Genomic DNA, 114,940 nt, shown 5'->3' on the forward strand with positions numbered 1-114,940 from the left:
CGTCGCGTCTCTTGCTTCCACTCCGGCAAACCACCCATCAGGCACCAGAGCCGACGAATCGGTCCATCCCGCCAGCTGAGAACGCATCAGCCCTGGCGGAAGACCTGACACCGATGTTCCGGTCGTACTCCTTGTCCTGATGGGAGTAGATCGTGTCGTGAATCAGGGTCCAGAAGGCCCCGCCGGCGTACAGGCCGGACACCGCGAGCGGGTAGTCGGCGCTCCCGGTCACCGCCGTCCAGCCGATCAGCACGTAGACGCTCATCACCAGCGCCAGGAACGCCGAGGGCCAGAAGAAGATGCGCTTCATGAAGGGGTACGCGACGATCAACGGGTACGAGGCCCCGACGACCAGGGCTGTCCCCACGTTCGCCACCGCCAGGACCAGCAGTGCGACCACGGCCTGTGCGGCGGCGAACAGGAGTGCGTTCCCGACGCTGATCGTCCCCGACGCGACAGGACGCGACACGGTGCGGGCGACCCGGGCGTCGACGTCCCTGTCGACCACGTCGTTGACCGCGCAGGCCGCGCCGCGCACCAGCACCGCCGCGACAGCGACGACCACCACCGCCAGCAGGTCCGGTCGTCGCCCGGAGGCGAGGACGACGGCCCACAGCCCTGGAAGCAGGTACAGCACGTACCCCGTAGGCCGGTCCAGTCGCATCAACAGGAGATATGCGCGGACTGAATCCGGGCTCTTCGTGACTACGCCGGTAGATATCTTGTGCAGCATCAGGATCCAATCACCAGGTCACCGGAAGCTGGACCAACCCGCCGATCAGCGTGTTGTGGCGCAGCCCCAGCTCCTCTACACCGACAGCCAGACGCATGGTGGGGAATCGCGCGACGAGCTGGGTGAGCAACACCTGCAGCTGCATCCGGGCCAGCATCGCGCCGACGCAGGAGTAGGCGCCGCGCCCGAACACGAGGCTGTCCGCGGTGTTGCGAGCGACATCGATCCGGCCGGGGTCGGCGAAGGCCGTCTCGTCGTGGTTGGCCGCGATGATGTTCAGCAGCACGAAGTCGCCGGCCCGGATGGTGACTCCGTCGATCTCGAAGTCCGTCAGCGCATAACGGGGCATGCCGCCGTTGTGCGGGTTCGGCATCGACATCCGCAGGGTTTCCTCGACCGCGCCGGGGACGAGGCCCGGGTCGTCCAGCAACGCCTGCCACTGCTCGGGGTTGGCCAGCAGCAGCGACACGCAGGTGCCGATCCGGGCCACCGTGGTCTCATAGCCACCGAACAGCAACAACGCCGTCAGCCCGAGGACCTCGTTGTCGCTGATCCCCTCGGTCGCGCAGATCCGGGAGATCACGTCATCGCCGGGATTCTGCCGTTTGTCCGCGACGAGTTGCCTGCAGTAGCCGAACAACTCGCCCAGTCCCTGCTTGGACCTGACCGGGTCCCCGACGTTGGCGGCGTCCTGGATCCAGCTGCCGAACCGGTCCTTGTCCTCCCGGGGTACGCCCAACCACTGGCACATCACCTGAAGCGGCAGCGGCAGCGCCAACATCTGGCGCAGGTCCACCGGTGACTTCTGCCCGGCCAGTTCGTCCAGGAGCCGCCCGGTCAGTTCTTCGACGTGGGGCCGCAGCGCCAGCATCCGCTCGGGTGAGAAGTGCGGCTCCAGTAGCGCACGCAACCGAGCGTGGTCGGTGGCGAAGTCGCCCAGCAGGCCGGCGAGGAACGCCGACCCGCTGTCCTTCGCCGCGGCCTCCGGATCGGGATTGGAGCGGCTGAGCCGGTCATCGTCGAGCAGCTGCGCCACCTGGGCATGACCGGTGACCAGCCACGCCTCGACGCCCTCGGCAGTACGAACCCGATGGACCGCGCCCTGGGATCGGAGCGTGCGCAGCCCTGGCGCGAGTTGCAGCACATTCGTCTGCTCGAAAGGCAATTGAGCTGGGGTACTCACTGACGGCCTCCGCCGGAATCGAGGTTCAGACCACCTTGTCGAGGATGATCACGATGTACGTCATGGCGTGCGATTGACGATGCGGTCGAACAAGGCGGTCAGTTCGGCGGACGCGGCCGGGGACAGCTCGGCTCGTCCGAGGTGCTCCAGAGCCGAGTCCAGATGGCTGCGGGACAGCTGCTCGGCCGTGTGCCGGCTGCCGGATTCCTCGACGAGGTCGGCCATCTCCTGGAGGTCCGCTGCCGTGCTGCCGTCGGCGTGCCACAGCTGGCGCAGTCGTTCGCCGGCCGGGCTGTCGGTGGACAAGGCCGCCAGCACCGGAAAAGAAGGGTTGCGCCGCAGGATGTCGCTCCGGACGGGCTTGCCGGTCACTGCGGGGTCGCCCCAGATGTCCTCGACGTCGTTGAAGATCTGAAAAGCCAGGCCCAGATGCCGGCCTGCGCTGCGCAGGGCAGTCAGGACGTGCTCCGGTCTGCCCGCCCGCAATGCGGGCGTCACCAGCGCGCACTCCAGCAGCGCGGACGTCTTCTCCTCCACGATCCGGTCGTACTCCGCGATGCCGGTGCCCGGACCCAGCCGGACGGTGAGCTCGCGAGCCTGGCCCGCGAGAACCAGACCGAGGGCTTCGGCGAACAGGCTGGAGATTTCCGCACGGCCGGGGCCGGGGTCGGCGACGACCATCTGCAGCCCAAGAGCCTGCAACGCGTCCCCGGCCAGGATGGCCAGACTGGTGCCGAACACCTTCCACGCGGCCGGGCGGCCGCGACGCAGCTCGTCCGCGTCGATGATGTCGTCGTGGATCAGGGTCGAGTTGTGCAGCAACTCCAGTGCTGCCGCCTGGCACCGCACGTCCTCCGGCCGTAGGCCGACGCCATCAGCCGCCGCCATCATGAGGGCGGCGCGGGTCAGCTTGCCGCCCTCCGCACCGCTGGGGTCACCGTGTTCGTCGATGAAGCCGAGGTGGTAGGAGCAGATCCGGGCCAGGATCGGCTGCAGTGCGGAAGTCTGCTGCCGCATAACGGGCAGTACCGTGGATTGCACCATCTTCGGCGACAGGAAGGCTTGGAGCCCGGTCGACGAGGTGTCGAGTGCGCTGATCGGGATTCTCCTTCGGTCGCGCGCCTTCCCAATTCGTGGTCAGAGCCTACGCGCATGGCGTTCGCGAATTGCACCACTGGAAATCACTGCGCTGGATGGACGAATGATTGCGCAAAGCTCATGATCACCCGATCTCACTACAGGTCAATGCGTAGGCAGCTCCCGCAGCTACGCGCAATCCGGACCCGGAGTGATGCACCGGAATTTGCGTGATCGTTCCGCCTGTCATCCTGAACGACCTCTCCCGTCGTGTCAACGACGCGGCGTGGGCAGCTTCGACTTTAGGAAAAACCCCAAACGGAGACGGTGTGGGGACTGGATTGGAGTACTGTGCAGATTGGTAGCTGCTGGGCGGCACCCGAGGCCGTACTTCGAGTCCGGCTATTAAGCCGGCACCAAACGGCAGACAAGACTTCCTGAGAAGGGCTCGGTTTCTGTGCCGGTGTACGCCTGGCGATAGCCGTCATCGACCTCGCGTTGGAACAGCACGGCGCGCGCTGGACGTGCTCGACCTGCCCCCCTGGTGGCCGAGGTGCACCAGGAGGCCCGCCGGTTCGCCCGCGACGGGCGGACGTTGCGACCCTGGGTCGCCCCGGCGGGCCGAGCAGTATCACACGACGTCACTGATCATTGCCGGGAATGGTTCACCGAAAGCTTGAGAGGCTGAATGGCTATGCCAGTTGATTCTGAGCAATTGCATGAAGTCAGGTCGTTCGACCCGTACGGCGCACATCGCGACGACCCGTATTCATTTCTGGCCGACATCGGAGAGACGGAACCGGTGTTCTACGCCCCTTTGCTCGGCGCGTGGTGCGTCACCCGGCGCGAGGACATGGTTGCCGTGCTGCGGGACGACCAAAGCTTCTCGGCGCGTGACCACAACCCTCGTCCCGCGGCCGCACTGCCCGAGGACGTGAGTCGGATGTTCCGCACCTGGCGCGGCGCTGATGCGGTGGCCGTCGGCTCACTCGACCCGCCCGAGCACGCCAGGGTCAGGGAAGTGCTCAACGCCGGGTTCACGCCGGCCAGGGTCAGAGCGTTCGAACCCACGATCCGTGCGATCGCCACCGACCTCGTCGAGCGTGCCGCGGTCTTGACGGAGTTCGACTTCATCTCGGCGTTCGCCGTTCCGTACGCCCTCGAGGTGATCTGCCGGCGCCTCGGGGTCCCGGAGGATTACTACGACCGCTGCCGCACGTGGTCCGAGCAGCGCATCGAGCTCATGATGTCGCAGAGCAACGCCGATCCTGAGCGGCTGCGTGAATTCGCCCGCGGGCTGATGGACTTCGGAGCGTTCGCCCGTTCACTCGTGCAGGAGCGGCTGGCCGCACCGCAGGACGACCTGATCAGTGAGCTGCTCCACGACGGCAAGGCGGGCCGCACGCTCACCGCTGACGAGGTTTCCGTCCAGGTCCCCACCCTGATCTTCGCGGGACACATGACCTGTGCCGAGGCGCTCGGCACGATCCTTTACCAGCAGCTTCAGTCACCCGGCGGCTGGGCCGAGGTCGTCGACGGGACGATCGCCGTACGGGACCTCGTCGAGGAGGGGCTGCGGTTCGACAGCCCGCTGGCGGGCATGTACCGGACCGCGGTCCGTGACGTAGTGGTCGGTGGCGTCCACCTGGCCGCGGGGAGTCGGCTGCTTCTGCTGTACGGAGCGGCCGGCCGGGACAGCCGCTCTCGCGCATGTCCGGCCGCGTTCAGTCCGGACAGCCGGTCTGCCACGCATCTCGCGTTCGGGCACGGCATCCATTTCTGCCTCGGAGCCGGATTCGCCCGCGCGGAACTGGAGATCGCGGTAGAGGCCATCGCCACCAGGATGCCGGGTCTGACCCTGGCGCCAGGGCAGCCGCCACATCACCGGCCGGTGTTTCCGCTTCGGGCGTTGACCGAGTTGCGGGTACGGCAGTGAGGACGGGCATCCGGGCGGTCGTCGGGGATCTGGACGACACGCTGACCCCTGCGGTGAGGATCCTGGGTTCTACAGATCCGGATGCCGGCTAGCCCCAGCACGGCGTGACGGCCCGTCAGTTGAACTGGCGGGCCGTTTCGGCTTGTCGGACTGCTGATGGGCCGTGCGGCAGGTCCGGTGATGCAGGATGGACAAACAACGAGGCCCTCCGGACGTCGAGTTGAGACGTCAGACATCTCGCTCAACCGCCGGAGGGCCCTGTTCAGGAAGCGTCAGGAAGTACCTCGACCCCAGCCTTGCGCCATGAGACGCCGAGCTGAGAACCGGGGACGGCGCCCGCGGTCAGGCGCGGACCGCGGTCAGGAAGAGGTAGCCGCTCTCCGGGATGGCCCCGAACCTGCGCACGTTGTGGATGAGCGACTCGGCGTGCTCCTCGCCGACCAGGTCGGCCAGCTTGTCGCGGACAGTATCAAAGGCGTCGGCCATGAGCCCGAGGGTACGGATGACGTTGTCGGTGATGTCACGGATCTCCACGTCGACGAAACCGTGGGCGGCCAACGCCACCCGGTATTCGTCCACAGTGCCCAGGGAGCGCACCGCGTAGTTCTCGGAGATGTGGTCCAGGACCACGCGTCCCTCAGGGCTGATCGGGTCGCGCTGGATGACGTCGGCGATGGCGAGGCGGCCGCCGGGGCGCAGCACGCGGGCGGCCTCGGAGAGCACCTGGGCCCGGTCGGGCATGTGCCACATCGACTCGAACGCCCAGGCCGCGTCGAACGAGCCGTCGGGGAAGGGCATGTCCATCGCGTCCGCGAACTGGAACGTGGCCCGGTCGGCGAGCCCGGCCTCGGCGGCGAGTTCCGTGGCCTCCTCCACCTGGATGTGGCTGACGGTGATGCCCACCACGTTCACGTCACAAGTGCGGACGAGCCGCTGCGCGGGGTAGCCGATGCCGCAGCCGATGTCCAGGACCCGCTGGCCGGCCTGTGCGGCGAGACCAGAGATCATCAGGTCGGTCAGGCGGTCCGTGGCCACCTCGACGGAGCTGTCGTCGGCCTCGTTCTCCCAGTAGCCGTAGTGGATATTGGGGCCCCAGACGGAACCGTAGATCCGACCGAACCCGTCGTACACGTTGCGGACGTCGCTGTGAGCGGGAGACTGTCCGAGCGTCATGAGGAACTCCGTATCGTCGTGAAGGTGGCGGGAAGTCGGCGGCGGTTCAGCCGTACCGGCGGTGAGCCCGCGAATGATCGTGTTGGTACGCCACCGCAGATCCTGCGGGTCGACCGCGAGCCACGAGCCGGGGAACGCGTCGAGGAGATGGTTGGCGACACCTAGGCGGCAGTCACATCGAAAGGCGGGCGGAAACCCGCTGCGCTGGGCTGGGGAACCCCAGCCCAGCGCCTGCGTGATCTACTGACAACCACTGGTAACCAGTGCTGCCAGGTCAACAAACCGGCTGTCTGCTACTCTTCGCGCTCACTTACGCTCGAAGCGCAAGAAGCCCAGCTGCATGCCTCCTGCTTGCCATTCAGCGCAGAGCGCCTGGTTCGCCAGCAGAGATATCCTCAGGTTCCTGCGGTCAACTGCAGAGAGGCTGCTGTCGGTGTCCAGTACCGCCTTCGTCCAGGCGACACTCTCCTCCCAGAACGGCAGGGTCTCTGACGTGGCGTCGACCTCATCGACCAGTTCGAAGCCCGCAGCCTGCGCGGCTTCTGCGTAGTCGAGCACCGTGGCCGGCTTCGTGTAGAAGTATTCGGCCCACACATCGGCCCCGTGAGGGCGTGTAATGAACACTTCCTCGATGCACACACTCGCGCCCGGACGAAGCACCTGCGCCAGACGCTCGAACCACTGCGGACGGTTGAAGTATCCGCTGCTCTCGATCGCTACTGCTGCGTCATAGGGGCCGTCCAGGGGGAGATGCATCGCATCACAGACCAGGGTTCGGACCCGCTCGTCCACGCCGCATTCCCGCGCGAACTTGTTGACGATCGGCGCGTGTTCCGGCGCATTGGTGACCGCCGTGACGTCGGCGCCGTACTCCCGCGCCCAGAAGAGCGAGCCCCCGCCGAGACCGCAGCCGACGTCCAGGATTCGCCCCGACAGCCGGTGTTCAGCGCCCCAGATCTTGGCCGCGTACCGCAGCAGACCCTCTTGGTGGTCCCGGATGCTGCGGCGAATGGCATCCGGCGTCACATCGTCGGGATGCAGCGGCGTTTCAGCCGAAGGGTAGTGACCCACGTGGTAGTGAATCCTGGGGCCGGGCCCGTATTTGCGGACAAGCCTGGCTGTTTTGTCGTCGTAGTACTGGCCAACGATTCTTACCTCGTCCTGAGGCTCCAGCGCTGCCTGAGGGGAACTCGAAAGTTCATCCAGCAGATTTGACACGGTCACTCCTCCAGAGCTCTGATGCCGACGACGTTGGCGAATGGCCTGCTTCGGTCGTTGCGCTGCGCGCGTCATGAATTTTGGCGAGGATACGTGGTTTAACGAGGATCGCCGGACCGGATTCCGTGGCTTGCGGCACGAGCGGCGCCTCGTTCGAAATGCAGGGCCGCTCTCACGATCCGGAATCCTGAGTCGCCCAAAATTGAGCGGCGGCTATTGGATGCCATCCTGGAGGACGGTCCCGGTCGTGTCAACGACGCGGCGTGAGCAGCTTCGACTTTAGGAAAAACCCCAAACGGAGACGGTGTGAGGACCGGATTGGAGTACTGTGCAGATTGGTAGCTGCTGGGCGGCACCCAAGGCCGTACTTCGAGTCCGGCTATTAAGCCGGCACCAAACGGCAGACAAGACTTCCCCAGAAGGGCCCGGTTTCTACCGACCGGCGTGGATGCCCTGTTCGGCAACGCAGGCCAGGCGTTTCAACGCAAACGTCATGGCACGGAACGGAGTGGGATGAGTGACGGTAAGCGGGTCCTGCTGGCCGAGCCACGGAGTTTGTGTGCCGGTGTACGCCGGGCGATAGCCATCATCGACCTCGCGCTGGAACAGCACGGCGCGCCGATCTACGTCCGCAAGGAGATCGTGCACAACCACTACGTGGTGCGCGAGTTCCAGCGCCGGGGAGTCCGGTTCGTCGATTCCGAGCAGGAGGTACCGGAGGGCGCGGTGTGTGTCTTCTCCGCGCACGGCGTCTCCCCGCAGGTGCGGCAGAACGCGGAGGCACGCGGGCTGGACGTGCTCGACGCGACCTGCCCCCTGGTGGCCAAGGTGCACCAGGAGGCCCGCCGGTTCGCCCGCGACGGGCGGACGTTGCTGCTGGTCGGGCATGCGGACCACGAGGAGGTCGAGGGCACTTACGGGCACGCTCCCGACCAGACGATCATCGTCGAGACGGTTGCCGACGCGGAGGCACTGGACCTTCCCTCCGACGCAGCAGTCGCCTACCTCACCCAGACCACGCTCTCGGTGGACGAGACCAGGGACATCATCGCCGTGCTCCAGCGCAGGTTCATCGACCTGCGCGGGCCCGCCACCGACGACATCTGTTACGCCAGCCAGAACCGCCAGGACGGCATCCGGGCCATCGTGGACCGCTGCGACCTGGTGCTGGTGGTCGGTTCGACCAACTCCAGCAACTCGATCCGGATGGTCGAGGTGGCGCGCAGGCTCGGCGGCAGGGCTGAACTGGTGCCGGACGTGACGCACTTCGACCCCACGTGGCTGGCCGGCGTGAGCACGGTCGGCGTGAGCGCCGGGGCGAGCGCGCCGGAGATCCTCGTCGACCAGCTGCTCGACCGGCTCGCCGAACTGGGTTACGCGGACACGTCCGTGGAACGGGTGGCGACCGAGGACATCGTGTTCTTCCCGCCCACGCGGCTGACCGGAGTGGCGGACGCGCCGTGACCGGTCGGGACCGATCGTCGGCCGAACCGGCATCGCGCCGGGCAGTCGGCCCGAACTGACCGAGTGGGCGGCCGCGGCCGCCCACCACGCCCGGTGAGGAGCACTGTTCGACATGGCGCTGCTGGAAACCGTGCGCGACCCGGCGCGGCTGCGTGAGTTGACCGCCGGGGAGCTGCGCGACCTCGCCGGGGAGATCCGCGCGTTCCTGATCGAGCGGGTCTCCGCGACCGGGGGACACCTCGGGCCCAACCTGGGTGTGGTCGAGCTGACCATCGCGTTGCACACGGTGTTCGAGTCCCCGCGGGACCGGCTGCTGTGGGACACCGGGCACCAGTCCTACGTGCACAAGATCCTCACGGGCCGCCAGGCCGGGTTCGACCGGCTGCGTAAGTCGGGCGGGCTCTCCGGCTACCCGAGCCGGGAGGAGTCCGAGCACGACCTGGTGGAGAACTCGCACGCGTCCACCGCGCTGTCCTACGCGGACGGGCTGGCCAGGGCGGACGCCCACCTCGGCCGACGCGACCGGGCGACCGTCGCGATCATCGGCGACGGCGCGATGACCGGCGGCATGGCCTGGGAGGCGCTCAACAACATCGCGGGCGGGCCGGAGCGGCCGCTCGTCATCGTGCTCAACGACAACCAACGCTCCTACGCGCCGACCGTCGGCGGGCTGGCCGAGCACCTGGCCGACCTGCGCGCCGGGCGCGGGCCGGGCGTGTTCGAACAACTCGGGCTCGGTTACCTCGGCCCCGTCGACGGTCACGACCTCCCCGCCGTCCAGGACTCCCTGCGCCGCGCGGTCGCACTGGGCCGGCCGGTGGTGGTGCACGTGATCACCGCCAAGGGCAAGGGATACCGGCACACCGAGACCAATGACCTCGATCTCGGCCACGCCGTCAAACCGATGGACCCGTACACCGGGCAGGCACTGAAGGTATCGCCCCCGTCGTTCACGTCGGTGTTCGGCGAGAAGCTGGTCGAACTGGCCGAGCAGCGCGACGACCTCGTGGCGATCACGGCCGCGATGACCGAGCCGACCGGGCTCCTGCCGCTGCAGCGCAGGTTTCCGCACCGGGTGATCGACGTCGGCATCGCCGAGCAGCACGCGGTCACGATGGCCGCCGGGTTGTCCATGGGCGGTGTGCACCCGGTGGTGGCCATCTACTCCACGTTCGTCAACCGCGCGCTCGACCAACTGCTCATGGACGTCGCGCTGCACCGCCGCCCGGTGACGTTCGTCCTCGACCGGTCCGGGGTGACCGGCGACGACGGGCCGAGCCACAACGGCATGTGGGACCTGTCGGTGCTGCAGGTGGTGCCGGGGCTGCGGATCGCGGCGCCGCGGGACGGCACCAGGCTGGCCGAACTGCTGGCTGAGGCGGTGGCGTGGCACGAAGGTCCGACACTGCTGCGGTTCCCCAAAGGCCCCGCCGGTGAGGACCTGCCCGCCACCGCCACGTTCAACGGGATTGACGTGCTGCGCCGTTCCGGCCGGCTGGACGTGCTGATCATCGCGGTAGGTGCGCTGGCCGGGCTCGCGCTCACCGTCGCCGACGGTGGGCGGGCACAGGGCATCGGGGTGACGGTGGTGGACCCGAGATGGGTCACCCCGGTCAACCCCGCGCTGGCCGACCTGGCCCGCCGCCACCGGCTCGCGATCACGGTCGAGGACAACAGCCGCGCGGGTGGTGTCGGTTCCGCGATCGCGCAGGCGCTGCGGGACGCCGACGTGCACACCCCGCTGCGCGAGTTCGGCATCCCGAGGCGGTTCCTCAGCCACGGCACCAGGGCCGAGGTGCTCGCCGCCTGCGGGCTGACCGCGCAGAACATCACCAGGGTCGTGGTGGGGCTGCTGACCGGCCTCGACGCCGCACCGGCGTCAGCAGACATCGACGACCCCGGCACCTGGCCGGTTCATTCAGGGGAGGAACATTGACGACCATCGATTTGGGAATGCCCTTGCCACGCAAGGACGAGGTCCCCCTCTCGGTGGCCACGCGGCGGACCCCCCGCCAGATCATGGTGGGCACGAGGTGCCGGTTGGCGGCGTCGCGCCGGTGCCGGTGCAGTCGTGACCACCACGTCCACGGCCGACATCGACGCCACGCTGCAGCAGATCGCCGAGCCAGGTCACGGCTTGGCCCGCGCACTCGTGGCCGGTCAGCGTCTGACCTCCGACCTGACCAGAAGGAGCGAGATAAAGTAAACGTCCGGGAAACATGACACAAAATGCAGTTCGTGCAGAACGTGTGGATTACGATCTCGCGAACCGCCGGGCATTAATCCACAGCTTCATACGCAATGCGCGGGGGCCATGAATCTGTTCGCAGAATCTGGAGGACGAACGCCCTCGAAACCAACGCGACACGATTCGGCGCCTGCAGCTTGTCGGACATGACGCGGACGTGATAGTCGATGGTCTTCGAACTGAGGTATAACTCTCTCGAAAGTCGCCCGCTGGAGAAGCCGGCCGCAATGCCCTCCAGGATCCTGACCTGGACCGAGCTGAGAACGCAGTCGCCGACCGGCTGGGACACTTCGCAGCCGTTCTGGTCATTACCCATGGCACTCGTCCGTTCCGTACGGCCCGGCTGGGACGGGACCGTAAGCGGAGCCCACAGTCGTGACAGGCGGCAGCTCGACGTCCGACTCGATCGAGAACCGCCTCACTTCCTGGGTCATGCCGGGTCCGTAAAACAAAAGGACGTCATCGCTCGAACGGACCTCGTGGGGTTCGCGTATCAGCTGGTCTTCCAGCCAGGAAGGGCAAATCGATCCGACGCCGTGAGGACCGGTCAAAGCTATTGACAATAACGTCGGCGAAAATTCTCCCGCCGGAGTAGTGTGGGTTTTCGGCACGACACTCTCCGTTCATCTCTAACGAGGGTGCATCGGAGCCTGTGGCGAGTTACTCCGACCTGAAAATCCTAACACTGCAAGATCATCCAGGCCGAGTGGCCCGTAGTGCTTCAAAATGGCTTCACCGGCTGTGAGCCGGGGGTTTGTCGGATGGTCAGCTTGTTCGGTGGTACTCGTTGATGAGGCCGGTGACGGCTTGTCGGCGTTCGATGCGGGCCGTCGGGATGGGGATGACGTTCGAGTCGTCGAACGGTGCGAGCTGGTTCCGGCCCTGGTGCGGAGACCTGGCCCGGGCGTCGTCGCCGTGGTCCAGCAGGTGTTCCAGCAACTGTCCGACCGCCGGCCGCCGCGGGTCCCAGGCGTGCAGGCCGCGGGCCGCGGCGAGCACGGCGGCGGTGTCCGTGACCGGCCCCCTCGAGCAGCAGCAGGGCCGCTGGGCAGTTCCGCTCCAGCTGGGTCATGCGCACCACTTTCCGTACGTCTCATCTCTGTTGACCACTACCAGAAAGTACGTAGAGCCCGGGTCTGGCGGTTCATCCTGGCGGGCAGCTGGCGCCCCGGGTGATCGCCGGAACACCGGCCTGGCACCGCAGGGCGAGCCGGGGTAGCGGTGGGTCGCGGTCCAGCACGTCGTGCACCACATCCACCTCGCAGCCGTCACGGTACTGCCGGACGGCCGCCGGCCGCGGATGCGCCATGACGCCGTGCGCGCCCAGGTCCGTAGCCAGTTATAGACCCCCTTCCAGGATCCGAACCGTCCTGGCAGGTCGGTCCACGCAGTCCCAGTGCGGTACTTGAATGCGATCGCGTCGATAACCTGCCGATGATCACGCCACCGCCGACCTCGCTTGGGTGTTCGTTCCGGCAGCAGCGGCTCGAGCCGCGCCCACTGCGCGTCAGTCAACGACACACATCAACCATCTTGCGTGACGCGAGCGCAACTTACGGATGCGGAGTGGGAGTACATCGAGCCATACCTGCCGATCGGCGAGTACGGCCCGTACCCGGAGCGGCTGCGGCAGCAGTTCGAGGGCGTGATCTGGCGATTCAAGACAGGCGGGCAGTGGCGGGAGATGCCACAGGAGCTCGGCGCCTGGTCGACCGTCTCCAACCGCTTCCGGCAGTGGAGGGACGCCGGCGTCTTCGAAGCCCTGCTGGAGGGCCTGATCGCGTTCTCAGCACCCGGGATCCCGTCCCCGCCGTCGGCCGGGTCCGTGAGGACGGACGTCGCACCGTGCAGGGCGGTGTGCGCCAGCCGGACCAGACCGGCCAGCTCGCCGACCAATGCGGGCAACCGCCGCCTCCGCCGTCAGACATCCCGTCCACTCCCAGTCCTCCGCCCCTCGACCAGTCTCGCGCGATCGCCGGTACGCCGCCCGGGCCAGGGTGATCCACGAGGCCGCACCTGCGGCACGCGCAGCGGTCCCGGAGGGCCCGTGCGGCCGGCTCCCTGCTGTGGCCGCCGCACTCCTCCGGCCCGGATGCCCCGGACGACCGCGAGTCGACGCCGTACGGCAGGCCGGGCAGACGGGATACCCGAACGTGCTCGCCAATCCGGGACAGCGAGGACTGGCGGAGGACCGTCATGCCGGGCCCTGCTGACCAGCCCCGGGCTGGAGCGGAGCCGGCCGGAGCCCGATCGGACGTCAGACGAGGTTCGCGCCCCAGGTGCGGGCGCGGTCGAGTTCGCCGGCGCGCAGCGGGCCGTCGTTGTCCTCGACGATGAAGCCCTCGGGTTCGGCGACCACGTCGTAGTGGTGGTGGGAGAGCCGGTGGGCGATGCCGTTGGCCGCGCCGCCGGCCCGGGGCATGTCGACCCGGGTGTCGAACGCGGCGGCGTGTGTGCCGGGTTCGGTCTTCGGAAGGTCGTGGAACCAGGCGCGTAGGCCCGGACCCTCGACGGTCTCCCGCGCTTCGGCGGCGGCCTCCTCGTGGCCCTCCTTGTGCGCCTCGGCCGTGGCGGCCATCCGGCGGCTGAGTCCGGAGGACATGCCGTGCATGTGGGTCGGGCCGCCGACCACCAGCAGGTCCGCCGACCGCATGAGCCCGACGTCGGCCTCGGCAACCGGGAGGCAGTCCACGGCCGCTCCGGGGTCGGCCTGATGGACACCCTCGGCGATCGCCTCGGCGATCTCCCGGGTGTTGCCGTACATGCTCTCGTACACGATCACGGTGTGCATGGTTTCCACCTTTCGTCGACTCCATTCTCGCTCCGGCACTTCCGCGCGGAGGTGGGCCGTTCGGACCGGATCGGGTCGCCGGACGGGCACGACAGCGGTGCGGGACGATCACGACCGGACAACCGACGTGATGGATCGCAGCGTGCGCCACCGGACCGAGCTGGGCTCCGAGCGGCATCCGCCGGACCCGGCGACCCAGGACGAGCAGCCGGCCGTCGCCGCAGCCTTCAGGGCCTCGGCGGTCACGGCAGAGCCAGAGCGGGAGACCAGTACCTGGGGTGCCAGGGCGCGCAACTCGCTCTCCCGGTCGGCGAGTCGTGCCAGGACGTGCTGGTGGGTCTCGTCGCTGCCGACCACGTCCCGTTCCGCTACGGGTGAGCTGGCACGGTCACGACCGGGCAGTGCGCCCGGTGCAGCAGGCCGTGGGGGACGGAGCCGAGGCGCATACCGGTGAAGCCGCCGTTGCCGCGACGGCCGACCACCACGGCCAAGGCGTGCTCGGAGGCGCGGGCGAGTTCCTCGACCGGGTGGCCGCGCACCAGTTCGTGGGTCATGGCCACGTCGGGGTGGAGCTCGCGGCGCCCGGCGGTGGTCTCGAAGAGCATCCGCCGGAGCGCCTGCTCGGCGGCTGACTCGTCGAGATGGGCGACCGGCAGGCGCTGCCAGGCCCACACGACCCGTAGGGCGGCGTGCCGTTCGGCGGAGAGGTCGATGGCGAAGTCCAGGGCGGCGTCCGAGGACGGGCTGCCGTCCACGCCCACCACGACGTACGGCGGGTCCTGGGTGATGTGCTCGGGATCGCGGACGACGACGACCGGGCAGTGGCCCTGAGCGCTCACCGGGACGGCCACCGAGTAGACGCTCAGTTCTTCCGCCGCCCGGCTCAGTCGGCGCGAGCCGACGACGACGAGTGCGGCGTGGCGGGACTCCCGGCACAGTGCGGGAGCCGGGACGTCCTCGGCCACGAAGGTGGTCACGGTCAGTCCGGGGTGCCGCTCGCGGGCCACGGCAGCGGCCCGGTCGAGCGCCTGGTCGGCCCGTTCGCGCAGCGCCTTGTGGTAGCGGCCCTCGTCGAAGGGCCGGAACTCGCGGAACAGTGACGGGACGGCGTGCACCAGCCGCAGCGGCAGCCCCCGGCGGTCGGCCTCGTCGGCGGCCCAGGCGGCGCTCATCCGGCCGGTGTCGTTCGCATCGACGCCGAGGACGACGGAACGCGTCGTGCTGTCGGAACTCGCGGATGTCATGGCGGTCCTCCTCGGCCCGGTGACCTGGATCCTGCTCCCACGCTAGGTGGGCACGGCGTTCGCCACGAGGGCCGACCGGCCCAGTTGCCGGAGCCCGGAGGCCCCACCCGTGACGTCCCCGTCCGGCGACGGCAGAGCGGAGCACGAAGCCCGAACGAGGAGGTGGCCACGATGGTCCGGATCAAGGTCGTCACCCGGCCGACTCGCCCCCACGAGCCCCCGCCACCGGACCTGCGAACGCCGTCCGGCCGCCGACTGCCCTACTGAGCGGCACGACGCCACTCCTCGATGCGCCGGCGGATGTCTGCGGTCCCGAGTGCCGCCCGCACTGCTCGCCTGCCGGCATGGCCGGTCGTACCACCCGCAAGTCGACGGGTTCCGAGATTCCAGCGGTGCCTCCTGGGGCGGCCGTTGTGATCGGGACCCCCTGCCCGAGCGAGTCAAGGTCCGGTCAAGGATTGGGCTTCGCGAGCTGGGTAGGCCTATCCTTGCGCAGGTTTGAACAGACACCTCGTTCGGTGAGGCGTCTTCACGGACACAGGCCACTGATCCCACCCGTCGAGAGACGCTCCGGATCAGGACAGGTCTCCCCGACCTAAGGGGTGACCCCAAGTGGCTTCCCGCAGAACGCGGGACACGCCGTGGAGTGCCAAAGCTCTGACGAGTTGGGGGTGTACCAGGCTGTGGGCCCGGTTCCCCTTGCCGTGCCGCCGCGACGTCGGATCGTGGCCGTGATCGGGAGGAGGCGAGATGGACAGTAGTCCGGGCCATAGTCGGCCCTTCATCGTGTTGTCCTCGCCGTCCTTCACCGGCCCGGGGCAGCCCCTCCTTCCCTGAATCGCTCAACCCGTAGCGGCCTTCTCGCTCGGCACCACGGCGAGACGCGTTGCCGTGCGGCGGTATCACCCCGCGCACGGCCTGCCGCACGAGCCAGGGAATGTGGAGGTGTGCCCCGGTGCCGCCTGATGCCTCGTCCCAGCCGAGGCAAGGGGGTGCTCACCCATGGCTTCCACCACTCTGCTCATGTCCACCACGGCCCGCCTGCGCGACCGCAAGGTCGATCTCGAGCGCCGTGCCGCCACCACCCGCACGGTCCGGGCCTCCCTGGTCTCTGTCGCCGGGCTGGTCGGCGGCCCGGTCACCAACCAGCCCGGCGAGGACGTCGGCCGCGTCGTCGACATCGTCGCCCGCCTCTACGGGCCCGAGCCGTACCCGCCGGTCACCGGACTGATCCTCCGGATCGGGCGCCGCCGCACCTTCCTTCCCGCCACGGCCATCGGCAAGATCCACGCCGGGCGGGTCGGACTGCGGACCTCCCGCGTCGACCTGCGCGAGTACGTCCGCCGGCCCGGCGAGGTGCTGCTCGCCCGCGAGGTGATGGACCACCAGCTGGTGGACGTGGACGGCGTTCAGGTCACCCGCGCCGCCGACCTGTACCTGGCGCCACAGGTCGACCGCACCGTGCTCATCGGGGTGGACGTGTCGCTGGCGACCCTGCTGCGCCGGCTCGGCCCTCGCCGCTGGCAGGTGCGCCCCACCCCGGACCGCGTCCTGGACTGGCAGTCCGTCGCCCCCTTCGGCGAGCAGGCCACCCACGGCCCCGCCGAGGTACGGCTGCGCGCCTCCCGCTCCGCCCTGCACCAGCTGCGCCCAGCCGACCTCGCGGACATCCTGGAGGACCTCGGCCGGCACGAGCGCCAGCAGCTGCTTGGCTGGCTGGAGCCGGAGCACGCCGCGGACGCCCTGGAGGAGATGGAACCGGCCGAGCTGGAGAACCTGCTCCGCGAGGCGCCGCCCGAGCACGCCGCCCGGTTGCTCGACGAGATGGAGCCGGACGAGGCCGCCGACGCGCTGCGCGACCTCCAGCCGGGCGAGCGCGAGAACCTGCTCGCCCGGATGCCGGTCGGCGAGGCGTCGGAGCTGCGCGCCCTGCTGACCCACCGCGAGGGTACGGCGGGCGGTGCGATGACCACCGTGCTGGTCACCGCCCGCGCCGGGCAGACGGTCGCCCAGGTGAGGGCGGAGCTGGCCGCGCAGGCGGAGCACCGGACCGAGATCGACTCCGTGGTGGTGCTGGATGACGATGGTCGACTGGTCGGCGACATCCCGCTGTTCGACGTGGCGGTCGCGGAGGACGCCGCGCCGGTTGGGGATCTGGTGGAGTGGCTGGCCCAGTTCGGTCCGCCGGTCACGGTCCGCCCCGATACCCGCCTCGCCGAGGCCGCCGATCAGCTGGTCGCCGCCCGGGCCACCTCCCTGCTGGTGGTCGACGAGACCGAGCGCCCGCTGGGCCGGATCCTCGCCGACGACATCCTCGACACCCTGCTGCCCGAGCGCGGGCGCCTGCACTTCCGGAGGCTCCTCAAGTGACCCGCGACCTCGACACCGCCCCTGTCACCGCCGCGCCGGCCGTCGCCGCGGCCTCGCCCGCCCGGCGCAAGGGCCGGCGCCGCATCGCGGCCATCGCGATGATTGCCGGCCCCGGCCTGGTCGCCGCGAACGCCGGCAACGACGCCGCGGGCATCGCCACCTATGCCTCGGCCGGTTCCCAGTTCACGTACGGCACGCTGTTCTTCATGGTGCTGGTCACCGTCGCGCTGGTGATGGTGCAGGAGATGGCGGTCCGGCTCGGCGCCCACACCGGCAAGGGCCTCGGCGCGCTGATCCGCGAACAGTTCAGCCTCCGGCTCACCGCGCTGGCGGTGTTCTGCCTCGGGCTGGCCAACACCGGACTGGTCGTCAGCGAGTTCGCCGGCATCGGCGCCGCCTTCGAACTCCTCGGCGTCCCCAAGTGGGCGGTCATCCCGCCGGCTGCATTCCTGCTGTGGTCGCTGGTGCTGTTCGGCTCCTACAAGTGGGCCGAGCGGATCTTCCTGGTGATGTCGCTGGCCTTCTTCGCCTACCCCATCGCGATGGTCCTCGGCCACCCCGACTGGAGCCGGGTCGGCGAGCACCTGGCCGTCCCGCACATCGAGCCGAGTAAGGACTTCATCCTGTTGGCTGTCGCCCTGATCGGTACCACCGTCAGCCCGTACATGCAGTTCTACGCCGCCGCCGGCGTGGTCGACCGCGGGGCCAAGCCGGAGGACTACAAGCTGATCCGGGCCGACGCCGTCCTCGGCGCGGTCTTCGCCTGCCTGATCAGTCTGACCATCATCATCGCCACCGCCTCCGCCATCGGCGGCACCGGGCCGCTGGAGTCCGCCGCGCAGGCTGCCGAGGCCCTCAAGCCCGTGGCCGGGCACGGCGCCGAGCTGCTCTTCGCCTTCGGCCTGATCGGCGCCTCCGCCCTCGCCGGCGCCGTCGTCCCGCTTTCGGCCAGCTACGCAGTCGGCGAGGCAGCGGGTGTCGAACGCTCGGTTTCCCGCAGCTTCCGCGACGCGCCCCTGTTCCTCGGCGTGTTCACCGCGCAGATCGCTCTCGGGGCGATCGTCGCCCTCACCCCGGTGGACGTCATCCAGCTGCTGATCGGCACCCAGGTCCTTCAGGGCCTGATCAGCCCGATCGTGCTGGTCTACCTGCTGGTCCTCACCAACCGCCGATCCGTCCTCGGGGAGGCGGCCAACAGCCCCCGCTACCGGGTCGCGGCCACGGCGGTGGTCGTCGGCGTCGCCGGGATGTCCACGATCCTGCTCGTCCAGGCCGTCCTCGGCTGGCTCGGCCTCGCCTGATCCTCGCCGCCATCACCCGCCCCCCACGGAAGGAACGACCGTGCCCCGCTTCGCTCCGCTGTTGGCCTTCACCGCCCTGTTCGCCTGGGTCGCGTTCATCGCCACCTGGATCCACCTCGACGGATGAGCACCCGGTGCCGGCCCCGCCCAGGGCCGACACCGCCGTCACAGCCAGTCGTTGCGGCGGAACGCCCGGAAGACCAGCCCGCACACCACACTGGTGAACAGCAGCATCGCCGGGTATCCGTAGGTCCAGCGCAGTTCCGGCATGTTGTCGAAGTTCATCCCGTACACGCCGGCCACCAGCGTCGGCACGGCGGCCAGGGCCGCCCAGGCGCTGATCCTGCGCATGTCGGTGTTCTGCTGCATCGACAGCCGGGCCATGCTCGCGTCCAGGATGCTGGAGATCAGCTCGTCGAACGCCAGGATCCGCTCCCTGGCCTGCGTGTGGTGGTCGGCGGCGTTCCGCAGATAGGCGGCTATCGCCGCCGGCACGAGGGCGATCGTTCCGTCCGCAAGGCGCTGCAGCGGTGCGCCGAGCGGCACGACCGCGCGCTTGAACTCCAGCAGTTCGCGCTTGAGCTGGTAGATCCGGCCCGCGTCGTCGGTCCGCTCGTGGGAGAACACCGCGGACTCCAGCTCCTCGACGTCGCGCTCGAACTTGTCGGCGACGTCGAGGTACTGGTCGACCACGTGGTCGGCGACCGCGTGCAGAACGGCGGCCGGGCCGAGGGCCAGCAGATCGGGGGCGGCCTCCAGGCCCTTGCGTACCCCGGTCAGGGACTTGGCGCTGCCGTGGCGCACGACGATCGCGAAGCCAGGCCCGGCGAAGACCATGATCTCGCCGGTGTCGACGATCTCACTGGTTGCCGTCACCTTGTCGTGCTCGACGTAGGTGATCGTCTTCAGCACCAGGAACAGCGTGTCGCCGTACCGCTCCAGCTTCGGCCGCTGGTGCGCGCGCACCGCGTCCTCCACCGCCAGCGGATGCAGGTCGAACGCCGCCGAGATCTCCGCGAACTGCTCCGCGGTCGGCTCGTACAGGCCGATCCACACGAACCGGCCGAGCCCCTCGCCGATCCGCTCCAGGACCTTCGACAGCTCCACCGTCCCGGGCAGCCTGCGCCCGAGCTCGTACAGCCCGCAGTCCACAACCGCCCCGGCAATCATGCCCCACCCGCTTCCGGCCTTCAGGGCACCCTGCCCGGCCCGCCAACCTACCCGCTCACCCCTATCCTCCGAAGGGGCACCCGGCCCCGTTTGCACCAGCGATTGCCGATGCCTCGCCGTCGGGACTGGTCAGTGCGTCCCAGACAACCGGTTGTGTCGCGGCGCGCACGTTCACGGGTCTGATGGTGGTCGCGGTCCTATCGCGGGACTCCACTGTGGGACGGGCCGCGATGCCGACCTCGGGGTCGCCACGTCGCCGCAGCTGCCCTGCTGGCAGGACAGGGCCATCGGCAGCTCGTACAGGTCGGTGACCCAGGGCGTTCGACATGGCGTCAGACCCCTTGCCTGCACAGCCGGGCTGTCGCGAACCCGACGACCCCGGCGGCCGCGGGTGCGATGAAGTCGCTCCAGGACAGCGGCACGGTGTCGAGCACGTCGCGGAGGAACGGCAGGTAGAGGGCGGCGGCCGCGAGCGCGCCGGAGGTGAGGACGGCCAGCGGGAGGAAGAGGTTCGCGCGGGTCAGCAGCCGTTCGCGCAGGCCCAGGACGACGCCGAGTTGGGCGGCCAGCAAGGCGAGAAACAGGACGGACTGCCACGGGCGGTCACCGCCGTGGGCCCAGAGCCCGGCGCCGAGAGCGGCCGCCGCGACGACGAAGCCCAGCAGCAGCACCCGCTGCCACACACCGGAACCCGGGATGTGCTGGTGTGGCGGGCGCGGGGGCCGGGTCATCGCGCCGGGGGAAACCGGCTCCGCGCCCATGGCGACACCGGTGAGGCCGTGGGTGAGCAGGTTGATCCAGAGGATCTGGCCCGCCCGCAACGGCAGTGCGAGGCCGAACAGCGGGCCGGCCAGCATCACCAGGATCTCGGCCGCGCCGCCGGACAGCCCGTACACGAGGAAACGGCGGACGTTGTCGTAGACCCGGCGGCCCTCCTCCACCGCGCCGACTACGGTGGCGAGTTCGTCGTCGGCGAGGACCAGGTCGGCAGCTTGGCGGGCGACCTCGGTGCCACGTCGGCCCATGGCCACGCCGATGTCCGCCTGCCGCAGGGCGGGGCCGTCGTTGACGCCGTCGCCGGTCATCGCGGTGACGGCGCCCTTGGCGCGCCAGGCCTGGACGATGTCGAGCCTGCCAGCGCTCCAGCTCCAGGTCGTCGAGGGCGAGGCGCTCGCGCAGTTCGTCGCGGCGGTAGCCGGGCAGGACGTCCAGGGCGTCCTGGGCGCGGCCCAGCACCCAGGAGGCCAGCACGTTGGTGTACGCGTTGTCGTCCACGCCCGGCCGGGTCTCCCACGGGTAGGCGTCGTGGTATTCGTCAGGGCCGAGCAACCCGTGGATCGACCAGCGCCTGCGGGCCCGGTCGTAGGTGGCAGCGGAGGACCAGAAGCGGGCGATCTCCAGCAGCATCTCGGCGCCGGCCGTGGCGAGGAAGTCCCGGTCCCCGGTGGCCTGGTAGTACTGCCAGACGTTGTAGGCGACCGCCGAGCCGACATGCCGCTGGAGGTGGCTGTGATCCGGCAGCCAGCGGCCGGACAGCGGATTGAGGACCCGTCATGCGTGCCCCATCGATTGGCCCAGGATCAGGATGCAGTACTTCAACGCATCCGGAGGCGCAGTTCGTTGATGCGGACATCGGCCTGTAGCCCGGACATCGTCCGCCTGCGGTACCTTCCCCGCCCGCCGCAGCACCGGGACGGTGGACCCGCTCCGCCCACGCGCCACCAGGTCGGTCAGGACGTCGCTCACGGAAAGTCCGCGTTCCAGCGTGGCGGTGGCAACTGAGCTTTCCCCGGACTGGCCTCCAGGAGGATGTCGTCGTTGAGTACGGCGGTTCCAACGGCCCGCGCGGTCATCCGGTGTACATGGACTGGGCGGGCGGATCCGGGGCGAGGTCACGGCGGCGGGAGCAGCGACCACAGCAGCACCCGGCCGCCCGTCAGCTGCTTCGCCATGCGGAAGTTCAACGCCACGGACACCGTGCACGACTCTCTGCGGAGCCGGTGCGGACGCCCGCCTCCCGCGACCGGCCCGACCGGGCGACAGCGACCTGCGGGTGATCCCCGACGGTAGGGGCGCGGCCGGGGTGCGGGTAATCGTCCGATCGTCCGGAGGACCCGGGCGGCGGTCAGGGGGCGGTCGGAGGAGTGACCAAGAGCGTCGGAGGAGTGACCAGCGGAGAGGGGTGGGCGGTCACGGCGGGCGTACGGAGCGGTCCGGCAGCCTCAGGCCAGGAAGCCCCGCAGCAGTGCGGCCGTCGCGGCGAGGTGTTCCTCGGTGGCGCGTCGGGCGGCGTCACCGTCGCCGGCGAGGATCGCCCGGACCATCGCCCGGTGCTGCTCGGCGGCGTGCTCGATGTTCCGGTCCAGCATGGGGATGGCGTTGAGCAGGTCGTTGAGGCGCATCCTGGCCTCGGCGATGGCCGCGGCGAGGGTGGGGGAGCCGGTGAGCTCGCCGATGGCGAGGTGGAAGCGCGAGTCCAGCTGACGGTACTGCTCGGGCGGGGCTCCCTCCAGGTCGGTCAGCCGGCTCTCCAGGCGGGCCCGCTGCTCGGGGGAGAGGGGGCGGCGGGCGGCCGCCTCGGCGGCGCCGATCTCCAGCACCTGGCGGTAGGTCAGCGCGTCCTCGAGCGCGCCGCCGAGGTCGCGGGCCGCGCGGCGCAGGTCGGCGACGTCCGGCGCCGGCATCCGGTAGGTGACGAAGGTGCCGCCGTACCGGCCGCGGCGGGGTTCGACGCAGCCGGTCTGCTGCAGTGTGCGGAGCGCTTCGCGCAGGGTCTCCCGGCTGACGCCGAGCCGGGTGGCGAGGTCCCGTTCGGCGGGCAGCCGGTCGCCGAGGCCGAAGACGCCGAGCTTGATCGCCTGGAGCAGCCGCTCGACGGTCTCCTCGAAGGCGTTGCCGGTCCGGACCGGGCGGAAGATCGCCCCGGCCTGCCAGTCGAGCCGCGCTCGCTCACGTGTTTCGTCCACGTCCACGCCGGAATCGTACCTACGACCGGGTTTCCCCGACTCGTTCCCCTGTCGCTCTTGACGCGGCCCCGGCCCAGCCGGAACGATGCTGCTCACCCACCCCAATGGACTGATTCCAGACCATTGAAGAGCCGTCCGACCGTCGAACCCGTCGGGGCGACCGGGCCACGCCGTCGTGGCCGCGTGCTCCCCGGCACACCCTCAACCCCCAGGGGTGCCCATGACCGACGCACGCTCACCCGACCAGCCTGCCCCCGAAAAGTTTCCGGAGAACACCGCCCCCGTTTCCGCCGCCGTTTCCGTCCCTGTTTCCACCTCCGTCTCCGACGACGAACAGCGACTGCGCGAGCTGGGCTACACCCAGGAGCTGGCCCGCTCGATGTCGGGCTTCTCCAACTTCGCCGTCTCCTTCTCCATCGTCTCGATCCTCTCCGGCTGCCTGACGCTGTACGGAACGGGAATGAAGACCGGGGGCCCGGCCCTGATCGTCTGGGGCTGGCCGGTGGTCGGCCTGCTCACGCTCTGCGTCGGGCTGGCGATGGCCGAGATCTGTTCCAGCTACCCGACGGCCGGCGGGCTCTACTACTGGTCCGCCAAACTGACCCGCAGCCGTGGCCCGGCCTGGAGCTGGTTCACCGGCTGGTTCAACTTCCTCGGCCAGGTCGCGGTGACCGCCAGCGTCGACTACGGCGCCGCCTTCTTCACCAACGCGTTCCTCACGCTCCGCTTCGGCGTCGAGGCGAGCCCCGCGCACACCATGGAGATCTTCGCCGTCATCCTGCTGGTGCACGGCCTGCTCAACACCTTCGGGGTGCGCCTGGTCGCGGTCCTCAACAGCGTGTCCGTGTGGTGGCACCTGGTGGGCGTCGCGATCATCGTCGGCGCGCTCACCGTGCTCCCCGACCGGCACGCCTCGGTCTCCTTCGTCCTCACCGAGTTCGTCAACCAGACCGGCTTCCACAACCAGTTCTACGTGGCGCTGCTCGGCCTGCTGATGGCCCAGTACACCCTCACCGGCTACGACGCCTCCGCGCACATGACCGAGGAGACCCGCGACGCCGCCCGCTCCGGCCCGCGCGGCATCGTCAACGCCATCACGGTCTCCCTGGTGGCGGGCTGGATCCTGCTGCTCGGCATCACCTTCGCGATCCGGGACTACGACGGCGCCCTCAACAGCGACACCCAGGTCCCGCCCGCGCAGATCTTCATCGACGCGATCGGCTCCGGCGGCGCCCAACTCCTGCTGCTCATCGTCATCGGCGCCCAGTTCTTCTGCGGCATGGCCTCCGTCACCGCCAACTCCCGCATGATCTACGCCTTCTCCCGCGACGGCGCGCTGCCCGGCTCCCGCCTGTGGCACCGCATCGACCCGCGCACCCAGACCCCGACCAACGCGGTCTGGCTGGCCACCGGCGGCGCGCTGCTGCTCGGGCTGCCCGCGCTCTGGAACACCACCGCCTACACCGCCGTGACCTCCATCTCCGTCATCGGTCTCTACATCTCCTACGTCATCCCGGTGTACCTGCGGCTGCGCCAGGGCGAGGACTTCCCGCGCGGCCCCTGGCACCTGGGCCGCTGGAGCCGGCCGATCGGCGTCGTCGCCGTCGCCTGGACCGCGGTGATCACCGTCCTGTTCATGCTCCCCACCGCCAGCCCGATCACCGCCGAGAGCTTCAACTACACCCCCGTCGCCGTGGCCGTCGTGGTCGGCTTCGCCGGCGTGTGGTGGCTGGCCTCCGCCCGGCACTGGTTCACCGGGCCCCACATCAACGCCACGCCGCCCGAACACGACGTCCCGGACACCGAACTGGAGACCCGATGACCACCCCCCGGCTCACCCTCGACGAGCTGCGCACCCGCGTCGCCGACGGGTCCGTCGACACCGTCGTGCTCGCCATGACCGACATGCAGGGGCGCCTCCAGGGCAAGCGCGTCGCCGCCGAGTACTTCCTCGACGACGTCGTGCCCGGCGCCGCGGAGGGCTGCGGCTACCTGCTGGCCGTCGACGTCGACATGAACACCGTCGACGGGTACGAGATCTCCTCCTGGGAGAACGGCTACGGCGACCTGACGCTGCGCCCCGACCTCGCCACCCTGCGGTCAATCCCCTGGCACCCCGCCACCGTCATGGTCCAGTGCGACATCGTCCACCACGACGGCACCCCGGTCGCCGTCTCCCCGCGTCAGGTCCTGCAACGCCAGCTCGACCGCCTGGCCGGCTACGGCTGGCAGGCCCAGGCCGCCACCGAGCTGGAGTTCATCGTCTTCCGGGACAGCTACGAACAGGCCTGGGACAAGGACTACACCCGGCTCACCCCGGCCAACCAGTACAACGTGGACTACTCCATCCTCGGCACCGGCCGGATCGAGCCCCTGCTGCGCCGGCTCCGCAACGGCATGGCCGGCGCCGGCCTCACCGTCGAGTCCGCCAAGGGCGAATGCAACCTCGGCCAGCACGAGATCGCCTTCAAGTACGCCGACGCCCTCACCACCTGCGACAACCACGCCGTCTACAAGACCGGAGCCAAGGAGATCGCCGCCCAGGAGGGCTGCAGCCTCACCTTCATGGCGAAGTACGACGAACGCGAGGGCAACTCCTGCCACATCCACCTGAGCCTGCGCGACGAGCAGGGCGCCCCGGTGTTCGCCGGTGACCGTCCGCACGGCTTCTCCCGCACCATGGAGCACTTCCTCGCCGGACAACTCGCCTGCCTGGCCGACTTCGCCCTGCTGTTCGCCCCCACCGTCAACTCCTACAAGCGCTACGTGCCCGGCAGCTTCGCGCCCACCGCCATCGCCTGGGGCCGCGACAACCGCACCTGCGCGCTGCGCGTGGTCGGCCACGGCCCGTCGCTGCGCTTCGAGAACCGCGTCCCCGGCGGCGACGTCAACCCGTACCTCGCGGTCGCCGCCCTGATCGCGGCCGGACTGCACGGTGTCGAGCAACAGCTCGAACTCGAACCGGAGTTCACCGGCAACGCGTACGCCTCCGCCGCGCCCCGGGTGCCCGCCACCCTGCGCGACGCGACAGACGCCTTCGAGCGCAGCGCGGTCGCCACCGAGGCCTTCGGCAAGGACGTCGTCCGGCACTACACCCACGCCGGACGCACCGAACTCGCCTCCTACGAGCGGGCGGTGACCGACTGGGAGCGGCGCCGCGGATTCGAGCGGCTGTGACGCGCGACGACGGCCGACGCCCGCTGATCGGCATCACCAGCTACCAGGACGACGCCGCCTGGTCCGTCTGGAACCAGCGCGCCTCCCTGGTGCCCCAGACGTACGTCGACGCGGTCGCGCGCGCGGGCGGCAGCCCGGTGCTGCTGCCGCCGCAACCCGGCGGGGCCGACCACCTGCTCGACGCCCTGGACGGGCTCGTCCTCGCCGGTGGACCGGACATCGACCCGGCCAGGTACGCGGCGGTGGCCGATCCGCGCACCGGCCCGCCCCACCACGCCCGCGACGACTGGGAGAGCCGGCTGCTCGGCGCCGCCCTGGCCCGGGACCTGCCGGTGCTCGGCGTCTGCCGCGGCATGCAGCTGCTCAACGTCGAACGCGGCGGCACCCTCCGCCAGCACCTGCCCGACGGCACCCACCAGATCGTCCCCGCCCGCTTCGTCCGCCACCGCGTCAGCCTGGTGGACGGCAGCCGGCTCGCCGCCGTCCTCGGGCCGACCGCCGAGGTCTCCTGCTACCACCACCAGGCCGTCGACCGGCTCGGCACCGGTCTGCGGGCCACCGCCTGGGCCACGGACGGCACCGTAGAGGCGCTCGAACTGGCCGGCCACCGCTTCGCGTTGGGTGTCCAGTGGCACCCCGAGACCGACCCCGACGACCTGCGCCTCTTCGAGGCCCTGCTCGCCGCCGGCCGGACCACCGCCGGCCGGACCACCGCCAGGACCACCGACAGCCGGACCACCGCCACGCACAGGGAGACAGCTCCATGACCGATCCGGACCTCTTCGAGGTCGTCAACCCCTCCACCGAGGAGGTGATCACCACCGTCGAACTGGCCGGCCTCGCCGAAACCGACGCCGCCGTCGCCCGCGCCCGCGCCGCCTTCGACACCTGGCGCCGGGTGGCCCCCGCCGACCGGGCTCGGCTGCTGCGCTCCTTCGCCGCCGCCGTCGACGCCGACCGCGAGCACCTCGCCGCACTGGAGGTCGCCAACGCCGGCCACACCATCGGCAACGCCCGCTGGGAGGCGGGCAACGCGCGGGACGTCATCGAGTACTACGCCGCCGCGCCCGAGCGGCTGTTCGGCCGGCAGATCCCCGTCGCCGGCGGCATCGACGTCACCTTCCAGGAACCGCTCGGCGTGGTCGGGGTCATCGTGCCGTGGAACTTCCCGATGCCGATCGCCGCCTGGGCCCTGGCCCCGGCCCTGGCCGCCGGCAACACCGTCATCGTCAAACCGGCCGAACTCACCCCGCTCACCGCCCTGCGCCTCGGCGAACTCGCCCTCGAAGCCGGGATCCCGGAAGGCGTGCTGCAGGTCCTGCCCGGCCGCGGACCGGTCGTCGGACAGCGCTTCGTCACCCACCCCGACGTGCGCAAGGTCGTGTTCACCGGCTCCACCCGGGTCGGCAAGGAGATCATGGCGGGCTGCGCCGCCCAGGTGAAACCCGTCACCCTCGAACTCGGCGGCAAGAGCGCCAACATCGTCTTCGCCGACGCGGACCTCGCCAAAGCCGCCGCGACGGCGCCCTACGCGGTCTTCGACAACGCCGGCCAGGACTGCTGCGCCCGCTCCCGGATCCTGGTCGAAGCATCCGTCTTCGAGGACTTCCTGGCGCTCCTGGAGCCGGCCGTCCGCGGGGTGCGGGTCGGTGACCCGACCGACGAGAAGACCGAGATGGGCCCGCTGATCTCCGCCGCCCACCGGGCGCGGGTCGCCTCCTACGTTCCGGACGGGTCGGCCGTCGCCTTCCGCGGCAGCGCCCCCGACGGGCCCGGCTTCTGGTACCCGCCGACCGTGCTCGCGCCCGTGCGGCACGACGACCGGGCCTTCACCGAGGAGATCTTCGGCCCGGTCGTCGCGGTCGTCCCGTTCAGCGACGAACAGGACGCCCTGCGCATCGCCAACGCCGGCGAGTACGGGCTGTCCGGCTCCATCTGGACCAGGGACGTCGGGCGCGCGCTGCGGGTCTCCCGCGGCGTCGACGCCGGCAACCTCTCCGTCAACTCGCACTCCTCGGTGCGCTACACCACGCCGTTCGGCGGATTCAAGCAGTCCGGCCTCGGCCGCGAGCTCGGCCCCGACGCCCTCGACGCCTTCACCCAGACCAAGAACGTCTTCATCTCCACGGAGGAATGATCAGCATGACCCAGCGACTCGACGGCCGCGTGGCCGTCATCACCGGCGCGGGCAGCGGCATCGGCCTGGCGACCGCCCGCCGCTTCGCCGCCGAGGGCGCCAAGGTGGTCTGCGTCGACCTCGACGCCGAGACCGGCGCCAAGGCCGCGAACGAGGTCGGCGGCCTGTTCATCCAGGCCGACGTCACCGACGAGGACGCGGTGCGCGACCTCTTCCAGCGGGCCGTCGACGAGTACGGCCGGCTCGACATCACCTTCAACAACGCGGGCATCTCCCCGCCGGACGACGACTCCATCCTCACCACCGGCCTGGACGCCTGGAAGCGGGTCCAAGAGGTCAACCTGACCAGCGTCTACCTGTGCTGCAAGTACGCGATCCCGCACATGCAGCGCCAGGGCAAGGGCTCGATCATCAACACCGCGTCGTTCGTCGCCGTGATGGGCGCGGCCACCTCGCAGATCTCCTACAGCGCCTCCAAGGGCGGCGTGCTGGCCATGTCCCGCGAGCTGGGCGTGCAGTTCGCCCGCGAGGGCATCCGGGTCAACGCACTCTGCCCCGGCCCGGTGAACACCCCGTTGCTGCAGGAACTGTTCGCCAAGGACCCGGAGCGGGCCGCCCGCCGGCTGGTCCACATCCCGCTCGGCCGCTTCGCCGAGCCCGAGGAGATCGCCGCCGCGGTGGCCTTCCTCGCCTCCGACGACTCCTCCTTCATGACCGCCAACACCTTCCTCGTCGACGGCGGCATCTCCGGCGCCTACGTGACCCCGCAGTAGCGGCGGCCACCCCCCCCGGAGGATGCCGACGGCTCGCCCGCCCCGCGACAGGGGCGGGCGAGCCGTCGGCGTGCCGCGGCGGCCGCTACCGGCCGGGGGCGGCCGCCGGCGGGGTGTCCAGCACCCGGAAGGAGATGCCCGCCGCGATCAGCCGGTCGATCAGCGGCCGACCCATCGCCACCGCGGTGGTCAGCTGCCCCGCCACGGGCGGCAGGTCGTCGTAGGCCAGGCAGAGCGCCGCCTCGGCCAGCATCTTCGCGGTCTCCTGGTAGCCGGGGTCGCCCCCGGACACCTCGGTGAGGACCGTGGGCCCGCCCTGCGCCCGCGCCACGAACCGGACGGCGAACCAGGACCGTGCCCGCTGCTCCGCACTCGGCCCGTCGCCGGGCTTGCGCAGCCGTCCCAGGGCCCGGCGCAGCAGCGGCAGCTGCGCGGCGAGGGCGATCGCCGCCACCGCGGCGACACCGCCGAGGGCGATCGGCAGCCGTCGCACCGCCGCGTAGTGGGTGTAGCCGAAGTCCGGGCCGTACTCCTCCAGCGCGGCGGCCGAGCGGGACACCACCTGCGGGTCGATCGAGGGCATCGGCACCGCCCAGGCCCGGGCCGCCCGCGACCGGTGCGGCCGGCCGACCGGGGTGCGGACCAGCCGTCCCTTCGGCCGGGGCTCCGCCACGCGGCGCGCCCGGGCGGCGCGGGCCATCGCCCGCGGTCGGGAGAAGGCCGTCATCGCGGAGGCGAAGGTGCCGCCGGAGACGGTGCCGCCGGCGCGGACGAACCCCTCGACGGAGACCCGGGCCGCCGGGCCGCCGCGGCGCAGCAGTTCCTCGACGGTGAACAGTACGCCGAGGTCGTGCGGGACCGAGTCGAAGCCGCAGGCGTGCACCAGGCGAGCGCCGGTGGCCACCGCCCGCTCGTGGTACCGGAGGTACATCCGGTCGACGAACTCGGGCTCGCCGGTGAGGTCCACGTAGTCGGTGCCGCTGTCCGCGCAGGCTGCCACCAGCGGCTCGCCGTGCCGCAGGTACGGGCCGACCGTGGACACCACCACCCGGGCGTCGGCGGCCACGGCGCGCAGCGCCTCGCGGTCCGCGGCGTCCGCGATCAGCAGGGGGAGGTCGGCGCAGCGCGGGTCGATCCGGGCCAGCCTCGTCCGGACGGCGGCGAGCCGGCCTTCGTCCCGTCCGGCGAGTGCCCAGCGGCAGCCCTCGGGCGCGGTCCGGGCCAGGTACTCGGCGGTGAGCCCGCCGGTGAACCCGGTGGCACCGAACAGGACGAGGTCGTACGGGCGCGGCTCGGCCATCAGCAGTCCCTACTCGCGGGTAATCGACTGCGCCACGCTAGGAGCCTGCTGTGGCACTGTCAACGGTTCGTCCCCGGGCCGTCGGACGACCTCGGTACAACAGCCGGCCGGGTCGTGAGCGTCGAAGGGCCGCGTCGGCCCGCATCGGCTCGGCGGGCCTGACGAACGGTGCCTCGTGCTCACGTGCACCAGAACAGGAGACGGGTACAGCCCGGTGTGGTTGCCGGGTCGGTCGGGTGCCGGGTGGCGGAGGTCGGCGGGACGGGGCCGGTGTTCGGTCTGGTCGTGCTCGGGGCGGGTGCCGAGGGCGGGTCCGCCGGAAGAGGGGCGCCGGGGGACGGGGGCGGGCCCGAGGGGGACGCCGTGGCCGGGGTCGGGCTGCCGGACGGCTTGGGCCGGGTGGTGGTGGCCGACGGCTGCGGGCGGGCTGCGGCCGTGGCGGTGGCCGGGGCCGGTGAGGCCGACGTACCGGGGACGGCCGGGGCGCTCTGCGAGGGTGACTCGGCGCCCGCGGAGGCCGGGGCCACCGCACCGTCCGAGTTGCCGCCGGTCAGCAGGACGGTGGCCAGTCCACAGACGACCACCCCGGCCGTCGACACGGCCACGACCGTGCTCCGCGGCCGACCGGCCCGCCGCCGGGCCGACCGCGCTGCCGACCGGCGTGGCGGTGCGGACGCGGTGGCGGAGATTTCGCTCGGTCGCGCGGACCGGTGGTGAGCGGCCTCCCCGGTCGCGGGCTCGGCGGCCCGGCCGCATCCGGGGCAGGAGAGCGCGCCGTTGAGGTGGCGTTGGCAGGGCGTGCAGTAACTCATGGGATCTTTCCGTAGGTGCGCGTGACCGGGATCCCGGCGGTGACTGCCACGCCGCCCGAAGGCCGGGCCGGATGGGATGCGAGCGTACGCAGATCGGACCGGTTCGCGACACCCGGCCGGCGCGAGGCTTCTGCGCGGGTCGGGTGTCGTTCGTGTGACGGTTCGGTCGAGCCGTCGGCGCAGCGGCAACAGCACCCGTCAGGGAGCGGACCCGACCGGGGAACCGGGCCGCGGGTGCGGGCGTTGCTGGCTGAGGACACCCGGGCGGGGCTGCTGGTCGGCGCGCTGGGGGGTGGCCGATCCGAACAGGGAAAGGAACTGCACATGCACGTCACCCTCGCCGAGGAGCTGATGCTGCTCTCACTGGACGACGAGTCCGGTGTGGCGAAGGACAGTTCGAGCGCCGGATGGGCGGTGGCGGGAGGCCTCCTCGCCGACCTCGCACTGGCCGGCCGGGTCGCGCTCGACGAAGGCCGGCTCAGCGTCACCGACCACACCCCGACCGGCGACCCGCTGCTCGACGGGCGGCTGGAGCGGCTCACCGAGTGGGTCGCGCGCAAGGCTCCCGGCAAGGCGAAGGCGGCGGACTGGCTGACCAAGGACCACCCCACGGCGGTCCGTGCCACCGTGGAGCGGCTGTGCGAGCGCGGCCTGGTCGTCGAGGAGCGCCACCGGGTCCTCGGCCTCTTCCCGGTCCGACGCTATCCGGAGGCGGACGGCTCGGTCGAGCGTGAGCTCCGCGAGCGGCTCGCGGCCGTGATCCGCCATCACGGGACGCCCGACATCCGCACCGCGACCCTGATAGCGCTCCTGCACGCCGCCCGGTTGCACGGTCTGGCCTTCCCCGACCTCCCCCGCGCGCGGGTCGAGCTGCGCTTCTCGGAGATCGCCGCGGGCGACTGGGCGGGGGAGTCCGTCACCCAGGCGATCCGGAACATGCGCGTCGCGGTCGCGGCCATCACGGCCGTGAGCGTTGCCACGGCCGCCACGGCGGCCGTCAGCTGACAGCCGGCGGTCCCGGGCCCGCCTCCGCGTGGGCGCGGGACCGCCTGCGAGCGGGCCCGGCCCGGGGCCTCCTCGGCAAGGCCGACCTCCCGGATCAGCCCCCTGGCCGCACGCCCGTTCGGGGGGCCTCCTAGCATCGTGTCGCATTCTTCGACGGACACCGCTGCCCGCATGGCCGGGTGCCCGCCGTCCACCACCCGGCACGACACCTCGACTCCACCGCACGGCGATGGAGTCGGGCATCGAGGAGGAACCTTCATGCAAGCCCGGAAGATCGGCGCGGCCGCGGTAACCGCGGTGGCGGTTCTGGCGGCCCGCGACCTCCTCCAGAAGAGGCACGCGCTGCTCCGGAACTTCCCGGTGGTCGGGCACGCCCGGTACCTGCTGGAGACGATCGGGCCGGAGCTGCGGCAGTACATCGTGACCTCCAACGAGGAGGAGCGCCCGTTCAGCCGCGACCAGCGCACCTGGATCTACGCGTCGGCGAAGGAGGAGAACAACTACTCCGGGTTCGGAACCGAGGTCGACGTCGAGCACGTCCAGGGGCACGCCTACCTGAAGCAGCGCACCTTCGCCGGCGCACTGCCCGATGCGCACGACCCGCTGGCTCCCCTGCCCTCGGCCAAGGTGCTGGGCGGGCCGCGCGGGCGCGCCAAGGCGTTCCGGCCGGCCAGCGTGGTGAACATCTCGGCGATGAGCTTCGGATCGCTCTCCGGCGCGGCCATCTCGGCGCTCAACAAGGGGGCGGCGCTGGCCGGCGCGATGCACAACACGGGCGAGGGCGGCCTCTCGCCGTACCACCGCAACGGTGGCGACCTCGTCCTCCAGCTCGGCACCTCGTACTTCGGCTGCCGCAACGAGGACGGCAGCTTCAACCTCGACAAGCTCAAGGACGTGGTCGCCGGTGCGCCCGTCAGGGCGATAGAGATCAAGCTCTCCCAGGGCGCCAAGCCCGGGTTGGGCGGAATGCTGCCGGGCGCGAAGGTGACCCCGGAGATCGCCGCGATCCGCGGCATCCCGGTCGGCGAGGACTGTGCCTCCCCGTCGCGGCACACCGCGTTCGGCGACGTCGACTCGATGCTCGACTTCGTCGAGTTGCTCGCCACCGAGACCGGTGTGCCGGTCGGGATCAAGAGCGCGGTGGGCGAGATGGGCTTCTGGCATGAGCTGGCCACCCTGATGGCACGTGGGGACCGCGGGGTCGACTTCGTCACGATCGACGGCGGTGAGGGCGGCACCGGGGCGGCGCCGCGGATGTTCGCCGACTCGGTGTCGCTGCCGTTCCGGATGGGCTTCTCCCGGGTCTACGGCACCTTCGCCGAGCTGGGGCTGACCGACGACCTGACCTTCATCGGCTCCGGCAAGCTCGGCCTGCCCGAGAACGCCGCGGTCGCCTTCGCCCTGGGCGTCGACATGATCAACGTGGCCCGCGAGGCGATGCTGTCGATCGGCTGCATCCAGGCGCAGAAGTGTCACACCGACAAGTGCCCCACCGGCATCGCCACCCAGAACCCGTGGCTGGCCCGCGGCCTCGACCCGGCGTCGAAGGCCACCCGGGCGGCCGTCTACCTGCGCACCCTGCGCAGGGAGCTGGCGAAGGTGTCGGCGGCCGTCGGCGTCGCCCACCCGGCACTCATCACGGCCGACGACGTCGAGATCATGAACGGCGACTACGAGGCCCGCAGCCTGGCCGGCGTCTACGGCTACAAGGAGGGCTGGGGCGAACTCGGACCGCACCTCGCCGAGGAGATCAGGGCACTTCTCACCACCAAGCCGACCTCCGCCCGGGAGCCGGCCGTCTGATCCGCCGACCGAGGCGGTTGTTCGGCGTTTTGTTCAATGACCGAGGGCCGAACCAGAACAATCCCGGTGCGCTACACCAGTAGCGCACGCCACACCCGTGCCGTGCGTGGACCAGGGCCGCAACAGCGCCGAACCCCGGGAGAGTTCACCAGATGACGACGCTCTGCATCGCGAACAACCGCACCGAGGAGATGGTCGGGGACCTCACCGGGATGGAGCCGCTGGAGCAGCGGTTCGCCGGGTGCGGGGCGCAGCGGATGCTCTGGTGGGCCGAGGACGGCGACGTCCTGGTGCTGCCCTGGGGCCCCGACCCGGAGTACCTGGCGTACGTCACCGGGCTGACCGGCGTGCGGGCCGACAGCCTGACCTTCGTGGTGCCGCCGCCGGGCGCCCAGGGCGACCAGGTGCTCACCGCCGACCGCCTGGTCGACCCGGACTTCCGCGCGCAGCTGCGCCGCGCCCTGGCCGGGCGCACCGTCGACGAGGTGCTGGCCATCTCGCCGAACGGCGCGGTGGCCGAACTGGCGGATGCGCTCGGCCTGGCGCACGCCATGCCCGGCCACCCCTTCGCCGCGCAGGGCGGCAACGCCCTGGTCAACAGCAAGGCGGGTTTCCGGGCGCTGGCCGCCGGCGCCGGGGTGCCGATCCCGCCCGGGAGGGTGGCCGGCTCGCCCGCGGAGGTCGAGGCCGCCATCGAGCACCTGCTCGCGCAGGGGCACAGCGTGATGGTCAAGGTCGAGTACCAGGCCGGTGGCTTCGGCAACGAGATCCTCTCCCGGGACGAGCAGGTCGACGCGGTCGGCGCCGAACGGGTCGTACCGCTGCCGGACCGGGCGGCGGTGGCCGCGTACGTGGCCGAGCGGTGGACCTGGCTGACCGGCGGGCGCGGCCAACGGGTGGTGGTGGAGCGGTACTTCGCCGACTCCGCGCCGCTGTACGCCCAGTTCCTCATCGACGACACGGCCGTGGTGCTCTCCGGCTGCGGCGAGATGGTCATGCGGCCGGTGGTGATCGGCGAGATCACCCCGCCGGTCACCCCGGACTCCGACGTCCTGGCCGAACTCGTCGCCCAGGGCGCCAGGCTGTCCGAGGCACTGCGGGTGATCGGCTACCGGGGCACGGTCAGCGCCGACGCCGTGCTGACCCCCAAGGGCGAGATCTACTTCCACGAGACCAACGGTCGGCTCACCGGCTCCAGCCACCTGCACGACGCCTACTTCGGCCGCCTGCTGCGCGCGGAACACCGCGACTCGCGCTACATCCTGGAGCTCGCCGGCCTCACGGTGCCGTCCTTCGCGCAGGCCGTGGCGGCGATCGACACGGCCGGGCTGGCCTTCGACCCGCAGACCGGCACCGGCGTGCTGTACAGCTGCGACTTCGCGCCCGCCGACGGCTCGGTGATGTACTGCGTGATCGCCGAGAGCCCGGAGGCCACCCGCGCCCTGGAGAGCGCGCTGCTCGCGCTCTTCGCCGGATGACACCCGACACGGCCGTGAGCGGGATGCGTGCGGCGGTGATCCACCGCTACGGCGGGCCGGAGGAGTTCCGCACCGAGACGGTGCCCGAGCCCGTGGCCGGCCCTGACCAGGTGCTGATCGACGTCACCCTGGCCGGGCTCAACTACGCGGACCTGCACTGCCGCACCGGCGAGTACGCGCGCTACCCGCTGCCGGCGGTGCTCGGCGCCGACGTGGTCGGGCGGCGGCGCGGGGACGGGCGGCGGGTCGCCGCGCTGCTGCGCACCGGAGGCGGGTACGCCCAGGTCGCCCGCGCCGAGACGGCGTACACGGTGGAGGTGCCGGACGGCGTGGACGACGAGCAGGCGCTCGCCCTGCTGGAGCAGGGGGCGACGGCCTACGGCGCGCTGACCCTGGCGGGGCGGCTGCGGCCGGGCGAGACCGTCGCGGTGACCTCTGCCGCCGGTGGGGTCGGACACCTGGCGGTGCAGCTGGCGCGGGAGTCGGGCGCGGGCCGGGTGATCGCCCTGGCCTCCACCCCGGCGAAGCGGGAGTTCGCGCGCTCGCTGGGAGCCGATGAGGTCATCGACCCCGAGGATCCCGACCTGGCCGAGCGGATCGGCGGGTCGGGCGGGGTGGACCTGTTCGTGGACCTGGTCGGCGGCCGGGTGCTGCGCGCCGGGCTGGCCGCACTGGCGCCGTTCGGGCGGCTGCTGTCGGTCGGGGCCCGGGGCGGACCGGAGGAGAGCTTCTCGGTGGACGAGCTGGCCGACCGCTCGGCGGGACTGCTGGGCTTCTGGCTCCAGCACGTCCTGGCGGACCGGGTGCTGTTCGCCGGCATCGCCGAGCGCCTGTTCCGACTCGCTGCCGAGGGACGGCTGGTGGCGCGGATCGACCGGACCGTACCGCTGTCCGGGGTGGCCGGGGCGCACCGGGCGCTGGCCGCGCGGGAGACCATGGGCAAGCTGCTGGTGGACGTCCGCCGCGAGGAGTGAGCCCGCGAACAGGGCGCCGGGAGGACCGAGCGGTGTGCGCACCGGGCCCGACAGCGGACTGTCGGGCCCGGTGACCGGTCAGTACCCGGCGACCTCGTCCAGGCCGTGGCCGCGCAGCGGGACGAGGAAGCTGCGTTCGAACACCACCACGGCCTCGCCGGTGGACTTCGTCCCGGTGGTGCGGCAGCTCACGATGCCCTGCCCGGCGCGGCTCTTGGACAGCCGCTTGGCGAGGGTCTCGGTCTCCGCGTAGAGGGTGTCGCCGGTGAACACCGGGTGCGTCATCCGGATGTTCTCCCAGCCCAGGTTGGCGATGGTGCGCCCGCTGGTGGAGCGGGCCGTCATCCCGCCGACGATGCTGAGCGTCACCAGGCTGGAGACGATCGGCCGTCCCCAGGGGGTGTGCGCGCTGTAGGCGGCGTCGATGTGCAGCGGGGCGTCGTTCATGCTCAGCATGCTCATCAGCACGTTGTCGAGCTCGGTGACGGTCCGCCCGGGGCGGTGCTCGACCACCTCGCCGACCTCGAACTCCTCGTAGTAGCGCCCGACCACCTCGCGGTAGCGGCGCTCGCCGATCCGCCGGTAGCCGGCGGGTTCGGTTCCTTCCATGGTGGCTGTCCCCAAGTCCTAGAGGTCGGCGGTGAGTTCCTTGACGTGGCCGGCGAACTCGCGGATCAGCCGCTCGTCCATGTCGGCGCGCATCATCAGCCGCAGTCCGGCCTCGCCCTTGGGCACGATCGGGAAGAACACCGCCGAGCTGTAGAAGCCGCGCTCGAAGAGCTGGGCGGACAGCTTGACGGCCCGCTCGGCGTCCCCGACGTCGACCCGGCGCACCGGCAGGCCGTTGCCCGCGAAGGTGGTCGGCAGCAGTTCGTCGAAGAGGTCGATGTTGCGGTTCAACTGGGCTTGCAGGTCGCCCAGTTCGGGGGAGCGGTGGATGGCGGCACTGCCCAGCGAGGCGCCGACCAGCGGCAGCGCGACGTTCTGCGACCAGCCGACCGGGCCGGCGTGCCGGTGCAGGAACTCGAACTGCTCGCGGTTGCCGAGCATCGCGACGCCGCCGCCGGTGCCGAAGCCCTTGCCGAGGCTCGCGACGATGACCGTCAGCGGGTTCATCTCCAGCCGGGAGCGGACGAAGCCCTCGCCGCGCTCGCCCATGATGGACAGCGAGTGGGAGTCGTCGATGTAGAGGAACAGTCCGTAGCGGTCCTGGAGTTCGAGCAGCCCGTCGAGGGCCGCCGCGCCGCCCATCGAGTACGCGCCGTCGGCCACGTAGGCGACCCGCGGGTACTTGCGGCAGATGTCCTCGAGGTAGTTCAGGTCGTTGTGCGGGCAGGTCAGCACCAGCGACTCGTCCGCGCAGATCGGCTTGACGTACGCCATGCAGAAGTGGCAGAAGCGGTCGAAGACCATCACCCGGGGTCCGCCGCCGCCCTGACAGGCGCCGTCGAGGTGGCCGGAGGCGATCAGGGGCAGGATGCCGGCGGTGAGCGAGGTGCAGGAGGCGCCCGGCAGGATGTGCGCGCCGAACAGCTCGCCGAGTTCCTCCTCCAGGCGCACCAGCAGGTTGTGCCGGATCCGGGTGGTGGAGGTGACCAGCCAGGTGCTGCGGGACTCGGCCAGTGCGTCGACCGCGGCGGCCGCGACCGAGGGGTGGTTGTTCAGGCCCAGGTACGCGCAGGAGACCATGTTGGCGAACTCGTGCCCGGTCTCGCGGACGATCAGCCGGTTGTTGGACTCCGAGTCCACCGTGATGCCGATCAGGCCGTTGGCGGCGGCCGCCTGCCAGACCGGGTCGGCGGCGGCCAGCATGGCCTCGGCGTTGCGGTACCGGCGCGGGCCCAGGATGGATTCTTCGGTCATCGTCACTTCTCCGTCGCGTGGTTCGGGGTGTCGGTGGGCGCGTGGCCCTGCGGGGGGATCTGGGCGCGGCCCTGCGGGTGGCCCTGGGGAAGGTGCGAACCGTCCGGCCGGGGCGGGTCGAACTGCTCGATCAGGCGCTGCGAGGCCTCGAAGAACGGCATGCCGACCATCACCCCGTCCACCACGGTGACCGAGCGGCCGTTCTCCAGACCCGCCGCGACCACCCGGCGGGCGCGCGCCAGCAGCTCCTCGTCCGGGCTGAACGTCTCGTTGATCAGCGCAAGTTGGCGGGGATGGACGGCGATCTTGCCGCTGAACCCGAAGTCCCGGGCGAGCCCGGCCTCCCGGCGCAGCCCGGGGAGGTCGGCGACCTCGAAGAACGGCGCGTCCATCGCCTCCACCGCCGCCGCGCGGGCGCTGTTGACCACCCGGGCGCGGGCGTGGGCCAGGGCCTCCCAGGAGAGCCGGGCGCCGACCGCGAAGGCGTAGTCGGCCGAGCCGAAGACCAGCCCGCGCAGCCGGTGCCCGGCGGCCGCGATGGCGGGCGCGTGCTCGATGCCCAGCGGGGTCTCCACGACGGCCAGGAACTCCGTCTCCGGGCAGTCCGGACCGAGCGCGCCGGCCGCGATCTCGATGTCCCGGGGGGACTCCGCCATCGGGATCAGCACGATGTCCGGCTTGACCCGGTACCGGGTGATGGCGATCAGGTCGCGCAGACCGTCCGGTCCGGACAGCGTGTTGATGCGCACCGCGCTGCGCGCGAGCTTGGTGGACGGGAGCGCGAAGAACTCCTCGGCGAGCCGGCGGGCCTCCTCCTTCCGGGCCGGTGGGACCGAATCCTCCAGATCGACCATGGCGATGTCGGCGCCGGACTGGTGGCTCTTGGCGTACCGCTCCACCGCCATCGCGGGTGTGGACAGGAGGGAACGGCAGTAGCGCGTGAACTTCATGGATATCTCCGAAGTCAGCGAAGGCTGCGGGTTCCGGTTCTATCCCACCGGCTTTGTTCGGCGCCGTGTGACTGGACATTGAACATCAACTCGGAACAACCGACCCGCACGCACCATTGTTTGACGCCAACCGTGCTGTGCATGATGAATCACCGGGGGACGGACACGAGACACGCGCGGCGCGCGTGGGCACGTGGGCACACAAGGGTGTCAGGACACCGCTTCAACGAAGAAGGGGGCCGAAGTGCCGCGTCGGGAAAGTCCACTGGAGCCAGGGGACGGGCCGCTGCTGCGGTTCGCGGGCGACTTACGGGCCATGCGGGAACGCGCCGGAAGTCCGCCGTACCGTCAACTCGCCCTCCGGGCACACTGTTCGGCCGCCAGCCTGTCGGTGGCCGCGGGAGGCCGGCGGCTGCCCAGCCTCTCCGTCACCCTCGCCTACGTCCAGGCCTGCGGCGGGGACGTACGGGAGTGGCGGCACCGCTGGCAGCTGCTCGCCGCCGAACTGGCCGCCGACACCGCCGCCCGGCGGCGCGCCCAGGACGCCGGGCGGGCTCCCTACCCCGGCTCGGCGGCGTTCGAGGCGGCCGACGCCGAGCGGTTCTTCGGCCGCGAGGCGCTGCTGGACCGGCTGGTCGCCCTGCTGGCCGAACGGCGGCTGGTGATCCTCGCCGGGCCGTCCGGGGCGGGCAAGTCCTCGCTGGTCAGAGCCGGTCTGCTGGCCCGGCTCGGCGGGGCTCCCGCTGCCGGTACGGCCGCCGGTGCCGCTGTCGGTGCGGCTGCCGGCGCCGCCGGTGGTACCGCTGCCGGGAGAGGCGGGGCCAGGGGCGGAGCGGGGCGGGCCCCGGCCGGTGGCGGCATCCCGGTGGCGCTGCTGACGCCGGGTGAACGACCGATGGAGGCGTACGCGCTCGCGCTCGCCCGGCTCGGGCAGCGAGCCGGGGAGACGACGCGCGGCGCGTCCGGACCGACGGGCGGCGACCCGGTGCTGGTGGTGGACCAGGGCGAGCAACTGCGTACCCGCTGCCGGGACGCCGCCGAGCGGGCCCGCTTCCTGGACGCCCTGGTGGCGACGGCCGAGGGCGGTCCGGGCGAGGCCCTGGCCGGGCTGCCGGTGGCGGCGCCGGCCCGGTGCCGGGTGGTGCTGGTGATCCGCTCGGACCAGAGCGGGCCGCTGTTCGCCGAGCACCTGGGGCTGGCCGACGCCGGACGCCACGGGGTGCTGTCGATGGGGCGTCCGGCGCCGGACGAGCTGCGGCGGGCGATCACCGAACCCGCGTTACGGGCCGGCTGCACCGTCGAGGGTGCCCTGCTGGCCGTCCTCATCTCGACCGCCGCTCAACAGCCCGGCGCGCTCCCGCTGCTGTCCGCGGCACTGCTGGAGACCTGGCGGCGGCGCAGCGGCAACGCGCTCACCCTGGCCGGGTTCCAGGCCACCGGAGGTTTCGAGGGCGCGCTGGCCCGGACGGCGGAGACGCTGTACAACGGGCTGGATGCCTCCGACCGGAGCCGGGCGCAGGCGGTGTTCCTGCGGCTCGGTGGGGAGTTGCTCGGCGCGGGCGAGGACGCCGCCGGCGGCGCGATGGCACTGGGCGACGGGCTGAGCCCCGGCGGCGAGCTGGTGTCGGGCGGCGACGAGGGCACCCGCAAGCCGGTCCGGCGTGCCGAGTTCGACGATCCCGGTGTGGCGGAGGTGATGGAACGGCTGATCCGGGCGCGGCTCGTGGTGGTGGACCGGGACAGCGTCGAACTGTCCCACCACGCGCTCCCGCAGGCCTGGCCCAGACTGCGCGGCTGGCTGGCCGAGGGCCGCGAATCACTCGGCGAGCAGCGCAGGCTCACCACGGCCGCGCGGAGTTGGGCCGCCGCCGAACGGGATCCGGAACTGCTGTACCGGGGTATCCGGTTGGAGCAGCTCATGCGGCGGGTGGCGGCCGGCGAGCTGACCACGGCGGGGGTCGAGCGGGCGTTCCTGGCGGCCTCGGCGCGGGCGGCCGTCGCCGACCGGCGCCGGGCGCAGCGCCAGAACCTGGCGGTGGCCGGGGTCGCCGCGGCGGGCGGGGCGCTGCTGGCCCTGGCGGGCGGCAGCCGGATCCGTCGGGCCTGGCCGTGGTGAGCGCCGGGGTGTGAGTGCCGGGTCGTTCGCGGGAGCGGCGGTGGCCGTTCCCGCGAGCGCCCAGCTCGGGCCGTCGCCCGGTTGTTGCCCGGGGTGTTGCCCGGGGTGTTAGTCGGGGCATTGCCCGAGGTTGCCCGGGTGTTGATCAGCGCCGGAGCACGGGAGTTGAACAACGCGCGGATCAATCGACGGTTCGTCACGGCGGCGCATTCGGTGCCGATCACGGTCCTTGCGCCGCCGTCGGCCGGGCGGGTAGCTTGACGATCGATCCCGGCCCGTCGAAAGGCGAATTCGGCTGCCCGGCCGGTGATTTCCCGTACGCCGTGGTCGGCCGGAGGCGGTCCGGCGAACAATCCGTACCGATTTCCCTTTTCCCTGGCCGGTTCCGCATGGCCGGGGGGACCACGCTCCGCCGCCGGCGCGCGGTTGTTCGCCGCCGTATCCGCGTTTCCCTAAAACCGTGTCACTAAACCTGCGTCAAGGGGGAGTCATGTCCAATTCGGCCCGTCCGGTCCACAGCTGGGACGAGTTCACCACACTGCGGGAGGTCGTGGTCGGCAGCGCCGTCGGCGCCCGGCTTCCCGAGCAGACCGAGCCGTCCTCCTGGCTGTCCTGCTTCCCGAAGACCAGCGCCGCCGACCTCGCCTCGATCCAGGTCGGCCCCTACTCGCAGCAGGTCGTGGAGGAGACCGAGGAGGACCTGGACGCGCTGGTGGCCACCCTGCGCGGCCTCGGCGTCACCGTCCACCAGCCCGAAGCGATCGACCACGCGGCCGAGTTCGCCTCCCCGCTCTGGAAGGCCGACGGCGGCTTCCACTCCTACTGCCCCCGGGACCTGACCCTGGTGGTCGGCGAGACGGTGATCGAGGTCGCGAGCCCGATGCGGCAGCGCTACTTCGAGGTCTTCGGGCTGCGCGGACTCTTCCAGGACTACCTGCGCCGCGGCGCGCGCTGGCTGGCCGCCCCCCGGCCGCAGCTGACGGACGCGCTCTTCGAGTACGACGCGGACGGACTCCCGCTGCTGGGCGAGGCCGAGCCGGTCTTCGACGCCGCGAACGTGCTGCGGCTCGGCCGGGACGTGTTCTACCAGGTCTCCCGCAGCGGGAACGAACTCGGCCTGCAGTGGCTCGAATCCACCCTCGGCCTGCTCGGCGACGGCGGCCTGAGGCTGCACCCGCTGCGCGACATCTACGGCTACACCCACATCGACAGCACCATCGCCCTGCTGCGGCCCGGGCTGGTGCTGCTCAACCCGGAGCGGATCAGCCCGGAGACCGTCCCGGAGCCGCTGCGGGGCTGGGACATCCTGTGGTGCCCGCCGGCCGAGCCCTCCGGCGACCTGCCCGAGCACGCGCTCAGCGAGAGCTGGATCAGCATGAACCTGCTGATGGTCTCCCCGGACACGGCGATCGTCGAGTCTGGCCAGGAGAGCCTGATCAAGCTGCTGGAGCACTCCGGAATCACCGTCCTGCCGCACCGGCTGCGGCACTCCCGGGTGCTCGGGGGCGGCTTCCACTGCGTCACCCTGGACATCCGGCGCGACGGCGGGCTGGAGGACTACCTGTCCTGACACGCGCGGGGGCCGTCCCGGTCGGCGGCCGCGAGCCGTCGGCCGGGCCCGCCCGTGGAGCGGTCATCGACGCGATCCACCGTCGGCCGGCGGATCGCGTCGATGACCCGCAGCGCCCAGTCCACCGGCCGTTCGTGGGCGAGGAGCGCGGACAGCCGTGCCATGCGGGTGCGGCGCTCGCCCGGGGTGGCGTCGAGGGCGCGGGCGAGGACGGAGCTGAGGTCCTCGGGCGAGCGGGGATCGGTGAGCAGGGCCGCGTCGCCGAACTGGGTGGCGGCGCCGGTGTGCCGGGAGAGCACCAGCACGCCCGGCCCGCGGTCGCGGTGCCCGGGGAGAGCAGCCCGGGCGGCTCGGGCGGCTTGGGCGGCGACGAACTCCTTGGCCGTGAGGTTCATGCCGTCCTGGAGCGAGGTCACCCAGAACACGTCCGCCGCCAGGTACTCGTCGACGACCTCGGCGAAGGCGAGGGCATGGGAACGGTAGTCGACCGGCTGCCAACTTCCCTTCCGCCAGGTGTCGTTCACCGCGTCGATGCGTCTTTCGAGCAGGGCCCGGGTGGTGTCGTAGGCGGTGATCCCCGGTTCGGGCGGCGGGCAGACCAGCCGGAAGGTGAGCCGGCCGCGCAGGTCGGGCCGGTCGGCGAGCAGCCGGTCCAGCGCGTCCACCTTCTGGACCGGCGCCTTGACGTAGTCGAGGCGTTCGACCGAGACGACGAGCCGGTCTTCCGCCGACCGGACCGTGGGCGGCCGGGAGCGGGCCAGGGCCTCGATGGCCGGGCGGTCGATCCCCAGCGGATGCACGCCGAGCCGGGGCGTGGACGGCAGGCCGGCCGAGGACAGGACGTCCCGGAAGTGCTCGGCGAAGGCGGCGGTGTGGAACCCCGCCCAGTCCAGGCGGCCGAGCGAGGCGCGTAGTTCCGCCGCGACGGGCAGGGCGGCGAAGACGTCCGCCGGTGGGAAGGGCGTGTGGTGGAACAGCCCGACGTGCAGATCGGGCCGGGTGGCGTGCAGGAGCCCGGGCACCAGCCACAGGTTGTAGTCGTGCAGCCAGACGGTCGCGCCGGGAGCGGCCTCGGCGCCGATGCGCTCGGCGAAGCGGGCGTTCACCGCACGGTAGGCGGCCCAGGTCTGCGCGTCGTGGACGGAGCGGTGCGGTTCGGACATCAGCACCGGCCACAGGGTGTCCTTGCACGCCTGGTGGAAGTACGCGCTCCACTCGGTCCTGCTGACCGGGACGAGGGACAGCGGGAGCCCGTGGCGCCGTTCACCGGCGGCGGTGCCACCGGGAGCGGTGCCACCAGCAGCCGTGTCGCCGGCGCCGGGCCGGGCGGCGACCCAGGTGCCCGGCAGCCCGTCGGTGAAGGCACTGGTCAAGGTCGGGAGGATGCCGTTGGGGCTGGCCGTCGGCCGGCCGGCCGGGTCCGTCCGGCGCGGGTCCGTCCGGCGCGGAGACGGAGGCGGAGACGGGGGCGGGCGGTGGTAGCCCACCACGAGGGAGTGCCGGCGCCCGGTGCGGCGGGCGGCGGGTGTCACCCAGCCGAGCGCGAGCAGTGCCGCCAGGATGCCGCCCGCACCGCGCCGGTGCGCCCGGTGGACGAGCGGGTCGGCGCCGACCGCGGCGCTCAGGGCGGGTTCGGCACCGGCGACGATCACCCCGTGGGTACCCTGCCGGAACAGTGACAGGTCGTTGAGCGAGTCGCCGGCCACCAGGATCGACTCCGCCGGCCAGGCCAGCTTGTCCGCCAGGGCCCGCAGCGCGCTGCCCTTGGAGACACCCGGTGGAAGGACGTCGAAGTAGCGGTCCCCGGAGTACACCCAGGCGCAGCCCAGTGACTCCACCGCCGCGGTCAGCTCGCCCGTCAGCCCCTGCGGCGGCAGGTGGAACGAGCAGCGGCCGTCCTGCGCCACCTCGTGCTGGTAGTCGAGCGTGCGGAAGCGGGCCAGCGCGGTGCGTACCCGCTCCGCGCCCGGCCAGCCGGTGCGCAGCTGCTCCTGCAGCGGCTCCACGGTGGACAGGTCGGTGCCGTCGAGGACGGTCGCGCCGACGTCCGCGATGACCCACCGGGGCGGCGGCACCAGAGCGTCGCGCAGGACCTCGCGGACCGAGGCCGCGCCGCGGCCCGTGGCGAAGACCACCGTCACCTCGGGGTGGCGGGCCAGGGCCTCCCGTAATCGGCGCCGGTCGTCGGTTCCGCCGCCGAGCAAGGTGCCGTCCAGATCGGTGACCAGAATCCTCGACATCCGACGGACGCTAACACGATCACCCGGCGTGGTGAAGTGTTCACTTCAGCCGAAGCGGGCGGCGCAGGCCAGGGCGGAGGGGATCCGCGAAGTACGGTCCGGCGCCGAGGACTTCAGCCGGGAGCGGGAGCCCGGCCCGGCCGAGCGGGAGGAACGTGGTGGACCGGACGCTGGAGGTGAACCGGTCGACTGGGGAGGCCCGAAGGCGTGTGCCGTCACGGCGGCCGTCCGGTAGCCGGTGAGCAGTTCTGCGCGGAACCGGCGACCGCGAGGGCGGCACTAGACTTCCGCCATGCTCAAAGCTGACCGAACCGCCCGGATACTCGCGCACATCACCGAGGCGGGCAGCGCCGACGTGCACGGGCTGGCCGGGCTCCTCCGGGTGTCCGCGGCCACCGTCCGGCGCGACCTGCAGGAGTTGCACGACCAGGGGCTGCTGCACCGCACCCGCGGCGGCGCCGTGACCGGGGCCGTCAACCTCGAACTGCCGCTGCGGCACAAGCACGGGAAGCGCCAGGCGGAGAAGCGGCGGATCGCCCTGGCGGCCGACCGGCTGGTGCCGGACGGCGCGGTGGTGGGCCTGACGGGCGGCACGACGACGAGCGAGCTGGCCCGGGTGCTGGCGGAGCGCGGCGGGATCACCATCGTCACCAACGCCGTCAACATCGCGGCCGACCTCATCGTCCGGCCGGACATCCGCCTGGTGGTGGTGGGCGGCCTGGCCCGGACCACGAGCTACGAGCTGGTGGGGCCGGCCGCCGACCGGATGCTCGCCCAGTACCACCTGGACATCGCCTTCATCGGGGTGGACGGCCTGACCGCCCAGGAGGGCTGCACCACGCACGACGAGATGGAGGCCCAGACGGACCGGGCGTTCCTGCGCAGCAGCGCGCGGTCGGTCGTCCTGGCGGACAGCACCAAGATCGGCCGGGTCACCTTCGCGAGGATCTGTCCGCTCGCCGAGGTCGACGACCTCGTCACCGACGGCGAGGCCACCACGGCGCAGGAGACGGCGGTGGCCGCCTGCGGAGTGCGGGTCCTGCGCGTCTGAATCCCGCCGAACCGTACCCACTGGAAAGCCCGGCCGGGCCGCCCCGGCCGGGCTTTCTGGTGCACCACCCGTTGACATGAACTGTCAGAGGCAGGAAGCTCTTTCGGAACTGCTCAAAACCAGCTTTCTTCAAGCAACTTGGATCAGCGAATCAAGCGCGTACGAAGGCGGTAACTGCGGTGAACAAACCTGTGCTGGCCCTCGCCACGGTGTGCGCCCTCGGCGCACTCACCCTCACGGCCTGCGGCAGCGGCGGTGGCAGCGGGAGCGACGACGGCGGGAACGGCTCCGGCCGAAAGGTGACGCTCAGACTGGTCGCCGCCGACTACGGCGACAAGGACGCCAACAGCTCGAAGGCCTACTGGAAGGGCGTCACCTCCGCCTTCACGGCGGCCCATCCCGACATCACGGTCGACGTCCAGGTGGTCAACTGGAACGACATCGACAAGCAGGTCAAGACGATGATCCAGAGCGGCAACGTCCCGGACGTCCTGCAGACCGGCGGCTACGCCGACAAGGTCGCCGACGACCTCCTCTACAAGGCCGAGGACGTGCTGTCCGCCGACACCCGCGCCGACTTCATCGACAGCCTCGCCCAGGCCGGCCGCGTCAACGGCGTGCAGTACGGCATCCCGTTCGTCTCCTCGGCCCGCGCCTTCTTCTACAACAAGGAGGTCTTCCAGCAGGCCGGCCTCACCCGGCCGCCCACCACCTGGGAGGAGGTGCGCGCGGACGCCCAGCTCATCAAGGCCAAGGTGCCCGGGGTCACCCCGTACGCGCTGCCGCTCGGCCCGGAGGAGGCCCAGGGCGAGAGCATGCTCTGGGAGCTGGGGAACGGCGGCGGCCCCACCGGCAAGGACGGCACCTACACCATCGACAGCCAGGCCAACGTCGACACCTTCCGCTGGCTCAGGGCCAACCTCGTCGACCCCGGCCTGACCTACGCCAACCCGGCCACCACCGACCGCAAGACCGCGTTCGCCGACTTCGCCGCCGGCAAGGCCGCCATGCTCAACGGGCACCCCTCGCTGATCACGATGGCCCGGGACGGCAAGGTCGACTACGGCGTCGCGCCCGTCCCCGGCAAGGCCGGCCCGCTCCCGTCCACCCTCGGCGTGGCCGACTGGATGATGGCCTTCAAGAAGAACGGGCACCGCGACCAGATCCGCACCTTCCTCGACTTCGTCTACACCAAGGACAACACGCTCCGGTTCTACGAGACCTACAACCTGATGCCGGTCACCCAGGACGCCCTCCAGGACATGACCGTCGGCGGGAAGCACAAGGACCTCGAACCGTTCTTCGCCCTGCTGCCGCACGCCTCCTTCTACCCGCTCGGCGACACCAGTTGGGACGCGGTCTCGGCCGAGCTGAAGAAGTCCGTCGGCAGCGCCGTGGCCGGCGACCCGGTCAAGGTACTCGGCGACCTGCAGAAGAAGGCCCAGGACGCCGTCGCCAACAAGTAGCCACGCCACGCCCCCAGCGCAGCCACGCCCCCAGCGCAGCCATGCCCACAGGGCAGTCACGCCCCCAGCCGGCCGTCGTCGTCGTGCCCCGCGAAAGGCACCCGCAGTGACCCACAACTCCCGTGCGCCGCAGGCGGCCAGGCCCCGCCGGCGCGCGCCCGCCCGCCCGCGCCGCCCCGGCGGACTCGGACCGCTGCCGTGGATCGCCCCGGCCCTCCTGCTGATCGTCCTCGTCGTCCTGTGGCCCGTGTACGAGATGGTCCGCACCTCGTTCCTGCGCGTCAGCACCAGCGGATTCGTCCGCGGCTCGGCCGGGTTGGACAAGTACCGCAAGCTCTTCGACGAGGCCGACCTCGGCCACGTGCTGCTCTCCACCGTGCTCTGGACCGTCGCCGTGGTCGGTCTGACGATGGTGCTCTCGCTCGGCCTGGCCCAGCTGTTCGACCAGCGTTTCCCCGGCCGCAGGTTCGCCCGCTGGGCCCTGATCGCGCCCTGGGCCGCGTCCGTCCTGATGACCGCCATCGGATTCCGGTGGATGCTCGACCGGACCGCCGGCGTGCTCAACACCGCGATGACGGACCTCGGCCTCGTCGACGGGCCCCGCGACTGGCTCGGCGATCCCGCGACGGCCTGGCCCTGGATGGTGGCCGTCGCGGTCTTCGTCTCGCTGCCGTTCACCACCTACACCCTGCTCGCCGGCCTGCAGACCGTCCCCGGCGAGCTGTACGAGGCGGCGCGGGTGGACGGCGCCTCCCGGTGGCAGACCTACCTGAGGATCACCCTGCCGCTGCTGCGCCCGGCCTTCCTGGTCGGTCTGGTGATCAACCTGATCAACGTCTTCAACTCCTTCCCCGTCATCTGGGGCATGACCCAGGGCGGCCCGAGCAGCGACACGGCCACCACCACGGTGTTCATGTACCAGCTGAAGAGCTCCGACATCGGCGAGTCCGCGGCCATGTCGGTGGTCAACTTCGCCCTGGTCGTGGTCATGGTCCTGGTCTTCCTCAAGGTCAGCCGATGGACGAGCCGGGAGGAGAGGTGACGAGGCAGGTGACGAGGCACCGGACCGGGCGGGGCATCCGCCCGCGCACCCTGGTGGTCGCCGCACTGGCCTGGCTGCTGGCCGCGGTGTTCCTGCTGCCGTACCTGGAGATGGCCGTCACGGCGCTGCGCCCGGCCGACGAACTGCGCGACGCGAGCTACCTGCCGCGGCACTTCGCCTGGTCCAACTTCGTCGACGTGTGGCGCGACTCCACGCTCGGTGCCAACCTGCGGGTCACCCTGCTGGTCGCCGGCGGCTCCACCCTGCTGGTGCTGCTGGTCGCGCTGCCCGCCGCGTACCACACCGCGCGCGTCCGCTACCGGGGGCGCCGGCTCTTCCTGTTGCTGGTCCTGGTCACCCAGATGTTCCAGCCGACCTCGCTGCTGGTGGGCCTGTACCGCGAGTTCTACCGGCTGGACATGCTCAACTCGGTCTGGACGCTGATCCTCTGCAACTCCGCCTTCAACCTGGCCTTCGCCGTCTGGATCCTCACCGCCTACATCGGCTCGATCCCGGTCGAGCTGGAGGAGGCCGCCATGCTCGACGGGCTCGGCCGGCTCGGGGCACTGTGCCGGGTGGTCCTGCCGCTGGCCATGCCCGGCGTGGTCACCGCGCTGGTCTTCACCTTCATCGCGGCCTGGAACGAGTTCGTGATGGGCCTGACCCTGTCCACGGCGCCCGAGCGCCAGCCCCTCACCGTCGGGATCAACAGCTTCATCGGCAACTACACCGTGGAGTGGAACTACCTCTTCGCCGGCTCGGTCGTCGCCATCGTGCCGGTCGTGGTGCTGTTCGCCCTCATCGAGCGCCGCGTGGTCTCCGGACTGACCGCCGGATCGGTCAAGTAGCGGCGGCTGCCGCCCGGTCGACCCGTACGGCCACCCCCATCCGAAGGAGCCGCCGCATGACCTCCCACACCGCCGCCGAGATCGCCTCCCAGCCCGCGTGCTGGCGCCGCGCCGCCGCGTCCCTGCCCCGGTACGCCGACGTCCTGCCCCGCCGGGGCGAGCGGGTCGCCGTCACCGGGTGCGGCACCTCCTGGTTCATGGCCCAGGCCTACGCGGCGCTGCGCGAGAGCGGCGGCCACGGCGAGACGGACGCCTTCGCCGCCTCGGAGTTCCCCCACGGGCGCGGCTACGACCGGGTGCTCGCCATCTCCCGCTCCGGCACCACCACCGAGGTACTGGACCTGCTCGCCCGCGCCCGCACGGCGGGGGTGCCCACCGGCGCCCTCACCGCCGATCCGGGCACGCCGGTCATGGCACTGGCCGACACCGTCGCCGTGCTGGACTTCGCCGACGAGCGCTCGGTCGTGCAGACCCGCTTCGCGACCACCGTACTGGCCCTGCTCCGGGCCCAGTTGGAGGCCGACGGCGCGCTCGCGGCGGGAGTGCGCCCGCTCGCCCGGGCGGTGCGCGACGCCGAACGGGCCGTCGCGGAGCCGCTGCCCGCCGCAGTGAGCGGCGCCGAGCAGTTCACCTTCCTCGGCCGGGGCTGGACGTACGGGCTGGCGCTGGAGGCCGGGCTGAAGCTGCGCGAGGCGGCCGGGGCCTGGACCGAGGCGTACCCGGCCATGGAGTACCGGCACGGGCCGATCGCCATCGCCGCGCCCGGCCGGGTCGCCTGGGCCTTCGGCCCGCTGCCCGCCGGGCTCACCGAGGACATCGCCCGGGCCGGCGGCCTGCTCGTCGCCGGGTCCGGCGACGCCGCGACGGACCTGGACCCGCTGGCCGACCTGGTCCGGGCCCAGCGGCTGGCCGTCGCGGTCGCCGACGCGCGCGGCTGCGACCCGGACCGGCCGCGCCACCTCACCCGCTCCGTCGTCCTGCGCGACCACCACGACTGAGAACGCGCCCCGGACCCGCCCCGCCCCGGCGCCGCCTGCTGCTCCTCGCCCGCCAGCCACCCAGCTCTCGACCGGAGGCACCACCGTGCGCTTACGACGACCCGAACCCCACCGGACCCGGACCCGGACCCGGCTCCGACTCCGCCGACCCCGATTCCGCCGGGCCGCCCTCGCCGTGGCCCTGAGCAGCATCACCGCCCTGGCCGGGCCCGCCCTGCCCGCCCGGGCCGCGACCCCCGGCTCCGCCGTCCTCGACCAGGGCCACCAGAGCGTCACCTGGCAGAGCCCGCAGTACGCCAAGGGCACCCTCGGCGACCCCGCCTCCTGCCCGCCGGCCGCGCAGGACCCGGGCGGCGCGGTCTGCGACCACTTCGACCTGACCGTGAACGTGCCGGCCGGCTACTGGGACGACAACCCGGAGGGCGGCGTCCCGGTCTCCGTCCGCTGGCAGAACCCCACCGACGACTTCGACCTCTACATCTACGACGCCGCCGGCAAACAGGTGGCCGGCAGCGCGGGCACCGCCGACCCGGAGGCCACGGTGATCCCGAAGGCCTCGGGCAGCTACCGCGTCCTGGTCGTCCCCTACGACGTCCACGGCGGCTCGTACACCGGCACGGCCTACCTGCCGCAGACCGCCGACGCGGGCGACCTGACCTCCTTCGGCGGCTCCCAGGGCAGCTACGACGTCTCCGCCGGCACGCTGAAGGCCAAGGTCGACTTCCTCGCCGACGACCAGCTGCGCCTGCGCGCCGCCCCGGACGGCGTCCTCACCGACCCGGCGGGCAGCACGATCATCCGCACGCAGCCCGAGCCCCAGCGCGACACCAGCACCTTCGACGCCGGCGCGTACTACGGCATCCGCTCCAAGGGCCTGGTGCTGCGGGTCTACAAGCACCCCCTGCGGTTCGGCCTGTACAAGGCCGACGACCGCACCGCCCTCTGGCAGGAGGACGCCCCGCTGCGCTGGAGCACCAGCGGACTGCGGCAGAGCCTGGTGCGCGGCGCCGACGAGCAGTTCTTCGGCGGCGGCGAGCAGAACGGTTCCTTCTCGCACCGCGACCAGACCATCCACGTCGCCAACAGCTTCGACTGGAACGAGGGCGGCTACAACAACTCCCAGCCGTTCTACGTCTCCACCGCCGGCTACGGCGTCCTCCGGAACACCTTCGCGCCCGGGATCTACGACTTCGGCTCGCCCGTCCGTACGGGACAGCAGGAACGCCGCCTGGACGCCTACTACTTCACCGGTGACGTCAAGTCGGTGATCGGCCGGTACACCGCCCTGGTCGGCAAGCCCTTCATGCCTCCCGTCTACGGCCTGGAGCCCGGCGACTCCGACTGCTACCTGCACAACGCCAACCGCGGCGAGCGCCACACCCTGGACGCGCTGAAGGTCGCCGACGGCTACGTCCAGCAGCAGATGCCGCTGGGCTGGATGCTGGTCAACGACGGCTACGGCTGCGGCTACGAGAACCTCGCGCAAACCGGCCAGGGCCTGCGCAAGGACCACGCCCAGCTCGGCCTCTGGACCCAGAACGGCCTGCCCGACCAGGCCGCCGAGGTGAAGGCCGGCGTGCGGGTGCGCAAGCTCGACGTGGCCTGGGTCGGCAACGGCTACGACTTCGCGCTGAACGCCTGCGACCAGGCCAAGGCCGGCATCGAGGACAGCAGCGACGCCCGCGGCTTCGTCTGGCTGCCGGTCTCCTGGGCCGGCGCGCAGCGCTGCGGCGTCCTGTGGAGCGGCGACCAGAGCCTGTCCTGGGACTACATCCGCTGGCAGATCCCGACCTACGCCGGCGCCACCATGTCCGGCATCGCCTACGACACCGGCGACGTCGGCTCGATCTTCCGCCGCGACCCGAAGATGTACACCCGCGACCTGCAGTGGAAGGCCTTCCTCCCGGCGATCATGACCATGGACGGCTGGGCGAAGGACATGACGGGCAAGCAGCAGCGCGACCAGCAGCCCTGGCTGGACGGCGAGCCGTACACCTCCATCAACCGCAAGTACCTGCAGCTCAAGGAGCGGCTGCTGCCGTACATGTACGGCCTGTCCGCGGAGGCCACCCGCACCGGCATCGGCGCGGTCCGCCCGCTCGCCCTGGAGTACCCGCACGACACCGACGCCCTCGGGCCGAACGCGAAGTACGAGTTCCTGGCCGGGCCCGACTTCCTGGTCGCACCGGTCTACTCGGACACCAGCGTGCGCGACGGCATCTACCTGCCCGAGGGCACCTGGACCGACTACTGGACCGGTCGCACCTACCAGGGCCCGACCACCGTCAACGGCTACTCCGCCCCGCTCGACACCCTGCCGCTGTTCGTCCGCGGCGGTGCGATCGTGCCGATGTGGCCCAAGGGCACACTCTCCTGGGAGAACCGGGACCGCTCCGAACTCGACTACGACCTCTACCCGCAGGCGAACGGCGACTCCTCCTACACCCTGTACGAGGACGACGGCGTCACCCGGCAGTTCACCGCCGGGTCCTCGGCCACCCAGCAGGTCGACGTGCACACCAACCGGGCCGTCACCACCGTCGACGTCGGTGCCAGCGAGGGCAGTTACGCCGGCAAGCCGGCCGAGCGGGGCTACCGCTTCACCGTGCACGGCCGCCCCGCCCCGCGCCTGGTGGTCACCGACGACGGCCCGCTGCCCCGGCTCGACTCGGCGGCCGCACTCGACGCGGCCGGCTCGGGCTGGTACTACGACGCCGCGACCGGGGTGACGCAGATCCGCACGCCGTCCCTGCCCACTGACGACAGCTTCTCGCTGCGTCTGATCCACGGCGGCAACTGACCGCGACCCGACCGGTACCGAAGCCGCACGCGGGGCTCCCTCCCGGGGGTCCCGCGTGGGCGGCCCGCCCGGGGCCGTGGCCCCTCGGGCGGGGTGACCGGGTGCGGCGGGCGTCGTTGATCAGCGCGCCCGACTCCCCGCCAGAGAGCGTGAACCGACGTGCCGCCGCCGTTCGAACTCCCCGCTTCGTGCGTGCGGTGGGCAGGGCTCTCCCGGGGTGACGGCCCGGCCGGGCCTCCGTGTCGCGCGCACGGCGTGGGGACGTTCACGATTCGTAAGGCCCGGCGCGCCGGTTCCGTCGCCGTCCGTTCCTACAGTTGCCGGGAGCTTGTTCCCGAGAAGAGAGGTGGACTGCGATGACGGTCGACCAGGACGTCCTGCCGAGCGCCGAGGTGGGCGTGATCGGTGGCTCCGGGCTGTACGCGCTGCTGGACGACGTGACCGAGCTGCGGGTGGACACCCCGTACGGGGCGCCGAGCGACGCGCTGTTCGTGGGGGAGGTGGCCGGGCGCCGGGTCGCGTTCCTGCCCCGGCACGGGCGCGGCCACGGGCTGCCGCCGCACCGCATCAACTACCGGGCGAACCTGTGGGCGCTGCACAGTCTGGGCGTGCGGCAGGTGCTGGCGCCGTGTGCGGTGGGCGGGCTGCGGCCGGAGTACGGGCCGGGCACGCTGCTGGTGCCGGACCAGTTCGTCGACCGGACGTCGGGGCGGGTGCAGACCTTCTACGACGGGCTGCCGCTGCCGGACGGCACCGTCCCCGGGGTGGTGCACGTGTCGATGGCCGACCCGTACTGCCCGGCCGGGCGGCACGCGGCGATGGACGCGGCCCGCGACGCGGCCTGGGAGCCGGTGGACGGCGGCACCCTGGTGGTGATCGAGGGGCCGCGGTTCTCCACCCGCGCCGAATCCCGCTGGTTCACCGCCAACGGCTGGTCGGTGGTCGGCATGACCGGCCACCCCGAGGCGGTGCTGGCCCGTGAACTCGGGCTCTGCTACACCTCGGTGGCCCTGGTCACGGACCTCGACGCGGGGGTGGAGAGCGGGGAGGGCGTCACCCACGCCGAGGTGCTGAAGGTCTTCGCCCGCAACGTCGACCGGCTGCGCACCGTGCTGTTCAAGGCACTGGAGCGGCTGCCGGCGGTGCGCGAGTGCCCCTGCGGTCACGCCCTGGACGGTCTCACGACGGGTCTTCCCGGGGTGACCGGCGCCTGACGGCCCGGTCCCGGTGTCTGGCGGCCCGGTTCCGGCGCCCGGCGGCCCGGTCCCGGTGCCGCCACCGTCCGGCGAGCGCGACCAGCAGCGCGACACCGGCGGTGGCGGCCAGCACCAGCAGCCAGTTGCGCAGGTAGGGCAGTGGCAGCACCGACGGGTTGCCGTGGTCGTCGTCGGCGCGCAGGACGGCCGGCAGGCCGACGGCGGTGACGGCCGCCGCGACGACCAGCCAGCCGCGCAGCACGGGCCCGCGCACCAGGGACGAGCCGAGCAGGCACACCAGCGGCACCCACAGCCCGTCGTGGATCACCAGCCCGCCGAACGCCCAGACCAGGACCTCCACCGGGTCGGTGATGTACGGGTCGCCGAGCAGCCCGTACAGGCCGTAGCCGATCACGGCGAGGCCGGCGGCCAGGAGCAGAGCCCGGAGCCCGGCGGTCATGCGATCACCTCGATGCGCGTGACCCACTTGGTCTGCAGGACGCCGGGCCGGTTCGGCGCGATGACGCGGGCGGGGAATCCGTGGTCCGCTGCCAGGACGTCGCCGTTGACCCGCAGGGCGAGCAGGCTGAGCGGATCGTCGACGTACGGTGCGGGCATCTCCATCACCCGGTACGGCCCCTCGGCCTCCAGCGAGGTGACCCGTACCGCCGAGCCGGGCGGGGCTCCGGCCCGCCGCACCAGTTCGGAGAGCCGGACCCCCGTCCACCGGGCCACGGCGCTCCAGCCCTCCACGCAGGAGATGGGCAACTCGACCGAGTGCTGCGGGAGTTCGACGAGTTCGGGGAGGGTGAGCTGGTACGGCCGGGGCCCGTCCACCCGGAGCCGCCAGTCGGCGGGCACCGTGACCGTTCCGGCCTGGGCGGCGGTGCGGTTCACCGGCAGGCCCTGGGGGCCGAGGTCGGGGCGGCGCGGGGCCAGCAGGTCCACGGCGCGCAGCCAGGGCACGCTCTGTCCCGCGGTGACGAGGGTGACGGCACCGACGGCGGCGGTGGTCGTCGTGAGGAACGCGCGGCGCTGCGCCAGGACCGGAGCGGCCCGGCGCCACCAGTGCGCGCCGATGAGCGGCGCCTTGACGGCCAGGTGGACCAGCAGTCCGCCGGTGGCCAGCCAGCCCAGCCAGAAGTGGGTCTGCCGGAACGGGAACGGCCACGGGTACCACTGAAGGGTGTTCAGCAGGCCGGTGAACAGCTCCAGCAGGACGGCCGCCACGAGGAGTGCGATGCCGAGCCGCTCCAGGGCGTGCAGCACGCTGCGCGCCGGCGGCCACTCGAACAGCCGGGGGTAGACCGCCCAGAGCTTCGCGCCGGCCAGCGGGACCGCGGCCAGGCCGCTGATCACGTGCAGGCCCTGGGTGACCCGGTAGCCGTTCACCGGCCGTGCGGGCAGGTGCGGTGCGAGCCAGCCGGGCGGGTCCTGGAGCAGATGGCTGGTCAGGCCGGTCAGAAAGCAGACCAGGAGGGACGCGCCCAGCCAGCGGCCGATGACGACCACGGTCCGCGGCTCGTGCAGGGCTGAGGTGAAAGCCCCCTGCCGGAACGGCCCGCGACGCAGGAACGCCGGGGGAGCGGGCAGCGGCGGGTCGTGGCGGCGGCGGGGGGCGGGAGCGCCGGAGTCGGCGGGTTCGGTTTCCATCCGCCCATCGAAGCGCCTCGGCACGTCCCGCCGGAGCTCCGACGTGCTTACGGATTCCGAACGGCGGCCTCGCCGGCGGGGCCGGGGAGGCGGGCCGGTGGGAGGGTGGGCGGCGTGACCTCCCGTACCGTCCTGCCCTGCCTCCTCGCTCTCGCCGCCCTGGTGACCGCCCTCGCGTTGACCGTCGCCCGCGCCGGTGCCCTCCCGCTCCCCGGCTGGTACGTCCTCGACGTCGCCCTCTTCGTCGTCGCGGTGCTGCTGCTGCGCGAGGTGCCCGGCGGGCAGGTCGTGCCGCTGGTCCTGGCCGGCTCCGCCGCCGTGGCCGCCGTCGGGCTGCTCGCCCCGCCGCGCACCAGCGACGACGCCTACCGTTACGTCTGGGACGGTCGGGTGCAGGCGGCCGGGATCTCGCCGTACGCCCACACCCCGGACGATCCGGCGCTGGCGCGGTTGCGCGATCCGGGACTCTTCCCGGTGGGAGACGGGTGCGCGGGCTGGGACGAGCGACTCACCACGGCAGGGGACTGCACCCGGATCAACCGGCCGGCCGTGCACACCGTCTACCCGCCGGTGGCGCAGGCGTGGTTCGTCGCGGTGCTTCCGTTCGGCGGCGGGATCCGCGGGGTACAGGCCGGCGGGGCGGTACTGGCGGTGGCGACCACCGGACTCCTGCTGACGGTGGGCCGGGAGAAGTGGCGGGCCGCGCTGTGGGGGTGGTTCCCGGGCGTGACGGTGTGGGCCGTCAACGACGCGCACGTGGACACGCTCGGTGTGCTGCTCACGGTCGCCGGGCTGGGCTGCGCGGTGCGGGCCCGAGAGGTGCGGGGCCGAGCCGTCCGCGGCGGGCTCCTCCTGGGCGGCGCGGTCGCGGCCAAGCTGCTGCCGGCCCTCGCCCTCCCGGGTGCGTTGTCGGGTCTGCTCGCCCGGCGTCCGACCCGCAACGACGTCCTGCTCCTCGGATCCGCGCTCGGTGCCTTCGCGCTGTCCTACCTGCCGTACGTGGTGGCCTCGGGCACCTCCGTCCTGGGCTACCTGCCGGGCTACCTGCGGGAGGAGGGCTACGAGCAGGGGCACATCGACCGGTTCGGACTGCTGCGGCTGGTGCTGCCCGACCGCCTCCTGCCCTGGGCGGCGGCCGTGGTCCTCGCGGTGGTGGTGGTCGGGGTCCTGCGCCGGGGCGACCCGAGCCGGCCGTGGGCCGGGGCGCTGCTGGTGACGGGCACGGCGCTGCTGCTCGTCGCGCCCTCCTACCCGTGGTACGGGCTGCTCGTGGTCGCCATGGTCGCACTCGACGGCCGCTGGGAGTGGCTGGCCGTCCCGGCCGCGGGGCAGGCGCTCTACCTGACGGGAGGCCAGGAGGCGCAGCAGCTCTCGTACGGAACGGCGCTGTGCGTCGTCCTCCTGGTCCCGCTGCTGCGCCGGCGCCGCACGGGACGGGCGGCCGTGGCGGTGGGCGCCGAGGAGTGACGGAAATACGCCTCGTCAGCGGGGACGGGCCGCCTTCCGGAAGGCGAGGAAGTGCCGGCCGTGCGAGGACCAGCGCTCGGTCTCGACGAGCCCGGCCCGGTCGGCGCGCCGGGCGGTGGCCGTCGCACCACAGCGGGCCCAGGCGAACGGCGGCCCGACCCGCCCGTCGGCGCCCTCGACCCGAACGGTGATCCGTTCGTCGACCTCCGCCGGCTCCACCTCGACCAGCAGTACGGCACCCGGAGCGAGGATCTCGGCGCTGCGGCCCAGCAGCAGCCCCGGGTCGCCGCCGATGCCGAGGTTGCCGTCGGCGAGCAGCGCGCCACCCCAGCGGCCCTCCGCGGGAAGCCGGTCGAACACCGACCGGCGCAGGGCCGGCCCGCCGAGGCTCCTGGTCCGGGCCACCGCGGCTCCGGTGACGTCGACACCCAGCGCCGGCACGCCCAGGCCCAGCAGGGCCGCGACCAGGCGGCCGGGGCCGCAGCCGAGGTCCACCACCGGCGCGGCCAGCCGGGTGCAGCGCAGCAGCAGCCCGTGATCCGCTCCGGCGGCCGGTGCGCACCAGCGTTCGACGTCGAGCGGGATCCGGCGGCCGTCCTCGCCCCGCAGCCACAACGGGCCCCGGCCGGCGCGGACGGCCTCGGCGAACGGGTCGTCCACCCACGCCTCCGACGCGACGGTCACTCCGCCACCTCCCGGGCGGTCCCGATCGATCGGAGGCAGGCCGCGAACCTGCCGTCCGGAGCCTCTGCGGCGACGTGACGCGCATCCCGGATGGTGTCCACGTCGGTGACCACCGGGAGGTGGCTGATCGTCAGGTCCTCCGCCGCCAGCCGGTCGAGCAGGGCCCGTCCGGTGTCCGGCGTGGACATCGGCACGCCCAGGAGCAGCCGCCGGGCCAGCCGCTCGGTGGGCCTGGCCAGCCCGAGCGCCCAGAACCCGCCGTCGCCGGCCGGGCCGTACCAGGCGTCGACGCCGGTGCGCCGGGCGGGTGACAGGGACTCGGCGAGGAGGGCGGCGTCCAGCTGCGGGGTGTCCATGCCGACCAGCAGGGCGGGCGCGTCCGGGGCGAGGCCGGCGGCCGCCGCGAAGGCCGCCGCGAGCCGGGCGTCCAGTCCGCCGTCCGCCTGCGGCACGACCTGCCAGCCGGGTGGGAGCCAGGCGCCGACGGCGCCGTCCAGGACGAGCAGCCGCTGTCCGGCCGGCATCCGGGAGAGGGCGGTGAGGGTGTCGGTGAGGGCGGCCTCGGCCAGCGCCGCCGCCTGCTCGGGTGTGCAGGGCGGGGTGAGGCGGGTCTTGACCCGGCCCGGGACCGGCGATTTGGCGATCACCAGCAGGGTCGGGGCCGGTGCGGCCAGGACGGCCCGCATGTCGCGGACGGCCTGCCGGGTGCCGCGCACGGTTCCGGTGACCTTGGAGCGACCCGCGCGGGGCAGGTAGTCGACGGGCGTCTCGGCGATCCGCATCCCGGCCGCCGAGGCGGCGAGCACCATCTCCAGGGGGTAGCCGGAGCGGCGGTCGCCCAGGCCCAGGGCCAGCAGCCGGTCACGGCGGGCGGCCCGCATCGGCCCGAGGTCGTGCAGCGGCGCTCCCGTCCTCGCCCGCAGCCGGCGCGCCAGGAACGCGTTGGCCAGGCGGGCGTGCGGCGGCCACGCCCCGGCGGTCGCGGGGCGGCGTCGGCCCAGCACCAGGTCCGCGGAGCCGGCGAGGACGGGAGCGGCGACCCGCGGCAGCTGGGCGGGATCCAGCGAGCCGTCGCAGTCCATGAAGCAGACGAGCTCGGCGGTGGCGGCGAGCAGCCCGGCGTGGCACGCGGCGCCGAAGCCGCGTCGCGGTTCCTCGACGACGGTTGCGCCCAGCGAGCGCGCCAGCTCGGCCGAGCCGTCGCGGGAGCCGTTGTCGACGACGATCGCCCGCCAGCCCGGGGGGACGCGCCGCAGCACCCAAGGCAGGGCCTCGGCCTCGTCCAGGCACGGCAGGATCAGATCGGCACCCGGCGACGGGGGAGTCGGAGAGGTCGCATCGGCACCCGGCAACGGGGGAGTCGGAGAGGTCACGTCGGCCACGCTAGGGGCGGGTGGGTCGGTGGCGGCCGAACCGCGCCCTTACGGAAGTCCTACGTCAGCTCGCCGGCGGAGGGACCGGCGTGCGGCCGGAGCCGCGATCTTACGGAACACGAACGTCGACCAGGGTGGGGCACCCCACGGCGGCCACGCCTCGTATCCTCGGCGACGTGAACGACAGCCCCGCCTCCGCCGGCCCACCGGACCCCGCCCGCATCCTGGTGATCGACGACGACCTCACCGTGGGCGAGGTCGTCGCCGGCTACCTCACCCGGGCCGGCCACCACGTCGACCGGGCCTGCGACGGCGACCGAGGCCTGGACCTGGCCCGCGCCCACCGGCCCGACCTCCTGGTCCTGGACCTCATGCTCCCCGGGATCGACGGGCTGGAGATCCTGCGCAGGCTGCGCGCGACCGACGACGGCGCCGACCTCCCGGTGATCATGCTCACTGCCAAGGGCGACGAGGCCGACCGCATCCTCGGCCTGGAACTGGGCGCCGACGACTACGTCACCAAGCCCTTCAGCCCGCGGGAACTCGTCCTGCGCGTCCAGTCCGTGCTGCGCCGCTCCCGCGCCGGGGCTTCCCCGGCGCCGTCTCCCGTGCGGCTGGTGTCCGGGGACATCACGCTCGACCCGCGGGCCCGCCGAGCCGACCGCAGGGGGCGTGAACTCCTGCTCACCCTGCGGGAGTTCGACCTGCTGGCCTTCCTCCTCCGGTACCCCCGGACGGTCTTCACCCGGCAGGAGCTGATGCAGCGGGTCTGGGGCTGGGACTTCGGCGACCTGTCCACCGTCACCGTCCACGTCCGCCGGCTGCGCGAGAAGGTCGAGGACGATCCCGCCGCACCGACACTGATCACCACGGTCTGGGGCGTCGGATACCGCTACGACCCCATGGCCGACAAGACGGACAAGGCTGACGAGACGGACGGCCCGGCGTGAAGGACCTGCTGCTGATCGCCCTGTTCGCGGGGCTCGGCGCCACCGGCGCCGGCCTGCTCGGCTGGCTGGCCGTGCGGCTGCTGCGCCGGCGCTCGGTGGCGCTCTCGCTCTTCTGCGTGGCCGTCGTCACCGTCCTCGCCGTCACCTCCGGGACGTTCGCCGTCGCCCAGGCGATGTTCCTGTCCGGGCACGACCTCGGGGTGGTGATAACCGTCCTCGGCATGGCGTCCGTGGTCTCGCTGCTCACGGCCGCGCTGCTCGGACGCCAGGTGGTGGCGGGCAGCCGCGCTCTGACGGCGGCCGCCCGCACGGTCGGGAGCGACGCCGGCTTCACCGCGCCGGACCACCCGCTCGGGCTCGAACTGGCCCAGCTCAGTGAGGAACTCGCCGCGACCAGCGCCCGGCTCGCCGAGTCCCGGGCCCGGGCACGGGCGCTGGACGCCTCGCGGCGCGAGCTGATCGCCTGGATCTCCCACGACCTGCGTACCCCGCTCGCCGGGCTGCGCGCCATGGCCGAAGCCCTGGAGGACGGAGTGGCCGACGAGCCGGAGCACTACCTCACGCGGATCCGCACCGAGGTGGAGCGGCTCACCGGGATGGTCGACGACCTCTTCGAACTCTCCCGCATCCAGGCCGGCGCGCTGTCCCTGTCGGTGTCCCGGGTGTCCGTCTACGACCTGGTCGACGACGCACTGGCCGGCGCCCACCCCCTGGCCCGCCGGCGCGGCGTCCGGCTGGAGGGCCACCAGGTCGCCGCCGAGCCGGTCGAGGTGGACAGCCGCGAGATCACCCGGGTGCTGGGCAACCTCCTCGTCAACGCGATCCGCTCGACGCCCGAGGACGGCGTCGTGGCGGTCTCGGCCCGCCGGGAGGTGGACGAGGTCGTCCTCTCGGTCACCGACGGCTGCGGAGGAATCCCGGAACAGGACCTCTCCCGCGTGTTCGAGACCGGCTGGCGCGGCAGCGCCGCCCGGACGCCACGGCGCGATCCCGGAGAGGGCGGGGACAGCGGGGCCGGGCTCGGCCTGGCCATCGTCCGCGGCATCGTCGAGGCCCACTCCGGCCGGGCCAGGGTGCACAACGTCGCCGGAGGCTGCTGCTTCGAGATCGCGCTCCCGGCGGCGCCCGGGTAGTCAGGTCCGCAGGGCTGCGGCGGCGAACTCGGCCATCCCCGCACGGAACGGCACCCGGGCTCGCCAGCCCAGCTCCGCCCGCAGCCGGGAGGAGTCGGCGGTGATGTGCCGGACGTCCCCGAGCCGGTACTCGCCGGTCACCACCGGCGCCGGTCCGCCGTGGGCGTCGGCCAGCGCCTCGGCCATCTCGCCGATGGTGCGCACCTCCCCACTGCCCACGTTGTACGCCCGGGCGCGGCCCGGCAGCCCGCCGCGGACGTCCTCCAGGGCGGCGAGGTTCGCCGCCGCGACGTCGTCGACGTGGACGAAGTCCCGGCGCTGGCCGCCGTCCTCGAACACCCGGGGAGCCTCACCACGGGCGAGCGCGGAGCGGAACAGCGAGGCCACCCCGGCGTACGGGGTGTCGCGCGGCATGCCCGGGCCGTAGACGTTGTGGTAGCGCAGCGTCCGGACGGATCCGCCGCAGGCGCGGGCCCAGGCGGCGGCCAGGTGCTCCTGGGCGAGCTTGGTCGCGGCGTACACGTTACGGGGATCACCCGGTGCGTCCTCCGCCACCAGGCCCGGCCGGAGCGGGGCCCCGCACGCCGGGCACGGCGGCTCGAACCGGCCCGCGTCGAGATCCTCCGGGCGCCGTGGACCGGGCGCCACGGTCCCGTGCTCCGGACACGCGTACCGGCCCTCGCCGTAGACCACCATCGATCCGGCCAGGACCAGGTTCCGCACTCCCGCGCGCGCCATCGCGGACAGGAGCACCGCCGTGCCGAGGTCGTTGCAGCCGGCGTACGCGGGTGCGTCGTCGAGGTCGAGCCCGAGACCGACCATCGCCGCCTGGTGGCAGACCGCGTCCACCCCGGCCAGGGCGCGCTCCACCGCTGCCGCGTCCCGTACGTCGCCGTGTCGGAAGTCGACGCCGGCCGGCAGGCCGGGAGCCGACCCCGAAGGGTGGACGGCGGGCAGCAGTGCGTCCAGCACCCGGACCTCGTGGCCCGTGGCGACCAGAGCGCGCACGACCGTCGAACCGATGAACCCGGCGCCGCCGGTGACCAGAATCCTCATGACCTGGGACGCTACCGGGCGATCTGCCCGCCGGGCCGTCGCGACGGGACGGTGTCAGCGATCCGTAAGGCCTGGCGTCCGAGACCGCGGAACGGATCGCCGCGTGGCGTTCCCCGACGAGTACGTGGAAATGGGGTGGAAATCGCACGGGTGATCGATAAGCTTCCCGCCGATCAAGCTGACAGGCAACGCGGCTGACGATCCGTCCGGTCCATCCGCCGTCGGCACGAACCTGAGGACTACTGATGAGCGACCCGATCATCGTCGTAGGTGCGGGCCCGGTGGGGCTGACCGCTGCGTTGGAGCTGGCCAGGCGGAGGGTGCCGGTGCGGATCGTGGACCGGCTGGCGGACCCCACCACGGAATCGCGCGCCATCATCGTGCACGCCCGCAGCCTGGAGATGTTCGAGCGGCTGGGCCTGGTGGACGTGCTGATCCGGGCCGGCGTCCGGACCACCGGGATGGAGATGCACGCGGACGGCGAGGTGGTCGCCCGGATCGCACTCGACCTGGTGGACAGCCCGTTCCCGTACTCGGTGACCATCGCGCAGACCGAGACCGAGCGCATCCTCACCAAGGCGCTCGCCGAGCACGGCGTCACCGTCGAGCGCGAGGTGACCCTGACCGGTCTCACGCAGGACGAGCACGGTGTCCAGGTGGTGCTGGAGCACGCCGACGGGCGCCAGGAGACGGCCGGCACCGGCTGGCTGGTGGGCGCCGACGGCGGGCACAGCCAGGCACGCAAACTGGTCGGCAGCGCCCTGGCCGGGAAGTTCAAGGGCGAGAAGTTCCTGATGGGCGACGTGAACGCCGACCACGACCTCGACCCGCACAGCATGTACACCTTCTTCTCGCCGCACGACGGCCCGCTGCTGGTCTTCCCCATGGAGGGCGACCGGCTGCGACTGATCGCGAACATCCCCACGGACGAGCAGCGCACCGCCACCCAGGAGTGGCTGCGGCAAGTGGTGGACGAGCGCGCCGAGCGCCCGATCCGCATCCGCGACTCCCGCTGGCTCACCGTCTTCGAAGTGCACCACGCCCAGGTGCCCGAGTACCGGGTCGGCCGGGTCCTGCTGGTCGGCGACGCGGCGCACGTACACAGCCCGGCCGGCGGCCAGGGCATGAACACCGGCATCCAGGACGCCCACAACCTCGCCTGGAAGCTCGCCCTCGTCAGCACCGGCCAGGCCGGCCCGGCCCTGCTGGACAGCTACCACGCGGAGCGCCACCCGGTCGGAGCCCAGGTGATCCAGTTCGCCGGCACGCTCACCCGGGTCGCCACCCTCGCCAACCCGATCGCGCAGAAGCTGCGCAACAAGGGGATGCACCTGCTCACCGGCCTCGCCCCGGTCCGCCAGGCGATGGCCGACCGCACCGAGGAGACCGCGGTCGCGTACCGGAAGAGCCCGATCGTCGTCCGGGGCCGGGGCAGCGGCGAACTGCACGCCGGCGACCACCTCCCCGCGGCCGGCCCGGAGCTGCGCGCGGCGCTCGCCGAAGCACACGCGCACGTACTGCTCACCGTGGCGGTCAACGGCTCGGCACCCGCACCGGTGAGCGGCGTGACGGTGCGTCAACTGCTGGTCGGGGCCGCCGCCACCGCCGCGACGGGCTACGACGCCGTGTTCCAGGACCCCGACGGCCACACGGCCACCCGCTACGGCCTGCCGAACGGCGGCCGGATCATGGTCCGCCCGGACGGCTACGTCGCCGCGATCGCCCCGCTGGACGACGACGCGCCGCTGCACGCCTACCAGGCGCTGCTGCAGGCGTAGCGCCCCGGCCGGGCCCGGGACGGCGGACGCGCGTACGAGCCGCCGGGGCGGAGGTGCCCCCGGCGGCTCGTACGGTGGTCGTGACGGTGGGGTCAGGCCGTGGGCCGGGCCTCGGGGAGCGAGGGGATGTCGGCGACGCTGTCCAGCACGTAGGTGTGCGGGTGTCCCTCGAAGTCGCCGAGGGTGAGCTCCCCGGTCAGCACGCCGATGACCACGCCGGCCCCGGCGTTGGCGCCGGCCTCGACGTCCACGACGGTGTCGCCGGCGGCCAGCACCCGGCGGGTGTCGATGACCCCGGTCTTCTCCATCGCCCGGTGGATCATGTGCGGCGCCGGGCGCCCGCGCGGGACCTCGTCCGAGGTGACGACCGCGTCGAGGTTGCCGCCCTCGCCGACCGACCAGCCGAGCGACTCCAGCAGCGGGTACGCGACGTCGTCGCTGAAGCCGGTGGTCAGGGCCACCTTGATGCCGCGTCGGCGCAGCTCGGCCAGGGTGGCCTCGACGCCGGGGATGGCCTGCGGGGGAGTGGCCCGGTAGGCCTCGCGCAGGAACGCCGCGAAGGCCGCGTAGCCGTCCTCGACGAGCTCGGGGGTCGGGGTGCCACCGCCGAGACGGACCAGGGCGGCGATGGCCTCGCGCTTGTCGGTGCCCATCCAGGTCTGCAGGTCGGCCTCGGAGACGGCCACGCCGGTCCGTTCGACGGCGGTGCGCAGCGCCCGGTAGACGGCACCGGCCTCGTTGACGGTGGTACCGGCCATGTCCAGGGCGGCGAGCTCGATCACGGTGTCAGTCCTCTTCGGTGCGGTAGCGGCCGATGACGGTACGGCCTTCGATGGTGTTCTCGATGGTGAAGGTGGCCATGGCGGGCAGGTAGCGGTCGTCGGCGTCCTCCAGCGGCACGCCCCGGCTCGACGTCGTGAGCCGCCGCACGCGCAGCAGTGGGTCGCCGACGGCGACCCGGAGGAGTTCGGCGTCGTGCGGCTCGGCGGCGACGGCGTCGATGGTGTGCCGGGCGTGGTGCAGGTCGACGTCGCGGCGCAGCAGTTCCTCGTAGACGGACCCGGTGTCCGGGTCGAAGTCGAAGAGGATGCGGCCGACCTCGTGGACGAAGGTGGAGCGCTCCAGCATGGCCGGGACGTCGTCCAGCAGCCGCAGCCGGACGAGTTCGACGACCGGCGCGCCCTCGGCGAGGCCGAGCCGGGCCGCCGCCTCCGGGGACGCACGGCGGCGGGCCACCTCGACGGTCGTCTGCCCGGGCTCGCGGCCGATGCTGCGGGCCCACTGGGTGAAGGACAGGAAGGTGCCGAACGGCTGGGAGGGCGCCGTGCGGCGGGCGACGGGCGGCTTCCCGCGTCCGCCGGTCAGGCTGCCCTCGTGGCGCAGCATGGCGAGGGCTTGGCGGACCGGGCCGCGGGAGGTGCCGAACTCGGCGCAGAGCTGCGACTCGCTGGGCACCGGCCGGCCCTCGGGCCACTCGCCGGACTCGATGCGGCGCTGGAACTCGGCGCCGAGTCGTTGGTGGAGAGGGGGGTCCTCACTTGTCTTCACAAGTCGACTATGACACTCGGCGGCGGGACTTCTCAAGGTGGGCCCATCTGGGCGTTTCCCAGGTCAACCGTTCCCCTCCGGTGTTCGTCGACCGGATGAACGGACGGTAACTTGTATAGACACCTCTTGACGTTGAGGTCGCCGAGCCCGGAATCTGGAGCCATGAGCAGCAGCACAGCACCCACACCCGCCTCCGCCGCCTCCCGTCCGCGCACGCCCGGCACACCCGGCCGCAGCGACGTGGTCATCGTCGGCGCCGGCATCATCGGCCTCGCCCACGCCTTCGAGGCACTGAGCAGCGGGCTGTCCGTCACCGTCGTCGACCGCGACCGGCAGCCCGTCGGCGCCTCGGTCCGCAACTTCGGCCACTGCTGCATCAGCGCCCAGGACGGCGACCTGCTCGCCCTCGCCCAGCGCTCCCGGCCCGGCTGGCTGCGCGCCGCCGAGGCCGCCGGGATCTGGGCCGCGGAGGCCGGCACCCTGGTGGTGGCCCGGTCGGCGACCGAGGCGGCCGTGCTGGAGGAACTGCGTGCCGAGCGCGGCGGCGACGCCGTCGAACTGCGCACCGCCGCACAGGCGGCGTCGCTGCTCGGGCGCGCGGACGGCGACGCGGGCGACCTGGCCGGCGGCGCGCTCCTGCCCGCCGACCTGCGGGTGAACCCGCGCGAGGCGGCGCCCGGCCTGGCCCGCTGGGTGGCCGAACAGCCGCGCGGCCGGGTCCTGTGGGGCACCGCCGTCACCGGCGTCGAACCAGGGACGGTCCACACCACACGCGGCCCGGTCCACGGCGACCGGATCCTGATCTGCGTCGGCCACGACCTGGACTACCTGTTCCCCGACATCGCCGAGGACCACGAGATCCAGCGCTGCCGCCTCACCATGGCGCGGGCCGCCGCCCCGGCCGGCTTCCGCACCGACTCCGCGGTGCTGACGGCCACGTCGATGCTCCGCTACGACGCCTTCACCACCCGCGCGTCCGCCGCCCGGCTGCGGGAGGAGGTCCAGGGGCACAGCGCCGAACTGCTCGAGATCGGTGCCAACGTGATGTTCGCCCGCCTCCCGGACGGCACGGTGCTGCTCGGCGACTCGCACCACTACGACGCCACCACCCCGCCGTTCATCGACGAGCACACCCACGAACTGCTGACCGGCGCGGTCGCCCGGGTCCTGGGCGTGGAACGCCTGCGGATCCTCGAACGCTGGCAGGGCGTCTACGCCAGCAGCCCCCGCGGCCCCCTGCTGGTGCGCGACCTGGCACCGGGAGTCCGCGCCATCTCGGTCACCTCGGGCATCGGGATGACCCTGTCCTTCGGCCTCGCGGCCGCCACCTTCGACGGCACCCTCGCCGCGACGGCCTGATCCACCCGACGTCCGTGGGACCGGACCCGGAGAACCGGGTCCGGTCACGCCTCGCCGCGTAGCACGTCCGTGTCCACTGACGCCCGTCGCGAGTCACGCGTCGCCTGTTCGGCGGACGCCTCGTTGGCCGGCCGGGGTGCTTTCGTGGATGTCAGAAGGCGGAGTTGGCGAACCAGTGGGCCAGCAGCGCGTCGTCGCCGGACACGTCGACGCGGTCGGCGCTGCGGTCGAGCCGGCCGTAGAGCATGAGCAGCAGGTCGGCGGCGGTGGCCTGGACGGTCGCGTCCGCGGTGGCCGGGTCCGCGGCCTCCTGTGCGAGGGCGAAGCCGTCGGGGCGCAGCCGGACCAGCCAGTCGCCCTCGCCGTCGGTGCTGGCGAAGCGGACGGTCCGGTCGTCGGCGCGCAGCTCGGCGGTCTTGGGCGCGAAGATCGCGGCGAAGGGCAGGTTGGTGAGGAACTCGGCCACGCCGTCGGCGGCGAGGGCCGGGTCGATGTCCGGGGTGAGGCCGAGCGCGAGTTCGGCGTCGACGCGGTGGACGAGGGTCTCGAACAGCATCCGGCGGACCCAGAACCGGGCGTGCTGGTCGGCGCCCCAGGCCCACATCGGCGCGTCGAGGTCGGTCTCGGCGAACGCCTGGGCGGCCTGCTCGGCGGCCTCGGCCAGCCAGGCCGGGTAGTCCTCCGCCCGTTCGGGCAGCTGCAGGTCGACGTCGCGGCTGCGCGGCGGCTCCTGGATCCGCTGCCGGAGCAGGACGGTGAACCAGCGCTGCACGCTGCCGGCGTGGCGGACGAGGTCGGCGAGGGTCCAGCCGGGGCAGCTGGGCACCGGGAGCGACGGGTCGGCGTGCCGGACGGCGGCGACGAAGCGGGTGGTCTCGGCGCTGACGGCCGTGCTGTGGTCGTGCGGGGTCATGAACGTGTCTCCGGGGAGTGCGGGCCTCGCGGCGCCTTGGGAGGGCTTGCGCGCCCCAATGGTTCATCGCATGAAATAACGATGGCGACGCTAGGCCTGAAAGGTTGAGCTTGTCAAGCATCCCCGGGGTCGAGTGCCGCCAGCAGTTCCGGGCCCGACCACCGCCGCGCGCCGCCCGGACCGGCCCGCTCGGCCTCGCGGACCAGCGCGGCCAGCCGGGCGTTGGCCGGTGCCGCCCGGCCGTTCCGCGCGGCGAGCGCGATCACCTCGCCCTGCAGTGAATCGATCTCGGTCGGTCGGCCGCGCTGCAGGTCCTCCCACATGGACGAGCGGGCCCGGGCGTCGATCCGCAGACTGGCGGCGGCCACCCGCCGGAAGAGCGCGTCGGGCAGCCCGAGCACCCGGGGCATCCAGCGCGGTGGCACCGGGCCGAGCCGGGCGGGCGTGATCCCGGTCGCCCGGAACGCGGCGAGCGCCTCCCGCTGGCACCGGGCCAGGCAGGCGCGGTACGCCCGGGCGCCGAGCTCCTCGCGCAGCGGCAGTCCGGACAGGGCGTTCACCGCGTTGTTCAGGTTCATCAGCAGCTTCGTGGCCTGCACGGCGGGCATGTCCGCGCGCAGCGCCAGACTCAGCCCGCCGGCCCGGGCCGCCGCCGCGAACCGCCGGGCCGCCGGGGCGTCCTCGACCATGAGCGCACCCCCGCTGCCCTGGTGGACGGCGGCCGGACCGCTGCGCAGCACGTTGTACGGGACCATCCCGGCGAGCACCCGGTGGCCCGGCAGCTCCGCCCGCAGCTCCTCGGGGTTGTGCAGGCCGTTCTGGAAGCTGATCACGACCGCGTGGGCCGCCAGCCGCCCGGCCAGCTCGCGCGCCGCCGCGCGGGTGTCGGCGGACTTGACGGTCACCAGCACGTAGTCCGCCGTCGCGGCGGCGGCCGCGTCGGTGGCGACGGTCAGCTCGCGCACCTCCCGCCGTGCGTGGCCGGGGCCGGTCAGCGTCAGCCCGTCCCGTTCGACGGCGGCCATCGCGGCCGGCCGGCCGATCAGCGTGACGTTTGCCGCGCCGGCCAGCATGCCCCCGAGGTGGCAGCCGATGCTGCCGGCGCCGAAGACCGCGATCCGTGGTTCCTTGCTCACTCGTAGCGTCCTTCTGGCAGCCGGCGGTTCGGGGGATGGGAGACGGGTTCGGGGGATGGGAGACGGGGGCGAGGCGGGGTCAGTCGACCAGGTCCGGGTCGGTCGCGCCGATCTGCTCGAAGAGCGGCTGTGCCTGGAACCAGCCGGCCAGGTGGCTGCCGATCTGCCCGCGGGTGATCAGCGCCGTCTCCCGGTCGATGTGCTTGGGCGTCCCGGCCGCCATGGCGAGCAGCTGGGCCTGGCAGGAGCGTTCCATCGTGACGAACCACCAGACCGCCTCGGCGACCGACCGGCCGACCGTCAGCAGTCCGTGGTTCTGCAGGATCACCGCCTTGTGCGCGCCGAGCGCGGCCGCGATCCGCTTGCCCTCGTCGACCTCGTTCACCACGCCGCGGTAGTCGCTGTACAGCCCGTGGTCCTCGAAGAACGCGCAGGCGTCCTGGGTGAGCGGGTCGAGCGTGATGCCGAGGCTGGAGAAGGCCTTCCCGTGCAGCGAGTGCGCGTGGGCGGCCGCGATCGCGTCCGGGCGGGCCGCGTGCACCTGGGAGTGGATCACGAACGCGGCGCGGTTCACCGGCCGGTTGCCGTGCAGCAGGGTGCCCTCGTGGTCGACGAGGATCAGGTCCGAGGCCTTGATCATGCCGAAGGGCATCCCGAACGGGTTCACCCAGAAGCGGTCGGGGTGCTCCGGGTCGCGCACGGTGATGTGCCCGGCCACCCCCTCGGAGAAGCCGAACCGGCCGAACAGCCGGAAGCCGGCGGCGAGTTGTTCCTTGCGGTAGCGGCGCTCGTCCGCCACCGAATCGAAGCTCGGCGGCAGCGGCAGGGTGACTCCGGCGGGCAGCGGTCCGACGGCGGCGGCGAGCGCGGCGGGCAGCGGTCCGACGGCGGCGGCGAGCGCGGCGGGCAGCGGGTTGCCCGCGCCGGAAGGCGGTGGGGTGCTCATGGCCCAGAAGATACAATGATGTATCCGATACGCCAATGGATCCGATGAAGCCGACCGGTCTGATGGAACTGACAGATCTGCCGGAACCGCTGGATCCGACCGGCCGCCATCCGACCGAACCGGGACGCCACCGATGCCCAAGGGTGAGACCAAGCGACGCCCGCGCACCCGTGCGGCACTGCTCCAGGCCGCACTGGAGACCTTCGCCGCGCACGGGTTCCGCGCCGCCACCATCGAGCAGATCTGTGAGCGGGCCGGCTACACCCGAGGCGCGTTCTACTCCAACTTCAGCAGCAAGGAGGAACTGTTCCTCGCGCTGTTCGACGCGCACAGCGACCGGATCGTCCGGCGGATGACCGAACTGGTCGACTCCATCACCACCGAGGACCTCACCGTGCAGGCCCTGGTCGACGTCCTCTGCGAGGTCGAACCGGCCGAACGCGACTGGTACCTGGTCACCACCGAGTTCACCCTGCACGCCATCCGCGACCCCCAGGCCGCCTGGGTGCTCGCCCAGCACGACGCCCGGCTGCGCGCCCAACTCGCCCGTGCCCTCACCGACCACCTGGCCCGGGCCGGACGCACCCTCACCGCGGACCCCGACGAAGTCGCCCGCCTGCTGATCGCGATCCGCGAGGGCGGCCTGGCGCAGAGCTACGTCGAACCCGAGCGGCTGCCACCGGGCAGGCTCGAACAGCGCTTCCTGGCACCCCTGTTGACGGCGCTGACCGCGGATTCCGGAACGTCCTGACGTTCTCACAGGCGCCCCACGTCCGTACGGGCGACAGCAGGAGCCGGGTCAGGCGATCCGGCGGGCGCGTACGGCGCCGCGGCCGATGGCGTGGAGGCGGGCGGTGTCCGGGCCGGGTGGCAGCAGGGGTTCGAGTGCCCGCCAGGCGTCGGCGCACAGCCGGTCGGCGTCGCGTTCGCTCGCATCGACGGCGCCGCACGCCAGCAGGGTGTGGCGGGCTTCGTGGATGTCGGCTTCGGCCGCGTCGCCGTCGCGGATCGTGGTCCACAGGGCCTCGGCGGTGGGGCGGGGGAGCAGGGTGACGGCGTGGGCCAGTGGCAGGGTCACCTTGGCGTTGCGCAGGTCCTCGGCGACGTGCTTCGTGAGGGTGCCGTCCTCGCCCGTGACGCCGCGCAGGTCGGCGACGTCGTCGGCGATCTGGTAGGCGGTGCCGATCGCGGACCCCCAGTCCAGCAGTGCCCGGTTCAGGGCCGGGCCGACGTCGGCGGCGATCGCGGCGATCTGGCAGCACGCCCCCACCAGGGCACCGGACTTCAGCCGGTGGGTGGCGAGCACCAGCTCCAGCAGCGGGCCGTTGTCGCCGGCGGCCAGGGCCCGGTCCAGCTCGGGGTGGTGGCCCTGGATGTCGAGGGCCTGTCCGGCGTGGGCCGCCCGCAGGGCCGCGAGCAGGGCTTCGCGCATCCGGCCCTGCAGCGCCGGGTCGTCGGCGGCGCACAGGCCGATGGCCCGGTCGAAGGCGAAGTAGGCGCAGGTGCCCGCGTTCAGGGCGGCGGGCAGGCCGTACACCGCGTGTGCGGCCGGTTTGGCGCGGCGCATCGTCGATCCGTCCTGGATGTCGTCGACGACCAGGGAGCCGGTGTGGGCGAGTTCCAGGGCGGCCGCGAGGACGCCGAAGCGGTCGCCGTCGCCGCCGAGCAGGTCGACGACCCGCATCAGCAGGGTGGGACGCCACCGTTGCCCGCCCGCGTCCACCATGTGCCGCACGGGCTCGGCGAGGGCCTGGTGCAGGCGGCGGTCGAGGGCGTGCGCGGTGTCGGCCGACAGACCGCCGCCGTGCCCGTCCGGGAGCCACACGGCCAGTCCGCCGGGGGCGGGCGGGCAGAGCCGGTCCAGGTAGCGCTCGATCCCGCGGTCGGCCTCAGCAATCCGGTTCCCGGCGCACGCGCCGTCGCCGAACGGCCCGACGTCCTCGGCTGGTGCCATAACCATGCACTCACCATAGGGTTGGGCGCGGAGGAGGGGTAGACGCAACGCGGGCGGCCCGGGGAGGACTGAGCCGCGTCGAGGGCCGGGCCGCTCCCGGCCGTTCTCCGCGGTGGCCTCCACGGCGTACCTGCCGGATGTTCCACCGGTGTTCAAGCGCCCGCTCCTGACTGTGCCCCGTCATGGCCCTACGTTCCCTGGGGAACTGCGAGAAGGGGCTATGAACGAGACTCAACCGGCCGTACGCGCACGAGCTTTGACGAAGTGCTTCGGTGACGTCGTGGCGCTCGACGGGGTCGGCCTGGAGCTGGCGTCCGGCCGGATCCACGGGCTGGCCGGGCCGAACGGCGCGGGGAAGACGACGCTGCTCGGGCTGCTGCTCGGGCTGGCCGTCGCCGACGGCGGCGAGTTGGAGGTGCTGGGCCGGCCGGTCGGGCGGGTGTCGGCGGCGCCGCCCGGGGTGGCCGGGTTCGTGGACGGGCCCGGGCTGTACCCGTCGCTGACCGCGCGCAGGAACCTGGCCGCGCTGGCGGCGCTGCGCGGGCCGGGCACGGAGGCGGGGCGGATCGACGAGGTGCTGGCCGAGGTCGGGCTGACAGAGGTCGCCGACGACCGGGTCCGCGGGTTCTCGCTGGGGATGCGGCAGCGGCTCGGGCTGGCGGCGGCGCTGCTCACGGATCCGCGGCTGCTGGTGCTCGACGAGCCGTCCAACGGCCTGGACCCGGCGGGCAAGCAGCATGTGCACGGGGCGCTGCGGCGGCTCGCGGACGACGGGGTGACCGTCGTGCTGTCCGGTCATCGCATGGACGACCTCGAGGCGCTGTGCGACGAGGTCACGATCCTCGGGACCGGGCGGGTCCGCTACTCCGGCCCGCTGGGCGGGCTGGTGGCGGAGAGCCGCGCGTCGGACCACCGCCTGCTCACCTCCGATCCCGGGGCCGCGCGCCGGGTGGCCGCCGGGGTCGCGGGGGTGCGGGCGGTGACGGAGGCCGGGTCGCGGGGCGGGACGTCGGGCGGGGCCGGGGCGCTGGTGGTGCGCGCGTCGGGCCCGGCCGTCGAGGAGTTGGTGGCCGCGCTGGTGCGCGCCGGGGTGCGGGTGCGCGAGGTCGCGCCCGTGGTGCCGCCGTTGGAGGCCGCGTACCTCGCCCTGACCGGGCGGCAGGAGGAGGGGAAGCCGTGAGCACGGCCGTCGTGGGCGTCGGTGCCGTACCCGACGCGAGCCGGGTGCCGGTGCGCCGCGTGTACCGCTTCGAGCTGGTGAAGCTGGTCTCGCAGTGGCGGATCCGGTTGCTGATGCTGGCCTGTTGGATCGGGCCGGGGCTGTTCGTGGCCGCGGTGGCCCAGCAGGGGACGCTGCCGTCCGACACGCTGTTCGGCCGCTGGATGCACGCCACGGGCTGGGCCGGCCCGCTGGTCGTGCTGGGGTTCTCGGGTTCGTGGGCGCTGCCGCTGCTGACCTCGGTGGTGGCGGGTGACGTGTTCGCGGCCGAGGACCGGCTCGGGACCTGGCGGCACCTGCTGGTGACGGTCCGCTCGCCGCGGCGGATCTTCGCGGCGAAGGCGCTGGCGAGCACCACCGTCATCGTGCTGCTGCTGGCCGGGTTGGTGGCCTCGGGCACGGTCGGTGGCCTGGCGGCGGTCGGGAACGGTCCGCTGGTCGGCGTCGACGGGCACCCGCTGTCGCCGGCGGACGCGGCCGGGAGCGTGCTGCTGGCGTGGGGGTGCGCGCTGGCGCCCACGCTGGCGCTGGCCGCGCTCGGGCTGCTCGGCTCCGTACTGCTGGGGCGCTCGCCGATGGGACTGCTCGTCCCCGCGGTGGCGGCGGTCGCGATGCAGCTCGCGCAGATGCTGCCGCTGCCGGTGGCGCTGCGCCTGGCACTGCCCGGTTACGCCTTCGTGTCCTGGAACGGGCTGTTCGCCGGCCCCGTACGGCTCGACGAGCTGCTGGTCGCCGTCGCGGTCAGCCTGGTCTGGGCCGCGGTGGCGACCGGGGCGGCCTACCTGCTGTTCGTACGGCGGGACTTCACCACCGGCAGCGAGGACGGCGTGGGGCGCCGCGCGCTCGCCTTCGGAGTGCTGCCGCTGGCCGGGCTGCTCGCGCTGACCTTCGGGGCGGTCGCCGCGGCCACGCCCTCGACGGGCTCGGGGATCTCGCAGGCGAAGGTGCAGCGGTCGGTGGCCACCGTGTTCGCGCACCTGTACCGGCTGCAGACCGAGCAACTGCACCGCCCGGCCGTCACGGAGGAGCAGCTGCGGGTCACGACGGCGTGCGACCGCAGCGGCGGCCAGGTCGACCCGGAGGGGCCGGGCAACGACTGGCGCTGTGTCGTCACCTGGCACCTGCCCGGTACGGACGCGCCGGGGACGGCGATCTACCAGCTCGACGTGGCCTCGGACGGGCGGCTGATGGCCGACGGGGACGGGCCGAAGGACGTGAACGGCTACTTCCTGGTGCGGACCCCGTCCGGGGACGCGCCGAATCCGCTGTGGCAGTTCGACGGCCAGGTCGACCTGCTCTCCACCTGAACGAACCCGCCGATCGCACCGAACCCACCTAACCCAAGGAAGGGCTGACGCCATGCAGGTAACGCGTCGTCGACGTTCCCAGAAGGAGCACTTCGTCCTTCGCGGCCGCCGTGCGGGCCGCCGCGCCACACTCGTCACGGCCTGCGTCACGGCGGTGGCCGTGGCCACGGGCACGGCTTTCGCGACCACCCATCAGTTCGGCACGGACCAGGTCGGCCAGGTCACCGCCGACGGCCAGGTCATTTCCAGCGACCAGTACCTCGCCCCGTACGGCAGCCGGTCGGTGGTCGACGACGGCAAGCTGATGGGGTCCGCGATCAGCCCGGACGGCGGTCACCTGGCGGCCTCGGTCGCGGACGGCGACGCGGCGCTGGTCGTGGTGGACCTGAAGACCGGGAAGGTGCGGCAGCGCGTCGGCACCGCCGCGGTGGACGAACTGCGCATCCCCAGCGGTGCGGTCGGCCAGGAGTCCCCGGTGTACTCGCCGGACGGCAAGCAGCTGTGGCTGGGCCGGCTCGACGGCTACACCAGGTTCTCCGTGAACGCCGACGGAACCCTGGCCGCCCCGGTGGCTGTGCCGATCCCGGCCGAGGGCGACCAGCACGCGCTGGCGTCGGGGGCGGTCTTCTCGGCCGACGGCTCGACGGTGTACGCGGCGGTCAACGGGCAGAACCGGGTGGTCGCCATCGACGCGGCGAGCGGCGCGATCCGGCACAGCTGGACGGTGGGCAACGCCCCGCGCGGCATCGCGCGGGTCGGCCACCAGCTGTACGTGGCCAACGAGGGCGGGCGCGCGGCCACGGCCGACGACGACACGCTCAACTCCTACGGCACGCAGGTGCCGGCCGATCCGGCGACCGGTGCCACGACCACCGGCACCGTCAGCGTGATCGACCTCGCGGACCCGGCCGCCGCCGTCCGGTCCATCGCCGTCGGCCTGCACCCGACGGCGGTGTACGCCAAGAACGGCGTCCTGTTCGTCACCGACACCGGAAGCGACGAGGTGTCGGTGATCGACACCGCGCACGGCAGGGTCGTCCAGACCGTCTCGACCAAGCCGTGGCCGGAGGCCTCGGTGGGCTACGAGCCGACCGCGGTGACGCTCACCGACGACGGGCGGCTGCTGGTCACCCTGGGCCGCGCCAACGCGGTGGCCGTCTACCGCCTCACCGGCGCGCAGGAGCCGGTCGGCTACGTCGGCCTGCTGCCGACGGACTACTTCCCGGCGGAGATCGCCACGGTCGGCTCGAAGGTGGTCGTCTCCAACACCCGTGGCATCGACGCGCGGCGGCCCGACAGCACCGGCGCGCACAAGACCCACGACACCACCTCCAGCCTGACCCAGTTCACCCTGCCCGGCGACCGGGAGATCCGCTCCCGGACCGCCGACGTCTTCCGGCAGAACGGCTGGACCAACGGCGCGGTCAGGACGGCGAACGGCCACAAGGCGAAGGCGGTGCCGGTCCCGAACCGGATCGGCGATCCCTCGCCGATCAAGCACGTCTTCCTGATCGTCAAGGAGAACCGGACCTACGACCAGCTCTTCGGCGACGTGGCGAAGGCCAACGGCGATCCGAAGCTGGCCCAGTTCGGCGCGAACGTGACGCCGAACCAGCACGCGCTGGCCGAGCAGTTCGGGCTCTACGACAACACCTACGACATCGGCACGAACTCCGCCGAGGGCCACAACTGGCTGATGCAGGCCGACAATCCGGAGTACACCGAGTCCTCGGCGGGCGAGTACGAGCGCAGTTACGACACCGAGGACGACGCGCTGGGCCACCAGCGGACGGGCTTCCTGTGGACGGGCGCGCAGGCGGCGGGCCGGACGGTGCGCGACTTCGGGGAGTTCCACCAGTTCCTGACCAAGCCGGCCGACGCGAGCTGGCAGAACCTGTACTGCGACGCCAAGTCCATGGACGGGAGCGGCCAGGGCAGCGCGTACACGCTGAACTCGTCGTCGCCGATCCCGTCGCTCAACAGCGTGTCGGTGCCCGGCTTCCCCAAGTTCGACACCAGCGTGCCGGACCTGTACCGGTACCAGATCTGGAAGCAGGACTTCGAGCAGAACGGCCCGGCCGACCTCAACATGCTGTGGCTGTCCAGCGACCACACCGGCGGTCCGGCCGGCCCGGCCGCGCAGGTCGCCGACAACGACCTGGCGACCGGGAAGATCGTCGACGAGATCTCGCACAGCGAGTACTGGAAGGACTCGGCGGTCTTCGTCGTCGAGGACGACTCCCAGGCGGGCCTCGACCACGTGGACGGGCACCGCGCGCCGATCCAGATCATCAGCCCGTGGGCGCAGCACGGGGCCGTCGACAGCCGCTACTACACGCAGATCACCATGGTCCGCACCATCGAGCAGATCCTCGGGATCCGCCCGATGAACCAGAAGGACAGCGCGGCCAGCCCGATGGCCACGGCCTTCACCCGCACACCGGACTACACGCCGTACACGGCGGTGCCCAACCGGACCTCGCTGACCGACGGCCTGAAGACACCGCCCCCGTGCGGCGTCGACGTGCCCGGGGCGCAGGACCTCCGCGCGGCGGCGGTGCCCGCCACGACCGCGCCGCCGGCGGCGGAGCAGGCCGTCGCGGCCCAGTGGGAGGCCTGGAAGTCGCAGCAGCGGCTGACCGGACCGAACGCGGTGCCGGACCACGCGAACCCGGCGCAGATGGAGCACCTGGTCTGGTACCAGACGCACAACTGGACCATGCCGTACCCGGGCGAGACCGGGATCCACGCGCCGAACGACGTGCCCGGCGCCTACCTGCCGTCCGCGGAGACCGACGGCTGACCGGACTCCGACCTCCACCGGGGGATTCCGGTCCCGACCGGGGAATTCCGATCTCCGCGGGAAAAATCCGATCGCGCCCCGGGCCGGCCAACTCCGGTCCGGGGCGCGGTCGTTCCCGCGCGGGCGGCCGGCCGCTCCGAGCTGTGGCGCCGGTACGTTGGCAGGATCCTGACATCACATCAGGTTACTCTTGGGTAATCCAACGATGTCGCTCGGGTGAACATCCCCGGCCCCTCATGAAGGACCTGTACGTGCTCGATCACCAGTCCCGCCGTTCCGGACGCCGTCTCGCCGGATCGGCGCTGGCCCTCGTCGCCACCGTCTGCGCGCTGCCCGTCGCCCCCGCGTTCGCCGACCCGGCCCCCGCCCCGGTCCCGGCCCCGGCGGCGACGGTGTCGGCCCCCGTGCCGGCCGCGCAAGCCGACGCGACCCCGCACCTGGACGCGGTGGAACAGGCGTTGCGTCAGGTGTCCCCCGGCCTGGAGGGGACGGTGTGGCAGCGCACGGCGGGCAACCGGCTCGACGCGCCGGCCGACGACCCGGGCGGCTGGCTGCTGCAGACCCCCGGCTGCTGGGGCGACCCCTCCTGCACCGAGCGCACCGGCACCCGCCGGCTGCTCGACACCATGCGCGAGAACATCGCGCGCGCCACCCGGACCGTCGACATATCGACGCTCGCACCGTTCCCGGACGGCGCGTTCCAGGACGCCATCGTGGCCGGCCTCAAGGCCTCGGTGGCCGCCGGCAACGCGCCGCACGTGCGGATCCTCGCCGGGGCCGCGCCGCTGTACAACATCACCGCGCTGCCGTCGAAGTACCGGGACGAGCTGGTGGCCAAGCTCGGTGACGCGGCCGGCCGGGTCACCCTCGAGGTCGCCGCGATGACCACCGCCAAGACCGCGTTCTCCTGGAACCACTCCAAGCTGCTGGTCGTGGACGGGCAGAGCGTCATCACCGGCGGGATCAACAACTGGAAGAACGACTACCTCGACACCGCCCACCCGGTCACCGACGTCGACCTCGCGCTGAACGGCCCGGCCGCCGCCTCCGCCGGCGCCTACCTGGACACCCTGTGGGACTGGACCTGCCGCAACACCGGGGTGTTCTCGGCCGCCTGGTTCGCCTCCTCCCACGGCGCCACCTGCACCCCCGACCTGGAGCGGCGCCGCAACCCGTCGGCCGCTCAGGTGCCCGCCACCGGCGGAGTGCCGGTGATCGCCGTCGGCGGCCTGGGCGTCGGGATCCGCGACAAGGACTCCGCCTCCGCCTACCGCCCGGACCCGGTGCCCGCCGCCGACGACGTCAAGTGCGGCCCGATCGGCCTGCACGACAACACCAACGCCGACCGCGACTACGCGAGCGTCAACCCGGAGGAGGCCGCCCTGCGCACGCTGATCGCGAGCGCCGGCAGCCGCATCGACATCTCCCAGCAGGACGTGACCGGCACCTGCCCGCCGCTGCCCCGCTACGACGTGCGGCTCTTCGACCTGCTCGCGGCCAAGATGGCCGACGGCGTCAAGGTCCGCATCGTGGTCAGCGACCCCGGCAACCGGGGCACGGTCGGCAGCGGCGGCTACTCGCAGATCAAGTCCCTGAACGAGATCAGCGACACCCTCGCCGCCCGCCTCACCGCCCGCCTCGGCGACCCGGCGCAGGCGAAGGCGACCATGTGCCACAACCTCCAGCTCGCCCCCTTCCGCGCCGCCGCCACCCCGACCTGGGCCGACGGCCACCCCTACGCGCTGCACCACAAGCTGGTCTCGGTCGACGGATCCGCCTTCTTCATCGGCTCCAAGAACCTCTACCCGGCCTGGCTGCAGGACTTCGGCTACGTCGTCGAGAACCGCGCCGCCGCCGCGCAGCTCGACCAGCAGCTGCTCGCCCCGCAATGGCAGTACTCGCAGGCCGCCGCGACCGTCGACTACGCCCGCGGCCTCTGCCAGGGCTGACACCTCGCCGCCCTGACGGCCCGTCGGGCCACGCTCGCCGGACCCCGGCCCGACGGGCAGTGCCGCGCCCCCTGCCCGTCGACGGGCAGGGGGCGCGGTGGAGAGGTGCCCGGCTTCGAGGTGGCGGGCAGATCGGCCTGTTCCCGCCTACCTCGGCGTCCCCGTGAACTTCAGGTCGATGACCTGGTAGAAGGCCCGGGCGGTGTCGGCGACCTCCCACACCGCGAGGAGCACCTGGTGCCCCGTGCGGGTGGGCAGCACCATGGTGTGCGTGGTCGGGATCGGCGGGTTGAGCTCCTCGCCGCAGGACCAGTACGGCTGGCAGGTGAGTTCCACGCTGTGGAACGGCTTCGGCTCGAACTGCGCCCTGCTCAGGGGCTTGGCCGGGTCCCAGTCCGCCTCCGTGATGAAGTAGTTCCACCGGCGGGTCTTGTGGGCCATGGCGTAGTTCCACACGACGGCCAGGGACTGGCCCGGGACGACCTCGTGGCTCCGCCACTCCCGGCCGTCGGGGTCCATCGGCTCGTCCAGCTGCGTGGCGTCCTTGCGGTTGGCGCTCGCGATCCGCCCGTCCATCGGCGGGATGTCGTTCCGGACGTCGTCGGGGGCGACGGGGTCGGCGAGACCGCCCTGAGTGGCCGGGAAGAACTTGCCCGACTCCATCTCGTTGGCGATCCACTCGGGCAGGTAGAGCGCCGCCCGGGACGCCGGATCGGTCACCCGGCCGTGCCGGACTTTCATCGCCTCGCCGCTCATCGTCGACGCTTCGGTGCCGGGCTTGGCCTGTTCCTTGCTCATCGGAAGTCTCCAGAGTGCGATTCCCCCCATGGAAGGCCCGGATCACACCGGGCCGCGTGCGGGTACCGGACGATCAGTCGGGCGCCGGGGCACGTTCCCCACTGAACACCGGGCATCCCGCCGACTGCATCCGTGCCTGGCCCGTCGGAATGACGGTGGCCGCGTACGGCGCGGTTCCTCCGTTCGAAGGGCGACGCGTGAACGCGTGGGCGCGCGGCAGGAGAGTTGAAGGCGGGCCCTGTAGCGGTGATCCGCTCCGAGGACGATGATGTCGCGGTGCGCCGCGCCGACGACCGCACCCGCCGCTTCGGCGCCCGAACCGCGTGTGAACCGTAGGAGTCCCACCCGTCCCGGGCCGGGCCGAGCAGCCCTCCGCCGCTCGGCCCGGACCCGCACCTTCGGAGGTGTCATGCTGAACCTGTCGGTCCTGCTCGAGGATTCCGCCCGTACGCACCCGGACCGTGACGCGTTGGTCCTCGGCCCGACGCGGCTCACCTACGCCCAGGTCGACGCCGCCGCGAACCAGGTCGCCAACCTGCTCGTGGAACGGGGGATCCGGCCCGGTGACCGGGTGGCGCTGAGTTGTCCGAACCTGCCGCAGTTCCCGGTCGTCTACTACGGCATCCTCAAGGCCGGCGGGGTCGTCGTCCCGCTGAACATCCTGCTCAAGTCGCGGGAGGTGGCCTATCATCTGCGCGACGCCGAGGTGAAGGCGTACTTCTGCTTCGAGGGGACGCCGGGCCTGGCCATCGGCGAGGAGGGCCGGAAGGCGTTCGACGAGGTCGGGACCTGCGAGGACTTCTTCCTGATCACCGCCGATCCGGCCGCGCCCTCGCCGATCGAGGGGACGGAGACCATGGGCGCGGCGCTGGCCGGGAAGTCCCCGGTGTTCGACGCGGTGGCCACCGAGGCGACCGACACCGCCGTCATCCTCTACACCTCGGGCACCACCGGTCAGCCCAAGGGCGCCGAACTCTCCCACGTGAACACGGTGATGAACGTGCTGGCCTGCAACCGGATGTTCCGGAGCACGCCGGCCACGGACAGCCACGTCCTGTGCCTGCCGCTGTTCCACACCTTCGGTTCCACCGTCCAGATGCACACCGGCTTCTCGACGGCCGCGACCCTCCACCTGGTGCCGCGCTTCGACGCGGAGGAGGTCGTGCGGCTGATGAACACCGAGGAGATCACCTTCTTCGCCGGTGTCCCGACCATGTGGTGGGGTCTGCTGGGCGCCCTCACCGATGCCGTCGACGTGGACCGGATCGCCCGCAACCTGCGCATCGGCGTCTCCGGTGGCGCCCCGATGCCGGTGGAGCTCCTCAGCCGGGTCGAGGGGCGGTTCCGCATCCGGATCCTCGAGGGCTACGGCCTCTCCGAGACCTCGCCGGTGGTGACCTTCTCCGACCCCGAGCGCGAGCCGCGCCCCGGTTCCATCGGCGTGCCGATCTGGGGCGTCGAGCTCATGTTGATCGACGCCGACTGGTCGGAGGTCACCGAGCCCGGCGCCGTCGGCGAGATCGCGGTCAAGGGCCACGCCGTCATGAAGGGCTACCACAACCGGCCCGAGGCCACCGCGGCCGCGATCAGGGACGGCTGGTTCCGCACCGGCGACCTGGCCCGCCGGGACGCGGACGGCTTCTACTACATCGTCGACCGCGCCAAGGACATGATCATCCGGGGCGGCTTCAACGTGTACCCGCGCGAGATCGAGGAGGTGTTGATGACGCACCCCGCGATCGGCCTGGCCGCGGTCGTCGGCGTGCCCCACGAGAGCCACGGCGAGGAGGTCAAGGCGTACGTCATCCTGAACCCCGATGCCCGGGCCACCCCCGACGAACTGATCGCCTGGGGCAGGGAGCAGATGGCCGGCCACAAGTACCCGCGCGTCGTGGAGATCGTCGAGACCCTGCCGATGACCGCCACCGGCAAGATCCTCAAGCGCGAACTCAGGTGACCGGCCGGCGGTCGAGAACGGACCCCGGGCGGGCGGACTGCAGGCGGACCCTAGGCGGGGAAGCTGTCGATGAACGCCTCCCGGCCGCCGGCCAGGTCGAGGGGCTCGAGCTCGGCGTCGTAGTCGACCCACCAGACCACTGGTACGGCGGGCGCCAGTTCGTGCAGCGCCGCGTAGATGACGGTGAGCGGCGCGGAGTGCGGTTCCCGGTCCTCGAAGGAGAAGGCGCCGTGCCGCAGGTTGTACGACACCTCCGCCCACCGGCCGGGCTCGACCTCGGCGTGGATCTCCAGGAAGTGCTCGAAGGCGCCGCTCACCGTGGCGTCCGGCCAGTGGCGGCGGACGCAGTCCTTCAGCTGTTCGCCGGTGAAGGCCCACGGTCCGGCCTGCTCGCGGTCGGCGCTGACGTAGAAGGTGGCTCCCACGGGGTGTTCTCGCTATCTCTCGGTGCTGCGGGTCGGGTGCGGGCCGGGTGCGGTCGGGTGCGGGCCGGGTACTTCGGTCGCGGTCACGGTCACGGTACGACGCGGACGTTGCCGGTGACGCCCTTGGCGGTCATCAGGGCCTGGAAGTAGGAGCTGGCCTTGCCGTCGTTGGTGATCAGCTCCAGGTGGTTGACCTTGTTGCGGGGGTCCGTCAGCGCCGACGCGTACTTGTCCAGCTTCTTCGCCTCGCCGTCCATCGTGTTCTCGTACACGAAGTCGAAGACGCCGTCGGCGTTGTCCAGCCGGAACGGGGACTTGCAACTCTTCTGCTGGCCGATGTACTTGGCGTCGATCGCCGCACCGTCCTCGGGGCGCACACCGTCGGCGTCCATGCCGAGCTCGCGTCCGGTCTCCGGGTCGGTCACCGTGGTGTACAGCCGGTACTCGGTCGACCCGGCCACCCGTACCTGGTAGCCCCGGCGCGCGTCGATCTTGGGATCGCCCTTGACGGAGGGGCCCAGGGCCGGGAAGGTACGGCCGTCCTGCTGCATCTGCGTCATCCACGCCCGGACGGAGGCCTGGTCCTGCGGCGACAGCGCCGGGAAGGGGCTGTTCGGGTCGCGGGGCAGCGGCGGCATGCCGGGGGTGACGGTGAACGGCGGGGGCTTGGGCGTGGGGGCGGCCGCGGCGTCGGTCGCCCCGGCCAGGACGACGGCGGTGGTCGTCACGGCGACCACGCCCGCGCCGACGGGGATCAGGCTCGCCGCCGCGGAGTCGACCACGGCCGCCGCCTCGGCCAGCACGGCGAGTTCCGCGCTGCCCTCGACGGCCGCGGTCATGGCGGCCGCCGCGGTGCCGGCCTCGGCGACGATCGCGGCCTCGCCGCCGGCCGCCGCCACGTCGGATCCGCCGAGCGTGAAGACGGTCAGCAGGAGGCCGGCCCCGGCGACGACGCCGGCGGCGATCGCGAGGTCCTCCAGCTTGTCGCGCAGGTCCTCGACGTGTTTGGCGTACGACTCGCAGGCCTGGCCGAGCTTGTTCGCGGCGGTGGCGAGGCTGTTCAGCAGCGGGCCCTCGGTGGCGTTGCCGTCGTGCACCTTGGCCCAGTTCTGGGCGAAGGAGGTGACGGCGCCGGAGGTGCTGGAGGCGGTGACGCGCAGAACCCGCTTGTCGCCTTCGGTGCCGAGTTTGCCGACGAGTTCCGCGAAGTGCCTCCAGTCGCTCGCGGCCTGGCGGAGCTTGCCCGGATCGCCCTGCGGCCAGAACTTCTTGAGGAGGTCGTGGACGGCGCCGCTGTCGTTGTGTCCGGCCGCGGAGTGGAGCTTGGCCTTGGCGACCTCCTCGTCGCACTGCGGGTCGGCCGATTCCGGGAGCTTCTGCGGGGCCATCATCGAGGCCGCGATGTCGGCGTCGGTCTGGAGGTAGTTGATCGCCATCGTGTACAGGCCGTTGGAGGTCTGGCCGAGCTGGCCGACGACCTGGGCCATCGCGTCGACGAGCTTCTGCGCGGCCGGATCGTACGTGGCGGCGAAGGCGGTGCCGGCCTCGTCGTCGCCCGCCATGCCCGCGGTGCCGTCCAGGGCGAACACCACGCTCCGGTAGATCTGGGCGGCGGCGTTCTGCAGGTCGGTGAACCCGGCGGACGACAGCAGCATGTCCGCCGGTTTGACGTGAAAGTCCGTCATGGTGTCCCCCCGATATGTCCGGACATTCACGGTAGCAAGCAACACCGACCGCGGCTGCCCTCGGGCCGGAGATCAAAACCGCCGCCCGGCCCGCCCGACCCGAAGGTCGAGCGAACCGGGCGGCGGGTGTCACGGAACGGGCCGAGCCGCGCCGGGTCCGTCGGAGCGGGCCGAGCGGGCCGAGCGGTTCGAGTCGCGCCGGGGGTCAGCGCAGCCCGGCGAAGAGGTCGGTCTCCGGCACGGCCGCGCCGGTGGCGTCCTTGACCCGGACGAAGGTCTCCACGCCCCACAGCTCGTTGAAACGCTCCTTGCCCATGCGCAGGAAGAAGATGTTCTCGCCCTGGCTGGCGTGCGCGGCGAGGGCGTCGAACTTCTGGTCGCCGAACTCGGTGGTGTCCACCCAGGTGGTGATCTCCTCGTCGGGGAGGCCGATCTCGGGCAGTTCGGCGGCCTCGGTGGGCTCGGGCTCCTCCCGGTCCGTGCCGAACTCCCGCATGATCTCGCCGAACCGCCGCATCATCGAGTGCGGCGCCGTCGTCCAGTAGACCTTGGGCGTCATCCCGGTCAGTTCCAGTGCCGCCATCGTGATGCGGTGTGCCTGGATGTGGTCGGGGTGGCCGTAGAACCCGTTCTCGTCGTAGGTGACGACCACATCGGGCTGGTAGTGGCGCATCAGTTCGGCGAGGCGGGCGGCGCCGTCCTCGACCGGCGTCCGCCAGAACGAGCCGGGTGCGTCATTGGTCGGCCAGCCCATCATCCCGGAGTCGGCGAACTCCAGCAGCTCCAGGTGGCTGACCTTCAGGACCTCGCAGCTCGCCTCGAGTTCCTGCCGGCGCATCGCGGCGACGGCCGCCGGGTCGTGCCCGGGGTCGCCCGGCTTGACACCGCCAGGTCCGTCACCGCAACCGCCGTCGGTACACGTGACGAGGACCGTACGGATGCCTTCCGCCGCGTACCGCGCGAGGACACCGCCGGTTCCGCTGGCCTCGTCGTCGGGGTGGGCGTGTACTGCCATCAGCGTCAACGGCCGGTCAATCATGAAAACCATCCTCCGGTCTGGAAAGTGCTCGCTCCGAGTCTGCGCTACGACGGCACACGGCCACCGCGCATTATCGGGTAACCGACCGGACGGGCGCCGACTTCCCGAACGCGGACACGGAACGGACACGGACACGGAGACGGACGCGACGACGGAGACGGACCCGGAGGTGGAGGCGGGCGTGGAGGCCGGTCAGTGCGTGGAGTCCGGCGGGAAGGGGGCCGGGTAGGCCTCGGCGAAGTCGGCGGAGCGGGAGACCTCGCGCCACTTGGTGTCGTCCGCGAGGAGCCGGCGGTCCATGGCGATGGAGCCCTCGGCCGCGTTGACCCCGAGGGGCAGGTGGTGGGGGATGTCGCGCCGCTTGGCCATCCGCACGAGGATCTCGGCGGCCCGGACGGGGTCGCCGGCGACGCCGGCTCCGTCGCTGTTCTGCCGCAGCCGCTGGTTGACGGCGCCGACCGTCTCGGCGTAGGCCTCCGGGACGTCGTGGACGACCATCGAGGCCCCGGCCCAGTCGGTGCGGAAGCCGCTGGGTTCGACGACCAGCACCCGCACGCCGAACGGCGCGGTCTCGGCCCGCAGGACGCGGCTGAAGCCGTCGATGGCGAACTTCGCCGCCTGGTAGGACGCGATGCCCGGCGAGCCGCCGACCCTTCCGCCCATGGAGGAGAACTGGATGACCAGCCCGCCCTTCTGCTCGCGCAGCAGCGGGATCGCGGCCTTGGTGACGTGGTAGACGCCCCAGAAGTTCGTCTCGAACTGGGCGCGGAAGTCGGCGTCCTCGGTGGTCTCGATCGGCGAGACGTTGGCGTAGCCGGCGTTGTTCACCAGCACGTCGATCCGGCCGAAGTGTGCGTGCGCCTCGGCGAGGGCCGCCCGGGCGGCCTCCGGGTCGGTGACGTCGAGTGCGATCGGTCGGACCCGGTCGCCGAACTCCTCTACGAGGTCGGCGAGTTGCTCGGGGCGGCGAGCGGTCGCGGCCACCCGGTCGCCGGCTTCGAGGGCGGCGCGGACGAGGGTGCGGCCGAAGCCGCGGGAGCTGCCGGTGATGAACCAAGTCTGTTCCATGCCGTTAGTAAAACACCGTTGCGGTATTACCGCAACACTGTTGCGGTAATACCGCAACGGTGTTGTTCTACGATGGGCGGGTGGAAGCAGCAGCATCGGAGTTCCAGCGGGCGCGCTCGCCCGAGGCCAAGCGCCTGCGCGAGGCCTCGATCCTGGAGGCGGCCCGGGCACTCGGCCGGGAGCGCGGCATCCGGGACGTCTCCCTGACGGACATCGCCGCCGCGGTGGGCATGCACAAGTCGGCGCTGCTGCGGTACTTCGAGACGCGCGAGCAGATCTTCCTGCGGCTGACGGCGGAGGGCTGGCAGGACTGGTCGGACGCGCTGTCCGAGCGGCTCCGGGACGCCGCGGACCCGGGTCCGGCCGCCGTGGCGCGGGCGTTCGCCGCCACGCTCGCGGCCCGTGGCATGTTCTGCGACCTGCTCGCGCACGCACCGCTCAACCTCGAACGCAACGTCTCGCTCGACGCGGTGCGCGACTTCAAGCTCGCCACCCGCGCCGCCCGTGAGCCGATCACCGCGGCCGTCCGCGCGCAGGTGCCCACCCTGAACGACCAGGACGTCGTCGACCTGATCGCCACCGCCGTCGCCCTGGCCGGGGCGATGTGGCAGATCGCGAACCCGGGCGCAGAGGTCGCCGCCCTCTACCGCAGTGACCCGCGCCTCGCCCACGCCGTCATCGAGGTCGAACCCCGGCTGGCCCGCATCCTGACCGCGACGATCCTCGGACTGTCCGCGGGCGCGGGTTCCGCGCAGGACTGACCGGCGGTCACGCCGCCGCAGGAGTGCGGAGGCCTCCCTGGTCAGGGCGCACCGACGATCAGCGCGTGCGCGCCGCGTTCGCCGCGTGGAACGGATCCTCCGGGAGCAGGGCGAGGCCTGACATCTTCGCGGACACCACGCAGGGACGGCGGTGGGCTTCCGTACCGGCCGCGGCGCCCGCGGTCGTGACCGGGGAACAGACGGCGAGGAGCGCGCAGGCAGCGGTGACGCGCAGCAGGGAATTCCGGCGGGAGGGTGTCATGGCCGGAGTATCGGCCGGGCCTGCTCCGACCCCCGGACGGCGGCGGCCGACCTGCGGGAACATCACCCGTCGAGCTGCCCGGCCGACGCGTGGCCCGTGGTACCGCGGTACTACGGGCGCGTCGATGATCGGCCCCCGGTACCACGGATCCGGCCGCCCCTGCCCCTAGCGTGGAAGGCGAGGGCGGCCGGGACGGCCCGGCCCCGGAGCACAGGGATGACCGATGATCGAGGCACACCAGCTGACGAAGCGGTACGGCGAGAAGACCGCCGTCGACCGGCTGGACTTCACGGTCCGGCCGGGCACGGTGACGGGCTTCCTCGGGCCCAACGGGGCGGGCAAGTCCACCACCATGCGGATGATCGTCGGTCTCGACGCCCCCACCAGCGGAACGGTCCGCGTCAACGGCCGCCGCTACGCCGAGCACGCGGCGCCGCTGCAGGAGGTCGGCGCGCTGCTGGAGGCCAAGTCGATCCACCCGGGTCGCTCCGCCTTCAACCACCTGATGGCCCAGGCCCACACCCACGGCATCCCGCGCGGCCGGGTCGACGAGGTCATCGAGATGACCGGCCTGCAGTCGGTGGCCCGCAAGCGCGCCGGGGCGTTCTCGCTCGGCATGGGCCAGCGGCTCGGCATCGCCTCGGCCCTGCTCGGCGACCCGGCCACCGTGATGCTCGACGAGCCGGTCAACGGCCTCGACCCCGAGGGCGTCCTGTGGATCCGCAACCTCCTCACCGGGCTCGCCGCCGAGGGGCGCACCGTCTTCGTCTCCTCGCACCTGATGAGCGAGATGGCCCTGGTCGCCGACCACCTGATCATCGTCGGACGGGGTCGGCTGCTGGCCGACACCACCGTGCAGGAACTGGTCCGTCAGGCCGGCGGCGACGCGGTCAAGGTCGCCAGCGCCGACCCGGCCGGGCTGCGCTCCGCGCTCGCCGGACCGGGAGTGGAGATCACCGGCCGGGCCGGCTCGGAGGAACTCCTGGTCACCGGCCGCACGGCCCGCGAGATCGGCCTCGCCGCCGCCGAGCAGGGCATCGCGCTCTTCGAGCTCACTCCCCGCACGGTCTCCCTGGAGGAGGCGTTCATGGAGCTGACCCGCGACGCCGTCGAGTACCACGGCACCACCACCGCCAAGGCCGCCGACACCGTCGGCACCGAAACCCCGAGGAGCGCGGCATGAGCGTTGTCGCACCGAGCCCGACGTCCGCGCCCGCCGACCTCCGGCCCGCCCGCCCCGCGTACAAGGTGACCGCACTGCGCGTGCTGCGCTCCGAGTGGGCCAAGCTGTGGTCCCTGCGCTCCACCTGGATCACCCTCGGCCTCGCCCTGCTCTTCCTGGTCGCGTTCGGCCTGATCGCCGCGTCCCAGTTCAAGTCGCGGATCAGCGAGGGCCGCCCGATGGACCGGGACTTCGCCACCGCGAGCGCGCTGAGCCTGTCCCTGTTCGGCACCAACTTCGCCCAGCTGGCACTCGGCGTCCTCGGCGTCCTGGTCGCCGCCGGCGAGTACTCGACCGGCATGATCCGCTCCACGCTCGCCGCCGTGCCGCGCCGCCTGCCGGTGCTGTGGTCCAAGGCCGCCGTGTTCGGGGTGATCGCGCTGGTCCTCGGTACCGTCGGGGTGTTCGCCACCTTCCTCGTCGACAGCCGGATCCTCGCCGACACCCGCGCCGCGATGACCCTCTCCGACACCGGGGTCGTGCGCGGCCTGCTCGGAGCCGGGCTCTACCTCGCGCTGGTCGGCGTGATCGGCGTCGCGCTGGGCGCGCTGCTGCGCTCGGTGGCCGGCGGCATCGCCGTCCTGGTGGCCTCGCTGATGCTGATCCCCGGGCTGACCTCGCTGCTGCCCAGCTCCTGGCAGGACGACATCAGCCCCTACCTGCCCAGCCACGCGGGCGAGGCGATGTTCGCCCTCCAGCACGACAGCACCACGCTGTCGCCGACGGCCGGACTGGTCGTCTTCCTCGGCTGGACGGTGCTCGCCCTGACGGGAGCCGCCGTGCGCCTGGTGCGCACCGACGCCTGAGGCACCAGGCGTCAGGCCTGATGCCTCAGGCACGGCGCCCGAGACACGAGGCACGAGGCCTGATGCCTGAGGCACGGCGCCTGCGGCACGAGGCCTGAGACAATCGGAGTGCGGCGCCGGGACAGACCGGCGCCGCTTTCCGCGATCGCGCAGCACAGACGTCCGACCAGGGAGGTGCCACCGGTGAGCGAGCACGCCACCTCCACGGGCCCGTTCACCGGAGCCGAGGTCCTGTCCGGCCCGCTGTTCGCGCGCCTGGCCCGGATCGGCCAACGGGTGCGCCAGGCGGACCGCGACCACCCCTGGGTGCTCGACGCCGCCGTGGTCGTCGCCGCCGTCCTGCTGTTCTGCCTGCCGGACCTCCTCCCCGGGCACGGCGAGGGCCCGCGCGAGCACCGGATCGTCCTCGCCCGGCTGTCGCTGCCCGCGACGCTGGCCCTGCAGGCGGGCCTGGTCGTCCCGCTGCTGTGGCGCCGCCGCCGGCCCACGGCGGCCTTCGTCGCGATCATGGCGGTCTTCGTCCTGCAGTGGTCGCTGGGCGTCGGCCTGCGCGCCGACGCCGCCCTGCTGATCGCCCTCTACAGCCTGGCCCTGCACGGCCGGCTACGGCACCTGGCCTGGTCCTGCGGGGCCATGGTCGGCGCCGTCGCCCTGGTCGCCGTGGCCGTCTCCGGTGGGGGGCTGCCCGTCGGCGACGCCCTGTTCTTCCTGTTCAGCGCCGCCACGGCGGCCGTCGCCCTCGGCATCGCGGTACGCATCCGGCGCGCCCAGCTCGCCGGACTGCGCGAACGCGCCGCCCGCCTGGAGATCGAACGCGACCAGCGCAGCCGGCTCGCCACCGCCACCGAGCGCACCCGGGTGGCCCGCGAGATGCACGACATCATCGGCCACAACCTGTCCGTCATCGTCACCCTCGCCGACGGCGGCGCCTACGCGGCCCAGGCCGCCCCCGAGCGCGGCCGGGAGGCCCTGCTGCTGATCGGCGACACCAGCCGCCAGGCACTCGGCGAACTGCGCCGCATGCTCGGCGTCCTGCGCGACCAGGGCGACGAGACCGCCGAATTCACCCCGCAGCCGGGCATCGCCGACCTCGACGGGCTGTGCGCCCGCATCCGCGCCGCCGGACCGCAGGTCGTGTACACGGCGGCCGGCGACCTCGACCGCCTGGACCGCGGCATGCAGCTCATGGCCTACCGCATCGTCCAGGAATCGCTCACCAACACCCTCAAGCACGCCGGCCCCGACACCCGGGCCCACGTCACCCTGACCGCCGACACCGACCGGCTGCGGGTCCGCGTCCAGGACAGCGGGCCGCCCCCCGACGCCCGCACACCCGCGCACCCCGGCGGCGAAGGCCACGGCCTCGCCGGCATCCGTGAACGCGCGGCGCTCTACGGCGGCACCGTCACGGCTGGCCCCGGCCCCGGTGCAGGATGGAGCGTGGAGGCCGTACTCGACCTCACCCCCGACCCGACAGGCGGACCGACGTGACCACCGTCCTCATCGTGGACGACCAGCCACTCCAGCGGTACGGCTTCCGCATGCTGCTGGAGAGCCAATCCGACACCGAGGTCGTCGGCGAGGCCGCCCACGGCGGCGAAGCCGTCCGGCTGACCGCCGACCTGCGACCCGACGTCGTCCTGATGGACATCCGCATGCCCGGCATGGACGGCATCGAGGCCACCCGGCAGATCGTCGCCAGCGGCGGCCGCTCCCGCATCCTCGTGCTGACCACCTTCGACCTCGACGAGTACGCCCACGCCGCGCTGCGCGCCGGAGCCAGCGGCTTCCTCCTCAAGGACGCCCGCCCCGAGGAGCTGCTCTCCGGGATCCGCTCCGTCGCCGGGGGCGACGCCGTCGTCGCCCCCGCCATCACCCGGCGCCTCCTCGACGCCTACGCCCACCGCCTGCCGATCCGCCCGCCCGGCACGGCACCCGCCGCCGACCCCAGGCTGGAAGCCCTGACCGACCGCGAACGGGAGATCCTGATCGCCGTCGCCAACGGCTGGACCAACGGCGAGATCGCCCAACGCCTGGTGCTCGCGGAGTCGACCGTCAAGACGCACGTCAGCCGCGTCCTGGCGAAGATCGGCGCCCGGGACCGGGTACAGGCGGTGATCTTCGCGTACGACCGCGGCCTGGCCCGGGCACAGCCGCCGGTCTGAGCGGGCACCCGCCGGGTTCCCGGGGTGGTCACTCTCGGTCGCTCGCGTGGTGATCCGTCGGGCTCCCGGGTGTCCGGCGGCGGTGCGGTGGGCCCGGGCGCAGGACGACGGCGCCGGCGGCGAGCCAGCCGGCGGCGAGGAGCCAGCCGCCGAGGACGTCCAGGGGCCAGTGCACCCCGAGGTAGACGCGGGTGAGGCCGATCGCGACGGCGAACACGGCGGCGCCCGCGATCGCGGCCCCGGCCCGGGCCGGGCGGGCCCGGGCGACGGCCAGGGCGAGCAGACCGGCGCTGACCGTGGCGGTGAAGGAGTGGCCGGAGGGGAAGGAGAACCCGGACGCGTCCGTCGCCCAGTTCATCCGCGGCGGCCGGGGCCGTCCGCAGGCGTGCATCACGCCCAGCCGCAGGAGCTGGCCCGCGATCAGCCACAGCACGGGGCCCGTCAGCTGCAGGACGGCGCGGCGCGGGGAGCGCGGCGCGGGCGCGGCGCGGAGGGTGACGGCCCCGGCGGCGAGGGCGAGGAGGTAGGGCACCACGCCGCTGCCGAGCCAGGTGAGGGCGACGGCCGTGCTCCGGGCGGCGGCCGGCCGGTGGGTGACACTCCAGTCATTGGCAGCCCGCTCGAACGGGTACGGTGCCCAGCCGTGGGCGGCCGTCAGCACGGCCACGACCGTGAACAGCACGCCCGCGATCCCCGCGACGAGGAGCCACCGGCGCCCGCCGTCGGCCGCCCGCGCATCGGGTTCGGGCGGGCGGGCAGGTCCCGGCGGGGGGTTCATCGAGCACGACGCCTTTCCTCGGGAACGGGGCTCGGTCACCGTCGGGGTTCGGTCGCAGCCGCCTCCGGTCGCGTCCGGTCGCGGCCGCCGACCGGGGGACGGCGACGCCAGGCCCTATGCTCGCGGCGCGCACCGTCCGGCGGGGCGCAGCCACGCCACGGCGGCCCCGACGACCCGTCGCCCGCTCTCCGGGCGGCCGGCTGATCAGCCGGCCGCCGTGATCCCCGCGTGCCGTAGGGCGGACCGGGCCGCGTGGATGCCGCACAGGCCGTGGACGCCGGCGCCGGGTGGGGTGGCGGCGGAGCAGAGGTAGACGCCGGGGATGCCGGTGGCGTACGGGTCGAGGGCGGGGCGTGGGCGCAGGACGGTCTGGAGCGGGGTGTTGGCGCCGGTGCTGATGTCGCCGCCGACGAGGTTGGCGTTGTGGCGCGGCAGTCGGCACGCCGGGGTGACGGTGGTGGCGAGCACGCGGTCCCGGAAGCCGGGGGCGAAGCGTTCGAGTTGGGCCAGGATCTGCCCGGAGGCGTCTCCGTCGTAGCCGTGCGGCACGTGGGCGTAGGCGTACACGGGGTGGGTGTCGCCGCGTGAGCGGCCGGGGTCGGCGAGGTACTGCTGGGCGACGAGGACGAAGGGGCGTTCGGGCATCCGGCCGTGGGCGGTCTCCCGTTCGGCGTGGGCGATTTCCTCCATGGTGCCGCCGAGGTGGACGGTGCCGGCCCGGCGGCAGTCCTCGTGGCGCCACGGGACGCCGTCGGCCACGGCGAAGTCCATCCGGAAGGCGGCCGGCCCGTGCCGCCAGCGCCGGTAGGCGCGTCGTACGCGTGGGGGCAGTCGGTCGCCGCAGATGTCCGCTGCCGCGCCGGGGGCGACGTCCAGCAGGACGAGCCCGGTCGGCGGCAGTTCGGCGAGGGAGCGCACCGGGTGCCCGGTTTCGAGGTGTCCGCCGAGTTCGGTGAGCCGGGCCGCGAGGGCGGCGGTGATCCGGCCGGAGCCGCCTCGGGCGACGGGCCAGCCGCGGTGGTGGGCGGCGGCGAGGAGGAGCAGGCCGACGGCGGAGGTCAGCGGGCGTTCGAGGGGCTGGAAGGCGTGCGCGGCCGCCCCGGCGAACAGAGCCCGGGCCCGGTCGGTGCGCCAGCGCCGGGCGAGCACGGTGGCGGGTTGCGCGGCTCGGCGGCCGAAGTCGGCGAGCAGCAGCGGGTGTCGGGGTACCCGCAGGAGCGGGCGCAGGGCGTCGTCGGCGAGGGCGTCGAAGTGCTCGCTCGGCCGGGTGAACACCCGCAGCCAGGCCTCGGCGTCGGCGCCGAGCGCGCGGGCGCTGTCCCGGACCGAGCGCAGGGCCACGGCCGCGTTCCCGTCGTCCAGGGGGTGTGCGAGGTCCACGTCGGGCCAGGCCCAGTGCAGGCCGTGCCGGGCGAGGTCGGGGGAGCGCAGCAGTGCGGAGGCCACGCCGAAGGGGTGCACCGCCGAGCAGTGGTCGTGCAGCAGGCCGGGCAGGGTGGTCTCGCCGCTGCGGGCGCCGCCGCCGATCTCCTCGGCGGCTTCCAGCACGGTGACCGCGAGCCCGTGCACGGCGAGCGTGACGGCGGCGGCCAGGCCGTTGGGACCGGAGCCGACGACGACGGCCTCGGTGACGGGGTGCCTGGGCTGCCGCGCCTCCACGGGACCCACCGGTCACCGTCCCTTCCCGGCCCGAGCTTGCCCGGGGCCGTCCGCGGGCCGCGGCGTTCCGGACGTCGGCCATGGTCTCCCACGGTAGGGGCCGTCTCCTCCCACGGTAGGGGACCGGGGCGGCCGGCCCCGCTCCCGCCGCCGTTCCAGGCCGAAATCGAGGCCGCCCTCGCCGCCCGCCGTTCCCGAGGGCACGCCCCCGGGCAGCCGGCTCGCCGGCGATGACGTGGTGAGTCGCTCGCGGACCCGGACGTGACCGGAGCGGGGTCAAGGTCCGGTCGGGATCGGAGGGTCAGTCCTCGAGGGCGACCACCGTGGTGACGGCGGTGAAGAGCAGCCAGGCGAGGATGGGGAGGGCCAGGGTGACGACGAGGGGCCACTGGGCGAGGCAGAGGGTGAAGCTGCCGAGGAGGGAGACGAAGGCGATCCCGAGGGCGGTGGCCGGCGGTACCGCCTGGGCGCTCGCGCTTGGCCAGGCCAGGCCGTACAGGGTCAGGGCCGTCCCCGCTCCGACCAGGAGGGCCACCTTGAGGCAGGTCAGCCAGGGGATGTCGGGTACCGAGGCGCGGTGCCCGTGCCAGGAGACCTCGACCGCCCGGCCGTTCCAGATCTTCAGGTCCACGTCCGTGCCGATGGCGACCTCGTCGTAGAAGGCCTCGCCGACGTCGAAGGTGTGGCTGCGCGCCGTTTCCCGGGCCACGGTCAGCTCGTAGCTGGTGGAGTCGCCGCTGTTGTCGACCTTCCCCGCCGTGACCTTGCCCGTCTCGTGGCGTACGCAGGCCGCGCCGGGCGCGGCCGCCGCCGTTCCGCAGTCCGGGGCGGCGAGGTAGGCGTCCACCGAGCGGTAGCCGCCCACGAACCAGCTGAAGGCGACGAAGACGGTGGCCAGGCCCGCCAGCAGGAGCAGGCCCCGGGCCAGCGTGCGGCCGACCGCCGCCAGGACTCGGGGCCGGCCGGGCGGCCGCGCGTCCTTGATCCGAGCGTTCATCGCAACCCCCATCGATCGCGTCCCGGGCACCTCCCCGATGCCCAGTGGGGATGATTCCAGGGAGACGGCTGACGGGAAAGCAGACCGGGCTCCTTGTAGCGCAGTTGTGGAAATCCGGCCGGGTCCGCTGGTCAGCGCAGCAGGAGGCCCGCGAGTTCGTCGAGCAGTTCGGTGACCCGGCGGGCCTGGTCCGGGTCCGGGACGGCCTTCGAGATGACCGGCTCGGCGGGCTGCGCGACGCGGGCGCGGATGGCGGTCCGGGCGCGCTCGGAGACGGTCAGCAGGGTGCGCCGCCCGTCGGCCGGGTCGGCGGCGGCGTCGAGCAGGCCGGCCTCGCGCAGTCGGGCGACGGAGACGGAGACGTGGCTCTGGGCGAAGCCGGTGCGGACCCGGATCTCCTGGACGGAGGTGGCGGGGTGGCGGTACACGTCGGAGATCACGGCGATCCCGCCGGCGGTGAGGTGCGCGGAGGCCGGGTCGGTGATCATCGCGCGGCCGAGCTCGGTCAACCGCTTGCCGAGTCTGAGGAGTTGCACGCCGTCCATGCCGCCATAATACATCTTCACCGATGTATCGGTGGCGATGTACATTGCGGGCATGACGACCTCCGAACCGCTGAGCCCGGTGTCCCGCACCTCCCTGTCCGTCGCCCGGGTGCGGGCCTACGAGAGCGCCCGCCCCGACCCGCTCTTCGTCGACCCGTACGCCGCCGCCTTCGTCACGGCCGCCGCGCTGCCGCTGCCCGCAGCCGGCCTGGGCAGCGGCCTCGCCAGGGCCCTGGTCGCGCACGGCATCCTGCGCACCCGCCACTACGACGACCGCCTCCTCGCCGCCGAAGCCGACCAGGTCGTGCTGCTCGCGGCGGGCCTCGACACCCGCGCCTACCGGCTGGACTGGCCCGCCGGCACCCGGGTGTTCGAACTCGACCTGGCCCCGGTGCTGGCCTTCAAGGAACAGGTCCTCGACGGGCTCGGTGCCGCGCCGAGGAGCGAGCGCACCACCCTGTCCGCCGACCTGCTGGACCCGCACTGGCCCGCCCGGCTGGTCGAGGCCGGGTTCGACCCGTCGCGCCGCTCGGCCTGGCTGGCGGAGGGCCTGCTGGTCTACCTCACGCCCGAGGAGGCCGCCGGACTGCTCACGGCGGTCGCCGGCCTGGCCGCCCCCGGCAGCCGCCTGCTGACGGAGAAGGGCGGGGACGTCAGCGCCGCACCGCACGAGCCGTCCCTCGCCCACATCACCGACCTGTGGCGCGGCGGCCTCGGCCCCGACACCCACGGCTGGCTCGACCGGCACGGCTGGACCACCGCACTCACCCCCCTGGACCAGGTCGGGGAACGCTACGGCCGCCCGCTCTCCGGGCCCTCCACCAGGGGCTTCATCGAGGCCGTCCGACGCACGGACGGCTGAGCCCGCGCCCGGCCCCGCCCGCTGCCCCCGACCCGCCGCAGGGCCCGGACCAGCGGCGGCGGCCACCACCGCGACATGTCCATGCGCTGGTCGATCGTCCAGTCTGGCCGCCCGAGGCTGGTGCGTGCGACCACTCGTTCCGCCCGGTGGCGCGTTGCTTCAATCGCCGTGTCGATCAATCGAGCAATCGAGGACGGTGACGGAACGTGGACCTGAACACGGTGGTGGAGCTGCGCGACGCGCGGCGGCGCGGGAGCTGGCGCCCGGGGGACGCCTGGCTCGGCGGCGGGACGTACCTGTTCTCCGAGCCGCAGCCGCACATCCGGCGGCTGATCGACCTGAGCCGGATGGGCTGGGAGCCGGTGCGGCTGACGCCCGCCGGCGACCTGGAGATCGCGGCGACCTGCACGATCGCCCAACTGTCGCGCTTCGCCCGGACCCTGGACCGGCCGACGGCCCCGCTCGTCGAGCAGTGCTGCCGGGCGTTCCTCGCGTCCTGGAAGATCTGGCACATGGCCACCGTCGGCGGCAACCTGTGCAACGGGCTGCCGGCCGGGCCGATGATCTCGCTGACCGCCGCCCTGGACGGCGTCTGCACCCTGCTGTCCCAGGACGGGGGAGTGCGCGAGGTCCCCGTGGCGGACTTTGTCGTCGGCGCGGGGGTGAAGGACCTGCGCCCCGGTGAACTGCTCCGCTCGATCCTCCTGCCCGCCCGGGCCCTGGAGCGGCGCACGGCCTTCCGGCAGGCCTCCCTCTACGGGCTCGGCCGCTCGGGCGCGCTGCTCATCGGCACCCGCGACCCGCTCGACGGCGAGCTGGCGCTGACGGTCACGGCCTCGACCGTGCGCCCCGTCCGGCTGCGCTTCCCGCTGCCGCCCAACGCGGCGGCGGTGCGCGAGGCGATCGGCTACGGCATCGCGCCCGAGGAGTACGTCGACGACATCCACGGACACCCCGCCTGGCGGCGGCACATGACCTTCCGCCTCTCCGAGGAGGTCCGCCGCGAACTGGTCGACGGGCACCACGCCGACGAGGAGGACGGACGGTGAGCTTCTCCATCCGGGTCAACGGCGAGGACTTCGACGCCGAGCCGCGCGCCGGCCAGTGCTTGCGCACCTACCTGCGCGACCGCGGCTGGTTCGGGGTCAAGAAGGGCTGCGACGCGGGCGACTGCGGCGCCTGCACCGTGCAGGTGGACGGCGAGCCGGTGCACAGCTGCCTCTACCCGGCGCTGCGCGCCGAGGGCCGGGCCGTCACCACCGTGGAGGGCCTGGCCGAGAAGGGCGGCGAACTCCACCCGCTGCAGCAGAAGTTCCTGGACGCCCAGGGCTTCCAGTGCGGCTTCTGCACGGCCGGCATGCTGATGACGGCCTCCGCCTTCGACGAGGAGCACCTCGCCGACCTGCCGAGGGCGCTGAAGGGCAACCTGTGCCGCTGCACCGGCTACCGGGCGATCGAGGACGCCGTCCGCGGCGTTCGGCACACCGAACGGCCCTGCGCCGGCCAGGCCGTCGGCCGCAGCCCGGGCGCCCCCGCAGGGCCGCAGGTGGTGACCGGCACCGCCCGCTACACCTTCGACCTGGCGGTGGACGGGCTGCTGCACATGAAGCTGCTGCGCTCGCCCCACCCGCACGCCCGGATCACCGCCATCGACACCTCGGACGCGCTGCGCGTCCCCGGCGTGGTCGCGGTGTTCACCCACGAGGACGCGCCGGACAGGCTGTACTCCACGGCCCGCCACGAGCACCCGACCGAGGACCCGGACGACACCCGGGTGCTGGACGACGTGGTCCGCTTCGTCGGCCAGCGGGTGGCCGCCGTGGTCGCCGAGAGCGAGGGTGCCGCCGAGGAGGGCTGCCGGAGGATCGCCGTCACCTACGAGCGACTCCCGTACGTCCTGGACCCGGAGGAGGCGATGCGGCCGGGCGCCCCGGTGATCCACCCCAAGGGCCCGGAGTCCCGGATCGCCCGGCCCGGGGACAACGTCTGCGGCGAGGCGCACGGCGAACTGGGCGACGTCGAACGGGGCTTCGCCGAGGCCGACGTGGTCTACGAGGAGACCTTCCGCACCCAGCGGGTGCAGCACGCCAGCCTGGAGACGCACGGCTGCGTCGCGTACTTCGAGGAGAGCGAGGAGACGGGGGAGGAACGGATCGTGGTGCGCTCCTCCACCCAGGTGCCCTTCCTCACCCGGCGCGCCCTGTGCGACCTCTACGACCTGCCGATGGACAGGGTCCGGGTGGTGGCGGGCCGGGTCGGCGGCGGGTTCGGCGGCAAGCAGGAGATGCTCACCGAGGACATCGCGGTGCTGGCGGCGCTGCGGCTGCACCGGCCGGTCAAGCTGGAGTTCACCCGCGCCGAGCAGTTCCACGGCGCCACCACCCGGCACCCGTTCACGATCACCGTCAAGCTGGGCGCCAGGAGCGACGGCACCCTGACGGCCCTGCGCTTCCGGGTGGTTGCCGACACCGGCGCGTACGGCAACCACGGGCCGGCCGTGATGTTCCACAGCATCGGCGAGTCGATGGGCGTCTACCGGGCGCCGCACAAGAAGGTCGACGCCTACTCCGTCTACACCAACGCGGTGCCCGCCGGCGCGTTCCGCGGCTACGGTCTCGGCCAGGTCACCTTCGCCGTGGAGTCGGCGATGGACGAACTCGCCCGGCGGCTGGGCCTCGACCCGCTGGTGCTCCGGGAGAGGAACGTCATCGGCCCCGGCGAGCACATGGAGGGCCCGCTCGGCGAGGAGGAGGACCTCCACATCGCCTCCTACGGACTCGACCAGTGCCTCCAGGTGGTCCGCAACGCCCTCGCGCACGACACCAGCGCCGAACTCGCCCCCGAGGGCTGGCTGGTCGGCCAGGGCTTCGCCATGGCGGCCATCGCCTGCGGCCCGCCCGGCGGCCACATCGCCGACGCGACGGTGAAACTGCTGGAGGACGGCACGTACGACATCGCGGTGGGCACCGCGGAGTTCGGCAACGGCACCACCACCGTGCACCAACAGATCACCGCCGGAGCCCTCGGCACCACGCTCGACCGGATCTCGATCCGGCAGTCCGACACCGACGTGGTGAAGCACGACACCGGCGCCTTCGGCTCCGCCGGGACCGTCGTCGCGGGCAAGGCCGTGATGAAGGCCGCCGACGCGCTCGCCGAGCGGATCCTCTCCTTCACCGCGGAGTACGCCCGCACTCCGCGCGGCCTGCTGCGGCTCACCGCCGACGCGGTCGAGTGCGACGGGCGGGCGGTCGCGCTCAAGGAGGTCTTCGAGGCGGCTCGCGGGCAGGGCGTGGAGCTCAGTGCCGACGGCCACTTCGGCGGCTCACCGCGCTCGGTGGCGTTCAACTCCCAGTGGTTCCGGATCGCGGTGGACCCGGACACCGGTGAGATCCGGATCCTGCGCAGCGTCCACGGCGCCGACGCCGGCAAGGTGATGAACCCGCTGCAGTGTCGCGGCCAGGTCGAGGGCGGCGTCGCCCAGGCCCTCGGCGCGACGCTGTTCGAGCAGGTCCTGGTCGACGACCGCGGCGAGGTCAGCACGGCGGCGTTCCGCCGCTACCGGCTGCCCGCCTTCGCGGACGTGCCGCGCACCGAGGTGCACTTCTCGCAGACCTCGGACGCCATCGGGCCCTTGGGTGCCAAGTCGATGTCGGAGAGCCCGTTCAACCCGGTGCCGGCGGCCTTCGCCAACGCCCTGCGGGACGCCACCGGGATCCGCTTCACCGAGGCGCCGTTCCTGCGGGACAAGGTCTGGCGGGCCCTCGACAAGCACCGCCGGCGGCCCGCGGCGCCGTGAGCGGGAGGCGGCCCGGGACGGTCCGGGACGTGGCCCGGGAGGCGGCCCGGGGCAGTCCGGGCGGCGGTCCACTGTCGGGACCGCCGGACCACGGCCCCCTCCGCAGCCCTCGCCGTCAGGTGATCACACAAGAGGAAAACCGCACCCTAGTCCTTGTGTTTACGATGCCTGATACGCGTCAGCCATCGCATGTGCGAGACCCCCATGCCGCACATGGCGCACAAGGAGCAACAACATGATCGTCGGAGACCTCCTGGAGCTGGACGACCTCCACATCGAGGTCGCCTGGGCGAGCCCCCACCAACTCGACCGCGAGGTGACCGGCGTGACCTCCACCGACCTGCAGGACCCGGCGCGCTACCTGCAGCGCGGCGAACTGGTCCTCTCCGGACTGGTCTGGTGGCGGCCGGACGAGAGCCAGGCGGCGATGCGCTTCGCCAACTCGCTGCGCACCGCCGAGGTCGCCGCGCTCCTCGCCGGCGAGGGCACCCACGGCACCGTCCCGCCGGAACTGGTCGAGGCCTGCCGCCGGCACGGCGTACCCCTGCTGTCGGTCCCGGCCGGAACCAGCTTCCGCTCCGTCACCGACCGCGTCTACCTGCGCCTGTGGGGCGACCTTCAGGCGCACGCCGAGGGGCAGGCGGCCCTCCCGGCCGCCGCCCGGCGCGCCCTGACCCAGCTCCTCCGCACCGAGGCCTCCCTGGACGACCTCCTGGAGCGGGCCGTGACCGACCTCGGACTGCCCGGCTGCTTCCTGACCACGGGCTCCGGCCGGGTGCTGGCCTCCTCGGAGCACTCCTCTGCGCACTCCTCGGCGCACACCTCTGCGCACTCCTCGGCGCCCTCCGCATCGCGAACCGCAGCCCGAGCCGCGGCCACGCCCGTCCCGGTCGGCCCGCCCGGCGAGTCACCCTTCGACGGCTGGCTGCTGCAGCCCCACACCGAACCCGGCCCCACCGCCACCGCCATGCTGCACGGCCTGGCCGAACTGCTCACCCCGCTCGCCACCCGCGACCGGGCCACCGCCACCGCCCAGCGGCAGACCGGCACCCGGCTGATCGAACTGCTCGACTCCGGCGCCGACACCGAGGCCGAGGCCGAACGCGCGCTCGCCCTCTCCGGCCTGCCCCCGCACCAGAGCCTGACCCCGGTCGCCGCGCGGATCGACGGCGCCCCCGCGACCTGGACGGCCGCCGCCCTCGCCGAGGCCCTCCACGAACTGTCCGCCCCCTTCGTCGCCGCCCCCGACGGCCGGGGCGGCGCGGCGGCCCTGTCCCCGGCCCCGGAAGCCCGGATCGCGGAGACCCTGCAGCGCGTCCTCCCCCGCCTGGAAGCCGGACTGACCGGCCGACGGCGCCTGCGCCTGGGCATCGGCTCCACCGTCGAACCGGCCGCCGGGGCCCTCAGGACCGCGCTCGTCCAGGCCCGCTACGCGCTCCACGTCGAGCCGCCCGGGACGGTCGGCCGCTGCGCGCGGATCACCTCCCTCGAAACGCTGCTCCGGGGCGTCCCCGCCGAGATCACCGCGGACTTCCGCCGCCGGCTCCTCGCGCCGCTGATCGAGCACGACCGGACCAACACCGTCTCCCTGCTGGACACCCTGGACGCCTTCCTCCGGCACAGCGCCTCCTGGTCCAGGACGGCCGAGGCACTCCACCTCCACGTCAACACCGTGCACTACCGGATGAAGCGGATCGAGGAGCTCACCGGCCGCAGCCTGCTGAAGCTGGAGGACCGGCTCGACCTGTGGGCGGCGCTGCGCTGCACACCCGCCTGACGCCGCAGGCCCGGCCCGCCCGGCCCGCCTCCGCCCGGTCGCCGCTGGTCCGGTCCTCGTCCTGGCGCAAGCCGTCCTCCTCCTCGAAGCGCTCCGTCCGCCCGGGGCGGCTGCCCAGGCGTAGCCGGGCCGAAGCTCGCCGTCACCCGTTCGGGGCGTTTCGGCGCCCGTCGCCGGGCTCTCACCAGGCCGCGGGCTCGGGGGGCCAGGTGTCGGCGGCCAGCACGCCGGTGGCGTAGGCGCGGGCGACCAGGGCGGTGCGGTTGGGCACCCGCCAGCGCCGGGAGAGCCGGGCGAGGTGGTAGTTGACGCCGTCCGCGGTGAGGCCGATCTCCCGGGCGATCTGCGCGGTGGTGGCGCCCCGGGCGGCCGCGGCGAGGATCCGGGCCTCGACCGGGCTGACCTCGACCTGCGGGCCCGGCGGCGGCACCTCCCGGGGTGCCTCGACGGTCCGCAGGGAGAGCAGCAGGTTCGGGGTCTGTTCCGGGGTGTCGCCGACCAGGTCGACGGTCATCTCGCCGTGCCGTTCGCCGCCGTCCGCGGGCGTCCAGGAGACCCGGGCCGGGTACCGCGAGCGGCGGTGCAGCCGGACCGCCTCGGCGAGTGCCTGCAGCGTGTCGCTGTCCTGGAGGGTGAAGAACTCCAGGATCTTCCGCTCGCGCAACTGCCCCGGCAGCAGGCCGAACTCGGCCGCCATCGCGCGGTTGACGATCAGGACCCGGCCGCCGAACTCGACCACCGCGATCGGCATCGGCACGTGGTCGAGCAGGCGCAACGCCCGGTTGCGCCAGATCACCGCCGCGTCCTGCGGGCTCCCCGGTACCGGACCGCAGTCCTCGGTCGGTTGCATCTCCGGCCTCTCCTCCCCGTGGCATCCGCGCAGCCGGAGCTGACGGTTCGTAGGCAAGCCCGCGGACGCTCCGGGTACTACACAATCATGTAGTGATCACGGCCGGTCCTCCCTCCCGGTGGGCACAGAGTGGGAGAGCCGAACTTTTCCGCTGCGGGAGGGACCCACCATGACCGAGATGATGACCGAGACGAGGAACGGGGCAAGCGACGGGGCGACGGCCGAAGCCGGGGCCGAGACCCGGGACGGAGCCGGGAGCGGAGCCGCGAGCGAGACCCCGGCCGTCCCCCTGGTGGACATCTCGTCGGCGCCGCCGATCGCCGCCCCGATGCTGCGGACCATGGAGCTGGCCAGAGCGCACGGCCCGGCCTTCGTCCAGCGGCTGCACGGCCGGGACACCCTGGTGGTCAGCGGCCTGGAGCTGGTCGAGGAGCTGGCCGACGAGACCCGGTTCACCAAGTCGATCGGCCCGGGCCTGGTCAACGTCCGCCAGTTCACCGGCGACGGCCTGTTCACCGCGTACAACGACGAGCCCAACTGGGCCCGGGCGCACGACATCCTGATGCCCGCCTTCGCGCTCGGCTCGATGCGCACCTACCACCCGGTGATGCTGCGGGTGGCCCGCCGGGTGATCGACTCCTGGGACCGCCGGGAGGCCGCCGCGCTGCCCGTGGACGTGCCCGGCGACATGACCCGGATGACGCTGGACACCATCGGGCTGGCCGGCTTCGGCTTCGACTTCGGCTCCTTCGAGCGGGACGAACCGCACCCGTTCGTCGACGCGATGGTGCGCTGCCTGGAGTGGGCGATGACCCAGCTCACCCGCGACCCGGAGCTGGACCACAGCGAGCGCGACGCGGCCTTCCGGGCCGACGCCGACTACCTGGCCAACGTCGTCGACGAGGTGATCGCCGCCCGCGCCGGGGAGGACGAGCAGGGCCCGGCCGAGGACCTGCTCGGCCTGATGCTCGGCGCGGTGCGTCCCTCCGACGGCACCCGGCTGGACGCCGAGAACATCCGCAACCAGGTGATCACCTTCCTGATCGCCGGCCACGAGACCACCTCGGGCGCGCTGTCCTTCGCGATGTACTACCTGGTCAAGCACCCGGCCGTGCTGCGCGAGGTGCAGCGGGAGGTGGACGCCCTCTGGGGCGGCCAGGCCGACCCGGAGCCCTCGTACGAGGACGTCGGACGCCTGCGGTACACCCGGCAGGTGCTCAACGAGGCGCTGCGGCTGTGGCCCACCGCGCCCGCCTTCAGCCGCGAGGCGCGCGAGGACACCCTGCTCGGCGGACGGATCCCGCTGCGCGCCGGGGAGACGGTCTTCGTGTCGACCCCGATGCTGCACCGCGACTCCGCGTGGGGCGACAACCCGGAGCTGTTCGACCCGTCCCGGTTCGACACCGAGCCCGAGGCGGCCCGCTCCCCGCACGCCTTCAAGCCCTTCGGCACCGGCGAACGCGCCTGCATCGGAAGGCAGTTCGCGCTGCACGAGGCCACCATGCTGCTCGGCATGCTGGTCCACCGCTACCGGCTGATCGACCACGCCGACTACCGGCTGACCATCAAGCAGACGCTCACCATCAAGCCCGACGAGTTCACCCTCGGCCTCGCCCGGCGCACGCCCGTCCCCCCGGCCGCCGAGCCGGCCACCGGCGCGGACCCGCGGACCGGCGCGGCCGCCGAGCGCCCCGGCCGGGTCCGCCAGGGCACCGGGCTGCTGCTCCTGCACGGCTCCAACTACGGCGCCTGCCGCGAGTTCAGCCGGCAGCTCGCGGAGGCCGCCGCCGACCTCGGCTGCGACACCGCGATCGCCCCGCTGGACGCGTACGCGGACGGGCTGCCCACCGACCGTCCGGTGGTGATCACGGCCGCCTCGTACAACGGGCAGCCGACGGACGACGCGGCCCTCTTCGTCCGCCGCCTCCAGGAGGACGGCCCGGAGGACGGCGCTGCCGGCGGCGTGGCGGACGGCGTGGAGTACGCGGTGCTCGGCATCGGCGACCGCACCTACGCCGCCACCTACCAGCGCGTCCCCGTCCTGATCGACGACCGGCTCGCCGCCCTCGGCGGCACCCGGCTGCTCGCCCGCGCCGAGGCCGACGCCTCCGGTGACCTGGCCGGCACCGTGCGGCAGTTCACCGAGGCGCTGCGCGTCGCCCTGCTGGAGCGGTACGGGGACGCCGACGCCCCGGCCGCGCCGTGGCAGGAGGCCGCGTACACGGTGACCGAGGTGGCCGGCGGTCCGCTGGCCGCGCTGGCCGCCCGGCACGACATGACCGAGCTGACCGTCACCGCCGTCGACAGCCTGACCGACCCCGGCTACCCCCGGGTCAAGCGCCTGGTCCGGCTGGCCCTGCCCGAGGGCGCCGGCTACCGGACCGCCGACCACCTCACGGTGCTCCCGGCCAACGACCCGGCTCTGGTCGAGCGCGCGGCCAAGCTGTTCGGCGCCGACCCGCAGACCGTGCTCAACATCGTGGCCCACCGGCGCACCGGCCTGGCCCTCGACCGCCCGCTGACGGTGCGCGACCTGCTCACCCACCACGTCGAGTTGCAGGACCGCCCGACCGCCGAGCAGCGCGCCGCGCTGGCCGCCCGCAACCCCTGTCCGCCCGAGCAGGCCGCGCTGCGCGCGCTGCCCGAGGACGACCCGCGCACCCTGCTGGACCTGATCGAGGACCACCCGGCCCTGCAGGGGAGCCTGACCTGGCCGGTGCTGCTGGAGCTGCTGCCGCCGATCAGGCCCCGGCACTACTCGATCTCCTCCTCGCCGACCGGCGGCGCGGGCGAGGTGGACCTGATGGTCTCCGTGCTCAGCGCCCCGGCCCGCTCCGGGCGGGGCACCTTCCGCGGCACCGGCTCCGGCCACCTCGCCCGGCTCGCGGTCGGCGACACCGTGCTCGCCCGGGTCCAGCCCTGCCGGGAGGCGTTCCGGATCGGCCACCGCACCCCGGTGATCATGATCGCGGCCGGCACCGGCCTGGCGCCCTTCCGGGGCGCCGTCGCCGACCGCCGCGCGCTGCTCGCCGACGGGGCCGAACTCGCCCCCGCCCTGCTGTACTTCGGCTGCGACGCCGCCGAAGCGGACTACCTGCACCGGGCCGAGCTGGAGGCGGCCGACCGGGCCGGCGCGGTCTCGATGCGGCCCGCCTTCAGCGAGCGGCCGCAGGACGGGCGGCGCTTCGTGCAGGACCGCCTCGCGGCGGAGGCCGCCGAGGTCTGGGAGCTGCTCGCGGCGGGCGCCGAGGTGTACGTGTGCGGCGACGGCGGGCGGATGGCGCCGGGCGTCCGGGCGGCCTTCCGGGAACTGCACCGGGAGCGGACGCCGGGGGCCGACGAGCAGCGGGCGCAGGCCTGGCTGCAGGGACTGATCGAGGCCGGGCGGTACGTCGAGGACGTGTACGCGGGCTGACCGGGCCGCACACGGCCGCCGGCCCCGCTGCTGCGCGCAACGGGGCCGGCGGCTGGTCGGTTCGTCGGTTCGTCGGTTCGACGGCTCAGGGTCTGGACGGCAGGGTCCGGGCGGCTCAGGGTCTCGACGTCTCAGGGTCGCGGGGGATCAGTACACGTTGACCCCGTACGCGGCGAGCGCCGCGTTGACCGGCTGGAAGAAGGTCGTGCCGCCCACCGTGCAGTCGCCGCTGCCGCCCGAGGTGATGCCGAGTGCCTTGGCGCCGTCGTAGAGCGGGCCGCCGGAGTCGCCGGGCTCGGCGCACACGTCGGTCTGGATCAGGCCGCGCACGGTGCCGCCGCCGCTGTAGCGCACGGTGGCGTTGAGCCCGGTGACCTTGCCGCCGTGCGTGCCGGTCGTCGAGCCGGTGCGCTTGACCGCCTCGCCGACGAACGCGTTCGGCGCGGAGGTGAAGCCGCCGGGGTGGCTCAGGGCGGAGTTGTCGTAGCGGACCAGCGCGTAGTCGTGGCTCGGGAAGGTCGAGGCGACGGTGGCTCCGACCGACGTCGTGCGGGCGGCGTCCGTGTACCACTGGGGGGCGACGTTCCCGCAGTGCCCGGCGGTGAGGAAGTAGTGGGCGCCGGCGTCCGCCACGTTGAAGCCGAGCGAGCAGCGGTACTGGCCGCCGTAGATGGCGTCGCCGGCGGCGAGCAGCGGGGCGAGGGTGCCGGGGACGCGGCGGACGGTCAGGACGGACGCGTCGCCGCCGGACGCCTGGGTGATCCGGTCGAGCGCTTCCGTGGACACGGTGCTGTCGGCGGTCACCACGACGCGTCCGGCGGCCTCGTCGACGTACCACGCGGTGCCGTCGACCTCGGCGTGCAGGACGGCGTCGCTGACGGCCGCGAGCTGTCCGGGTTCGGCGGTGTGGGTGGGGGCCGCCGCGGCGCCCGGCACGGCGACCGCGGTGGCGGTCAGCAGGCCGAGGGCCACGGCGAGCAGGCGGGTACGGCGTCGAGTGGTGCCGGTGCGGGGGGTCCCGCGCTTGGTCCTCACCGATCTCCTCCTGGGAGTACGGCCCCTGGGGGGTTGGGGGCCGGGAGGCGCGGTCAGACGGTGGGCGGGCTCCGGCTGTGCTGTCCGGTAGCACGACGGATGATCTGCCCCTGACAGGCGCTGACCGGAAGTATCAGGAAACGGACGGTTCGGTACAAGCTTCCTGACCGGGTGTCGGCGGATTCCGCAGCCGGTATGACTGTCCGTCAATTCAGCGCTGTGCGGGGCGATCCGATGAAAGTGTTATCGCTGCGGCCCGGTGGGGTCTCCCAGGCACGGGAACGGACGCACGATGCCGCGGGTGAGGTCCGCGGCGGGGCTGCGGAGTTCGAGATGGGGCGCTCCGCGCGGAGGCGCGGCCTCCACCGCGTCCGTTCCCGCCGCGCCGCCGGATCGTCCCGTCCGGCCGGACGCGCCCGGCGGTCCGCACGTTTCCCCCACGACGGCGGACCGCCGGGGCCACCGCTCGGATCACCGAACGGGTCACCGCCGGGCGTTCGCGGCGGCCTGCTCGCGGGTGAGCCGCCACACCTGCTCCTCGCCGGTCTCGGCCGGAGCGATCGCCTCGGAGGGGCGACGCAGGTGCACGGTGAAGCCGAGGCGGGCCGGGATCGCGCCGCTGGCCCGGTTGCCCGGGTCGTGGACGATGTCGACGCACTCGACCCCAGGGAGGTCGAAGGCCTGGTCGACCAGGGCCGCCGCGGCCCGGGTGGCCAGACCGCGCCCGATGGCGGCGGGGTGGAGCCAGTAGCCGATCTCGAGGCCGTCGTCCGGGGCGTCGTCGCGCCGGTACAACCCGCAGGCGCCGACGATGGCGCCGTCCAGCACGATCGCGTAGGCGAAGTCCTGCCCGCTCGCCCAGCGCTCAGCCCGGGTGGCCAGGTACTCGGTGGTCTTGGCGCGGCTGTGCTCGGCCACCCACGGCATCCACGGCCGCAGGTGCTCCACCGACTCCTCGATGACCGCGAAGAACTCGGGGAAGTCGGCCTCGCCGGCGAAGCGGCGCAGCGTCACCTCACCCAGGTCGATGACGTGCCGGGGGCATTCCGGGGGTGCCGGGGACTCCGTGCGTTCCGTGCGTTCCATGGACAGAGGATGGTCCGCATCCGTCTCATCGGGCAAATGGACTGGGGCACGGCGGCCGGGCGGCGGTGAGGCCTCCTCAGGTCCGTTCGCCGACGGACCCGGGGAGGACGGACACGGCGTGCCGCCGCAGCAGGACGGCGGCCTCGCGGTCGGTGACGTCGTGGAACTCGTCGTACCAGGGGCCGGCGTGCGCGTAGCGGGGCAGGTGGAGGCAGACCAGCTCGTCCACGTCCCGCCGCAGGTCGGCCGCGATCCGGGCGTCGCCGACCGGCGCCGCGAGGATCAGCCGGTCCGGGTGTTCGGCGGCGACGGCGTGGACGGCGGCGCGGGCGGTGAGCGCGTCCGTCAGGCCGTCGAAGACCAGGACCGCGGTCCGCCCGTGCAGGGGGTGCCGGGACCGGCCCTGGCGGTACAGCGACTCGCGACGGTGCACCTCGACGCGCTCGCGCTGGACGCTCGCGCCGAGCTGCGCCGCGGTGACACCGAGGATCGTCAGGGTGTACCGGTCGAACAGCGGCGGGTCGCGGTCGGCGATCGCGCCGATCGGGTGGTCGCAGCCGGGGACGACCAGCGGCCGGACCACTGCGGCGTCGAGCGGGGCGTCCAGGGCCCCGGCGACCTCCGCGGCCACCGGCAGCCCGCCGGGGGCGAGGCCCAGGACCACCACCCGGTGACGGGACCGGCCGTCGAGGAGCGGGGCGAGCCGCTGGGCGAGCTGGTGCCCGGCGGTGCTGCGGTCACGGGCGGCTCGTCCTCCTCGGGGTTCTCCCGCGTGCCCTCTCGGGGTTCTCGCGGTGGCGGCCGTGTGCGTGCGGCACCGGCCCCGCCACCGGGGCGGCTTCCCCGTCACGGCACGCTCTGACGTCCGGCCCCGCGGTTCCGTCACGTCCGGCAGGGATTCCCTGACGTCCGGCCCCGCGGTTCCCTGACGTCCGGCCTCGGCGGTTCTGCCGGTGTGGCCACGGCGAGCCGGGGCAGACGCGGGTCGTGGACGTCCGACGGACAGCGCTTCCGGCCGTCGCTAGGCGGCGGCCGGGTCCGGGGACGGCCGTCCGCGCGGCCCGCCAGGGCGCGCGCGATGATGGTCCCGACGGCGCACCGCCGTCCCGACCCGACCGGGAGCGAGCCATGCCACGGCCATCCGAGGGGCCATCCGAGAAACCCTGCGAGCCCGCCGGAGACCACGCGTTCGGCGACCTGCGCGTCGCGGTGGCCGACGAGGGCCCGGTACGGGTCGTCACCGTGGCCGGGGAACTGGACCACGACACGGCCGATGCGCTGCGCGCCGCGCTCGCCGGGCCACCGCCGGACGGCGTCGAACGGATCGTGATCGACTTCACCGACCTGCGGTTCTGCGACTCGACCGGCCTGAACGTCCTGCTCCGCGCGCACCTGGACGCGCAGGCGGCCGGGCTGCGGCTGGAGCTGGCCGGCCCGAGCCCCGTCGTGGCGCGGCTCCTCGCGGTCACCGGGGCCGACACCGTGCTGCGGATCCACCCCGACCTCGGTTCGGCGCTCAAGGCGCCGCGGGGCACCGCCGGGCCCGCCGCTCCGCCCGAGCGGACGTGAGGAGGGCGGCCGTGGACCGGCTCGGCGACGGCGAGCTGCCCGGACCGGAGCAGATCCGGCGTCTGATGCTCGCGGGCAGCGCCGGTGCGGTGCAGCGCAGCCGTGCGTTCAGCCGGCAGGTGCTGCGGTCCTGGCACTGGCTGCCGACCGCCGACGAGGAGCGGCAGTTGGTGGTCGAGGACGTCCTGCTGATGGTCTCCGAGCTGGTCACCAACGCCTGTCTGCACGCCCCCGGCGGCCCGCGTGAGCTGCGGTTGCGCTGGGACGGCGAGCGGCTGCGGGTCGAGGTCGCGGACGCGAGCCCGGTGCCGCCGAGGCTGCGCCCGTACGCCGACCCGGGTCGGCCGGGCGGGCACGGGCTGCGGGTGGTGGACCGGCTCTCCCGGTCCTGGGGCTCGGAGCCGGAGGGCGGCGGGAAGCTGGTCTGGCTGGAGGTGGCGGGCCCGCCCGTCGGCTCCGTCCGGGGCTGACGGCTGCCCCTCGGCGCCGCAGCTGTCCCTCCCGTCCGCCCCGTCCGCGGCCTCGGGTGTTTCCTTCGGCCCGAACGGGATAACCGCGCTGTCGCAGGCGTCAGCGGGCAGGGAGCACCGGGCTCCGGGGCCCGGACGCGGCGAGAGGAGCCCGAGGCTCATGACGAAGCGCCCGCAGTGGGCCGGGAACCCGGCCGCCGATCGGGTCGAAGGGCTCGTCGTCGAGGCCAGGCCGTGGGCCCGGGGCACCGTGCTGGTCCTTTACGGCGAGCTGGACCTGGACTCGGTGGCCGACCTGCGGTCCGCCGTCGAGGGCGCCCTCGCCGGGCCGGCCGCCGTCATCGTGATCGACTGCGCCGGGCTGGAGTTCTGCGACTCCACCGGGCTCAACGCCCTGCTCCGGTCCAAGGCCCGGGCCGCCCTCGAGGGGAGCCGGTTCGAGCTGGCCCGGCCCAGGCCGCTGATCCTGCGCATGCTCGAACTCACCGGGGTCACCGACGCCTTCGTGATCCGCGAGGCCGTGCCGGACTGAGCCCGCCCGGCGCGGCTCCCGTCCGGGCCGCCTGCATCGTTTCCCTTCCCCCGGCCTGCCCGCCTGCCCCGGCCCGCACCGCCTGCCCCACCTGCGGCCCCGGTGCCCGCAGTGGCACAGTGGGAGCAGGGCGGTGGACCCCGCCGTCCCCGGACCCGAGGTGCCCGGACGGCGCACCCCGGCCGTGTGAGCGATCCGGACGGTGGACGGATGGACGAGCACCCGGTACCCGGCGCCGCGGCGGCCGACCCGGCCGAGCAGGCGCTGCGGCAGTTGCTCGCGGGACTGACCGCCGTACGCGACGGGGACTTCCGTACCCGGCTCGCCCCGGACCGGCCGGGCGTGCTCGGGGAGATCGCCGAGGTCTTCAACGGGATGGCCGACCAGCTGGCCCGGGTGACCTCCGAGGTGACCCGGGTGGCGCGCGAGGTCGGCACCGACGGGCGGCTCGGCGGCCAGGCGCAGGTGCCGGACGCGGCCGGGACCTGGCTGGACCTGACCGACGCGGTCAACGCGATGGCGGGCAACCTGTCCTGGCAGGTGCGCAACATCGCCCAGGTGACCACGGCGGTGGCGCGCGGCGACCTCACCCAGAAGATCGAGGTGGACGCTCGGGGCGAGATCCTGGAGCTCAAGAACACCGTCAACACCATGGTGGACACGCTGTCCTCGTTCGCCGCCGAGGTGACCCGGGTGGCCCGCGAGGTCGGCAGCGAGGGCCGGCTCGGCGGGCAGGCGCAGGTGCCGGGCGTCGCCGGGACGTGGCGCGACCTGACCGACTCGGTGAACGTCATGGCCGACAACCTCACCGCCCAGGTCCGGGCGATCGCCTCGGTGACCACCGCCGTGGCCGAGGGCGACCTGTCGCAGAAGATCCGGGTGGACGCGCGCGGCGAGATCCTCGAGCTGAAGGAGACCATCAACACGATGGTCGACCAGCTGTCCGCCTTCGCCGGCGAGGTCACCCGGGTGGCCCGCGAGGTCGGCACCGAGGGGAACCTCGGCGGCCAGGCCACCGTCCGGGGCGTCTCCGGGACGTGGAAGGACCTCACGGACAACGTCAACGTGATGGCCTCCAACCTGACCGGCCAGGTCCGCTCGATGTCCGAGGTGGCGACCGCCGTGGCCAAGGGCGACCTGTCCCGGAAGATCACCGTCGAGTCCAAGGGCGAGGTCGCCGCCCTGGCCGACGCGATCAACACCATGGTCGACACCCTGTCCGTGTTCGCGGACGAGGTGACCCGGGTGGCCCGCGAGGTCGGCACCGAGGGCATCCTGGGCGGCCAGGCCCGGGTACCCAACGTCGCCGGGACGTGGAAGGACCTCACCGACAACGTCAACTTCATGGCGCACAACCTGACCAGCCAGGTACGCAACATCGCCCAGGTCACCACGGCCGTCGCCGAGGGCGACCTGACCCGCAAGATCGACGTGGACGCGCGCGGCGAGATCCTGGAGCTCAAGAACACCGTCAACACCATGGTGGACACGCTGTCCTCGTTCGCCGCCGAGGTGACCCGGGTGGCCCGCGAGGTCGGCAGCGAGGGCCGGCTGGGCGGCCAGGCCCGGGTGGAGGGGGTCGCCGGCACCTGGAAGCGGCTCACCGAGAACGTCAACGAGCTGGCCGGCAACCTGACCCGGCAGGTCCGGGCGATCGCCGAGGTCACCAGCGCCGTCGCGGCCGGCGACCTCACCCGCTCGGTCAGCGTGGACGCCTCCGGCGAGGTCGCCGAGCTCAAGGACAACATCAACGCCATGGTCGGGTCACTGCGCGAGACCACCCTGGCCAACCAGGAGCAGGACTGGCTGAAGTCCAACCTGGCCCGCTTCTCCGCCGCCATCCAGGGCCGCCGGGACATCCGCTCCGTCGCCGAGATGATCACCGACGAGCTGACCCCGCTGATCGGCGCCCAGTACGGCGCGTTCTTCCTCGCCGTGGAGGGCGAAGCCGGCACCGAGCTGGCCCTGATCAGTGCCTACGGCCGCCCGGCCGGGGAGGAACGGCGGGTGCGGCTGGGGGAGGGCCTGGTCGGACAGGCCGCCCGCACCCGGCGGACCGTCCTCGTGGACGACCTGCCGCCCGGCTACGCCACCGTCGCCTCGGGCGCGGGTGCCGCCGACGTCCGCTCGGTCGTCGTCCTGCCGATCGCGCTGGAGGAGTGGCTGATCGGCGTCATGGAGTTCGCCTCCGTCCACTCCTTCACCGAGGTCCACCGCGACTTCCTGGAGCAGTTCACCGAGGCCTGCGGCGTCAACATCGGCACCCTGCTCGCCAACGCCCGCACCGACGAGCTGCTCGGCGAGTCCCAGCGGCTTACCGCCGAACTCCAGGCCCGCTCCGAGGAGTTGCAGGAAGGACAGCAGGAACTACGGCGCTCCAACGCCGAGTTGGAGGACAAGGCCGCCCTGCTCGCCCAGCGCAACCGCGACATCGAGGCGAAGAACCTGGAGATCGAGCAGGCCCGCCAGGAACTCGAGGAACGCGCACGGGAGTTGACCCTGGCCTCGATGTACAAGTCCGAGTTCCTGGCCAACATGAGCCACGAGCTGCGCACCCCGCTCAACAGCCTGCTCATCCTCGCCCAGCTGCTCGCCGAGAACACCGGCGGCAACCTCACCCCCAAACAGGTCGAGTACGCGGGCGTGATCCACTCGGCCGGCACCGACCTGCTCCAGCTCATCAACGACATCCTCGACCTCTCCAAGGTGGAGGCCGGGAAGATGGAGCTGACCCCCGAACCCTTCGCCGTGCGCGAGCTGCTGGAGTACGTGGAGTCCGGCTTCGAGCCGCTGGCCGACCAGAAGGGCCTCACCTTCGAGGTGACCGTCGGCCCGGCGGTCCCGGAACGGATCGTCACCGACCAGGCCCGGCTGCGCCAGGTACTGCGCAACCTGCTCTCCAACGCCGTCAAGTTCACCGACGCCGGCCGGGTCGAACTGCGGATCGAACGCGCCGAAGGGCCGGACCTGCCGCCCGAACTCGGCCGCCCGCAAGCGGCGGTGGCCTTCCACGTCGAGGACACCGGGATCGGCATCGACCCGGACCACCTGGACACCATCTTCGGTGCCTTCCAGCAGGCCGACGGCTCCACCGCGCGACGCTACGGCGGCACCGGCCTCGGCCTGTCGATCAGCCGGGAACTCGCCCGGCTGCTCGGCGGCACCATCACCGTCCGCTCCACCGCCGGACGGGGCAGCAGCTTCACCCTCTACCTGCCGCTCGGCGCCCCCGAACAGCCGTCGGACCACGACCCGCACGCCGCGCCGCAGGTCCTGGTGGTCGAGCCGGACCCGCCGGCCCTGCTCTCCCAGCTCGCCCGCTCCGCCGCCGCCGAACTGGGCGGATCGGCACCGCCGGTGCGGGTCGACGGGGTCGGCGACGAGGCCGCGCTGCGGGACGCGCTCGCCGGCGGCCCGTACCGGTGCGTGCTGCTCGACCTCGCCCGCTCCGCCGGCCTCGCACCCGCCCTGGCGGAGGCCGCGGCGGTGGGCACACCCGTGCTCGGGTACGGCGGCGAGGGCGACACACCCGGGAGCGTGGAGCGCGCCCGGGGACTGGACGACCTGCGGGAGCGGCTGATCCGGCTGCTCGACGACGGGCCGTCGGCGGTGGGGGAGGCGGCGGCGAAGGGGGAGGCGGGGGCGCAAGGAGCGGATCCCGTCCAGGACCCGGCGGC

Annotated in this window: 93 protein-coding genes, 3 pseudogenes and 1 riboswitch (1 of these 97 cut by a window edge); of the genes and pseudogenes, 50 read left to right on the forward strand and 46 right to left on the reverse strand. The window is 72.8% G+C overall.

What is annotated here, in order from left to right:
* Positions 1–37: 37 nt before the first annotated feature.
* The 3 genes from ACZ52R_RS28030 to ACZ52R_RS28040 form a co-directional block, all read right to left on the reverse strand.
* A complete protein-coding gene (locus ACZ52R_RS28030; protein WP_465754373.1) occupies positions 38–664 on the reverse strand; it encodes a UbiA family prenyltransferase in 627 nt (208 codons plus the stop codon).
* Positions 665–743: 79 nt separating this feature from the next.
* Positions 744–1,898, reverse strand: a complete 1,155-nt coding sequence (locus ACZ52R_RS28035) for a cytochrome P450 (RefSeq protein ID WP_465754374.1) — start codon at positions 1,896–1,898, stop codon at positions 744–746.
* Positions 1,899–1,976: 78 nt separating this feature from the next.
* Positions 1,977–2,933: a polyprenyl synthetase family protein gene (locus tag ACZ52R_RS28040; protein ID WP_380340424.1), complete on the reverse strand. Its 957-nt coding sequence runs from the start codon at positions 2,931–2,933 to the stop codon at positions 1,977–1,979.
* A 754-nt stretch (positions 2,934–3,687) separates the two neighbouring features.
* On the opposite strand from ACZ52R_RS28040, the gene ACZ52R_RS28045 reads away from it, so the two are divergent.
* Positions 3,688–4,929: a cytochrome P450 gene (locus tag ACZ52R_RS28045; protein ID WP_465754375.1), complete on the forward strand. Its 1,242-nt coding sequence runs from the start codon at positions 3,688–3,690 to the stop codon at positions 4,927–4,929.
* 342 nt (positions 4,930–5,271) lie between these two features.
* Here ACZ52R_RS28045 and ACZ52R_RS28050 read toward each other — a convergent pair whose 3' ends face one another.
* Together ACZ52R_RS28050 and ACZ52R_RS28055 are read right to left on the reverse strand one after the other, a co-directional pair.
* Positions 5,272–6,102, reverse strand: a complete 831-nt coding sequence (locus ACZ52R_RS28050; protein WP_465614757.1) for a methyltransferase domain-containing protein — start codon at positions 6,100–6,102, stop codon at positions 5,272–5,274.
* A 306-nt stretch (positions 6,103–6,408) separates the two neighbouring features.
* The gene (locus ACZ52R_RS28055) at positions 6,409–7,320 is read right to left on the reverse strand and encodes an SAM-dependent methyltransferase (protein WP_465614758.1); all 912 of its coding nucleotides are present in this window, start codon (positions 7,318–7,320) and stop codon (positions 6,409–6,411) included.
* A gap of 513 nt (positions 7,321–7,833) precedes the next feature.
* Here ACZ52R_RS28055 and ispH point away from each other — a divergent pair.
* The 3 genes from ispH (at position 7,834) to ACZ52R_RS28070 (ending at position 10,990) form a co-directional block, all read left to right on the forward strand.
* A complete protein-coding gene (ispH, locus tag ACZ52R_RS28060) occupies positions 7,834–8,784 on the forward strand; it encodes a 4-hydroxy-3-methylbut-2-enyl diphosphate reductase (RefSeq protein ID WP_360263009.1) in 951 nt (316 codons plus the stop codon).
* 112 nt (positions 8,785–8,896) lie between these two features.
* Positions 8,897–10,720: a 1-deoxy-D-xylulose-5-phosphate synthase gene (locus ACZ52R_RS28065; RefSeq protein WP_465754376.1), complete on the forward strand. Its 1,824-nt coding sequence runs from the start codon at positions 8,897–8,899 to the stop codon at positions 10,718–10,720.
* A 135-nt stretch (positions 10,721–10,855) separates the two neighbouring features.
* Positions 10,856–10,990 carry a hypothetical protein gene (locus ACZ52R_RS28070; protein WP_396238565.1) on the forward strand — a complete coding sequence of 45 codons (135 nt, stop codon included), beginning with the start codon at positions 10,856–10,858 and terminating at the stop codon, positions 10,988–10,990.
* 73 nt (positions 10,991–11,063) lie between these two features.
* On the opposite strand, the gene ACZ52R_RS28075 is transcribed toward ACZ52R_RS28070, so the two are convergent.
* The 3 genes from ACZ52R_RS28075 to ACZ52R_RS28085 form a co-directional block, all read right to left on the reverse strand.
* Positions 11,064–11,348: a LuxR C-terminal-related transcriptional regulator gene (locus tag ACZ52R_RS28075; RefSeq protein WP_360501464.1), complete on the reverse strand. Its 285-nt coding sequence runs from the start codon at positions 11,346–11,348 to the stop codon at positions 11,064–11,066.
* A gap of 449 nt (positions 11,349–11,797) precedes the next feature.
* Positions 11,798–12,031, reverse strand: a complete 234-nt coding sequence (locus tag ACZ52R_RS28080) for a hypothetical protein (protein ID WP_465754377.1) — start codon at positions 12,029–12,031, stop codon at positions 11,798–11,800.
* A gap of 69 nt (positions 12,032–12,100) precedes the next feature.
* Positions 12,101–12,553 carry a transposase gene (locus ACZ52R_RS28085; protein WP_465754378.1) on the reverse strand — a complete coding sequence of 151 codons (453 nt, stop codon included), beginning with the start codon at positions 12,551–12,553 and terminating at the stop codon, positions 12,101–12,103.
* A gap of 16 nt (positions 12,554–12,569) precedes the next feature.
* Between ACZ52R_RS28085 and ACZ52R_RS28090 the strand changes: the two are divergent.
* A pseudogene (locus ACZ52R_RS28090) lies at positions 12,570–12,824 on the forward strand (transposase); the annotation flags it as partial.
* A gap of 465 nt (positions 12,825–13,289) precedes the next feature.
* Here the strand turns inward: ACZ52R_RS28090 and ACZ52R_RS28095 are convergent.
* Positions 13,290–13,823 (reverse strand): flavodoxin family protein, encoded by a 534-nt coding sequence (locus ACZ52R_RS28095; protein ID WP_360501190.1) that lies wholly within the window; start codon positions 13,821–13,823, stop codon positions 13,290–13,292.
* A 368-nt stretch (positions 13,824–14,191) separates the two neighbouring features.
* On the reverse strand, positions 14,192–15,067 hold the full coding sequence (locus ACZ52R_RS28100; RefSeq protein WP_465660732.1) for a universal stress protein: 876 nt from the start codon (positions 15,065–15,067) through the stop codon (positions 14,192–14,194).
* Positions 15,068–15,570: 503 nt separating this feature from the next.
* Positions 15,571–15,745, forward strand: a riboswitch (M-box (ykoK) riboswitch).
* 324 nt (positions 15,746–16,069) lie between these two features.
* On the opposite strand from ACZ52R_RS28100, the gene ACZ52R_RS28105 reads away from it, so the two are divergent.
* Both ACZ52R_RS28105 and ACZ52R_RS28110 read left to right on the forward strand, forming a co-directional pair.
* A complete protein-coding gene (locus tag ACZ52R_RS28105; RefSeq protein WP_465754379.1) occupies positions 16,070–17,437 on the forward strand; it encodes a magnesium transporter MgtE N-terminal domain-containing protein in 1,368 nt (455 codons plus the stop codon).
* Positions 17,434–18,738, forward strand: a complete 1,305-nt coding sequence (locus ACZ52R_RS28110; RefSeq protein ID WP_465754380.1) for an NRAMP family divalent metal transporter — start codon at positions 17,434–17,436, stop codon at positions 18,736–18,738. The genes ACZ52R_RS28105 and ACZ52R_RS28110 overlap by 4 nt, the downstream gene beginning before the upstream one ends.
* A 165-nt stretch (positions 18,739–18,903) precedes the next feature.
* Here the strand turns inward: ACZ52R_RS28110 and ACZ52R_RS28115 are convergent, their stop codons facing one another.
* The 4 genes and pseudogenes from ACZ52R_RS28115 to ACZ52R_RS28130 all read right to left on the reverse strand — a co-directional run bounded on the left by ACZ52R_RS28115 (position 18,904) and on the right by ACZ52R_RS28130 (position 22,880).
* Positions 18,904–19,890: a magnesium and cobalt transport protein CorA gene (locus tag ACZ52R_RS28115; protein WP_465614764.1), complete on the reverse strand. Its 987-nt coding sequence runs from the start codon at positions 19,888–19,890 to the stop codon at positions 18,904–18,906.
* Between the two features lie 350 nt (positions 19,891–20,240).
* Positions 20,241–20,993: an HAD-IC family P-type ATPase gene (locus ACZ52R_RS28120; protein WP_465660728.1), complete on the reverse strand. Its 753-nt coding sequence runs from the start codon at positions 20,991–20,993 to the stop codon at positions 20,241–20,243.
* A gap of 46 nt (positions 20,994–21,039) precedes the next feature.
* Positions 21,040–21,453: pseudogene (locus ACZ52R_RS28125) on the reverse strand (glycoside hydrolase family 65 protein); the annotation flags it as partial.
* 677 nt (positions 21,454–22,130) lie between these two features.
* Positions 22,131–22,880, reverse strand: coding sequence for a FadR/GntR family transcriptional regulator (locus ACZ52R_RS28130; RefSeq protein WP_465660727.1), 750 nt, complete (start codon positions 22,878–22,880; stop codon positions 22,131–22,133).
* Positions 22,881–23,094: 214 nt separating this feature from the next.
* On the opposite strand from ACZ52R_RS28130, the gene ACZ52R_RS28135 reads away from it, so the two are divergent.
* From ACZ52R_RS28135 to ACZ52R_RS28155, 5 genes are read left to right on the forward strand one after another with little or no spacing between them, the layout of a single operon-like run.
* Entirely contained in the window at positions 23,095–24,696 is a 1,602-nt protein-coding gene (locus ACZ52R_RS28135; protein WP_465614766.1) for an amino acid permease, read from the forward strand.
* A complete protein-coding gene (locus ACZ52R_RS28140) occupies positions 24,693–26,051 on the forward strand; it encodes a glutamine synthetase family protein (RefSeq protein ID WP_360501264.1) in 1,359 nt (452 codons plus the stop codon). Before ACZ52R_RS28135 ends, ACZ52R_RS28140 begins: the two co-directional genes overlap by 4 nt.
* Entirely contained in the window at positions 26,048–26,818 is a 771-nt protein-coding gene (locus ACZ52R_RS28145) for a gamma-glutamyl-gamma-aminobutyrate hydrolase family protein (RefSeq protein ID WP_465660723.1), read from the forward strand. Before ACZ52R_RS28140 ends, ACZ52R_RS28145 begins: the two co-directional genes overlap by 4 nt.
* Positions 26,815–28,188 carry an aldehyde dehydrogenase family protein gene (locus tag ACZ52R_RS28150; protein WP_465614768.1) on the forward strand — a complete coding sequence of 458 codons (1,374 nt, stop codon included), beginning with the start codon at positions 26,815–26,817 and terminating at the stop codon, positions 28,186–28,188. The genes ACZ52R_RS28145 and ACZ52R_RS28150 overlap by 4 nt, the downstream gene beginning before the upstream one ends.
* A complete protein-coding gene (locus tag ACZ52R_RS28155) occupies positions 28,185–28,961 on the forward strand; it encodes a 3-oxoacyl-ACP reductase (protein ID WP_465660721.1) in 777 nt (258 codons plus the stop codon). The genes ACZ52R_RS28150 and ACZ52R_RS28155 overlap by 4 nt, the downstream gene beginning before the upstream one ends.
* A gap of 85 nt (positions 28,962–29,046) precedes the next feature.
* On the opposite strand, the gene ACZ52R_RS28160 is transcribed toward ACZ52R_RS28155, so the two are convergent.
* Positions 29,047–30,261 carry a saccharopine dehydrogenase family protein gene (locus tag ACZ52R_RS28160; protein ID WP_465754381.1) on the reverse strand — a complete coding sequence of 405 codons (1,215 nt, stop codon included), beginning with the start codon at positions 30,259–30,261 and terminating at the stop codon, positions 29,047–29,049.
* Positions 30,262–30,440: 179 nt separating this feature from the next.
* Positions 30,441–30,866, reverse strand: a complete 426-nt coding sequence (locus ACZ52R_RS28165; protein ID WP_465660718.1) for a hypothetical protein — start codon at positions 30,864–30,866, stop codon at positions 30,441–30,443.
* A 531-nt stretch (positions 30,867–31,397) separates the two neighbouring features.
* Here ACZ52R_RS28165 and ACZ52R_RS28170 point away from each other — a divergent pair.
* The 4 genes from ACZ52R_RS28170 to ACZ52R_RS28185 all read left to right on the forward strand — a co-directional run bounded on the left by ACZ52R_RS28170 (position 31,398) and on the right by ACZ52R_RS28185 (position 36,333).
* Complete coding sequence (locus ACZ52R_RS28170; RefSeq protein ID WP_360501279.1) at positions 31,398–32,078, forward strand: GOLPH3/VPS74 family protein; 681 nt, start codon at positions 31,398–31,400, stop codon at positions 32,076–32,078.
* 258 nt (positions 32,079–32,336) lie between these two features.
* Complete coding sequence (locus ACZ52R_RS28175; RefSeq protein WP_465754382.1) at positions 32,337–33,881, forward strand: FMN-binding glutamate synthase family protein; 1,545 nt, start codon at positions 32,337–32,339, stop codon at positions 33,879–33,881.
* A 152-nt stretch (positions 33,882–34,033) separates the two neighbouring features.
* A complete protein-coding gene (locus ACZ52R_RS28180) occupies positions 34,034–35,359 on the forward strand; it encodes a preATP grasp domain-containing protein (protein ID WP_465614774.1) in 1,326 nt (441 codons plus the stop codon).
* A complete protein-coding gene (locus ACZ52R_RS28185; RefSeq protein ID WP_465614775.1) occupies positions 35,356–36,333 on the forward strand; it encodes a quinone oxidoreductase family protein in 978 nt (325 codons plus the stop codon). The genes ACZ52R_RS28180 and ACZ52R_RS28185 overlap by 4 nt, the downstream gene beginning before the upstream one ends.
* A 78-nt stretch (positions 36,334–36,411) precedes the next feature.
* Here ACZ52R_RS28185 and ACZ52R_RS28190 read toward each other — a convergent pair whose 3' ends face one another.
* The 3 genes from ACZ52R_RS28190 to ACZ52R_RS28200 are packed head-to-tail and all read right to left on the reverse strand — an operon-like array spanning position 36,412 to position 39,146.
* Positions 36,412–36,942, reverse strand: coding sequence for a MaoC family dehydratase (locus ACZ52R_RS28190; protein ID WP_360501290.1), 531 nt, complete (start codon positions 36,940–36,942; stop codon positions 36,412–36,414).
* 18 nt (positions 36,943–36,960) lie between these two features.
* On the reverse strand, positions 36,961–38,196 hold the full coding sequence (locus tag ACZ52R_RS28195) for an aminotransferase class I/II-fold pyridoxal phosphate-dependent enzyme (RefSeq protein ID WP_360501293.1): 1,236 nt from the start codon (positions 38,194–38,196) through the stop codon (positions 36,961–36,963).
* Between the two features lie 2 nt (positions 38,197–38,198).
* Complete coding sequence (locus ACZ52R_RS28200) at positions 38,199–39,146, reverse strand: HpcH/HpaI aldolase/citrate lyase family protein (RefSeq protein WP_465614776.1); 948 nt, start codon at positions 39,144–39,146, stop codon at positions 38,199–38,201.
* A gap of 391 nt (positions 39,147–39,537) precedes the next feature.
* Between ACZ52R_RS28200 and ACZ52R_RS28205 the strand changes: the two genes are divergently transcribed.
* Positions 39,538–41,262, forward strand: coding sequence for an nSTAND1 domain-containing NTPase (locus ACZ52R_RS28205; protein WP_465754383.1), 1,725 nt, complete (start codon positions 39,538–39,540; stop codon positions 41,260–41,262).
* A 490-nt stretch (positions 41,263–41,752) separates the two neighbouring features.
* The gene (locus ACZ52R_RS28210) at positions 41,753–42,832 is read left to right on the forward strand and encodes an inosamine-phosphate amidinotransferase 1 (protein ID WP_360501301.1); all 1,080 of its coding nucleotides are present in this window, start codon (positions 41,753–41,755) and stop codon (positions 42,830–42,832) included.
* Here ACZ52R_RS28210 and ACZ52R_RS28215 read toward each other — a convergent pair.
* Entirely contained in the window at positions 42,820–45,072 is a 2,253-nt protein-coding gene (locus tag ACZ52R_RS28215; protein ID WP_465754384.1) for an HAD-IIB family hydrolase, read from the reverse strand. The two genes, ACZ52R_RS28210 and ACZ52R_RS28215, sit on opposite strands and share 13 nt — an antisense overlap.
* A gap of 292 nt (positions 45,073–45,364) precedes the next feature.
* Between ACZ52R_RS28215 and ACZ52R_RS28220 the strand changes: the two genes are divergently transcribed.
* From ACZ52R_RS28220 to ACZ52R_RS28250, 7 genes are all read left to right on the forward strand, one after another.
* Positions 45,365–46,123, forward strand: coding sequence for a DeoR/GlpR family DNA-binding transcription regulator (locus ACZ52R_RS28220; RefSeq protein WP_465614779.1), 759 nt, complete (start codon positions 45,365–45,367; stop codon positions 46,121–46,123).
* Between the two features lie 179 nt (positions 46,124–46,302).
* Positions 46,303–47,589, forward strand: a complete 1,287-nt coding sequence (locus tag ACZ52R_RS28225; protein WP_465614780.1) for an extracellular solute-binding protein — start codon at positions 46,303–46,305, stop codon at positions 47,587–47,589.
* A 106-nt stretch (positions 47,590–47,695) separates the two neighbouring features.
* Positions 47,696–48,631: a carbohydrate ABC transporter permease gene (locus tag ACZ52R_RS28230; RefSeq protein ID WP_465614781.1), complete on the forward strand. Its 936-nt coding sequence runs from the start codon at positions 47,696–47,698 to the stop codon at positions 48,629–48,631.
* Positions 48,607–49,479: a carbohydrate ABC transporter permease gene (locus tag ACZ52R_RS28235; protein WP_465614782.1), complete on the forward strand. Its 873-nt coding sequence runs from the start codon at positions 48,607–48,609 to the stop codon at positions 49,477–49,479. Before ACZ52R_RS28230 ends, ACZ52R_RS28235 begins: the two co-directional genes overlap by 25 nt.
* Positions 49,480–49,535: 56 nt before the next feature.
* Positions 49,536–50,477, forward strand: coding sequence for an SIS domain-containing protein (locus ACZ52R_RS28240; protein WP_465614783.1), 942 nt, complete (start codon positions 49,536–49,538; stop codon positions 50,475–50,477).
* Positions 50,478–50,652: 175 nt separating this feature from the next.
* On the forward strand, positions 50,653–53,277 hold the full coding sequence (locus ACZ52R_RS28245; protein WP_465614784.1) for a glycoside hydrolase family 31 protein: 2,625 nt from the start codon (positions 50,653–50,655) through the stop codon (positions 53,275–53,277).
* A gap of 356 nt (positions 53,278–53,633) precedes the next feature.
* Positions 53,634–54,491 carry an S-methyl-5'-thioadenosine phosphorylase gene (locus ACZ52R_RS28250; RefSeq protein WP_465614785.1) on the forward strand — a complete coding sequence of 286 codons (858 nt, stop codon included), beginning with the start codon at positions 53,634–53,636 and terminating at the stop codon, positions 54,489–54,491.
* Here ACZ52R_RS28250 and ACZ52R_RS28255 read toward each other — a convergent pair.
* The gene (locus tag ACZ52R_RS28255; RefSeq protein WP_465614786.1) at positions 54,457–54,933 is read right to left on the reverse strand and encodes a hypothetical protein; all 477 of its coding nucleotides are present in this window, start codon (positions 54,931–54,933) and stop codon (positions 54,457–54,459) included. The two genes, ACZ52R_RS28250 and ACZ52R_RS28255, sit on opposite strands and share 35 nt — an antisense overlap.
* A complete protein-coding gene (locus tag ACZ52R_RS28260) occupies positions 54,930–56,126 on the reverse strand; it encodes a molybdopterin-dependent oxidoreductase (RefSeq protein ID WP_465754385.1) in 1,197 nt (398 codons plus the stop codon). Before ACZ52R_RS28260 ends, ACZ52R_RS28255 begins: the two co-directional genes overlap by 4 nt.
* A gap of 114 nt (positions 56,127–56,240) precedes the next feature.
* Here ACZ52R_RS28260 and ACZ52R_RS28265 point away from each other — a divergent pair, with 114 nt between their 5' ends.
* Positions 56,241–57,593, forward strand: a complete 1,353-nt coding sequence (locus ACZ52R_RS28265; RefSeq protein WP_465754386.1) for a glycosyltransferase 87 family protein — start codon at positions 56,241–56,243, stop codon at positions 57,591–57,593.
* Between the two features lie 15 nt (positions 57,594–57,608).
* Here ACZ52R_RS28265 and ACZ52R_RS28270 read toward each other — a convergent pair whose 3' ends face one another.
* The 3 genes and pseudogenes from ACZ52R_RS28270 to ACZ52R_RS28280 form a co-directional block, all read right to left on the reverse strand.
* Positions 57,609–58,277, reverse strand: a complete 669-nt coding sequence (locus ACZ52R_RS28270) for a class I SAM-dependent methyltransferase (RefSeq protein ID WP_465614789.1) — start codon at positions 58,275–58,277, stop codon at positions 57,609–57,611.
* Positions 58,274–58,801 carry a DUF2064 domain-containing protein gene (locus ACZ52R_RS28275; RefSeq protein ID WP_465615269.1) on the reverse strand — a complete coding sequence of 176 codons (528 nt, stop codon included), beginning with the start codon at positions 58,799–58,801 and terminating at the stop codon, positions 58,274–58,276. Before ACZ52R_RS28275 ends, ACZ52R_RS28270 begins: the two co-directional genes overlap by 4 nt.
* Positions 58,802–58,897: 96 nt before the next feature.
* Positions 58,898–59,629 (reverse strand): annotated as a pseudogene (locus ACZ52R_RS28280) (glycosyltransferase family 2 protein); the annotation flags it as partial.
* A 197-nt stretch (positions 59,630–59,826) separates the two neighbouring features.
* On the opposite strand from ACZ52R_RS28280, the gene ACZ52R_RS28285 reads away from it, so the two are divergent.
* Entirely contained in the window at positions 59,827–60,600 is a 774-nt protein-coding gene (locus tag ACZ52R_RS28285) for a response regulator transcription factor (protein WP_465754387.1), read from the forward strand.
* Positions 60,597–61,733, forward strand: coding sequence for a sensor histidine kinase (locus tag ACZ52R_RS28290; protein ID WP_465754388.1), 1,137 nt, complete (start codon positions 60,597–60,599; stop codon positions 61,731–61,733). The genes ACZ52R_RS28285 and ACZ52R_RS28290 overlap by 4 nt, the downstream gene beginning before the upstream one ends.
* On the opposite strand, the gene ACZ52R_RS28295 is transcribed toward ACZ52R_RS28290, so the two are convergent.
* Complete coding sequence (locus ACZ52R_RS28295) at positions 61,734–62,789, reverse strand: NAD-dependent epimerase/dehydratase family protein (RefSeq protein WP_465614791.1); 1,056 nt, start codon at positions 62,787–62,789, stop codon at positions 61,734–61,736.
* 245 nt (positions 62,790–63,034) lie between these two features.
* Here ACZ52R_RS28295 and ACZ52R_RS28300 point away from each other — a divergent pair, with 245 nt between their 5' ends.
* Positions 63,035–64,567 (forward strand): FAD-dependent monooxygenase, encoded by a 1,533-nt coding sequence (locus tag ACZ52R_RS28300; protein ID WP_465754389.1) that lies wholly within the window; start codon positions 63,035–63,037, stop codon positions 64,565–64,567.
* 92 nt (positions 64,568–64,659) lie between these two features.
* Here ACZ52R_RS28300 and ACZ52R_RS28305 read toward each other — a convergent pair whose 3' ends face one another.
* Both ACZ52R_RS28305 and ACZ52R_RS28310 read right to left on the reverse strand, forming a co-directional pair.
* Entirely contained in the window at positions 64,660–65,349 is a 690-nt protein-coding gene (locus ACZ52R_RS28305) for a phosphonatase-like hydrolase (protein WP_465754390.1), read from the reverse strand.
* 4 nt (positions 65,350–65,353) lie between these two features.
* Positions 65,354–66,115, reverse strand: a complete 762-nt coding sequence (locus ACZ52R_RS28310; RefSeq protein WP_465660700.1) for a GntR family transcriptional regulator — start codon at positions 66,113–66,115, stop codon at positions 65,354–65,356.
* A 162-nt stretch (positions 66,116–66,277) separates the two neighbouring features.
* On the opposite strand from ACZ52R_RS28310, the gene ACZ52R_RS28315 reads away from it, so the two are divergent.
* Entirely contained in the window at positions 66,278–67,474 is a 1,197-nt protein-coding gene (locus ACZ52R_RS28315) for a TIGR03364 family FAD-dependent oxidoreductase (protein WP_465754391.1), read from the forward strand.
* A 151-nt stretch (positions 67,475–67,625) separates the two neighbouring features.
* Here the strand turns inward: ACZ52R_RS28315 and ACZ52R_RS28320 are convergent, their stop codons facing one another.
* From ACZ52R_RS28320 to ACZ52R_RS28330, 3 genes are all read right to left on the reverse strand, one after another.
* Entirely contained in the window at positions 67,626–68,387 is a 762-nt protein-coding gene (locus ACZ52R_RS28320; protein ID WP_465660696.1) for a maleylpyruvate isomerase family mycothiol-dependent enzyme, read from the reverse strand.
* Positions 68,388–68,500: 113 nt separating this feature from the next.
* The gene (locus ACZ52R_RS28325) at positions 68,501–69,523 is read right to left on the reverse strand and encodes a 2-dehydropantoate 2-reductase (protein ID WP_465754392.1); all 1,023 of its coding nucleotides are present in this window, start codon (positions 69,521–69,523) and stop codon (positions 68,501–68,503) included.
* A gap of 79 nt (positions 69,524–69,602) precedes the next feature.
* A complete protein-coding gene (locus ACZ52R_RS28330) occupies positions 69,603–70,469 on the reverse strand; it encodes a class II aldolase/adducin family protein (RefSeq protein ID WP_465754393.1) in 867 nt (288 codons plus the stop codon).
* A gap of 133 nt (positions 70,470–70,602) precedes the next feature.
* Between ACZ52R_RS28330 and ACZ52R_RS28335 the strand changes: the two genes are divergently transcribed.
* Positions 70,603–71,220, forward strand: coding sequence for a TetR/AcrR family transcriptional regulator (locus ACZ52R_RS28335; protein ID WP_360501363.1), 618 nt, complete (start codon positions 70,603–70,605; stop codon positions 71,218–71,220).
* A gap of 48 nt (positions 71,221–71,268) precedes the next feature.
* Here ACZ52R_RS28335 and ACZ52R_RS28340 read toward each other — a convergent pair whose 3' ends face one another.
* Entirely contained in the window at positions 71,269–72,429 is a 1,161-nt protein-coding gene (locus tag ACZ52R_RS28340; RefSeq protein WP_465614799.1) for a polyprenyl synthetase family protein, read from the reverse strand.
* A gap of 214 nt (positions 72,430–72,643) precedes the next feature.
* Here ACZ52R_RS28340 and ACZ52R_RS28345 point away from each other — a divergent pair, with 214 nt between their 5' ends.
* From ACZ52R_RS28345 to ACZ52R_RS28360, 4 genes are all read left to right on the forward strand, one after another.
* The gene (locus ACZ52R_RS28345; RefSeq protein ID WP_465614800.1) at positions 72,644–73,603 is read left to right on the forward strand and encodes an ABC transporter ATP-binding protein; all 960 of its coding nucleotides are present in this window, start codon (positions 72,644–72,646) and stop codon (positions 73,601–73,603) included.
* Positions 73,600–74,949, forward strand: coding sequence for an ABC transporter permease (locus ACZ52R_RS28350; RefSeq protein ID WP_465614801.1), 1,350 nt, complete (start codon positions 73,600–73,602; stop codon positions 74,947–74,949). The genes ACZ52R_RS28345 and ACZ52R_RS28350 overlap by 4 nt, the downstream gene beginning before the upstream one ends.
* Positions 74,950–75,001: 52 nt before the next feature.
* Positions 75,002–77,752, forward strand: coding sequence for a bifunctional YncE family protein/alkaline phosphatase family protein (locus ACZ52R_RS28355; protein ID WP_465754394.1), 2,751 nt, complete (start codon positions 75,002–75,004; stop codon positions 77,750–77,752).
* 251 nt (positions 77,753–78,003) lie between these two features.
* Complete coding sequence (locus ACZ52R_RS28360) at positions 78,004–79,701, forward strand: phospholipase D-like domain-containing protein (protein ID WP_465614803.1); 1,698 nt, start codon at positions 78,004–78,006, stop codon at positions 79,699–79,701.
* Positions 79,702–79,848: 147 nt separating this feature from the next.
* Here ACZ52R_RS28360 and ACZ52R_RS28365 read toward each other — a convergent pair whose 3' ends face one another.
* Positions 79,849–80,499: a lytic polysaccharide monooxygenase auxiliary activity family 9 protein gene (locus ACZ52R_RS28365; RefSeq protein ID WP_465754395.1), complete on the reverse strand. Its 651-nt coding sequence runs from the start codon at positions 80,497–80,499 to the stop codon at positions 79,849–79,851.
* A 409-nt stretch (positions 80,500–80,908) separates the two neighbouring features.
* Between ACZ52R_RS28365 and ACZ52R_RS28370 the strand changes: the two genes are divergently transcribed.
* Positions 80,909–82,456 (forward strand): long-chain-fatty-acid--CoA ligase, encoded by a 1,548-nt coding sequence (locus tag ACZ52R_RS28370; protein WP_465660684.1) that lies wholly within the window; start codon positions 80,909–80,911, stop codon positions 82,454–82,456.
* 50 nt (positions 82,457–82,506) lie between these two features.
* Here ACZ52R_RS28370 and ACZ52R_RS28375 read toward each other — a convergent pair whose 3' ends face one another.
* The 4 genes from ACZ52R_RS28375 to ACZ52R_RS28390 all read right to left on the reverse strand — a co-directional run bounded on the left by ACZ52R_RS28375 (position 82,507) and on the right by ACZ52R_RS28390 (position 86,673).
* The gene (locus ACZ52R_RS28375) at positions 82,507–82,881 is read right to left on the reverse strand and encodes a hypothetical protein (protein WP_465614806.1); all 375 of its coding nucleotides are present in this window, start codon (positions 82,879–82,881) and stop codon (positions 82,507–82,509) included.
* Positions 82,882–82,970: 89 nt separating this feature from the next.
* On the reverse strand, positions 82,971–84,566 hold the full coding sequence (locus tag ACZ52R_RS28380; RefSeq protein WP_465614807.1) for a restriction endonuclease fold toxin-2 domain-containing protein: 1,596 nt from the start codon (positions 84,564–84,566) through the stop codon (positions 82,971–82,973).
* Between the two features lie 205 nt (positions 84,567–84,771).
* A complete protein-coding gene (locus tag ACZ52R_RS28385) occupies positions 84,772–85,605 on the reverse strand; it encodes a PIG-L family deacetylase (protein ID WP_465614808.1) in 834 nt (277 codons plus the stop codon).
* 192 nt (positions 85,606–85,797) lie between these two features.
* Positions 85,798–86,673: an SDR family NAD(P)-dependent oxidoreductase gene (locus tag ACZ52R_RS28390; RefSeq protein WP_465614809.1), complete on the reverse strand. Its 876-nt coding sequence runs from the start codon at positions 86,671–86,673 to the stop codon at positions 85,798–85,800.
* 80 nt (positions 86,674–86,753) lie between these two features.
* Between ACZ52R_RS28390 and ACZ52R_RS28395 the strand changes: the two genes are divergently transcribed.
* Entirely contained in the window at positions 86,754–87,434 is a 681-nt protein-coding gene (locus ACZ52R_RS28395) for a TetR/AcrR family transcriptional regulator (RefSeq protein WP_465614810.1), read from the forward strand.
* Between the two features lie 58 nt (positions 87,435–87,492).
* On the opposite strand, the gene ACZ52R_RS28400 is transcribed toward ACZ52R_RS28395, so the two are convergent.
* On the reverse strand, positions 87,493–87,696 hold the full coding sequence (locus tag ACZ52R_RS28400) for a hypothetical protein (RefSeq protein ID WP_465754396.1): 204 nt from the start codon (positions 87,694–87,696) through the stop codon (positions 87,493–87,495).
* Positions 87,697–87,919: 223 nt separating this feature from the next.
* On the opposite strand from ACZ52R_RS28400, the gene ACZ52R_RS28405 reads away from it, so the two are divergent.
* The 4 genes from ACZ52R_RS28405 (at position 87,920) to ACZ52R_RS28420 (ending at position 91,889) form a co-directional block, all read left to right on the forward strand.
* Positions 87,920–88,879 (forward strand): ABC transporter ATP-binding protein, encoded by a 960-nt coding sequence (locus ACZ52R_RS28405; RefSeq protein ID WP_360501402.1) that lies wholly within the window; start codon positions 87,920–87,922, stop codon positions 88,877–88,879.
* Entirely contained in the window at positions 88,876–89,724 is an 849-nt protein-coding gene (locus ACZ52R_RS28410) for an ABC transporter permease (RefSeq protein WP_465614811.1), read from the forward strand. The genes ACZ52R_RS28405 and ACZ52R_RS28410 overlap by 4 nt, the downstream gene beginning before the upstream one ends.
* 183 nt (positions 89,725–89,907) lie before the next feature.
* The gene (locus ACZ52R_RS28415; RefSeq protein WP_465660678.1) at positions 89,908–91,215 is read left to right on the forward strand and encodes a sensor histidine kinase; all 1,308 of its coding nucleotides are present in this window, start codon (positions 89,908–89,910) and stop codon (positions 91,213–91,215) included.
* Positions 91,212–91,889, forward strand: a complete 678-nt coding sequence (locus ACZ52R_RS28420) for a response regulator transcription factor (protein WP_360501410.1) — start codon at positions 91,212–91,214, stop codon at positions 91,887–91,889. The genes ACZ52R_RS28415 and ACZ52R_RS28420 overlap by 4 nt, the downstream gene beginning before the upstream one ends.
* A 28-nt stretch (positions 91,890–91,917) precedes the next feature.
* On the opposite strand, the gene ACZ52R_RS28425 is transcribed toward ACZ52R_RS28420, so the two are convergent.
* The 4 genes from ACZ52R_RS28425 to ACZ52R_RS28440 form a co-directional block, all read right to left on the reverse strand.
* A complete protein-coding gene (locus ACZ52R_RS28425; RefSeq protein WP_465660676.1) occupies positions 91,918–92,667 on the reverse strand; it encodes a phosphatase PAP2 family protein in 750 nt (249 codons plus the stop codon).
* Positions 92,668–92,871: 204 nt separating this feature from the next.
* Complete coding sequence (locus tag ACZ52R_RS28430; RefSeq protein WP_465660674.1) at positions 92,872–94,335, reverse strand: phytoene desaturase family protein; 1,464 nt, start codon at positions 94,333–94,335, stop codon at positions 92,872–92,874.
* Positions 94,336–94,627: 292 nt separating this feature from the next.
* Positions 94,628–95,323 carry a hypothetical protein gene (locus tag ACZ52R_RS28435; RefSeq protein ID WP_465660672.1) on the reverse strand — a complete coding sequence of 232 codons (696 nt, stop codon included), beginning with the start codon at positions 95,321–95,323 and terminating at the stop codon, positions 94,628–94,630.
* Positions 95,324–95,454: 131 nt separating this feature from the next.
* On the reverse strand, positions 95,455–95,922 hold the full coding sequence (locus ACZ52R_RS28440; RefSeq protein ID WP_465754397.1) for a MarR family winged helix-turn-helix transcriptional regulator: 468 nt from the start codon (positions 95,920–95,922) through the stop codon (positions 95,455–95,457).
* Here ACZ52R_RS28440 and ACZ52R_RS28445 point away from each other — a divergent pair.
* The 4 genes from ACZ52R_RS28445 to ACZ52R_RS28460 all read left to right on the forward strand — a co-directional run bounded on the left by ACZ52R_RS28445 (position 95,921) and on the right by ACZ52R_RS28460 (position 102,306).
* Positions 95,921–96,730: an SAM-dependent methyltransferase gene (locus ACZ52R_RS28445; RefSeq protein ID WP_465660668.1), complete on the forward strand. Its 810-nt coding sequence runs from the start codon at positions 95,921–95,923 to the stop codon at positions 96,728–96,730. The genes ACZ52R_RS28440 and ACZ52R_RS28445 overlap by 2 nt on opposite strands.
* A gap of 206 nt (positions 96,731–96,936) precedes the next feature.
* Positions 96,937–97,779 carry an FAD binding domain-containing protein gene (locus ACZ52R_RS28450; RefSeq protein WP_465614818.1) on the forward strand — a complete coding sequence of 281 codons (843 nt, stop codon included), beginning with the start codon at positions 96,937–96,939 and terminating at the stop codon, positions 97,777–97,779.
* On the forward strand, positions 97,776–100,529 hold the full coding sequence (locus ACZ52R_RS28455) for a molybdopterin-dependent oxidoreductase (RefSeq protein ID WP_465754398.1): 2,754 nt from the start codon (positions 97,776–97,778) through the stop codon (positions 100,527–100,529). Before ACZ52R_RS28450 ends, ACZ52R_RS28455 begins: the two co-directional genes overlap by 4 nt.
* 235 nt (positions 100,530–100,764) lie before the next feature.
* The gene (locus tag ACZ52R_RS28460; RefSeq protein ID WP_465614820.1) at positions 100,765–102,306 is read left to right on the forward strand and encodes a PucR family transcriptional regulator; all 1,542 of its coding nucleotides are present in this window, start codon (positions 100,765–100,767) and stop codon (positions 102,304–102,306) included.
* Positions 102,307–102,487: 181 nt separating this feature from the next.
* On the opposite strand, the gene ACZ52R_RS28465 is transcribed toward ACZ52R_RS28460, so the two are convergent.
* The gene (locus ACZ52R_RS28465; protein ID WP_465614821.1) at positions 102,488–103,156 is read right to left on the reverse strand and encodes a LuxR C-terminal-related transcriptional regulator; all 669 of its coding nucleotides are present in this window, start codon (positions 103,154–103,156) and stop codon (positions 102,488–102,490) included.
* A gap of 169 nt (positions 103,157–103,325) precedes the next feature.
* On the opposite strand from ACZ52R_RS28465, the gene ACZ52R_RS28470 reads away from it, so the two are divergent.
* Positions 103,326–106,571, forward strand: a complete 3,246-nt coding sequence (locus ACZ52R_RS28470; RefSeq protein ID WP_465614822.1) for a bifunctional cytochrome P450/NADPH--P450 reductase — start codon at positions 103,326–103,328, stop codon at positions 106,569–106,571.
* A 147-nt stretch (positions 106,572–106,718) separates the two neighbouring features.
* Here ACZ52R_RS28470 and ACZ52R_RS28475 read toward each other — a convergent pair whose 3' ends face one another.
* From ACZ52R_RS28475 to ACZ52R_RS28485, 3 genes are all read right to left on the reverse strand, one after another.
* A complete protein-coding gene (locus ACZ52R_RS28475) occupies positions 106,719–107,606 on the reverse strand; it encodes a S1 family peptidase (protein ID WP_465614823.1) in 888 nt (295 codons plus the stop codon).
* 483 nt (positions 107,607–108,089) lie between these two features.
* A complete protein-coding gene (locus ACZ52R_RS28480; protein WP_465614824.1) occupies positions 108,090–108,692 on the reverse strand; it encodes a GNAT family N-acetyltransferase in 603 nt (200 codons plus the stop codon).
* A 76-nt stretch (positions 108,693–108,768) separates the two neighbouring features.
* Positions 108,769–109,359 carry a phosphoribosyltransferase gene (locus tag ACZ52R_RS28485; RefSeq protein ID WP_465754399.1) on the reverse strand — a complete coding sequence of 197 codons (591 nt, stop codon included), beginning with the start codon at positions 109,357–109,359 and terminating at the stop codon, positions 108,769–108,771.
* A 461-nt stretch (positions 109,360–109,820) separates the two neighbouring features.
* Between ACZ52R_RS28485 and ACZ52R_RS28490 the strand changes: the two genes are divergently transcribed.
* The 4 genes from ACZ52R_RS28490 to ACZ52R_RS28505 all read left to right on the forward strand — a co-directional run.
* The gene (locus ACZ52R_RS28490) at positions 109,821–110,261 is read left to right on the forward strand and encodes an STAS domain-containing protein (protein ID WP_465614826.1); all 441 of its coding nucleotides are present in this window, start codon (positions 109,821–109,823) and stop codon (positions 110,259–110,261) included.
* An 11-nt stretch (positions 110,262–110,272) separates the two neighbouring features.
* A complete protein-coding gene (locus ACZ52R_RS28495; RefSeq protein ID WP_396288247.1) occupies positions 110,273–110,731 on the forward strand; it encodes an ATP-binding protein in 459 nt (152 codons plus the stop codon).
* Positions 110,732–110,891: 160 nt separating this feature from the next.
* The gene (locus ACZ52R_RS28500) at positions 110,892–111,263 is read left to right on the forward strand and encodes an STAS domain-containing protein (RefSeq protein ID WP_465660664.1); all 372 of its coding nucleotides are present in this window, start codon (positions 110,892–110,894) and stop codon (positions 111,261–111,263) included.
* A gap of 210 nt (positions 111,264–111,473) precedes the next feature.
* Positions 111,474–114,940, forward strand: the 5' portion of a protein-coding gene (locus tag ACZ52R_RS28505; protein ID WP_465754400.1) for a HAMP domain-containing protein. The gene runs 397 nt beyond the window's last position; 3,467 of the gene's 3,864 nt are visible here — the first part of the coding sequence; the start codon lies at positions 111,474–111,476; the stop codon falls past the right edge of the window.

It is taken from the genome of Kitasatospora sp. NPDC034023, from assembly GCF_055575795.1.

Bases quoted from the DNA above. Each gene is read 5' to 3' on its own strand.
- ACZ52R_RS28095 (WP_360501190.1), bottom strand. From the start codon at position 13,823: ATGCACACCGTGATCGTGTACGAGAGCATGTACGGCAACACCCGGGAG.
- ACZ52R_RS28255 (WP_465614786.1), bottom strand. From the start codon at position 54,933: ATGACCGCCGGGCTCCGGGCTCTGCTCCTGGCCGCCGGCCTCGCCGTG.
- ACZ52R_RS28160 (WP_465754381.1), bottom strand. From the start codon at position 30,261: ATGGCCGAGCCGCGCCCGTACGACCTCGTCCTGTTCGGTGCCACCGGG.
- ACZ52R_RS28425 (WP_465660676.1), bottom strand. From the start codon at position 92,667: ATGAACCCCCCGCCGGGACCTGCCCGCCCGCCCGAACCCGATGCGCGG.
- ACZ52R_RS28335 (WP_360501363.1), top strand. From the start codon at position 70,603: ATGCCCAAGGGTGAGACCAAGCGACGCCCGCGCACCCGTGCGGCACTG.
- ACZ52R_RS28240 (WP_465614783.1), top strand. From the start codon at position 49,536: ATGACCTCCCACACCGCCGCCGAGATCGCCTCCCAGCCCGCGTGCTGG.
- ACZ52R_RS28140 (WP_360501264.1), top strand. From the start codon at position 24,693: ATGACCACCCCCCGGCTCACCCTCGACGAGCTGCGCACCCGCGTCGCC.
- ACZ52R_RS28460 (WP_465614820.1), top strand. From the start codon at position 100,765: ATGATCGTCGGAGACCTCCTGGAGCTGGACGACCTCCACATCGAGGTC.
- ACZ52R_RS28120 (WP_465660728.1), bottom strand. From the start codon at position 20,993: ATGACCGGCGACGGCGTCAACGACGGCCCCGCCCTGCGGCAGGCGGAC.
- ACZ52R_RS28410 (WP_465614811.1), top strand. From the start codon at position 88,876: ATGAGCGTTGTCGCACCGAGCCCGACGTCCGCGCCCGCCGACCTCCGG.
- ACZ52R_RS28480 (WP_465614824.1), bottom strand. From the start codon at position 108,692: ATGGAACGCACGGAACGCACGGAGTCCCCGGCACCCCCGGAATGCCCC.
- ACZ52R_RS28135 (WP_465614766.1), top strand. From the start codon at position 23,095: ATGACCGACGCACGCTCACCCGACCAGCCTGCCCCCGAAAAGTTTCCG.
- ACZ52R_RS28490 (WP_465614826.1), top strand. From the start codon at position 109,821: ATGCCACGGCCATCCGAGGGGCCATCCGAGAAACCCTGCGAGCCCGCC.
- ACZ52R_RS28190 (WP_360501290.1), bottom strand. From the start codon at position 36,942: ATGGAAGGAACCGAACCCGCCGGCTACCGGCGGATCGGCGAGCGCCGC.
- ACZ52R_RS28400 (WP_465754396.1), bottom strand. From the start codon at position 87,696: ATGACACCCTCCCGCCGGAATTCCCTGCTGCGCGTCACCGCTGCCTGC.
- ACZ52R_RS28345 (WP_465614800.1), top strand. From the start codon at position 72,644: ATGAACGAGACTCAACCGGCCGTACGCGCACGAGCTTTGACGAAGTGC.
- ACZ52R_RS28275 (WP_465615269.1), bottom strand. From the start codon at position 58,801: ATGCCGGCCGGACAGCGGCTGCTCGTCCTGGACGGCGCCGTCGGCGCC.
- ACZ52R_RS28040 (WP_380340424.1), bottom strand. From the start codon at position 2,933: ATGCGGCAGCAGACTTCCGCACTGCAGCCGATCCTGGCCCGGATCTGC.
- ACZ52R_RS28105 (WP_465754379.1), top strand. From the start codon at position 16,070: ATGGCTTCCACCACTCTGCTCATGTCCACCACGGCCCGCCTGCGCGAC.
- ACZ52R_RS28445 (WP_465660668.1), top strand. From the start codon at position 95,921: ATGACGACCTCCGAACCGCTGAGCCCGGTGTCCCGCACCTCCCTGTCC.
- ACZ52R_RS28405 (WP_360501402.1), top strand. From the start codon at position 87,920: ATGATCGAGGCACACCAGCTGACGAAGCGGTACGGCGAGAAGACCGCC.
- ACZ52R_RS28295 (WP_465614791.1), bottom strand. From the start codon at position 62,789: ATGAGGATTCTGGTCACCGGCGGCGCCGGGTTCATCGGTTCGACGGTC.
- ACZ52R_RS28075 (WP_360501464.1), bottom strand. From the start codon at position 11,348: ATGGGTAATGACCAGAACGGCTGCGAAGTGTCCCAGCCGGTCGGCGAC.
- ACZ52R_RS28185 (WP_465614775.1), top strand. From the start codon at position 35,356: ATGACACCCGACACGGCCGTGAGCGGGATGCGTGCGGCGGTGATCCAC.
- ACZ52R_RS28300 (WP_465754389.1), top strand. From the start codon at position 63,035: ATGAGCGACCCGATCATCGTCGTAGGTGCGGGCCCGGTGGGGCTGACC.
- ACZ52R_RS28470 (WP_465614822.1), top strand. From the start codon at position 103,326: ATGACCGAGATGATGACCGAGACGAGGAACGGGGCAAGCGACGGGGCG.
- ACZ52R_RS28170 (WP_360501279.1), top strand. From the start codon at position 31,398: ATGCACGTCACCCTCGCCGAGGAGCTGATGCTGCTCTCACTGGACGAC.
- ACZ52R_RS28320 (WP_465660696.1), bottom strand. From the start codon at position 68,387: ATGACCCCGCACGACCACAGCACGGCCGTCAGCGCCGAGACCACCCGC.
- ACZ52R_RS28385 (WP_465614808.1), bottom strand. From the start codon at position 85,605: ATGATTGACCGGCCGTTGACGCTGATGGCAGTACACGCCCACCCCGAC.
- ACZ52R_RS28355 (WP_465754394.1), top strand. From the start codon at position 75,002: ATGCAGGTAACGCGTCGTCGACGTTCCCAGAAGGAGCACTTCGTCCTT.
- ACZ52R_RS28380 (WP_465614807.1), bottom strand. From the start codon at position 84,566: ATGACGGACTTTCACGTCAAACCGGCGGACATGCTGCTGTCGTCCGCC.
- ACZ52R_RS28215 (WP_465754384.1), bottom strand. From the start codon at position 45,072: ATGTCGAGGATTCTGGTCACCGATCTGGACGGCACCTTGCTCGGCGGC.
- ACZ52R_RS28440 (WP_465754397.1), bottom strand. From the start codon at position 95,922: ATGCCCGCAATGTACATCGCCACCGATACATCGGTGAAGATGTATTAT.
- ACZ52R_RS28500 (WP_465660664.1), top strand. From the start codon at position 110,892: ATGACGAAGCGCCCGCAGTGGGCCGGGAACCCGGCCGCCGATCGGGTC.
- ACZ52R_RS28330 (WP_465754393.1), bottom strand. From the start codon at position 70,469: ATGAGCACCCCACCGCCTTCCGGCGCGGGCAACCCGCTGCCCGCCGCG.
- ACZ52R_RS28315 (WP_465754391.1), top strand. From the start codon at position 66,278: ATGAGCAGCAGCACAGCACCCACACCCGCCTCCGCCGCCTCCCGTCCG.
- ACZ52R_RS28195 (WP_360501293.1), bottom strand. From the start codon at position 38,196: ATGACCGAAGAATCCATCCTGGGCCCGCGCCGGTACCGCAACGCCGAG.
- ACZ52R_RS28050 (WP_465614757.1), bottom strand. From the start codon at position 6,102: ATGACGCTCGGACAGTCTCCCGCTCACAGCGACGTCCGCAACGTGTAC.
- ACZ52R_RS28210 (WP_360501301.1), top strand. From the start codon at position 41,753: ATGTCCAATTCGGCCCGTCCGGTCCACAGCTGGGACGAGTTCACCACA.
- ACZ52R_RS28465 (WP_465614821.1), bottom strand. From the start codon at position 103,156: ATGCAACCGACCGAGGACTGCGGTCCGGTACCGGGGAGCCCGCAGGAC.
- ACZ52R_RS28220 (WP_465614779.1), top strand. From the start codon at position 45,365: ATGCTCAAAGCTGACCGAACCGCCCGGATACTCGCGCACATCACCGAG.
- ACZ52R_RS28340 (WP_465614799.1), bottom strand. From the start codon at position 72,429: ATGGTTATGGCACCAGCCGAGGACGTCGGGCCGTTCGGCGACGGCGCG.
- ACZ52R_RS28180 (WP_465614774.1), top strand. From the start codon at position 34,034: ATGACGACGCTCTGCATCGCGAACAACCGCACCGAGGAGATGGTCGGG.
- ACZ52R_RS28200 (WP_465614776.1), bottom strand. From the start codon at position 39,146: ATGAAGTTCACGCGCTACTGCCGTTCCCTCCTGTCCACACCCGCGATG.
- ACZ52R_RS28155 (WP_465660721.1), top strand. From the start codon at position 28,185: ATGATCAGCATGACCCAGCGACTCGACGGCCGCGTGGCCGTCATCACC.
- ACZ52R_RS28250 (WP_465614785.1), top strand. From the start codon at position 53,634: ATGACGGTCGACCAGGACGTCCTGCCGAGCGCCGAGGTGGGCGTGATC.
- ACZ52R_RS28065 (WP_465754376.1), top strand. From the start codon at position 8,897: ATGGCGCTGCTGGAAACCGTGCGCGACCCGGCGCGGCTGCGTGAGTTG.
- ACZ52R_RS28100 (WP_465660732.1), bottom strand. From the start codon at position 15,067: ATGACATCCGCGAGTTCCGACAGCACGACGCGTTCCGTCGTCCTCGGC.
- ACZ52R_RS28370 (WP_465660684.1), top strand. From the start codon at position 80,909: ATGCTGAACCTGTCGGTCCTGCTCGAGGATTCCGCCCGTACGCACCCG.
- ACZ52R_RS28260 (WP_465754385.1), bottom strand. From the start codon at position 56,126: ATGGAAACCGAACCCGCCGACTCCGGCGCTCCCGCCCCCCGCCGCCGC.
- ACZ52R_RS28235 (WP_465614782.1), top strand. From the start codon at position 48,607: ATGGACGAGCCGGGAGGAGAGGTGACGAGGCAGGTGACGAGGCACCGG.
- ACZ52R_RS28175 (WP_465754382.1), top strand. From the start codon at position 32,337: ATGCAAGCCCGGAAGATCGGCGCGGCCGCGGTAACCGCGGTGGCGGTT.
- ispH (WP_360263009.1), top strand. From the start codon at position 7,834: ATGAGTGACGGTAAGCGGGTCCTGCTGGCCGAGCCACGGAGTTTGTGT.
- ACZ52R_RS28150 (WP_465614768.1), top strand. From the start codon at position 26,815: ATGACCGATCCGGACCTCTTCGAGGTCGTCAACCCCTCCACCGAGGAG.
- ACZ52R_RS28045 (WP_465754375.1), top strand. From the start codon at position 3,688: ATGCCAGTTGATTCTGAGCAATTGCATGAAGTCAGGTCGTTCGACCCG.
- ACZ52R_RS28390 (WP_465614809.1), bottom strand. From the start codon at position 86,673: ATGGAACAGACTTGGTTCATCACCGGCAGCTCCCGCGGCTTCGGCCGC.
- ACZ52R_RS28030 (WP_465754373.1), bottom strand. From the start codon at position 664: ATGCGACTGGACCGGCCTACGGGGTACGTGCTGTACCTGCTTCCAGGG.
- ACZ52R_RS28435 (WP_465660672.1), bottom strand. From the start codon at position 95,323: ATGAACGCTCGGATCAAGGACGCGCGGCCGCCCGGCCGGCCCCGAGTC.
- ACZ52R_RS28365 (WP_465754395.1), bottom strand. From the start codon at position 80,499: ATGAGCAAGGAACAGGCCAAGCCCGGCACCGAAGCGTCGACGATGAGC.